Annotated in this window: 106 protein-coding genes and 1 riboswitch (2 of these 107 only partly in view); of the genes, 21 read left to right on the forward strand and 85 right to left on the reverse strand. The window is 49.5% G+C overall.

Features of this window, described 5'->3' with window-relative positions:
- From HPY31_RS14565 to HPY31_RS14575, 3 genes are all read right to left on the reverse strand, one after another.
- Positions 1-264, reverse strand: the 5' end (the start) of a protein-coding gene (locus tag HPY31_RS14565) for a delta-aminolevulinic acid dehydratase (protein ID WP_172141295.1). 291 nt of this gene lie to the left of the window's left edge; the window shows 264 of its 555 coding nt (coding positions 1-264); it begins with the start codon at positions 262-264; the stop codon falls past the left edge of the window.
- A 213-nt stretch (positions 265-477) separates the two neighbouring features.
- Positions 478-1,023, reverse strand: a complete 546-nt coding sequence (locus HPY31_RS14570; protein ID WP_137032719.1) for a hypothetical protein — start codon at positions 1,021-1,023, stop codon at positions 478-480.
- A gap of 29 nt (positions 1,024-1,052) precedes the next feature.
- Positions 1,053-1,547 (reverse strand): hypothetical protein, encoded by a 495-nt coding sequence (locus HPY31_RS14575; protein ID WP_087343585.1) that lies wholly within the window; start codon positions 1,545-1,547, stop codon positions 1,053-1,055.
- Positions 1,548-1,745: 198 nt separating this feature from the next.
- Here HPY31_RS14575 and HPY31_RS14580 point away from each other — a divergent pair, with 198 nt between their 5' ends.
- Positions 1,746-2,207, forward strand: coding sequence for a DIP1984 family protein (locus HPY31_RS14580; RefSeq protein WP_172141296.1), 462 nt, complete (start codon positions 1,746-1,748; stop codon positions 2,205-2,207).
- Positions 2,208-2,491: 284 nt separating this feature from the next.
- On the opposite strand, the gene HPY31_RS14585 is transcribed toward HPY31_RS14580, so the two are convergent.
- The 6 genes from HPY31_RS14585 to HPY31_RS14610 all read right to left on the reverse strand — a co-directional run bounded on the left by HPY31_RS14585 (position 2,492) and on the right by HPY31_RS14610 (position 6,958).
- Entirely contained in the window at positions 2,492-2,656 is a 165-nt protein-coding gene (locus tag HPY31_RS14585; protein ID WP_172141297.1) for a hypothetical protein, read from the reverse strand.
- A 55-nt stretch (positions 2,657-2,711) separates the two neighbouring features.
- Complete coding sequence (locus HPY31_RS14590; RefSeq protein ID WP_172141298.1) at positions 2,712-3,560, reverse strand: energy-coupling factor ABC transporter ATP-binding protein; 849 nt, start codon at positions 3,558-3,560, stop codon at positions 2,712-2,714.
- A complete protein-coding gene (gene cbiQ / locus HPY31_RS14595; RefSeq protein ID WP_172141299.1) occupies positions 3,557-4,354 on the reverse strand; it encodes a cobalt ECF transporter T component CbiQ in 798 nt (265 codons plus the stop codon). The genes HPY31_RS14590 and cbiQ overlap by 4 nt, the downstream gene beginning before the upstream one ends.
- Positions 4,351-4,635, reverse strand: a complete 285-nt coding sequence (locus HPY31_RS14600) for an energy-coupling factor ABC transporter substrate-binding protein (RefSeq protein ID WP_016742903.1) — start codon at positions 4,633-4,635, stop codon at positions 4,351-4,353. Before HPY31_RS14600 ends, cbiQ begins: the two co-directional genes overlap by 4 nt.
- On the reverse strand, positions 4,632-5,396 hold the full coding sequence (locus HPY31_RS14605; protein ID WP_016742902.1) for an energy-coupling factor ABC transporter permease: 765 nt from the start codon (positions 5,394-5,396) through the stop codon (positions 4,632-4,634). The genes HPY31_RS14600 and HPY31_RS14605 overlap by 4 nt, the downstream gene beginning before the upstream one ends.
- A 142-nt stretch (positions 5,397-5,538) precedes the next feature.
- A riboswitch (cobalamin riboswitch) is annotated at positions 5,539-5,732 on the reverse strand.
- 134 nt (positions 5,733-5,866) lie between these two features.
- On the reverse strand, positions 5,867-6,958 hold the full coding sequence (locus tag HPY31_RS14610; protein WP_015893166.1) for a quinone-dependent dihydroorotate dehydrogenase: 1,092 nt from the start codon (positions 6,956-6,958) through the stop codon (positions 5,867-5,869).
- Positions 6,959-7,109: 151 nt separating this feature from the next.
- Between HPY31_RS14610 and HPY31_RS14615 the strand changes: the two genes are divergently transcribed.
- The 3 genes from HPY31_RS14615 to HPY31_RS14625 are packed head-to-tail and all read left to right on the forward strand — an operon-like array spanning position 7,110 to position 10,757.
- Entirely contained in the window at positions 7,110-8,210 is a 1,101-nt protein-coding gene (locus tag HPY31_RS14615) for a GerAB/ArcD/ProY family transporter (RefSeq protein ID WP_172141300.1), read from the forward strand.
- A complete protein-coding gene (locus tag HPY31_RS14620; protein ID WP_172141301.1) occupies positions 8,200-9,582 on the forward strand; it encodes a spore germination protein in 1,383 nt (460 codons plus the stop codon). Before HPY31_RS14615 ends, HPY31_RS14620 begins: the two co-directional genes overlap by 11 nt.
- A complete protein-coding gene (locus HPY31_RS14625; RefSeq protein ID WP_172141302.1) occupies positions 9,579-10,757 on the forward strand; it encodes a Ger(x)C family spore germination protein in 1,179 nt (392 codons plus the stop codon). The genes HPY31_RS14620 and HPY31_RS14625 overlap by 4 nt, the downstream gene beginning before the upstream one ends.
- 63 nt (positions 10,758-10,820) lie before the next feature.
- Here the strand turns inward: HPY31_RS14625 and ald are convergent, their stop codons facing one another.
- The 3 genes from ald to HPY31_RS14640 all read right to left on the reverse strand — a co-directional run bounded on the left by ald (position 10,821) and on the right by HPY31_RS14640 (position 13,978).
- On the reverse strand, positions 10,821-11,945 hold the full coding sequence (gene ald, locus HPY31_RS14630) for an alanine dehydrogenase (RefSeq protein ID WP_015893170.1): 1,125 nt from the start codon (positions 11,943-11,945) through the stop codon (positions 10,821-10,823).
- A 131-nt stretch (positions 11,946-12,076) separates the two neighbouring features.
- On the reverse strand, positions 12,077-13,315 hold the full coding sequence (locus HPY31_RS14635) for a PucR family transcriptional regulator (RefSeq protein ID WP_064201559.1): 1,239 nt from the start codon (positions 13,313-13,315) through the stop codon (positions 12,077-12,079).
- Positions 13,316-13,396: 81 nt separating this feature from the next.
- The gene (locus HPY31_RS14640) at positions 13,397-13,978 is read right to left on the reverse strand and encodes a helix-turn-helix domain-containing protein (RefSeq protein WP_172141403.1); all 582 of its coding nucleotides are present in this window, start codon (positions 13,976-13,978) and stop codon (positions 13,397-13,399) included.
- 214 nt (positions 13,979-14,192) lie between these two features.
- Here HPY31_RS14640 and HPY31_RS14645 point away from each other — a divergent pair, with 214 nt between their 5' ends.
- The gene (locus HPY31_RS14645; RefSeq protein WP_172141303.1) at positions 14,193-15,179 is read left to right on the forward strand and encodes an ornithine cyclodeaminase family protein; all 987 of its coding nucleotides are present in this window, start codon (positions 14,193-14,195) and stop codon (positions 15,177-15,179) included.
- Between the two features lie 66 nt (positions 15,180-15,245).
- On the opposite strand, the gene HPY31_RS14650 is transcribed toward HPY31_RS14645, so the two are convergent.
- Positions 15,246-15,599: a response regulator gene (locus HPY31_RS14650; RefSeq protein ID WP_015893174.1), complete on the reverse strand. Its 354-nt coding sequence runs from the start codon at positions 15,597-15,599 to the stop codon at positions 15,246-15,248.
- Between the two features lie 119 nt (positions 15,600-15,718).
- Entirely contained in the window at positions 15,719-15,910 is a 192-nt protein-coding gene (locus tag HPY31_RS14655) for a hypothetical protein (protein ID WP_172141304.1), read from the reverse strand.
- A gap of 173 nt (positions 15,911-16,083) precedes the next feature.
- On the opposite strand from HPY31_RS14655, the gene HPY31_RS14660 reads away from it, so the two are divergent.
- Both HPY31_RS14660 and HPY31_RS14665 read left to right on the forward strand, forming a co-directional pair.
- Positions 16,084-17,094 (forward strand): BMP family ABC transporter substrate-binding protein, encoded by a 1,011-nt coding sequence (locus tag HPY31_RS14660; RefSeq protein ID WP_172141305.1) that lies wholly within the window; start codon positions 16,084-16,086, stop codon positions 17,092-17,094.
- Positions 17,095-17,099: 5 nt separating this feature from the next.
- Complete coding sequence (locus tag HPY31_RS14665; RefSeq protein ID WP_172141306.1) at positions 17,100-18,920, forward strand: ATP-binding protein; 1,821 nt, start codon at positions 17,100-17,102, stop codon at positions 18,918-18,920.
- Here HPY31_RS14665 and HPY31_RS14670 read toward each other — a convergent pair.
- Positions 18,917-19,717, reverse strand: coding sequence for an alpha/beta hydrolase family protein (locus HPY31_RS14670; RefSeq protein WP_172141404.1), 801 nt, complete (start codon positions 19,715-19,717; stop codon positions 18,917-18,919). The genes HPY31_RS14665 and HPY31_RS14670 overlap by 4 nt on opposite strands.
- A 5-nt stretch (positions 19,718-19,722) precedes the next feature.
- Positions 19,723-20,610, reverse strand: coding sequence for a LysR family transcriptional regulator (locus HPY31_RS14675; protein WP_172141307.1), 888 nt, complete (start codon positions 20,608-20,610; stop codon positions 19,723-19,725).
- 119 nt (positions 20,611-20,729) lie between these two features.
- Between HPY31_RS14675 and HPY31_RS14680 the strand changes: the two genes are divergently transcribed.
- Entirely contained in the window at positions 20,730-21,122 is a 393-nt protein-coding gene (locus HPY31_RS14680) for a rhodanese-like domain-containing protein (protein WP_172141308.1), read from the forward strand.
- 284 nt (positions 21,123-21,406) lie between these two features.
- Here the strand turns inward: HPY31_RS14680 and HPY31_RS14685 are convergent, their stop codons facing one another.
- From HPY31_RS14685 to HPY31_RS14705, 5 genes are all read right to left on the reverse strand, one after another.
- Positions 21,407-21,820, reverse strand: coding sequence for a S1 RNA-binding domain-containing protein (locus HPY31_RS14685; protein WP_016742888.1), 414 nt, complete (start codon positions 21,818-21,820; stop codon positions 21,407-21,409).
- A gap of 127 nt (positions 21,821-21,947) precedes the next feature.
- Complete coding sequence (locus HPY31_RS14690) at positions 21,948-23,066, reverse strand: acetate/propionate family kinase (protein ID WP_016742887.1); 1,119 nt, start codon at positions 23,064-23,066, stop codon at positions 21,948-21,950.
- A 61-nt stretch (positions 23,067-23,127) separates the two neighbouring features.
- Positions 23,128-23,631 (reverse strand): VanZ family protein, encoded by a 504-nt coding sequence (locus tag HPY31_RS14695; RefSeq protein ID WP_172141309.1) that lies wholly within the window; start codon positions 23,629-23,631, stop codon positions 23,128-23,130.
- Positions 23,632-23,738: 107 nt separating this feature from the next.
- Entirely contained in the window at positions 23,739-26,987 is a 3,249-nt protein-coding gene (locus HPY31_RS14700) for an efflux RND transporter permease subunit (protein ID WP_172141310.1), read from the reverse strand.
- Entirely contained in the window at positions 26,980-28,227 is a 1,248-nt protein-coding gene (locus HPY31_RS14705) for an efflux RND transporter periplasmic adaptor subunit (protein ID WP_172141311.1), read from the reverse strand. The genes HPY31_RS14700 and HPY31_RS14705 overlap by 8 nt, the downstream gene beginning before the upstream one ends.
- A gap of 268 nt (positions 28,228-28,495) precedes the next feature.
- Between HPY31_RS14705 and HPY31_RS14710 the strand changes: the two genes are divergently transcribed.
- The 3 genes from HPY31_RS14710 to HPY31_RS14720 all read left to right on the forward strand — a co-directional run bounded on the left by HPY31_RS14710 (position 28,496) and on the right by HPY31_RS14720 (position 30,755).
- Entirely contained in the window at positions 28,496-29,188 is a 693-nt protein-coding gene (locus HPY31_RS14710; RefSeq protein WP_015893185.1) for a CoA transferase subunit A, read from the forward strand.
- A gap of 46 nt (positions 29,189-29,234) precedes the next feature.
- Positions 29,235-29,891 carry a CoA transferase subunit B gene (locus HPY31_RS14715; protein ID WP_015893186.1) on the forward strand — a complete coding sequence of 219 codons (657 nt, stop codon included), beginning with the start codon at positions 29,235-29,237 and terminating at the stop codon, positions 29,889-29,891.
- A 99-nt stretch (positions 29,892-29,990) separates the two neighbouring features.
- A complete protein-coding gene (locus HPY31_RS14720; protein WP_172141312.1) occupies positions 29,991-30,755 on the forward strand; it encodes an alpha/beta hydrolase in 765 nt (254 codons plus the stop codon).
- On the opposite strand, the gene HPY31_RS14725 is transcribed toward HPY31_RS14720, so the two are convergent.
- A complete protein-coding gene (locus HPY31_RS14725) occupies positions 30,733-31,947 on the reverse strand; it encodes an MFS transporter (RefSeq protein WP_172141313.1) in 1,215 nt (404 codons plus the stop codon). The two genes, HPY31_RS14720 and HPY31_RS14725, sit on opposite strands and share 23 nt — an antisense overlap.
- Before the next feature lie 125 nt (positions 31,948-32,072).
- Between HPY31_RS14725 and HPY31_RS14730 the strand changes: the two genes are divergently transcribed.
- Positions 32,073-32,966, forward strand: coding sequence for a LysR family transcriptional regulator (locus HPY31_RS14730; protein ID WP_172141314.1), 894 nt, complete (start codon positions 32,073-32,075; stop codon positions 32,964-32,966).
- A gap of 68 nt (positions 32,967-33,034) precedes the next feature.
- Here the strand turns inward: HPY31_RS14730 and purU are convergent, their stop codons facing one another.
- The 5 genes from purU to HPY31_RS14755 all read right to left on the reverse strand — a co-directional run bounded on the left by purU (position 33,035) and on the right by HPY31_RS14755 (position 37,822).
- Positions 33,035-33,931 carry a formyltetrahydrofolate deformylase gene (gene purU, locus HPY31_RS14735; RefSeq protein ID WP_015893190.1) on the reverse strand — a complete coding sequence of 299 codons (897 nt, stop codon included), beginning with the start codon at positions 33,929-33,931 and terminating at the stop codon, positions 33,035-33,037.
- A 111-nt stretch (positions 33,932-34,042) separates the two neighbouring features.
- On the reverse strand, positions 34,043-34,723 hold the full coding sequence (locus HPY31_RS14740; RefSeq protein WP_172141315.1) for a TetR/AcrR family transcriptional regulator: 681 nt from the start codon (positions 34,721-34,723) through the stop codon (positions 34,043-34,045).
- A 17-nt stretch (positions 34,724-34,740) separates the two neighbouring features.
- On the reverse strand, positions 34,741-35,880 hold the full coding sequence (locus HPY31_RS14745; protein ID WP_172141316.1) for an ABC transporter permease: 1,140 nt from the start codon (positions 35,878-35,880) through the stop codon (positions 34,741-34,743).
- Entirely contained in the window at positions 35,877-36,635 is a 759-nt protein-coding gene (locus HPY31_RS14750) for an ABC transporter ATP-binding protein (protein ID WP_172141317.1), read from the reverse strand. Before HPY31_RS14750 ends, HPY31_RS14745 begins: the two co-directional genes overlap by 4 nt.
- Positions 36,632-37,822 (reverse strand): HlyD family secretion protein, encoded by a 1,191-nt coding sequence (locus tag HPY31_RS14755; RefSeq protein ID WP_172141318.1) that lies wholly within the window; start codon positions 37,820-37,822, stop codon positions 36,632-36,634. Before HPY31_RS14755 ends, HPY31_RS14750 begins: the two co-directional genes overlap by 4 nt.
- A 328-nt stretch (positions 37,823-38,150) precedes the next feature.
- Between HPY31_RS14755 and HPY31_RS14760 the strand changes: the two genes are divergently transcribed.
- Positions 38,151-38,528: a VOC family protein gene (locus HPY31_RS14760; protein ID WP_064201642.1), complete on the forward strand. Its 378-nt coding sequence runs from the start codon at positions 38,151-38,153 to the stop codon at positions 38,526-38,528.
- Between the two features lie 65 nt (positions 38,529-38,593).
- On the opposite strand, the gene HPY31_RS14765 is transcribed toward HPY31_RS14760, so the two are convergent.
- On the reverse strand, positions 38,594-40,792 hold the full coding sequence (locus HPY31_RS14765; RefSeq protein WP_172141319.1) for a DNA topoisomerase III: 2,199 nt from the start codon (positions 40,790-40,792) through the stop codon (positions 38,594-38,596).
- Between the two features lie 189 nt (positions 40,793-40,981).
- Between HPY31_RS14765 and HPY31_RS14770 the strand changes: the two genes are divergently transcribed.
- The 3 genes from HPY31_RS14770 to HPY31_RS14780 are packed head-to-tail and all read left to right on the forward strand — an operon-like array spanning position 40,982 to position 43,468.
- Positions 40,982-41,470 carry a MerR family transcriptional regulator gene (locus HPY31_RS14770; protein ID WP_172141320.1) on the forward strand — a complete coding sequence of 163 codons (489 nt, stop codon included), beginning with the start codon at positions 40,982-40,984 and terminating at the stop codon, positions 41,468-41,470.
- Positions 41,471-41,483: 13 nt separating this feature from the next.
- The gene (locus HPY31_RS14775) at positions 41,484-41,924 is read left to right on the forward strand and encodes an SRPBCC family protein (protein ID WP_172141321.1); all 441 of its coding nucleotides are present in this window, start codon (positions 41,484-41,486) and stop codon (positions 41,922-41,924) included.
- The gene (locus HPY31_RS14780; RefSeq protein ID WP_172141322.1) at positions 41,921-43,468 is read left to right on the forward strand and encodes an MFS transporter; all 1,548 of its coding nucleotides are present in this window, start codon (positions 41,921-41,923) and stop codon (positions 43,466-43,468) included. Before HPY31_RS14775 ends, HPY31_RS14780 begins: the two co-directional genes overlap by 4 nt.
- A gap of 339 nt (positions 43,469-43,807) precedes the next feature.
- On the opposite strand, the gene HPY31_RS14785 is transcribed toward HPY31_RS14780, so the two are convergent.
- The 9 genes from HPY31_RS14785 to HPY31_RS14825 all read right to left on the reverse strand — a co-directional run bounded on the left by HPY31_RS14785 (position 43,808) and on the right by HPY31_RS14825 (position 60,443).
- Positions 43,808-44,734 (reverse strand): Ig-like domain-containing domain, encoded by a 927-nt coding sequence (locus tag HPY31_RS14785; RefSeq protein WP_172141323.1) that lies wholly within the window; start codon positions 44,732-44,734, stop codon positions 43,808-43,810.
- Between the two features lie 198 nt (positions 44,735-44,932).
- Positions 44,933-45,451: a ribonuclease FAU-1 family protein gene (locus HPY31_RS14790; protein ID WP_172141324.1), complete on the reverse strand. Its 519-nt coding sequence runs from the start codon at positions 45,449-45,451 to the stop codon at positions 44,933-44,935.
- A 118-nt stretch (positions 45,452-45,569) separates the two neighbouring features.
- A complete protein-coding gene (gene bcaP / locus HPY31_RS14795; protein ID WP_305793569.1) occupies positions 45,570-46,988 on the reverse strand; it encodes a branched-chain amino acid transporter BcaP in 1,419 nt (472 codons plus the stop codon).
- A 117-nt stretch (positions 46,989-47,105) separates the two neighbouring features.
- The gene (locus tag HPY31_RS14800) at positions 47,106-47,573 is read right to left on the reverse strand and encodes a DinB family protein (RefSeq protein ID WP_172141325.1); all 468 of its coding nucleotides are present in this window, start codon (positions 47,571-47,573) and stop codon (positions 47,106-47,108) included.
- A gap of 551 nt (positions 47,574-48,124) precedes the next feature.
- Positions 48,125-51,952, reverse strand: a complete 3,828-nt coding sequence (gene addA / locus HPY31_RS14805; protein ID WP_172141326.1) for a helicase-exonuclease AddAB subunit AddA — start codon at positions 51,950-51,952, stop codon at positions 48,125-48,127.
- Entirely contained in the window at positions 51,921-55,418 is a 3,498-nt protein-coding gene (gene addB / locus HPY31_RS14810) for a helicase-exonuclease AddAB subunit AddB (RefSeq protein ID WP_172141327.1), read from the reverse strand. The genes addA and addB overlap by 32 nt, the downstream gene beginning before the upstream one ends.
- A gap of 15 nt (positions 55,419-55,433) precedes the next feature.
- A complete protein-coding gene (locus HPY31_RS14815; RefSeq protein ID WP_172141328.1) occupies positions 55,434-59,084 on the reverse strand; it encodes an AAA family ATPase in 3,651 nt (1,216 codons plus the stop codon).
- On the reverse strand, positions 59,084-60,322 hold the full coding sequence (locus HPY31_RS14820) for an exonuclease SbcCD subunit D (RefSeq protein ID WP_172141329.1): 1,239 nt from the start codon (positions 60,320-60,322) through the stop codon (positions 59,084-59,086). The genes HPY31_RS14815 and HPY31_RS14820 overlap by 1 nt, the downstream gene beginning before the upstream one ends.
- The gene (locus HPY31_RS14825; protein WP_172141330.1) at positions 60,255-60,443 is read right to left on the reverse strand and encodes a hypothetical protein; all 189 of its coding nucleotides are present in this window, start codon (positions 60,441-60,443) and stop codon (positions 60,255-60,257) included. The genes HPY31_RS14820 and HPY31_RS14825 overlap by 68 nt, the downstream gene beginning before the upstream one ends.
- Positions 60,444-60,494: 51 nt before the next feature.
- On the opposite strand from HPY31_RS14825, the gene HPY31_RS14830 reads away from it, so the two are divergent.
- Positions 60,495-61,244, forward strand: a complete 750-nt coding sequence (locus tag HPY31_RS14830) for a hypothetical protein (RefSeq protein WP_172141331.1) — start codon at positions 60,495-60,497, stop codon at positions 61,242-61,244.
- A 500-nt stretch (positions 61,245-61,744) separates the two neighbouring features.
- Here HPY31_RS14830 and HPY31_RS14835 read toward each other — a convergent pair whose 3' ends face one another.
- From HPY31_RS14835 to coxB, 32 genes are all read right to left on the reverse strand, one after another.
- Positions 61,745-62,659 (reverse strand): COX15/CtaA family protein, encoded by a 915-nt coding sequence (locus HPY31_RS14835; RefSeq protein ID WP_015893211.1) that lies wholly within the window; start codon positions 62,657-62,659, stop codon positions 61,745-61,747.
- 122 nt (positions 62,660-62,781) lie between these two features.
- Positions 62,782-63,717 carry a heme o synthase gene (cyoE, locus tag HPY31_RS14840; protein ID WP_172141332.1) on the reverse strand — a complete coding sequence of 312 codons (936 nt, stop codon included), beginning with the start codon at positions 63,715-63,717 and terminating at the stop codon, positions 62,782-62,784.
- A 38-nt stretch (positions 63,718-63,755) separates the two neighbouring features.
- Positions 63,756-64,214: a DUF420 domain-containing protein gene (locus HPY31_RS14845; protein WP_172141333.1), complete on the reverse strand. Its 459-nt coding sequence runs from the start codon at positions 64,212-64,214 to the stop codon at positions 63,756-63,758.
- 43 nt (positions 64,215-64,257) lie between these two features.
- On the reverse strand, positions 64,258-65,130 hold the full coding sequence (locus HPY31_RS14850) for a cytochrome c oxidase assembly protein (protein ID WP_172141334.1): 873 nt from the start codon (positions 65,128-65,130) through the stop codon (positions 64,258-64,260).
- A gap of 551 nt (positions 65,131-65,681) precedes the next feature.
- Positions 65,682-67,124, reverse strand: coding sequence for an NAD-dependent succinate-semialdehyde dehydrogenase (locus HPY31_RS14855; RefSeq protein WP_172141335.1), 1,443 nt, complete (start codon positions 67,122-67,124; stop codon positions 65,682-65,684).
- A gap of 24 nt (positions 67,125-67,148) precedes the next feature.
- On the reverse strand, positions 67,149-67,652 hold the full coding sequence (gene paaD, locus HPY31_RS14860; RefSeq protein ID WP_172141336.1) for a 1,2-phenylacetyl-CoA epoxidase subunit PaaD: 504 nt from the start codon (positions 67,650-67,652) through the stop codon (positions 67,149-67,151).
- Positions 67,653-67,669: 17 nt separating this feature from the next.
- Positions 67,670-68,503: a 1,2-phenylacetyl-CoA epoxidase subunit PaaC gene (gene paaC, locus HPY31_RS14865; protein ID WP_172141337.1), complete on the reverse strand. Its 834-nt coding sequence runs from the start codon at positions 68,501-68,503 to the stop codon at positions 67,670-67,672.
- Between the two features lie 17 nt (positions 68,504-68,520).
- Entirely contained in the window at positions 68,521-68,853 is a 333-nt protein-coding gene (gene paaB / locus HPY31_RS14870; RefSeq protein ID WP_015893218.1) for a 1,2-phenylacetyl-CoA epoxidase subunit PaaB, read from the reverse strand.
- A 10-nt stretch (positions 68,854-68,863) separates the two neighbouring features.
- Positions 68,864-69,832: a 1,2-phenylacetyl-CoA epoxidase subunit PaaA gene (gene paaA, locus HPY31_RS14875; RefSeq protein ID WP_172141338.1), complete on the reverse strand. Its 969-nt coding sequence runs from the start codon at positions 69,830-69,832 to the stop codon at positions 68,864-68,866.
- A gap of 115 nt (positions 69,833-69,947) precedes the next feature.
- Positions 69,948-70,775, reverse strand: a complete 828-nt coding sequence (locus HPY31_RS14880) for a methyl-accepting chemotaxis protein (protein ID WP_172141339.1) — start codon at positions 70,773-70,775, stop codon at positions 69,948-69,950.
- 84 nt (positions 70,776-70,859) lie between these two features.
- The gene (locus HPY31_RS14885; protein WP_172141340.1) at positions 70,860-72,047 is read right to left on the reverse strand and encodes an ABC transporter substrate-binding protein; all 1,188 of its coding nucleotides are present in this window, start codon (positions 72,045-72,047) and stop codon (positions 70,860-70,862) included.
- Between the two features lie 33 nt (positions 72,048-72,080).
- Positions 72,081-72,824 (reverse strand): ABC transporter ATP-binding protein, encoded by a 744-nt coding sequence (locus HPY31_RS14890; RefSeq protein WP_016741472.1) that lies wholly within the window; start codon positions 72,822-72,824, stop codon positions 72,081-72,083.
- Between the two features lie 22 nt (positions 72,825-72,846).
- Positions 72,847-73,608, reverse strand: a complete 762-nt coding sequence (locus HPY31_RS14895; RefSeq protein WP_015893223.1) for an ABC transporter ATP-binding protein — start codon at positions 73,606-73,608, stop codon at positions 72,847-72,849.
- A complete protein-coding gene (locus tag HPY31_RS14900) occupies positions 73,605-74,636 on the reverse strand; it encodes a branched-chain amino acid ABC transporter permease (protein ID WP_238351804.1) in 1,032 nt (343 codons plus the stop codon). The genes HPY31_RS14895 and HPY31_RS14900 overlap by 4 nt, the downstream gene beginning before the upstream one ends.
- Positions 74,633-75,511 (reverse strand): branched-chain amino acid ABC transporter permease, encoded by an 879-nt coding sequence (locus HPY31_RS14905; RefSeq protein WP_172141341.1) that lies wholly within the window; start codon positions 75,509-75,511, stop codon positions 74,633-74,635. Before HPY31_RS14905 ends, HPY31_RS14900 begins: the two co-directional genes overlap by 4 nt.
- Before the next feature lie 134 nt (positions 75,512-75,645).
- A complete protein-coding gene (gene paaX / locus HPY31_RS14910; protein ID WP_016741468.1) occupies positions 75,646-76,473 on the reverse strand; it encodes a phenylacetic acid degradation operon negative regulatory protein PaaX in 828 nt (275 codons plus the stop codon).
- 169 nt (positions 76,474-76,642) lie between these two features.
- Positions 76,643-77,068 (reverse strand): thioesterase family protein, encoded by a 426-nt coding sequence (locus HPY31_RS14915; protein ID WP_172141342.1) that lies wholly within the window; start codon positions 77,066-77,068, stop codon positions 76,643-76,645.
- A 27-nt stretch (positions 77,069-77,095) separates the two neighbouring features.
- Positions 77,096-78,295, reverse strand: a complete 1,200-nt coding sequence (locus tag HPY31_RS14920; protein WP_172141343.1) for a thiolase family protein — start codon at positions 78,293-78,295, stop codon at positions 77,096-77,098.
- A 33-nt stretch (positions 78,296-78,328) separates the two neighbouring features.
- A complete protein-coding gene (locus HPY31_RS14925) occupies positions 78,329-79,528 on the reverse strand; it encodes a thiolase family protein (RefSeq protein WP_172141344.1) in 1,200 nt (399 codons plus the stop codon).
- Positions 79,525-80,280, reverse strand: coding sequence for a 3-hydroxyacyl-CoA dehydrogenase family protein (locus tag HPY31_RS14930; RefSeq protein WP_172141345.1), 756 nt, complete (start codon positions 80,278-80,280; stop codon positions 79,525-79,527). Before HPY31_RS14930 ends, HPY31_RS14925 begins: the two co-directional genes overlap by 4 nt.
- Positions 80,264-81,121 carry a 3-hydroxyacyl-CoA dehydrogenase family protein gene (locus HPY31_RS14935; protein ID WP_172141346.1) on the reverse strand — a complete coding sequence of 286 codons (858 nt, stop codon included), beginning with the start codon at positions 81,119-81,121 and terminating at the stop codon, positions 80,264-80,266. The genes HPY31_RS14930 and HPY31_RS14935 overlap by 17 nt, the downstream gene beginning before the upstream one ends.
- 22 nt (positions 81,122-81,143) lie before the next feature.
- A complete protein-coding gene (locus HPY31_RS14940) occupies positions 81,144-81,923 on the reverse strand; it encodes an enoyl-CoA hydratase-related protein (RefSeq protein ID WP_172141347.1) in 780 nt (259 codons plus the stop codon).
- Between the two features lie 9 nt (positions 81,924-81,932).
- Positions 81,933-82,706, reverse strand: a complete 774-nt coding sequence (locus HPY31_RS14945) for an enoyl-CoA hydratase-related protein (RefSeq protein WP_172141348.1) — start codon at positions 82,704-82,706, stop codon at positions 81,933-81,935.
- A gap of 33 nt (positions 82,707-82,739) precedes the next feature.
- Positions 82,740-84,068, reverse strand: a complete 1,329-nt coding sequence (gene paaK, locus HPY31_RS14950; protein WP_015893234.1) for a phenylacetate--CoA ligase PaaK — start codon at positions 84,066-84,068, stop codon at positions 82,740-82,742.
- 56 nt (positions 84,069-84,124) lie between these two features.
- The gene (locus HPY31_RS14955) at positions 84,125-84,910 is read right to left on the reverse strand and encodes an enoyl-CoA hydratase-related protein (protein WP_172141349.1); all 786 of its coding nucleotides are present in this window, start codon (positions 84,908-84,910) and stop codon (positions 84,125-84,127) included.
- Positions 84,910-85,311 carry a PaaI family thioesterase gene (locus tag HPY31_RS14960; protein ID WP_007723391.1) on the reverse strand — a complete coding sequence of 134 codons (402 nt, stop codon included), beginning with the start codon at positions 85,309-85,311 and terminating at the stop codon, positions 84,910-84,912. Before HPY31_RS14960 ends, HPY31_RS14955 begins: the two co-directional genes overlap by 1 nt.
- 93 nt (positions 85,312-85,404) lie before the next feature.
- On the reverse strand, positions 85,405-85,866 hold the full coding sequence (locus tag HPY31_RS14965) for a PaaI family thioesterase (RefSeq protein ID WP_172141350.1): 462 nt from the start codon (positions 85,864-85,866) through the stop codon (positions 85,405-85,407).
- 2 nt (positions 85,867-85,868) lie between these two features.
- Positions 85,869-86,168 carry an EthD family reductase gene (locus HPY31_RS14970; RefSeq protein ID WP_041749930.1) on the reverse strand — a complete coding sequence of 100 codons (300 nt, stop codon included), beginning with the start codon at positions 86,166-86,168 and terminating at the stop codon, positions 85,869-85,871.
- 698 nt (positions 86,169-86,866) lie between these two features.
- Positions 86,867-87,184, reverse strand: coding sequence for a cytochrome C oxidase subunit IV family protein (locus HPY31_RS14975; RefSeq protein WP_015893238.1), 318 nt, complete (start codon positions 87,182-87,184; stop codon positions 86,867-86,869).
- A 3-nt stretch (positions 87,185-87,187) separates the two neighbouring features.
- Positions 87,188-87,814 carry a cytochrome c oxidase subunit 3 gene (locus HPY31_RS14980; RefSeq protein WP_172141351.1) on the reverse strand — a complete coding sequence of 209 codons (627 nt, stop codon included), beginning with the start codon at positions 87,812-87,814 and terminating at the stop codon, positions 87,188-87,190.
- Entirely contained in the window at positions 87,814-89,658 is a 1,845-nt protein-coding gene (ctaD, locus tag HPY31_RS14985; RefSeq protein WP_172141352.1) for a cytochrome c oxidase subunit I, read from the reverse strand. Before ctaD ends, HPY31_RS14980 begins: the two co-directional genes overlap by 1 nt.
- A 71-nt stretch (positions 89,659-89,729) precedes the next feature.
- The gene (gene coxB, locus HPY31_RS14990) at positions 89,730-90,758 is read right to left on the reverse strand and encodes a cytochrome c oxidase subunit II (protein ID WP_172141353.1); all 1,029 of its coding nucleotides are present in this window, start codon (positions 90,756-90,758) and stop codon (positions 89,730-89,732) included.
- Positions 90,759-91,094: 336 nt separating this feature from the next.
- On the opposite strand from coxB, the gene HPY31_RS14995 reads away from it, so the two are divergent.
- Positions 91,095-91,931 (forward strand): oxidoreductase, encoded by an 837-nt coding sequence (locus HPY31_RS14995; RefSeq protein ID WP_172141354.1) that lies wholly within the window; start codon positions 91,095-91,097, stop codon positions 91,929-91,931.
- A gap of 55 nt (positions 91,932-91,986) precedes the next feature.
- Here the strand turns inward: HPY31_RS14995 and HPY31_RS15000 are convergent, their stop codons facing one another.
- The 6 genes from HPY31_RS15000 to HPY31_RS15025 form a co-directional block, all read right to left on the reverse strand.
- Complete coding sequence (locus HPY31_RS15000) at positions 91,987-92,337, reverse strand: DUF2512 family protein (RefSeq protein WP_064201612.1); 351 nt, start codon at positions 92,335-92,337, stop codon at positions 91,987-91,989.
- 47 nt (positions 92,338-92,384) lie between these two features.
- The gene (locus HPY31_RS15005; protein WP_041749643.1) at positions 92,385-92,612 is read right to left on the reverse strand and encodes a hypothetical protein; all 228 of its coding nucleotides are present in this window, start codon (positions 92,610-92,612) and stop codon (positions 92,385-92,387) included.
- 28 nt (positions 92,613-92,640) lie between these two features.
- Positions 92,641-93,822 carry a Ger(x)C family spore germination protein gene (locus HPY31_RS15010; protein WP_172141355.1) on the reverse strand — a complete coding sequence of 394 codons (1,182 nt, stop codon included), beginning with the start codon at positions 93,820-93,822 and terminating at the stop codon, positions 92,641-92,643.
- Between the two features lie 35 nt (positions 93,823-93,857).
- Entirely contained in the window at positions 93,858-95,366 is a 1,509-nt protein-coding gene (locus HPY31_RS15015) for a spore germination protein (protein ID WP_172141356.1), read from the reverse strand.
- 141 nt (positions 95,367-95,507) lie between these two features.
- Positions 95,508-96,152: a SurA N-terminal domain-containing protein gene (locus HPY31_RS15020; RefSeq protein WP_172141357.1), complete on the reverse strand. Its 645-nt coding sequence runs from the start codon at positions 96,150-96,152 to the stop codon at positions 95,508-95,510.
- 109 nt (positions 96,153-96,261) lie between these two features.
- The gene (locus tag HPY31_RS15025; RefSeq protein WP_172141358.1) at positions 96,262-96,681 is read right to left on the reverse strand and encodes a hypothetical protein; all 420 of its coding nucleotides are present in this window, start codon (positions 96,679-96,681) and stop codon (positions 96,262-96,264) included.
- 217 nt (positions 96,682-96,898) lie between these two features.
- Between HPY31_RS15025 and HPY31_RS15030 the strand changes: the two genes are divergently transcribed.
- Together HPY31_RS15030 and HPY31_RS15035 are read left to right on the forward strand one after the other, a co-directional pair.
- Positions 96,899-97,642 carry an ABC transporter ATP-binding protein gene (locus tag HPY31_RS15030; protein WP_172141359.1) on the forward strand — a complete coding sequence of 248 codons (744 nt, stop codon included), beginning with the start codon at positions 96,899-96,901 and terminating at the stop codon, positions 97,640-97,642.
- Positions 97,639-98,778, forward strand: a complete 1,140-nt coding sequence (locus tag HPY31_RS15035) for an ABC transporter permease (RefSeq protein ID WP_172141360.1) — start codon at positions 97,639-97,641, stop codon at positions 98,776-98,778. Before HPY31_RS15030 ends, HPY31_RS15035 begins: the two co-directional genes overlap by 4 nt.
- A gap of 309 nt (positions 98,779-99,087) precedes the next feature.
- Here HPY31_RS15035 and HPY31_RS15040 read toward each other — a convergent pair whose 3' ends face one another.
- Complete coding sequence (locus HPY31_RS15040; protein ID WP_172141361.1) at positions 99,088-100,812, reverse strand: methyl-accepting chemotaxis protein; 1,725 nt, start codon at positions 100,810-100,812, stop codon at positions 99,088-99,090.
- A gap of 210 nt (positions 100,813-101,022) precedes the next feature.
- The gene (locus HPY31_RS15045; RefSeq protein WP_172141362.1) at positions 101,023-101,787 is read right to left on the reverse strand and encodes a class I SAM-dependent methyltransferase; all 765 of its coding nucleotides are present in this window, start codon (positions 101,785-101,787) and stop codon (positions 101,023-101,025) included.
- Between the two features lie 231 nt (positions 101,788-102,018).
- Between HPY31_RS15045 and HPY31_RS15050 the strand changes: the two genes are divergently transcribed.
- A complete protein-coding gene (locus tag HPY31_RS15050; protein ID WP_172141363.1) occupies positions 102,019-104,169 on the forward strand; it encodes a multicopper oxidase family protein in 2,151 nt (716 codons plus the stop codon).
- 38 nt (positions 104,170-104,207) lie between these two features.
- On the opposite strand, the gene HPY31_RS15055 is transcribed toward HPY31_RS15050, so the two are convergent.
- The 8 genes in view from HPY31_RS15055 to HPY31_RS15090 are tightly spaced (at most 30 nt apart) and all read right to left on the reverse strand, a layout consistent with a single transcriptional unit that may run on beyond the window.
- Positions 104,208-107,051, reverse strand: a complete 2,844-nt coding sequence (locus tag HPY31_RS15055; RefSeq protein ID WP_172141364.1) for a VWA domain-containing protein — start codon at positions 107,049-107,051, stop codon at positions 104,208-104,210.
- Complete coding sequence (locus tag HPY31_RS15060; protein WP_172141365.1) at positions 107,041-108,915, reverse strand: vWA domain-containing protein; 1,875 nt, start codon at positions 108,913-108,915, stop codon at positions 107,041-107,043. The genes HPY31_RS15055 and HPY31_RS15060 overlap by 11 nt, the downstream gene beginning before the upstream one ends.
- Before the next feature lie 16 nt (positions 108,916-108,931).
- Positions 108,932-109,813 (reverse strand): DUF58 domain-containing protein, encoded by an 882-nt coding sequence (locus HPY31_RS15065; protein ID WP_172141366.1) that lies wholly within the window; start codon positions 109,811-109,813, stop codon positions 108,932-108,934.
- On the reverse strand, positions 109,810-110,793 hold the full coding sequence (locus HPY31_RS15070; protein WP_172141367.1) for an AAA family ATPase: 984 nt from the start codon (positions 110,791-110,793) through the stop codon (positions 109,810-109,812). The genes HPY31_RS15065 and HPY31_RS15070 overlap by 4 nt, the downstream gene beginning before the upstream one ends.
- Before the next feature lie 30 nt (positions 110,794-110,823).
- Positions 110,824-112,527, reverse strand: a complete 1,704-nt coding sequence (locus tag HPY31_RS15075) for a hypothetical protein (protein ID WP_172141368.1) — start codon at positions 112,525-112,527, stop codon at positions 110,824-110,826.
- A 3-nt stretch (positions 112,528-112,530) separates the two neighbouring features.
- Entirely contained in the window at positions 112,531-113,391 is an 861-nt protein-coding gene (locus HPY31_RS15080; protein WP_172141369.1) for an ABC transporter permease, read from the reverse strand.
- Positions 113,388-114,314 carry an ABC transporter ATP-binding protein gene (locus tag HPY31_RS15085; RefSeq protein ID WP_172141370.1) on the reverse strand — a complete coding sequence of 309 codons (927 nt, stop codon included), beginning with the start codon at positions 114,312-114,314 and terminating at the stop codon, positions 113,388-113,390. The genes HPY31_RS15080 and HPY31_RS15085 overlap by 4 nt, the downstream gene beginning before the upstream one ends.
- Positions 114,311-115,343: the final stretch of a DUF7408 domain-containing protein gene (locus tag HPY31_RS15090; protein ID WP_172141371.1), read on the reverse strand. It continues 1,343 nt past the right edge of the window; only the last 1,033 of its 2,376 coding nucleotides appear in the window; its start codon lies off the right edge, out of view; the stop codon is at positions 114,311-114,313. The genes HPY31_RS15085 and HPY31_RS15090 overlap by 4 nt, the downstream gene beginning before the upstream one ends.

Here is a 115,343-nt window from a genome sequence, read left to right on the forward strand (position 1 = left end):
CTTTGGTTCTCCTTCCTCGTAAACGTCCTCGCCCAGCTCTGGCATGATGAGGCTTCCCTCATCGCCATGAAAATTCAGAATAATCATGTCGGTATTTGGGTAGAGGTCGCTGCCATTCAATACATCGATCAAATCGCTTGGTCGACCAATCCAGTACGTAAAGACTCGAGCTCCAAAATACTCAAGTGTATTTCGGATTGCTTGGCTATCCTGGTCCGTATCCGGACCGACTACTAGGGCAACATTCATTTCAGGTTTACTCATTGTGATATTCCTCCATTTGGTTGTAAGTGGTTTTTATTTATGGGTAAACAAAACCATTTACGTGGAGGGGGTCGGGCCAACTGGTGAATGGCAAGACGTTACTTCTTGGTCATCATAATATAGGTAAACTCCTCTTCAATTGGAAAATTTTAAAATTTAAAGCAGTATATCACTCAGAACCTATAATGTAAAGGTTTTCCATCTACCAAAAACCTACTTCTTGATTGGCTCTTCCGGCCACCCTGGACCACCAAAATCATAGGACATCGGTCCATTGCTCTTCTCGGACTGGAACTTACCTGTTCTAACATCCAAAAAGTCTATTCTTACCCGATTGTGTGTGCTAATGACCGTGATGATCATCACATTGCGAATTCTGTTGTCTTTTTCCAAACGCTCTACTAGAATATGCTGATCGTATGAGATAATTTCGGGCTCTGGTGGCTTCAAGTTGTATTTCTTTTCAAGTCTCTCGATTGTTTCCTTATCTATGCCTTCGATTTTTCTCTCGGGATCCTGCAGTCCATACTGTGAAACTAATGCTGCGTCTGTCTGGCCATCCTTTTTCAAAACATGCTCGTACCCTTTTGCTACGATATACACTTGGACATCGGGATGCTTTTCGAGATCTTCCACCATGAATCGCTCCACGAATGTATGTGCCTCGCGCTCGATCAGCTCATTCTGAATGACCGCCAAAGGCTCTCCCCAAGTACCAGAAGAACTAGTCACAAGCAGCAAGCAAAGAAGCCATGTCAAAGTTTATTCCACCTCCTGTTTTGCAGCGATTACGCAAACCCTTTTTTGATTTTGGACTTGATGTCACGATACAGCTCTCCGTATGTAATTGCATGCTCGATATGCGAATAGGAAAGCACAGAATCGCCATCCTTGCTCTCGCAGCACGCAAAGAACAGGCTCTCCATCAGATTGTGATTTTCGATGGAATTGGTAATATGGACGCACTCCTCAATCGAATCATGAGCGTCATGCTTGTAAAAAAGAAACGTTCCTTCTTTGAACGCCCCTTTTTTGTTGGCGTCTTTCCAGATGAGCATGCCCAAGGTAATAAAGTACCCTTCCTGGAAGCGGATGACGCCTGTAATGACCGAATTAATCGTAGTCGGAATGATTGCAATCGAGTCATTGAGCTGATTGACGTATTCATATAACACTTTATTGGATTCTCGAAGATCAGCGATTGGTACATGAAGAAGCTGCTTGTCTCTTAATTTTTCTACGAGTTGCTGAACGCATAGCGTCTTATTCAAAGTTGAAATCACAACCTCATCACTTCTCCCATTGTAAGTAAGTGCCTTCTTTACGTTATTCGTGATGAATGGACATATCCCTACAAGATTCGTACAAATCTTCTTACCTTTCCAGCGAAAATCATTTTTTACCATATTTTATTTTTTTCACCACAACTAACCAAACAAACAAGCGTATAAACTATCAGATTGGTTTAGGGGGTTACGGTTGTGAAACTCGCGGAAGCGTTAATCATTCGTGCCGATTGTCAAAAGCGAATCGAACAGTTGGGGGACCGCTTGCACCGCAGCGCAAAGGTCCAGGAAGGTGAACAGCCTCCAGAAAATCCTGACGATCTCTTATCTGAGCTGTATCAGTTGTTTGACCAGCTCGAGCGTATTGTTCAGCAAATCAATCGAACCAATGCGTCTTGCCGCTTTAACGAAACAATGACGCTCTCCGATGCGTTAACCAAACGTGATGTTCTCGGTTCAAAACGCAATGAGCTAGCCGACCTAATCCAGGCAGCTACAGTCAAGCATGATCGCTACAGCCGTTCGGAGGTCAAGATTTGCTCGACTGTTAATATTGCCCAGTTGCAAAAGCAAGTCGACGAGCTGTCCAAGCAGTACCGGGAACTGGATGCAAGCATTCAACAATTCAACTGGTTAACGGAGCTGCAAGAAACCTGACGCAAGAGACATGGAAGTCGGTAGTCTGTCGGCAAAAGGCGAACACGTCCCCATTCAACAGGGTTAATGTTGAAAACTCATTGGTCGGGTCGAGGGGCAACCTTGAGGGTTCAAATCCCTCTCTCACATAAAACGCCCAGTAATGTGACATGAGTAATGCGTACTTGGTATTGTAACTACCGTGTGTTGATTTTGTCTGACAGACGAGGGTGGGTACGGGGATCATTCCATGTAAAAAAGCCCTCCGCGCCTCTATGTGGCGAGAAGGGCTTCTTGGCGCAAATTTACGCCTTTCCTTTTAGGTAATCATCCTTTATTCTCTTTTCCTGTTCAGCGGTGGTCATGTCTTTCTCCAACACTTGATACATCAGTTCATCCTTCACTTGGCGAGGGATTCCTTTTTCCTGATGATTCGGGACAGATGAACTTGAGACAGAGTCATGTTCCATACTGCGTACCTCCATGGCTTTTTGGGGTTAGCTTACCCGAAAGCGCCCACTCCATTCACCACACCCGCTGAACACTGAGCATTTTTCTCAGCTCGTCGACCGAACGTGGAATATTTCCGCCCAACTCTCGCTTCCACTGCTCAGGCAGTGCCTCCCACACATCAACGAGCAACGGCATACCCAGATGAAGGCTTTCCAGCATGTCTCTGTTTTCCAATGCCTCCTGCGGATCTCCTGCGAACACAAGCCTGCCTTCATCCATGATGCAAATCCACTCGGCCCATTCAAACGCAATATCCATATCGTGAGTTGCCATCAAAACAGTCGTTCCTTGCCGGTGAATGGCATCGAGCTCCCTCAGCAAATTTTTGGTCTGATAGCGATCCAGATACGCAGTAGGCTCGTCCAATAGCAAAAGCTCTGGCTCCATGACCATGACCCCTGCGAGTGCCAGTCGTCGTTTTTGTCCCAGGCTCAAATGATGAATCGGAACTTCTGCCAGCTCTTTTAACCCGAATGCATCCAGCACCTTTTCTACTTTGGCCCGGATTACGTCCACAGGCAGCTTCTGATTGCATAAACCGTAAGATATATCTTCCGCGACTGTGCTTGCGATCAACTGATGCTCGGGATCTTGAAAGACCAAGCCAACCTTTTGCGTCATCTCTTGCAATGCGGCCCGTTTGTAGACAAGCGGTTTCCCCTTCCACAGCACCTGTCCCTGCTGTGGCTCGATGATCCCGTTTCCATGCAAGAACAGGGTCGACTTCCCACAGCCATTCCGCCCCAAAAGAACACATTTTTTCCCCTCTGGAATCCATAAGGACAGCCCTGACAGGACTGGTTCCCGCCCTCCCGGATACGTGTACTGCAAATCGATGAACTCCAACAATCGTGATGTCATAACCGCCAACCTCCTGTCCACCACTCAAGCAGCACCAGCAGTATACAGCCTGCGATTGCTTCCCACTCATAGCGGCGCGAGCGGGCATGGGTATGAAACGAAAGCACCTGCATGCTCTCCCCGAAGCCTCTTGCCGCCATTCCTTTGTGCAGCGCTTCGTATTTACGCATCGCTCTGACAAACAATTGCGCAACGAGAACCCCTGCATCCCGAAGTGTCGCCCGGAAGCCGCGATGACCTCCGCGCGAACGTTGGGCAATCCAGAGCTGGTGAGAAATCGTTACCAACACAAAAATAAACCGATACATGATCATTAATAAGTCAGTCACAAGAACAGGCATATGAAGCCGGCGAAGCACCTGCAAGATTTCGGCAAACGGCACGGTAAACAAAAGGAAAGCAAAGCAAGATAAGCTCGCCATGGTCCGCCAAAATAAGATCCAAACTTTACTGAAAGAGGACATCGGCACATAGAGCACATACGAACCGAATTCCCATGCTGCCGCAACCTGGACCTGAACTCCTCCTGCTCTCGCCCCTTCAATTAATAGAGCAGGGAGCCCCGCCGCGAAAAACGAGAGTGACACGATCATAAAGGCACAGTAGATACGGACAGGAATACGAGCATACACCACTACCCATACCGTCATCCAAACCACGACCGCCATCTGCATCCATACATGTCCCACCAGGACGAGCAGTAGCATTGCACTCGCCAGCAATAGCTTATGAGCTGGCGGCAGATGTTTTAGCCTGTTTTGATAAGAGAGAGAATCAAGCTGCAACCCGTTCATTTTTTCCGTTTATCCAACCGACCTTTGTACAAGCCCACGGCGTAGCCAACCACTCCCGCTCCCAACGCCGCCTGCACCGCAAACAATAGACTCTCCGTCTCTCCCCCTGGCGGTTCTATCAGCGGTTGAAACCAAGGTTCGTAGTTCGGAGCGATTTCCTTGATCGCTTCCTCTGCCACGCCGTCTGCGCCGCCAAATTCCGAGTCTTGCACCAGCAATAGCGGGACAGTAGCCAGTACGATTACCCCCAAGAGTAAAAGCCAGTTCCATCCTTTTTTCACAGCGATTCCTCCCGTTTGAGCAAACGAAGCTGTGTAAGCTCTTTTGCGTTATAAGATAACAACCAGTTCCAAACAAGAACGGTCAACAGACCTTCACTAATAGCGAGCGGTACTTGCGTGAACGCAAAAATTCCTGCGAATTTGGCAAATGAGGCCAACACTCCGCCAGATTCAGCTGGAAATGCGAGTGCCAGTTGAAGCGAAGTCACCACATAGGTAGCGAGATCAGCCAAAGCCGCCGCCGCAAAAACCGCCAGACGCTGACTTCCGGCCACTTTCATAATCAACCGATAGATTCCGTATGCCACCATGGGTCCTACCACTGCCATGGATACAGCATTTGCCCCTAGTGTAGTCAAACCTCCATGCGCCAAAAGCAAGGCTTGAAACAAGAGCACCATACTCCCTAACACAGACATCGCAAAAGGCCCAAACATAATCGCGCCAAGGCCCGTTCCAGTCGGGTGAGAGCTGCTGCCTGTAACCGAAGGGATTTTCAGTGCAGATAAAACAAATGCAAATGCTCCTGCAACGCCAATAAGGAGCTTCATCTCGGGATGTTCTTTTACAATCTTGTTAATCGAGCGAATCCCAAGAATAAAGAATGGCAAGAACACAGCCCACCAAAATAAGGCCCAGGATAATGGCAAATACCCTTCCATGATGTGCATCGCATGTCCTGTCTCAGGTTCATTGAGCAAAAAATACAAGACAAAGCCCGCGATCATCAAACAAGTAGATACGAGACGAGATCGATTCATGTTTATCCTCCTTCACTGACTTTCATTCTTTCCTCCAAACAAAAAAATCCCATCCATCAGTGGACGAGATGTGCACACAAAACAACAGACTGATTAGACAGCCTCATTGCCTCGTATTCACCGCTCCTTTCCGCGAAGGTTCTGTGGGTGTGGCTACTAGGTAGGTCTCCTGGCTTCCAGATCTATGCGCTCCTTGTCCTTCCCCATACGAAGATGAGTGGTTTCCTTCTCAAAGAGAGCTCCCTGGTTACAGTGGCGGGACCGCTCGGGACTTTCACCCGATTCCCTGTTACCCTTTATGTGTCACATAAAGGCACCTAACGCCGACTATATACAATTGACTGACAATTCATGTTTGTCCCACATCATTATACCGGATCACTACATAAATCGGAAGAATATAAGCGAAAACGCATAAGTAGATGACCCACTACAAACGGAACCATCTACCTATGCGTACTTTGTTCTATCTATTCTTTTGCGTCTACGCCAATTACTTCACTAATATGTTTAAAACCATCTCGTTGCATGAGCTTGAGCAGTTTTTTGTTGATTTGCTTGGCAATACCTGGGCCCTGATAAATCATCCCCGTGTACACCTGAACAAGACTGGCTCCTGCCCGGATTTTCGCGTAGGCGTCTTCCCCATTATAAATACCGCCGACACCGATGATTGGTACCTTGTCTCCTACTTCTTGATAAATCTCCTTCACCCAAGCTGTGGAACGCTCTGTAAGAGGTCTTCCGCTCAGTCCGCCCGCTTCCTCAGCAAATCGATGTCCGGAAACGGCCTCGCGTGACAGTGTCGTATTGGTAGCAATAATTCCGGAAATGCCTTCTTCTACAGCAGCATGAACAACATCGCGCATGTGCTCATCCGACATGTCTGGCGCTACTTTTAGCAAAATCGGCTTTTTCTTGATGGAACGCCCTTCCATTTCAGTTGCCTTTTCTTTTACTGCACGCACTAAATGACGCAAGCTCTCCGTTTCCTGCAAGTCACGAAGATTCGGGGTATTCGGAGAGCTGATGTTAATCACGAAATAGTGACCGTATGCATAGAGCATGTCCATACATTTGCTATAATCGACGGCCGCTTCTTCATTCGGCGTTACTTTGTTTTTCCCAATGTTAATCCCAATCGGAACATCTGAGTATGCGTAATCGACCAAATGCTGGGAAGCCAGATACGCACCGTGATTGTTGAAGCCCATCCGGTTAATGACAGCTTGATGTTCCGGCAATCGGAACAATCGGGGCTTTGGATTGCCTGGCTGCCCCTGCGGCGTCAATGTCCCGATTTCCACAAACCCAAAACCAAGAGCACCCAACGCATGATAGACTTCTGCATTTTTATCAAAACCCGCTGCAAGTCCGACTGGATTCGGAAACGTCATTCCCCACAGCTTGTTCTCCAACCGCTGGTCTTTTACCTGATAGATCATCTTCAGGATGCTTTTGCCTGGAGCAGAATCCTCCACCAGCCTTAAGGCACCAATTGTCTTTTCATGAATCTCTTCCGCATCTTGCTGGAACAGATATTTTCTTATGAGCTGATACATCGGCTGCACTCCTTACTCCGTTTCTACCTTTTTACCTCATAGTAGAATACCATACTTTTTCGGGAGGATGTAACCTTTATACGTGATACATATTTCCAAGTAAGCAGGCAAATCCTAACAGCACCACCACGCACAGGGGGATTAGTCTTTCATGAAAGTGGACGGAAAAATCGGGATTGGTCAAGCCATTATGGTGATGATGCTGACGATCGGCATTACGAACCACGTAACCGTCATTCCCCTCTTATTGAGTAAAGCCGGAAGAGATGCTTGGTTGAGCGTGTTGGTTGCTGGTATTCCTTTTTCCTTGTGGGTGTATTTATTGTTTGTGATCAATCGAACAATAAAACAACAAGCCTTGTATGAATGGCTTCAGCAGCGAACAGGAAATATTGTCAGCCACCTTTTGCTCACTCCGATCATGATCTGCCTGTATTTGATGGCGTTAACCAATCTGATCGATACCCAGACATGGACTACCGTCAATTATCTGCCTCGAACACCCGAATGGGTGACTGCATTCGCCTTGATGGGCTTATGTGTGCTCGCAGCTATCGGGGGAATAACCTCTGTTGGAATTACAGCAGTAATACTTCTGCCTATCGTCGTGTTGCTTGGATTTTTTGTCGCTTTTGGCAATATTCCCAAAAAGGATTATAGTCTTTTACTACCGCTTTTCCAGAACGGTTATCGTCCTCTGATAATGGGGATGCTCTACTTTGGCGGTGGTATAACCGAGCTGTTTCTGTTGCTATTGCTTCAGCATCACATCCGCAAGCCACTCCGCCTCGTACACTATTTCGTTATGCTCGGCATTACGGTTCTGTTGACACTCAGTCCGTTGACAGGGGCGATTGCAGAATTCGGACCTGTCGAATCTGCCCGTCAACGTTTTCCGGCATTTGAACAATGGCGGCTCCTCACCATTGGAAAAGACATCGAAAATATGGAGTTCTTCTCGATTTTCCAGTGGCTCTCTGGCGCTTTTATTCGAATCACTATCTGCTTGCTGCTTCTGGGGGAGTTACTCACGATCCATACCAGAAAACAGCGCAAATACACGATCCTGTTTCTCGGGGGGAGCATGATCGCCTTTACCAGCCTCCCGTATAGCGACATGCAGTTCGTTTCCTTCCTCACGCACGTATACTATCCGCTTTACTTCGTCCTTATGATCATTGTCACACTCGCACTCATCCTGATTTCCCTGCGCAAACCATCCAGACAGGAGGAGACCCCTTATGACCCTTGAAGAGGAACTGCGGGAAAAATTCGCGCATTGTGCGGACATTATTTTTATGAGCATGGTCACAACCGAGGATCAGCCTGTGTTGATGCTTTATTGTGAAGGGCTTTCAGACATTCGTCAATTACAGGATACAGCATTGCCACAGCTTGAGCGCTTCCTGACTGAGGGGGATTTGCGCTCTCTGCCCCTCATCCCCCTTTTCACGGATTCAGAGCTGTGGATTGAGCGACTTTTTGCTGGAGATTTGCTGATTTTTATTGGTGATACTCCTCCCTTCGCCTGGGATATTTCTAAGCGGCCAGAGCGCGGCACTGAGGAAGCCAATACGGAGATTTCGATCAAAGGTCCCCGGGACGGTTTCGTTGAGGATATTTCCACGAACGTTGCTCTCATTCGCAAGCGTATGCGAACCATTACCCTGGCTTATGAGCCTTTTATTCTCGGAACGCGTTCACGCACAAGAGTCGGCATAATGTATATCACAGACGGGGTATCTGAAGATCTGGTAGAGATGATGCGCGAAAGACTACGCAAATGTACGTCAAAAAAAATTGTGAACAGCGCCATTCTGGAAAAAATGCTGAGCGACAACACTCGTTCGGTGTTTCCCTTGGTTAATTATACGGGACGTCCTGATTTTGCGATCTACATGCTGCTGCAAGGCAAGGTCATCGTGTTGGTAGACGGTTCGCCCTTGTGCATCGTGGCACCTGTAACCTTGCTGGAACTGATCAAAACTCCTGAAGACGATCAATATCCTGTTACCTATGTATGGCTGGAACGCATGCTGCGACTGGGGGGATTTTGGATCGCAATCTTTCTGCCTGGCTTCTGGATTGCACTGTGTGCCTATAATGTAGAGCAATATCCTTTTCAATTGCTCGCTACCGTTACACAGGGCCGAAAAGGGTTACCGTTTTCCGCGCCGATGGAGCTATTTATCATTTTATTTATTTTTGAGTTTCTGCGCGAGGCAGGTGCCCGTCTGCCCAAAAACGTCGGGCAAACACTGGCACTTGTCGGTGCACTGATTATCGGCGATGCCTCCATTCGTGCAGGACTGACATCGCCGTCGATGCTGTTCATCGGCTCCCTTACCGTCGTCGCCTCCTTCACACTGGTCAATCAGGCATTAAGCGGCGCGGTAACAGTTGTGCGTTTTACCGTTTTCTTCCTTGCTGCAACCATCGGCATGTACGGCTTTGTCCTCGGGATGATTGCCATTGTGTACTACTTGTCCACCTTGACCTCGTTTGGCAGATCGTATATTTTGATGGGTTCTTCCAACTCTGTGTCCACGCTGATCAATGTCATGTTTAAGTCCTTGACCAGCTTTTTTCGGACGAGATTTGCGAAAGGTGGCGATAACAAATGAAGGGCATGCGCAACGCTTTTACTGTGCTGCTGTTGGCATCCATTCTTCTTGGGGGTTGCTGGGACCAGAAGTCGATTCAGGACCTTCGCTACTTATCTGCCATGGGCATTGATTTCGTCAACAATGAGTATGTTTTATACGCCCAATCTACCGATCTGTCTACGGTCGCCAAGCAGGAATCATCAACCACCCTGCAAGCACCTCCTGCCACCATTTCGATCGGAAAAGGAAAAACACTTCAATCTGCCTTTGATAACCTGCAAAAAAACGCACAGGTGCCCGTATTTCTAGGTTTTGTATCCTCCCTCGTATTTCATGAGCGTCTCTTGCAAAAGGGCGTTATTACCTCCCATGATATTATGAATCGATACGGTCTGATTCGTTACACCAAATGGGTATTCGGAACACGGGAGCCGATTGACAAAGTATTAAGCTCTCATTCTTTGGTCGGATTTTCTCCATTGGACTCTCTTTTGCATCAGCCAAAGGATGTTTACGAGCAGCGTTCGTTTATCGAGCCGATCCAATTTTTTCGGTTTATCTCGGACTTTTGGGAGCCGTCAAGCACCGTGCTATTGCCAAACATCACGCTGTACAAGCGTTCCTGGAAAGAAAATAACCGTTTTATTTCTCGTCTCTCCATCGATGGCATCCACGCCATTCATCGTGGAAATTGGCAGGGTTACTTTCCCAATCGTGATTTAATGGGGATTCGATGGATGAATCATGATACGAAATTTGCTGGCCTCGTTGTGAGACAAAACAACATTCCCAAAGCAACTATGCGCATCGAGCACGTTCAATTGGACATCATTCCGATTACCACCGGAGAGCATCCTCGTTATCAGGTCAATGTTCGTCTAAAGGGGTTCGTTCGTGAAATGTTGAGTACGGTTACGCCTGCTTTCGTACAAAAAAGCTCCGAAGAACAGGTAGCCGAGCAAATTCGCGGGACATTTCTAAAAGGAGTCAAGGCAGGGGTTGATCTATATAGCTTGGAGGAGAGTTTGTTTAAAAAGGACTACCAGGCTTGGCGAAAATACGAAATACGCAAGCGCAATAAGCTCACACCTGATTCCCTGACCGAAATCCAGGTGAATATGTACTTAAGTGATTCTGGAAAAATGAAGATGGATTCGGTCAAATACCCTGACCCGCTTCGGCCGACTGAATAAATAAAAAAACTGCTTGCCGTAAGCTCGGACAAGCAGTTTCTTCTTTTCTATTTACCGTTGAAGCTAGTTTTTCACCAGCAAAACTTCTTCGATAGAAGCATACGGCAGGTTATGCGCATCAGCGACAGCCTTGTAAGCTACTTTTCCGTCGATGACGTTTACGCCTTTTGCCAATGCTTTGTTGTCGCGAATCGCTTGTGCGTAGCCTTTGTTCGCCAATTGTACCGCGTAAGGAACGGTTACGTTGGTCAGGGCCAATGTAGATGTACGAGCGACTGCACCAGGCATGTTCGCTACCGCGTAGTGAATCACACCATGCTTCTCATAGGTTGGCTTGTCATGAGTCGTGATGCGGTCAACGGTTTCGATCGATCCGCCTTGGTCAATCGCAACGTCTACGATCACTGAACCAGGTGACATCTCTTTTACCATGTCTTCTGTTACCAGACGTGGAGCACGAGCACCTGGAATGAGTACAGCGCCTACCAGCAAATCTGCTTTTTTCACAGCGTTTGCGATGTTGAAGGAATTGGACATCAGCGTCTGAACGCGGCCTTGGAACAGGTCATCCAGTTGGCGCAGACGGTCTGCGTTTACATCGATAATGGTTACATTTGCACCCAGTCCAAGCGCCATTTTCGCTGCGTTTGTTCCTACGATCCCGCCGCCGATTACGACTACCTCGCCTTTTGGTACGCCTGGTACGCCACCGAGCAGAACGCCTTTTCCACCGTATTGCTTTTCCAAGAATTGCGCGCCGATTTGAACGGACATGCGACCTGCTACTTCAGACATCGGCATCAACAGAGGCAGAGCGCCATTGTCGAGCTGGATGGTTTCGTAAGCGATTGCAATCACTTTTTTATCAAGCAATTCACGCGTCAATTCAGGCTCTGGTGCGAGATGCAAATACGTGAACAGAATCAGACCCTCGCGGAAATATCCGTATTCAGCAGGGAGTGGTTCTTTTACTTTCATTACCATGTCAGACGCCCATGCCTCTGCTGCTGTTTCTACGATCTCAGCGCCTACTGCCTTGTAATCTTCATTCGTAAAACCACTGCCTTGCCCTGCGCTTGTTTCTACACGAACGGAATGTCCGTTTTGCACCAGAGCAGCTACACCTGCTGGAGTAATGGCTACGCGGTTCTCATTATTTTTAATTTCTTTTGGAATTCCAACGATCATGATAAGTATGTCCTCCTTGGAAACGCCAATTTCTTTGCGGTTACTATTATTGTACAGCGTATCTTCGGGCATACTCCTTGGAGATTCCTTTAATTTTAGCATCTTTTCATTTGTGAAAATTCACAAACAAACTACTGTTCCCCATCTAATTTGGCTATTTTCAGCTCTAAATATAAGGCAGCGCGCTGGTTCATATTATCGAGATCGACACGCATGATCTCCTCAATTCGTCTCAGTCGGTAGCTCAACGTATTGATGTGGATATGCAGGCGCTCTGCTGTCTTGTTGACCTTGCCAGCCGCATCCAAAAAAGTCTCCAATGTCGTCAAGAGTGTCGTCTGGTTGTCGCGATCGTACTGTCTGAGCTTTTCCAGCCGTTCATTCTGATAGCCCTGCTCCTCTTCCCACTGCTTCAGTTGAAGTAAATATCGATAAATCCCCAGCTCGTGATACCCGTGAATCCCTTCATTTTCTTGAGGAAACAGCTTTTTGATCTTGAGCGCATGCAGCGCTTCCCTGTAGCTTTTCACAATATCCGTATAAGACTTGTAATCTCTCCCGTACCCGGCAATCACCTGGCGTCCTTCTGTGACATGTGCTTCGAGCTTGCCGAGCGAGTCTGCGAGGAACTGTTCCACCTTGCGAATGAGCACATCACTCTTCTCTTTTTTCGCATCGGACAGACCGATCAATAAGATGATTTGCGATCCGTCGACAACCCAGAGCAGCTTGTCACGCATTAACAACGGATATAAGTACTGGTCCAGACGGGCTCCTGCCGCTTCAATAATACAAATTAAATAAGAGGTCGGAAGCTGCATCTGCAAGGTGTCCGCTTTTTGGCGAATGCCAGCCTCACTGCTGTGATTCCCCAACAACAGCTCCCACAGAAATTCCTTGCGTCGCTGTTCTTCCGCCTTGCGTTTTCCCTGCCGTTGGATGAGACGCGAGACAGCTACGCGTGCTGCCTGACGAAGAATTTCATCATCTTCCTGGGTAATTGGTCGATTCACCTCTTGTGCCCAAATGTAACCGAGCACGTCGCTCCCTCTGCGAATGGCAATCGCCACACGCTTCCCCAAGCCGATTTCGTCCTTGGCCGGGATGTGTACGGGGTTGTCGTGCGTTAACAGCTCCTGGAATACGCCGTCCTTCCAGAGGCGCGTCAGCACTTTTTCCGGTACCCGTCGTCCCATGATGGTAGACCAGCGCGCTTCATCTGTGCTTTCTCCGTGTGAGCTGTAAGCAATCAGTTTATGATCGGCATCTTCAACCGTAATCGGATTTTGCAAAAGTTCTCCAATGACATCAGCTAATTCGTCGATATCAGCATGCTGATACTGTTGAAAATAGTTAGGCTCTACGGGCACGCTTTCACCTCTTTACCGCTCTTTTCTACGTGTTCCTCTATTATAGTAAAAAACATGACTTCGCTAAACGCTCTCGCTCCATTAATGAGGAGCGGAATGAGGAGCGATCGGAATCCTGTCGCTATCATGGGAATTGACACAAAGGAATCTGGTGACCTCGCCTGTACGGTTCACCCAGTTGTGCGGTACGGATGAATCCATGTGAATGCTGTCACCAGGGAACAAATCATGCTCCTCTTCCCCCAGTAAAAGTGTCAGCACACCCTCCAGGACATAAATAAACTCTTGCCCCTGATGAACAAAAGGCGTGCCTTTCTCTCCATGCGGGGATAGCGTGACGAGAATCGGTACCAACGTCGGATTCGCCAAATCACTGGACAGGTCCTCATACACAAAAGGCGCATGCAGAAGCCCAGATCGCTCCTTGCTCGCCCTGCGTACCTGCTCATTCCCTCCACTCGACTCGCCCGAAAAGAAATAGCCTGGGCTCACTCCCAAGGCTTCCGAAATTTTTTTCAATGACTCCAGCGTAATGGAAGACTTCCCACGCTCTACTTGGGACAAAAAGCTGATCGACAGCTGTGTTTTTTCCGCAATTTGCTTGAGTGTCTTCTTTTTGCCGACACGAAGCGATTTGATTAATACACCAATGGTGGGTTCCATTTGCATACCTCGCCGTAAAAAGGATAGGTCTATCATACTCTTTCCCGAAAAAAGTTGTAAAGTTAGCATAAGTATCAATTTTTACTATTGCTGGTAATTGTGTTGCATTTTATAATTTTTATTATTATCTGAATTTGCGATTGTTTTATTTTTACAAATTGAAGTGACACTTCAATATCTACTGACAAAGTCTCCCGATGAAAGGATGAATGTCATGCTCGTATTAAGCCGTGATAACATTGAACAAATCTACACGATGAAAGATTGCTTGAAAGATGTGGAACACGTCTTCCGTGAGCATATGCTGGGAAATGTCACCACTCCTGTTCGTACTGCCATTGACCATCCGAAATATGGAGCAACCAGTCTATACATGCCGTCCTATTTGGAAACGGACGATTATGTAGCGGTAAAAATCATCAGCATTTTCCCGGAGAATCACCAGCACGAGATCAAAGCACTCCAAAGCGTCATCGTGTTGACAGAAGCAAAAACGGGACAGCATGTGGCGATGATGGACGCAAGCCTGTTAACGATTATGCGCACAGGTGCAAGCAGTGGCGTTGCCACCAAATACTTGGCAAAAGAAAATGCACAAAGCTGTGCTGTATTGGGATGCGGGGCACAATCCATCGGACAGATTCAAGCCGTCATGGAGGTCCGTCCGCTGACAAACATTTATCTCTATAACCGCACACGCCAAAAAGCGGACGAAATGAAACAAACACTACTCTCCCTCTATCCGGAGTGGCAAGGCGAAATCACGGTTATGGATGATGCCAATGAAGCGGTTGCGAATGCCGAAATCGTGATTTGCAGCACCAAGGCTACCAGCCCGTTGTTTGATGGAGCTCGCTTGCGTCCTGGTACGCATATCAATGCCATCGGTGCTTTTCTTCCTCATATGCAGGAGGTCGACTTGACTACCGTACAAAACAGCAAAGTCGTGGTCGATACGCTGGAGGGAGCCCGGCACGAAGCAGGCGATCTGCTCATTCCGATCGAACGCGGGGAATGGAGCTTTGAACAAATGCACGCTGAGCTGGGAGACATTCTGATTGGGGAAAAGTCGGGCCGCGAAAACGAAGAAGAAATCACGCTGTACAAATCAGTGGGTGTTGCCTACTTGGACACAGCAGTAGCCAAGACGGTCTATGAACGGGCGAAATCAAGCGGCATGGGAACAGAAATCAGCTTGTAAATCTTCTCTGATAGAAAAACAGCCGCCTTCCCAACCGGGATTTGGCGGCTGTTTGCTTTTTCCTGTTTACAAAAGTCGTGCGATTGCATCGAGAATCTGCTCTTTTTGAAAAGGCTTTACGACGAAATCACTCGCTCCTGTCCTCATCGCTTCTAGCACCTTCTGCCGGTGCCCGACTGCCGAGCAGATCAAAATTTTGGCATCACGGTCAAAATCCAAGATGTGACGCGTGGCTTCAATCCCGTGCATGTGCGGCATAGTAATATCCATGGTGACAATATCTGGCCTGAGCTCCTTGTACTTTTCAATTGCCTCCAAACCATTGCTCGCTTCTCCACAAACTTCATGTTGCTCGCCTAACATATCCGTCAGCACCCTTCTGGTGAAGGCTGCGTCATCTACTATCAGCAATCGGGCCATGCAGTCTTATCCCCTCGCATCTCGCTTGCTATTCTACCTCCTACTTTTGCAGAAATCGCAAGCCTTGTCCACGAGAGAAATTGACTTCTTTTGTCGAATGGCGCCAAATCCGATCGGCTTTATGAAATAAAACCGATTCGTTCACTGCTCTCATTCGAATCGCTCTCACTGTCGAGTTCGGCTGTTCCGCTCGACGCCAGAGGGCTTTCTGGTTTCGGGTGTGGAGTAGTCTCTCCAATCTCCGGTCGATCGACCTGTGTAACCTCATCAGGAATATGAATCTGGGGGATTTCCACCATATCGTTTTCCATCGCGTGTACGCCTCCCTTCTGTTCCCTCTTGGCAGGGGGATATGTTCTCCATATGCTTAGGCTGTCCGTATCCCTTTTTTCCATGCACAACCCTCCGAGAACCGATATAATAGGCATGACGTGTATCTATATTTTCAGGTGGATTATGCTTTTTTTCTATGGAGGAATCCCGCATGCCAAAGCTGCTGCCATTTCCCGTCTTATTTACTGGTTTGGTAGTTGGGCTGCTTCTGCTCATTTCCAGTCAATTCGTTACAAGTATGAAGCATCTCGATAAAGTCATGAATAAAAGCAGCCATTCTTCTGACAAAGTGCGTGTCGCCCTATTGCTGGAGGGTCCCACATATGATCAGGGCTGGAACAGCAGTGCACTGGAGAGTATGACAGAACTGCAAAAAAGATTTAACTTTTCACTCGAAATCGCCAATAATATAAAACCGGAGCAGATCAGAAAGGTGGCTGAGAAATATGCAGCCAACGACTATGATCTCATACTCGGTCATGGCCTCATCTTCTCTGATCCTTTTACAGACGTAGCGCTTCGCTATCCGAAATCACACTTTGTTTCCTTCAACGGAGAGGCTCCGCATCCGAATCAGACGACGATTCGTTACGATATGAAGCCTGCCGGCAAGCTCGTCGGTATCCTTGCCGCCAAAATGACGAAATCGGATAAAGTCGGATACATCATGGTGGACAAGCCCACCGAGTTAACGCAAGTAGAAGGCTTTATCGAAGGAGTGAAAAAGGCATCGCCCAACACTACCATCGTTATTGGAAAGGTACCTGATTTCAATGATAGTACGGGGGCCATTCGCACGACTCGCAACATGATTTCACAAGGCGTGGATGTCATCTACACCACAGGCGACAGCTTCAATCTCGAAGTGATTACAGAAGCGCAGCGCGCAGGAGTATTTACCATCGGATACATTGCCGATCAACGCTACATCGCTCCAGAATACGTGCTGGCCTCCATGATGCAGGATGTTCGTCAGTGCTACCGCATCATCATGGAACAGTTTATTCAAGGGGATCTCCCCAATGGAAAAGTCATGTACGGACTTGCAGAAGGGGTCAACCATCTTAGTCAATTCGGACACATGGTGCCAGAAAATGTACGTAAAGATTTAGAACGGGAACTGCAAAATTTCATTCCTTCCCGTGGCTCGTATGGAGGTTAATCAGCATGCCCCTTTTCAGCAATCTCGGATTTCAGAAAAAAATCATGCTCAGCTATCTCGTAATGATGCTTCTCATCGGTTGCGTAACGACCCTTTTCAGTTATCAAATGACCAAAGTCACCTCTGATGAAGTGTATTTAACGCAAAACCTCTTACCGCAAACGAGTGCCTTATTGGAAGTCAAAAACCAGATATACACCAAGACATATGCCTTGAACATGTATACATTGACACGCGACGAGTCTTACCTGGATCAGTACTATACAAATCTAATCGATACGGCGCGCTTTTCCTCGCTTCCCAAAACCGAAGCCAACAGTGGCTTGTTTACCATTATTGAATCGATATCAAAACTGGACTTTATTTTTCTGAACAAAATCAATCCGTTGCTACAAGCAGGGAATGTACCTGCCGTCAGCTATGTCCTTACCAATGAAGTACAGCCATTGCTCGATCGGTTGGAACGGGACCTGTCTTTTTCACTCAATCAGCTGGAGTATCAGACGAATAAAGAGTTTCAGGATTCCAATGAGAGCATCAAAGTTTCGTTGATTCTGACCTATACGGTTTCCGTAGCCTCTATCTTGTTTGGGCTATTCTGTACGTTTTACTTCCGCAATGAGCTGTTGCGCCCGATTCAGTCTCTCATGCAACAAGCCCGTGAAGTATCGAAAGGAACATTCGGTCAGCAAATCGTCTATACCCATCAAGATGAATTCCTTGAGTTGGCGCAGGAGTTCAATAAAATGTCGAGTAGCATCGCCAATCTATTCGCGCAAGATGAACGGCAACGGCAAATTTTGACCGAAGAAAAAAACATCCGGGAGCAAATCTTAAACTCCCTGCCTGTTGGGATTATTACCCGCTCCCATGCGACAGTCGGTCTTCATGTAAATCAGTTGGCGCAGCATTTGGTCAAGTTCGACGATCACGGCTACCCGGTGTCCAAGGATTCCTTTGAAGCACCCACAAGCAATGAACCGGCCCCCTGGTTCGTCAATCGCAAAATGACCTTGTACAAAAAAGACGATACACCATTCATTGCCCTGGTCTCCTACATCCCTTTGCACAATCATCACCACGATCAGGAAACCGGGTGGATGGTTGCCTTCTTGGACATTACGGAGCAGGAGCAAATTCAAGAGTATTTGAATCAATCTGAGAAGCTGGCCATGGTCGGTCAGCTAGCAGCGGGAGCCGCTCATGAAATTCGCAATCCGCTAACGGTCATCTACGGCTTTATTCAGCTATTAGAACAGCGTTTATCGAATCAAGAGCGCGATTTGTACTATTTGCCCTTAATCTTGCAGGAAATTGAACGGGTTAACCGCATCGTGACGGAGTTGTTGATGCTCTCCAAACCATCCAAGCCCGATTATCGCGAGGTTGCGCTAACCGGTGTCATTCATTCGATTCTTCCCTTGATGAACGCCGAGGCTATGCTGCATGGGATTGAAATCGTAGACCGCTGTGATCCGAGCATTCGCATTCACGTCGATGTCGAGCAATTAAAGCAAATCCTGTTAAATTTAATGAAAAACAGCATTGAAGCCATGAAAGACGGCGGCGTTCTCTCCATTGAAAGCCGCCTGGATGATCAAGCTGTCCATATTCATGTCAGAGACACGGGAGAAGGCATTCCCCAAGAATATCTGGTGCGTATATTCGATCCGTTCTTCTCCTTAAAAGAGGATGGGACTGGACTGGGGCTGCCAATTTCGCGGCGAATGGTGGAAAACCACGGTGGGGAGCTGCACGTGAACAGCAAGCTGGGGAAAGGAACGGAAATCATCATTACGCTGCCGCTTACACCAAAAGAAGATTAGGCTTGCGCATCCAGCCAAGCGAACATCTTGCGCGTATACATCTCCATATCTTCCCCGACAAACAGATGGCTGGCCCCTTCCGCCAGCCATTTCTCATACGGTTTGCCTGCCAGCGCCAGCGCATCTGCCAATTTATGAGCATGCTCCACTCCCACATTCTCATCTTCCGTTCCATGTATGATTAGCACAGGACAAGAAATCTCGTCCATCCGATACAAAGGTGTCCGATCGCGGTAAGCATCCTCTTGCTTGCGTGGATGACCGATGATTCTGCGCAGCATCCTTCTCAGATCAACCCGCTCCTCATAGGTTAAAAACATGTCGCTGACACCACTCCATACGACGCAGGACAGCACGCCCTTGCACTCTATTGCTGCAAACAAAGCCATGATACCACCGCGTGAAAAACCGTAGACACTGATTCGCTCCTTGTCCACCTTCTCCAGTCTGCGGAGCAATTCAAATGCGGCAAACACATCATGCCTGTCTGCCCCACCGAATTCATCCCGGCCCTCTCCTCCTTCGTTGCCACGATAATGAGGAGCGAGGATCACGTAGCCAAAAGCAGCCATCTGACTAATTCTCTCGGGTCTGACGCGTCCCACTCCTTTTATCCCGCCTCGACAATACAGAAGAGCTGGCAGACATGCTCCCTCCTGAAAATACACCTCTGGCACAGCCAATGCAGCTTTTACCAGCAAGTCTTGACTGTAGTAGCTGACGGTGTAGAGCCGCACTCCCGGATAGACTGTCTCCTCAGGTGTACATGCGACAAATGGTGAAATATCTAGCTGCATCCTGCTCACGATTCCTCTCTCTGTGATCTCGTAATCGTATCCACAAGCGTCACCATCGAAGGTGATAGCCATTTCTTTTTATGATAAACAAGCTGAATGGAAAACGGCGGCTTATCCGACTGAAACGGGATGGCTGTGAGCACTCCTTCTGCGAGCTCTCTTTGGACCGCCATAACAGGCAACAATGCCACACCCAAGCCACAGCGTACACACTGCTTGATCGCTTCCGGATTGCTGAATTGGCAGGCGATTCGTTGGGTCATCCCAGCCTCACCAAAAGCCTCCAGCAGCATGCCCCGATACGTACAGCCTTCTTCGGTCAATACAAGCGGCTCCCCGCCCAAATCATGGACTGTGAGTACAGTTGCTGTTGTGAATCGATGGGCGGGTGGCATGACGACCACCAATTCTTCCTCGCGAATGACGTGGGTGACTAACTCAGGATCTGTACAAGGGCGATCGAAAATGATCCCGAAATCGAGATAACCATCCCTGATCTGTTGCACGATTTCTGCTTCTCCAGCCGTCCGCAATACTAAATCAACCTGAGGATATTGCTGACAAAAAGCCTGCAAATACGGCGGCAGAAAGAATGCCGCCAGTGTATCGATCGTTCCAATAGCAATGGGACCTGTCGCCTGTTGCTTGATCACTTCTTTAGATTCCCCATACAGACGAATCAATTCCCGTGCGTACGGCAGCAAGGCTTCTCCTGCTTGGGTCAGTCGTAGCTTGCGTCCATATCTGTCAAATAGCGGGGCTCCATACGACTGCTCCAGCTTTTGCATTTGTGCCGTTACCGTCGGTTGAGCATAGCCCAGTTCTTCTGCTGCCCGTGTAAAGCTCCCATACCGGGCTACTTCGCGAAAAGTATGTAAATAGACCAGCTCCATCCCGCTTCCTCCCATAGAAATCAGTAATGATCCTCATTAAATAGTATAGATAACTGTGATGATTGCTTCAATGCTATGCTGTGTGCATCACCATCACATGTAACGAGGAGGATTTTGATATGTCCCTTGTTTTGCAAACACCCGCTGCGTCACCTGAAGTAGCCCGCACTCATTTTCTCGACAAGCTTTCTCTTGAGACAGATGTCTCTGATGTATGGAGTGACATTCAGAAACGTGTGGAAAACTTCTACATCCTGGATGCCCGCAGCGAGAAAGCGTATCGGGATGGTCACGTTCCCGGTGCTCTGAATCTCCCCCATTCGCTTATTTCCACTGAAACGACGGCTGCTCTGGACCCGACCAAGCTCCTGGTCGTCTATTGCTGGGGTCCCAATTGCAACGGTGCTGCAAAGGCTTGCGCCAAACTGGCCGCTCTTGGCTTTCGGGTAAAAGAGATGCTCGGCGGGATGGAATACTGGGAAAAGGAGGGGAATCCTGTGGAAAAAGGGTAGGTAATGCTAGTACCAGCATACAGCAGATCAGATCCGATACGATCATAACTTTTGTCCGTTCGAATTGGTCTGCGAGCGTTCCTGTCATGAATGCTAGAAATTGTGGAAGTATGATGGCTAAATATTTGAGATATTTACCAATAACATCTTAAAGTAGTAAGTAATGTAAGAGCTTCAGTCAAGTATTCCTGAATGAAGAAAAGAGCTTTGAAATAGTTGTTTCAAAGTGCCCTACGCAAAGAAAAGGACGGGAATCATCCCGTCCTTTCACGTTATCGCAAGGCTTAGTAGCCGCGTTTTGCGTTCTTTTTGTTGATTGTCGCAAGGTTCTCTTCGCTGTGCTTCAACCATTTTTTCATCTTGTCTTCGAAAGAAGCTCCGCTATCTCGTTTTGCATTCCCTCCGCGGTCGCCTCCACGATATCCACCGCCACGGCGCTCTTCACGTTCCGGACGCTCAGGCGCTGGGAGTGCTGCGCGAACCGAAAGCGAGATTTTACCTGCATCATCAATGGAGAGTACTTTTACCTTTACTGGTGCCCCCACGGTAAAGTGATCATTGATATCCTTAACAAAACCGTTTGCTACTTGGGAAATGTGGACCAGCCCCTGCTCCGTTTCGCTGACTGCTACAAACATCCCAAACGGTTTAATCGCTGTCACTTTTCCTTCGATGATGCTTCCCACTTGTACTGCCATCCAGTTTGCACTCCTTTTATTTTTTCAGAAAAATGGTGAGAACCTCAAACCAGAAGCCTCATTCTCTTAGTATAGCAGAGAAATTCCAATACTGAAAAGCCTATTCTTTCTAGGTGCATATTCCAAGCTAGTTATGGCCCAGTTCAAATGCATCCATTGCCATGACAAGTTCTTCATTTGTCGGGATGACCATGACTTTTACCGGGGAGTATTTCGTGCTGATAAATGCCTCACCTTTGCTGCTGCGGTTTGCCTCACGATCCAGGTTTACCCCGGCAAATTCCAGACCAGAGCACACCAAATCACGCACGGCAGCACTATTTTCTCCAACCCCTGCTGTAAAGATAATGCCGTCGACTCCATTCAAGCGAGCAAGGTACAGTCCCACATGCTTATGTAGAATAGTAGTAAATAATTCCAAAGCGAGCTTACTGCGAAGATGTCCCTCTTCTGCTTTTTTCATAACGTCACGTAAATCATTGGATACACCCGATACGCCCATGAGACCGCTCTTGTTATTCAGAATCTTGATAGCGCCAGCCGTGTCGGTCCTTTCAATTTCCTCAATATACGGGATGATACCTGGGTCAATGTTTCCACTGCGGGTACCCATGGACAAACCTGCCAATGGTGTCATACCCATCGACGTATCATAAGATTCACCATTTCGGATCGCCGTGATACTTACCCCGCTTCCAATGTGGCAGCTGATCAGACGAAGCTGCTCCTTCTGGCGACCCATCATTTCTGCTGCACGGCCCATTACATAGCGGTGAGACGTTCCATGGAAACCGTATTTGCGAATGCCGTATTGTTCGTAGTATTCATATGGCAGTGCGTACAAATACGAGGATGGTGGCATGGTTTGGTGAAATGCTGTATCAAAAACAGCTACGTGAATCAAATCAGGAAACAGACCTTGAGCAACTTCAATCCCGGTTAGGTTAATGGGGTTATGAAGCGGGGCGAAACGGGACAAGTTACGAATTTCTTCTTTTACTTGGTCATTAATAATAACGGACTGCTTAAATGCTTCCCCACCGTGGACAACACGATGGGAAACGATATCTATCGAATATTGTTTGAGGGATTCAAACACTCCCCGAATCGTATTTTCATATTGGTCACGCTGGATTTGTTCCAAATAATCATGCGCAATCAATGTCTTGGAAGGCATTTCATAAAGCTTGTACTTCACCGAAGAACTTCCGCAGTTCAGTACAAGGACATTCTTTTTTTCTCCCACGATCTAATCCACTCTCCAATCGTTCATCACAGCCTTCTCTCCCATAGGATGGATAGGCTTCCTACATTTTATAACGATGTGCTCTTCGTGAATACAGGTAATTGAGAGCAATTATCAACAACATCGTGACAGATCCAGCTGCATCGAGCAAAACATCCTGCACCATTCCGGTTCGATCCGGTGTAAACGTCTGGTGCCATTCATCCAAAGCTGCCGTCATCACACTGCAAAAAGCGCTCCAGGGCAGTGCTTGCCCAAACGAGAGATGATGCGAAAATACGCGATACCAGCTAAACGCCAAGAGGGCAAAAACAGAAAAGTGTGTCCCTTTCCGTAAGAAGAACTCTATAAAACCAGCCGCTCCCTTTTCTTCCAGGCTCACATCCTTGCCTCCGTAAGGAATCGATATGTCGCCTATCCGGTTCTGTAAGCTCTGTTCGTCCACTAGCTTGTCTATCGTCCCTCGCATGTCTTGCTTGGCGTATGGCTGTGATGAAGAAATAAATAACCCGAGCAGAATCGCAATCAAAAGCAAGTAATCCCATACTTTTCGATATCGACGCACGTGTTGCTACCCCCTGCTTTCGATTCTCTTTCTATCTTACCATGACGCATACCTGGTACGTTGGTTACAGCTACGTGAACGATTGAAAAGAAAAACGCCAACCTATTTTAGCGGTTGGCGTCATGTGTAGAAGAAGAAAGAGGCAGGAAGTCCTCTTGTACAGGGACATAGTCCCGGGAATTGTGATTCGAGGCTTCGGCTTGCCCTGTTTTGGGTAAGCGGGCCTGTTCCCGTTTTCTTTCTTTGAAATCACGGCGACGTACTTGGTTGTTTTCCCACCATATCCGCAAATGACGAGCGAGGATCGGCAAGGACATTTCAGAATGGGCAGCCTGTCTTTGCACAGCTGCATACTGCATACCAGGAAGAAGTACCATGGTGGCAAAAGCCCCCATTAGAATGCCAAACAACAATACGCTGGCAAAAGACGCAAACGAATCATTTCCTTCACCCAAGCCCCCAGCAAGTGGAAGGCTGGCTAACGCGATCGCGAAATATATCCCCGCTTGATTGGCCATAGTGTTTTTGGCCCCTAGCTTGATACTGTCCCAAACTCGCTCCTGTTCGGCTTGGGCCTTGTACAGCTCATCCATCGTAAGAAGCGCCTGCAAAACGATGACGGCAATGGCAGCCACCATACCATAGAAGCTCATAATGTTCATCGGTCGATCCAACCACAGCAATCCCAGCGCAAAGCCTCCAGACAAGACTGGCAAGAGAACGAGGACAACTAATCCATCGCGTGTTCTTCGTTGCAAAAGCAAGCTCATGATAAGTACGAGGGCAACCAGACTGCCAATCGTCAAGACCCGACTGCTCCAATCAACCTTGTTGAGCTTTGTCTCCTCCAATTTCTTCAGCTCATCGTCGTTGTATACCGTGTAGCCTTCGGGTATCTCCACCTTTTCTTGCATGGAAGAAGGAATGATATAAGACCACAGCTCAATTCGACTTGGGTCTGAGACCGCACTGCTTACCTTGAAGACATACAGTCCATCTTCCCGTTGATAAACGGGCGGCTCGCTGCCGATCGACCAATCTACCAGCTCAGATAATCGCACATTACCTTGTGATGTTCGAATCAAAATATGTTTCACCTGATCCGGATAGTCCATCCACCCGTCAGGGAATCGGACGTGGATAGGTACCTGACGCTCGTTCCAATAGACACTGCCAGCTGTTTTTTCTCCCAAATAGCTCTCCAGCTGTCTCTTGATCTCCTCCTGCGTAATCCGGTAGCGTGCCAGCATCTCTTGTTTCGGACGAATGTCGATTAAGGTCCCCTCTGCACCTGGCCCGATTCTTTCATCGGTTACAAGTTCTCGCCCCTCTTTATCCTTTGCAGTCTGCTTTTCCATGAATGCCAATACTTCATTGGCAATGTTCTGCGTCGTTTGCAAGGATGGTCCCATGATCGTCAAAACGAGACGAGTTGCCTTATCTTTATTAATGACCAGCGCAAACGGATCTGTCTGAGGAATATCTCGCAGCTCCTTGTCCAGTACTTTTTCCAGCTCAGAGACTGATTGCGTCCAATCGTATTTATCCACGAGCTTTAGTTGAAAGCTCAATTTTTCTTCGGAGGCAATCGTGTAGACATCTCGGACTTCGTCAATGGCGAGTAAACGCTCCTCAGCTATTTGTGCTGCCCTCATAGCCTCATCGATGCTGCTTCCCTGCACCATTGGCAATGAAAGCGTCTTGTTGCCATAATCAAGCTTTACGTAGGGATCAACAAGAATAAACGACTTGAGCAAAAAGATAAAGACAAGTGAGGCAACCAGTGTGATTCCATAAGGCAAATACCCCTGTTCCACCAGTCGTTTCCAGCGATCTTGAAAATAACTTGTCACTTTATTGGAAGCCCGTGGCGTTTCCTCCTCTACTCGTACGGAAGCTTCTAGCCACGTTCCTGTCAGTACAGGCGTGATAAACCCATAGATAAGAATAAGAGCAAACGTCCCCAGCAAAAGTACGGGCCAGGCATCGTACAAGACAACCTTGTCCTCTGCCTTGAGGAAATCAGTGAAAACGATACTTGTCCAACAAGCTGCCACTACCACAACCGTGAGCAAAAACGGCTTCATCAACCCCCACGCCACTTGCAAACAACGAACAAACGAGTACGAGGGCAACCCTGAAAGCCGATGAAACAACGCAGAGCCTGCTCCTGTGAACAATAGCGAAAACAACACGAGTGGCCCGAGTGTAGAGAGCGTCAATGGGATTCCCCAAAGCCACATGCCCCCAAGAACACTGCCGACCGCTAGAACGTTTGCCAAAAGCGCGAGTACAGCCCCTGCCCATTGTTTTCGGGTCAGGTACAAAAAGAGTGAACAGATGACAGCGGTTAAAGCCGCCAGTGTTCCAAGCTGTCTCAATGCAGCGGTGATTGTCTGCGCATCGTCATGAAACAAATCGAGGCGGTATTTTCCGCCTGAAGCCTGATTCAACTCACCAATTGCATCCTTTACTTGCTTGCTGATAACAGGCAATTGCCCGACATCTGCTGCGTACACCGTGATTCCTAAGGTAGGCGAGCCTCGATACATCCCGATTTGTTCGCCTTTGCTCCCCCGTCGATCACGAATGTCAGCCAACGTATGTAACGGGACGTATCCTTTATCGGTGGAGATCAAGTGCTTACCCAGATCTTGCAGCCCTTCCGATTTACTCGTCCATTGAATCCTGGTTCGATCCTTATCTGCTCCAACAGAGCCTACCTCTTCTCCAACCACATCTGTCGGCAGCTGCGACAGCACATCAGCAGGTGTGAGCCCGTAGGCGAGTAGCATGGACGGTCGGAAAATGATATCTACCTGCTCCTTCAAGGCTTGCTTGTCCATTTCGATGCGAGCGATTCCTGGCAGATTGATTAGTTTGTCGTAGACCGTATTTTGGGCAACGTCAGACAAGGTCTGCAAGTCCGTGCCGTACAGGACATAAAAGCCAATTTTGTTATCTGCTAGATTGCTTTGACTGACGCTCCACTCCTGCACGGGTAGCTGCTTCGTGATCTCTTCCAGCTTCTTATTCAACCGTTCCTTGTAATCCGAACCGATTTGTTCCGATGTTTTTACAGTGATAACCGCCGATCCCATCCGAGATTCCGTAGCAATCGTAAGCACACTGCCTAATGAACGTACTGATTCCTCTACTTTTCTCGCGACCGATTCATCTACTTCCGCAGAAGAGAGCTTGGGTGCCGAGAGACTGATTGTATATTCAGGCACAGACCGATCCGGAAAAGTCTTGATATCCAGCCCGAACCAAGCTCCTACCGCAAGTAGACAGCAAATGACCGCCAGAATGCGGGCAAAGGAGGGGACCGTCGCTAAAAATGTCTTGTTATTCATCCGCCACCTTCACCGCCTCACCATCCACTACATACGACAAGCCTGCAGCGACAATCTGGTCACCAGGCTCAAGACCTTCCACTACCTCATAGAAGGTTCCCTGCAATGCCCCCACTTTGACAAACGTCTTTTCCACGGAATGTTCATTGATTTTCATGACGTAATATTCTTCATCAGAGACACCGATGCTGCTAACAGGAACGAGCGCAACGTTTGACGCTGGCAGCGGATACTGACAAGTAACAGTCATGCCACCCTTCCACGCTACATTCTTGCCGTCTACGGTCACCTCGACGGGATAAGATCCCAAGCTGGTATCCATAACAGGTGAGACAAACGTCACTTTTCCTTCTACTTCACTGCCGTCCGGAGCCTTCACCTTTACGACTTTCCCTGCCTGCCAATGGGAGATTTGCTCCCTATCTATATGTAGCTTGACTAGCCATGAGCTCGTATCGACCATTCGAATGACCTCTGTTCCAGGTCCAGCTTGCTCCGACGCTGTCTTGGAGATCGCTGCAACCACACCTGTAAACGGAGCTTTGATCACCGCATCAGCCGCTTCCTGCTTCGCGCGGCTCAATTGAACATTGGCCTGCTGGACGCTTGCATTCGCTTCTTCGATGTCCAGTGGATCGGCGCCCTTCAGCAGGTTGTTGTACGCCACTTGTTCTTCTTCCAGACTTAGCTCGGCCTGTCGCAGTGCAGAGGCCAGCTTGTCTTTTTCATCCTTCGAGATGGCTCCATTTGCATACAGAACCTCCGCTTTGGAGAGCTCGTCGCGAGCTTTTTGCATCTGTTCCCGCGCTTTTTCCACCTGTAGCTTCTTGGTCTGCAACTCATGACTCTCCGGTCCCTTGGCGGCCTTTTCCCGCTTGATTGCAGCACTTGCTACCTGTCCCTGGGCTGCGTGAATACCTTGCTGCAAGGCGGTTCCATCTAATGTCGCCAACGTCTGCCCTGCCTTGACAGTGGCTCCTTTTTCAACGAGAATGCCTGAAATTTTCCCTGAGGCGCCAAACGATAAAGCCAGCTCCTGACGCGGTGCCACTACACCTGCTACTTCCATCAGTCGCTCATCCTTGCCACTCTCCACCGTATACGCACTTACCGTTTTCAGCTTGATGACCGTTTCTTCTTTCATTCGTTTCAGACTTGAGACATCCTCATTTAGCTTTTCGCACCCTACGAGCAGCAGGACTACAACCGTGAGACTTATCCATTTATTCGTATTTTTCATTCCTGCAACCCCACATTTCCCCTCGAGTCTTCCTAAATACTGACCAAAAAAAACGACGAATATTGACAAAATATATTTTACAGAAAAAAATGGTATAGTTGTACTACTTTTCTGTCATTTTACATTATTTTTTATAATCCAAATGTCTCGTCACTTGTTTGTAACTCGTATCTAGTATGATAGAAGGGCAGGAAAACAGGGCACTGCATCGCCCTTGTTGTTAGCGCTTACAAAAATCCTTTATTTTTTCATGGTGGGAGTGATCGTCATGGCCAAAATTTACACTTCTTACACGGACATCGTGGCTGATATTCACGATGGTGCCACTTTATTAGTGGGCGGCTTCGGTCTGGTAGGAATTCCGGAAAATCTGATTATTGCCCTGCGAGACAAAGCAGTGAAAAACTTGACAGTTGTCTCAAATAACTGTGGGGTAGATGATTGGGGACTCGGTCTCCTTTTACGTGAAAAGCAAATCAAAAAAATGGTCTCCTCTTATGTGGGTGAAAATAAGGAATTCGAGCGTCAATTTTTGTCCGGTGAGCTCGAAGTCGAGTTGACGCCACAAGGGACGCTGGCGGAGAGAATTCGTGCAGGTGGAGCTGGCATTCCGGCATTCTATACCCCTGCCGGAGTCGGCACACCTATCGCTGAAGGCCGGGAAACGCGCGATTTCGCAGGGAAAGAGTACCTGCTTGAGTATGGCATCACGGGGGATTTCGCACTGATCAAGGCGTGGAAGGCTGACAAGATGGGCAATCTCGTCTTCCGCAAAACAGCCCAAAACTTCAATCCGATGATGGCAGCAGCCGGAAAAATCACCATCGTCGAGGTGGAAGAAATCGTAGAGACAGGTGAACTAGACCCTGAGCATATTCACACACCAAGTGTTTATGTGCAACGTGTGATACAGGCACCTTCATTCGAGAAACGCATCGAACGACGCACAGTCCGCTCATAGAGAGCAACAGAGAGAATCGGATTACATTCAAGGGAGGAAAACACAGATGTCACTTACACGTGAGCAAATCGCCACTCGTGCCGCCGGGGAAATAGAAGATGGCTTTTACGTAAACTTGGGGATCGGAATGCCCACGCTCGTCGCTAACTACATCCCGGAAGGAAAAACGGTCGTTCTGCAATCGGAAAACGGCTTGCTCGGAATTGGCCCTTACCCGACGGAGGAAAACCTCGATCCTGATCTCATCAACGCCGGAAAAGAAACCGTTACCGCTATTCCAGGTGCGGCCTACTTCTCCAGTGCTGAATCGTTTGCGATGATTCGCGGCGGCCATATCGACCTCGCTATTTTGGGGGCGATGGAGGTTTCTGCTGCGGGTGATCTCGCAAACTGGATGATTCCTGGAAAAATGGTCAAGGGCATGGGCGGTGCCATGGATCTCGTCCACGGCGCAAAAAAAATCGTCGTCATCATGGATCATGTCAACAAGCATGGTGAGACAAAAATCTTGAATGAATGTGCTCTGCCACTTACCGGCAAGAAGGTTGTCAACCGTATCATTACGGACAGAGCTGTCATGGACGTGACACCAGACGGGCTCGTCCTCGTCGAAGTAGCAGAAGGCTATACAGTGGAAGATATCCAAGCCTGCACGCAGCCTACGCTACTTATCTCTCCAGAACTGAAAACGATTGGGCTGTAACCTTTTTTTCAGGGACAGAACCCCGTTAGTGAATAGCCGACTTCATCGCAGCTGCGTGAAGTCGCTTTTTCTTTCTTTTTTTGCTTGGTGTGGGCACACTTGAGCGGTCGCCTCCTTCTCACCTTTTCGTATATAATATGGATGATCCATCAAATTTCCCAGTATCTGAGAGGAAGAGATTCCATGTCAGGAACAGTCGGTTGCTTACTCATCCATGGATTTGCCGGAGACATCAACGACATACTCCCACTCGCCAAAAAGCTCCGCGAGGCTGGCTATCAGGTGGAATGCCCTACCTTGGAGGGACATGGGACTACTCGTCGTCACATGGCAAAAAGCACCCGCCACGACTGGCTTCGCTCGGCAGAAGAAGGCTACAAGCGACTGGCCATGCGCGCTGACACCATCGTGGTCATCGGATTTTCCATGGGGGGGCTTCTCGCTTTTCACTTGACGACGAAATACCATGTCGCCCTGCTAATTACCATCAACACTCCTTATAAATATTGGGATGTCAAAGAAGCGATGCACTATTTGCGCGAGGATTTCTCTACCCACTCCAAACGCTACATACATGGCATCAGCAGAATCCCTATTAGCAGCATGCTGCAATTTCGCAGGCTGCTGGCAGAAACGAAGCCGCTTCTGCCTCAAATTACGACCCCTTACGTCCTGCTGCAAGCAAGGCGAGACGATACTGTACACGCCGTAAGCGCCCAAATACTCGCAACCAGTGTAGACGAATCTGCCTCCCCGCAAATCACCTGGTACGAGCATTCGAACCATATGCTGCTGCATGGTCCGGATAAGGAGGCAGCCATTGCTCACGTCATGACAACCATCAAGAAGCGCTTTCCATCTTGACCAACTTTAGTTGCCACAGCCATACAAGACCAACCAGAAGCAAGATCATCGCTATTCCGATGTACACCAGACCAAGACCTACGTGTTCATCCAGCCAGAAAGCAAGGAGCGGCCCCAGCGCCGCCCCCAGATCGCTTACAACTGAATACTGTGTCATTACCCCTTGGCTGTTGGCCTGCCTCGCAGCTTCATCTGCCGCAAGAGTATCCATCACAGTTGTGATAATCGTCGCAGTTAACTGGATGCCGAATAAAATCGCAAACCATAGCACAAGCGAAGATGTTGCTTGCAACGTAGCAAACAAAACGGCAGCAACTAGCAACGTCCAGATGAATAGATTCGTCCGACCATGCCTGTCCGACAATTTGCCTACCAATGGGGCAGCCCACGGCTCCCACCCCCAGCGAATGCCTTGGATCACGCTCGCAATCACTGCTGCCCCCAGCACGACTCCGCCAATCATGATGAGCGGTTCACGTACTTCGATCACTCTGCTTAGTGTGGAGGTAAACACCCCCTGGTACACCATCGTGACGAGCAATCCCGTCATCAGCGTCAACAGCACCTGCGCCTGACTCCACAAGCGTTTTCCTGTATCCATCTGCTTCACGTCTTTCGGATGCTGACTGGTAAAGGAAGGACGTATATAGCGAAAAATAAGAATGAATGCTAACAAGGAAGGCACCGCAAGTGCGATGGAGGCAACAGAAAGCCCGTACCAAGAGGCCAGCAGCGCTCCGACCAGCATGCCGCCAAGACTGCCCAATCGATACAGTCCGTTGTACAAGCCCATGAGCTGCCCGCGATTATGCCTTTCGGAAACACCCACGATCAGGGAAAACGCACCTAATCTTAAAAATGTCCAAGCTACTCCCCACAAGCATCGCATCACAAGCCACAGCCAAAAGCCTTCCAAGCTGTACGAAAGTGTCGTTAGAAAAGCCAGCACCACTGCCACAATCAAACCCGTGCGTCCGCCCGAGCGCTCATACCATTTTCCAACAAGAGGGCCGAGTGGTACACGGATGAATCGGTTCACCGCAAGCAATACCCCTACTTCCCACAGCGATGTTAATCCTGCCTCCTTCCAAAAAAGAGGAAGCACCACATACAGCATCGAATCCCCTATCATGCATAATGCTGTCACCAGTGCGACTGCCACGACTTGTGTCTTTCCACTGACTTCTCTCATCTCCTGATCCTTCTCTCTACCCGTTTTTACGTCTTTCTGAGCTATACCTTACGCGTAATCACTCATCATTTCTAATACATCTTTCTCTATCACTCATAAACAAAAGTTATGAATTGAGGTACAGGATGAACTTACATGCTCTCCGCATTTTCGTAGAAGTAGCGTCACGAGGCAGTGTCACCGAAGCAGCAATCGCACTCTCAATCAGCCAGCCTGCCGTAAGTGCCCAAATCCGCAAGCTTGAAAAGGAATTGGACATGACCTTGCTCATCCCGGATGGTCGCGGCATTTCTCTCACCTATGAGGGGCGCTTTCTTTTTGAAAAAGCACGCCGCATTTACGACTGGGAACGCGAAATCGAATCACATCTGACAGAAATCAAACAAGGGAAAAAAGGACGACTAAGGATTGCCTCTACCTATCTCCCCTCCCATTATCTCGTGCCACAGTGGCTGGCTCAGTACAAGCGCGAATATGAAGGAGTCGATGTGGAAATTCGCACGCGTAATTCCATGCAATCGATTGAACTGCTTCTTAGCTGTGAGGTCGATGTGGCTGTTGTTATCAAGGAATCGTGGGATGAGCTGCCTATCAATCGGCATCATCTGATGGATGTATCCTATTGGTTTATTTTGCCCGCCCATCATCCGCTTGCAGGAAAAGAGATCCGTATGGAGCAGCTCGTGGAGGAACCCTTTTTGTTGCGGGAGCAAGGCAGCTCTACCCGCGATTGGCTTTTTACCCTTTGTCGCGAGCATGGTGTGAAACGTCCGCAGATCGGTATGCAGTATCACGGACTGGTCGAATCTATCCAATCCGTTCGTGCGGGATATGGGACGATGTTGGCTCCTGCTCTGGCCGTTCGGGATATAGTAGAGCGTGGGGAGGTCGGGCGTGTAACTGTGCCCGGGGTAGAGATCAAGCGTCCCTTGTATGTCTGTACGCGTGACGATGAGACAGAGCAGCGGCCTGTTGTCGCTCAGTTTCTGGAGATGGTGAAGCGTGAGAAACTGACTTGAAACTATGGCGAATCAAAACAAAGAAGAGGCTTTTCCTCAAAAGGAAGGCCTCTTTTTTTGCGCAATGCTTATGGGAATACAATCGTCTTGTTACCGTACACCAGCACCCGATCCTCCAGATGCCAACGAACTGCACGTGCCAGCACCGTACGCTCTACCTGACGTCCCAGCTGCTTCAGTGTCTCGACGTCTTCCTGATGCGATACACGTTGAACGTCTTGCTCGATAATCGGTCCTGCGTCCAGCTCTTCCGTGACGTAATGCGCAGTCGCTCCGATCAGCTTCACGCCGCGACGATACGCCTGCTCGTAAGGCTTCGCTCCGACAAAGGCTGGGAGGAAGGAATGGTGGATATTGATAATCCGCATCGCGTAGTCCTCCAAAAAGCGCGGGGACAAAATCTGCATGTAGCGAGCCAGAACGATCAGATCGACGCCCTCTGCTGCCGCAATCTGCTCTTCTTCTGCCTGCGGCTTGTTATCCTTCGTGACTGGAATACAACGATACGGAATACCGAAGGACTCGACAGTCTCCTGCATGTCAGGATGGTTGCTGACGACAACCGCGATATCCGCGAACAGCTCACCGGACTTCCAGCGCCACAAGAGCTCCAAAAGACAGTGATCCTCTTTGGAAACAAACAACGCAACCTTTTTGCGCTTGTTCGCTTCGACCAGCGACCATTCCATGCCAAAGCTCTCGGCTACTGGGCTGAATGCTTGCTTGATCTCTTCACAGCGCTCGTCCAGATTGATGAGATCGAATTCAATGCGCATAAAGAACCGGCCTGTTTCCGGATCGGTCGTGTACTGGTCAGATTGAACGATGTTGGCCCCTTGTTGGAACAAGAAGTTCGACACCGCCGCGACGATACCCGCGCGATCCGGGCAAGAAATCAGCATGCGCGCACGATCTTTGTTTTTCTCTCGATACGCGAGCCATTCTCTCTCTGATAACAATTGCATGGTTTACTCTCCTCCAAAAAACAGCAAAAAGTTGTTTGCAATTATACCATTCCCAGAAGGGATTTCTATACCCAAATAGAGAGAAAAATGTTCACTTATCGATAAAAATTTTTAGATAGAGTGATTTCCTATCCCGTTAAGCAAAATATCTACGGTCAGGGCGATTTGCTCATCGTCGCTGAACTGCGTAAATTCATCGTTATCCAAAACTTGCCGGAACAAAACAAGCCCGATCATCGAGGACAGGATCGCCCGAAAGACGGCCTGTGTCGGGAGCGGACGCAATTCGCCGACCTCTACCTTTGCCTCGATCAGCTTATTTGCCATCTCCTTCACACCCGTGAAAACGGTAGCGATCAGTGCTTCCCTGATTTCGTCATGGAAAAAAGCTTCTTGCAGCAAAATCCGAATATGCTTTTCATTTGCCAGCACCAGATCGATCCGGTTTCGGTACAGCTCTGTCACGATTTGGGAAAATGTTTTATGATTCTGCTCTTTGAAGATCTCACGAACATCTTTCAAGATAAACGGCGCCGCGAATTTGACCAATACAGGTGCAACGACGGCGAGTAAAATATCCTTTTTCGATTTATAGTGGCGAAAAATCGTTCCTTCGGCCACTCCTGCTTCTTTGGCAATTTCAGAGGTGGAGCTGGCATGGAAGCCTTTTTCAGCGAACAGCTTCACTGATGCACGCAAAATATTGCGCTGCTTCTCCGTCATCTCACTCTCATCTTTCAACTCTTCTACATATTGCAACAGGCCTTCTACAAATGTTGGCGGCTTGTTCATCACCCATTACGCTCCTCTTATTCGATCTTCTTGCGGAATCGCAGGATAGCGACGGTCAGGATCAAGAGACAAAAGCTGCTCATTCCGACGACATCCTTCCAGAGCGCATCGATGCCCACGCCCTTTAAGAAAATTCCCCGCAGGATTTCCAGAAAATAGGTCAACGGGACGAGCCCGCCTAACCATTGTATCACGAGCGGCATCGAATCGCGCGGGAACATAAAGCCGGAGAGAAGCACGCTAGGCAGGATAAAGGCGAATGCCATTTGCATCGCTTGAAGCTGGGTCTTTGCCACCGTAGAAATGAAAATGCCCAAGAGAAGCGTCGTCACCAAAAACAAAACAGACAAAGTCACCAAAAGCGAAATGCTGCCTTTGACGGGGACTCCGAACCAATACGTTCCAACCAATAGCACCAGACAAAACGAGAAGAGACCTACACCTACATAGGGGGTAATTTTGCCAAGCATCAGCTCCAATGGGCGTATCGGCGTCACGATTAACTGTTCCATCGTTCCCCGCTCCTTCTCTCGTACGAGGGAAAACGCCGTCAAAATCATCGTGACGTTTTGCATAATCAAGCCGATCAAGCCGGGAATATTGAAGACAATACTCTCCATATTGGGGTTAAACAGTACACGTGTATCCAAGCCGAGTGGCTGTTCCAGCTCCCCCAAGCCTTGTTTTTGCAGCTTCATTTCCTGCAACGTGATCGCTTGATGCTGGACGATCAACTGGGCTTGAGAGGTCGCAGTCCGGGCGATATTCGGATCGGAACCATTAATGAGCATCTGCACGTCTATCGGCTCATTTCGATCACGCTTGCGGGTGTAGTCTGGCCCGATAATGAGCGCTACATTTACGGAGCCATCGTCTAGCATGGCTTCGATCTCCTTGTAGCTACTTACATGGGCTGCCACTTCGAATACATGCGTATGGACGAACTGATCTACCAGCTCTCTACTGGCAGCAGAAGGGCTTTGATTCCAGACAGCCATCTGGATGTCATTCACGTCTGTATTGACAGCATATCCGAACAAAAACAACAGCATCAGCGGCATGACCAGTGCAATCGCTAAACTGGGACGATCCCGTTTGATTTGGATGACTTCCTTTTTCACGACAGACCAGTAACGCTCCCAGACAAAATGCCTCATCGGACTCCCTCCTCCGCCGCCTGTCTGGCTTCCTCCTGCCTAACCAGATCGATGAAGACATCCTCCAGATTGCTTACTCCCATACGATCAATCAACGCTTGTGGAGTGCCTTCCGCCAGCAGATTACCGAAAAAGATAAAGCCGATCCAATCGCAAGTCTGCGCCTCATCCATGTAATGTGTGGTCACCAGCACGGTGATCCCCTGTCTCGCCAGCTCATGAATCACGTCCCAAAAAATCCGGCGGGAAACAGGATCGACTCCTGCTGTCGGTTCGTCCAAAATCAACAGCTCCGGCTTGTGCAAAAGAGCGCAGGAGAGCGCGAGGCGTTGCTTCCATCCCCCTGACAGCGATCCCGCAAGCTGCTTTTCCCTGCCTGTCAGGCCTGCCATCTCAATCAACTCCGCTTTCCGCTCCTTGCGTTCTGCTGCACCTAATCGATAAACCCCGGCATAAAAATCGAGATTCTCTTCCACTGTCAAATCTTCATACAGGCTGAACTTTTGTGACATATACCCGATCCTCTGCTTAATTTCCTCGCTCTGTGTCATGACATCGAAGCCAAGAACCGTCCCCTTTCCCGTCGTCGGGGTTAGCAAACCACAAAGCATCCGGATTGTGGTCGATTTCCCTGAGCCATTCGGACCCAAAAAACCGTAAATCGAACCTCGCGGAACTGTCAGCGTCAAGCTGTTCACGGCTACTCGATCTCCAAAACGCTTCGTCAACTGCTCGCATTGGATAGCGGCGTTCATTGCCCTCCCTCCTCGTCTGCCAGCAGCACATCGGCAGGCATACCTGGTTTGATTTTGTCGAGTCCCTCTGTGATGTGTATCGTAACAGCGAACACAAGCTTGGTGCGTTCATCAGGTGTTTGTACATTCTTCGGCGTGAATTCTGCTTTTTCCGAGATGCGACTGATCGTTCCTGTAAACGTCTCTTCCGGATAGGCATCTACCTTGATGCCAACCTCCTGCCCTTTTTTCACCCGATTCAATTGTGCTTCCGGGATGTACACGACGAGCTCAAGCTGATCTAGCTTCATCATCGTAAACAAGGTGGCACCTGTTTTTGCTACTTCCCCCTGTTCGATAGAAGAGCGCAAGAGAGTACCGTCGTCGGTTGCCGTAATCTTGGACTTTTCCAACTGCAATAAGGCTTGATCCAGTTTCGCTTTCGCCTGCTGCTGGGCGGCGAGCAGTGCCCGAATCGCGTAATCAGTACTTCCTTCCTTCACCTGGTCGAGATCTGCCTGCGCTGCGGCTTGCGCGGCTTGTGCTGTACCGATTTGGGCCACAGCAGCGGCGATGTCTTCTTGTGCAGAACGGTACTGTGCCTGTGTCTGCGCTACTTGTGCGGCCCATTGATCTGCCTGCGTTTTTGCCTGATTCACTGCTTCTTTTTGCGTGTCGAGGTCTTTGGCAGAGATCGCTCCTTTTTCGAAGAGCGCTGTTGCTTCCTCGAGTCGTTTTTGTTGATACAACAAGGTCTGCTGCGCCCCCTGCCATTGCGATTCTGCCTGCGTCATCTGCTCAGCAGCACGTGCTTTTCCTGCTTCTGCCTGATTTTTTCTCGCTTGGGCCAGTTGGACATTCGCATTTGCTTGCTGGACGTTGGCCATGCTTCTTTGGATTGTCGTGTCACGTGAACCCGCTCTCGCCTCTTCTAGTTTGGCTGTCGCCTGGTCCAATGCTGCCTGTGCTTCTGCCACAGTCATTTGGTAGCTTCGTTTATCGATTTGGGCCAGCACTTGTCCTTTTTTTACTGTACTTCCCTCTTCTGCCGTAACGTTTGTCACCAATCCGCCTACTTCAGCTACGATCGGCAGCTCGATGGCCTCGATTGTGCCAGACAGAGACGAATGATTTTCCGCTGTCCAATTGCAGCCCGACAAAACCAATAAGAGTCCACCGATACAAATGGAGCGAACAACTGGTTTCATAAACGCTTCCCCCTACCTACGTAATGGAGTGAGTAATCACTTTCTTTTTATGAGTAAAAAAACAAGCCATAGAAATAGGCTCGAGATGAGCTTTCTAGTTTAGCGAGTGATTACTCACTTTTAATTGTGAGTATATGCTCCTCTTTTACGAAATGCAATTCCTTTTTCTACAATGCGCAATTGAAAAGAAATCCTGTCTGATTATTCATGCTATGATGAAGACAAGCTAGACTAGTCCGTTGGCATCGGGTATCAGATACCGTCGGGATGGAAATGATTAGGAGCATCAGGTTATAAACTACCATGTAGGGAGTGGAACATGTCTATGATGATTAGCAAAGTCGGTCAAATCATGTTGTATGTCAATAACCAGGATCAAGCAGTGAACTTTTGGACCGAAAAACTAGGGTTTCGTGTGGTTTCAGAAGAGAAGAACGGTGAAATGAGATGGATTGAAATTGCTCCCGCACAAGGTGCTGAAACAAGCATCGTTCTGCACAATAAGGAATTCGTAGCGAAAATGTCGCCCGGAATGAATCTTGGCACTCCTTCGCTCCTGTTCTTTTCGGAAAATATCGAGGAATTGCGTAACGACCTTATGAATAAAAATGTAAAGGTTGGAGACATCGTCACGATGCCTTCGGGCCGTGTCTTTAACTTCGCAGACGATGAAGAAAATTACTTCGCTATTCTGGAGAAAAAGTAAACAGAAGAAGGCGGCTGACTTGAATGGTCGGCCGCCTTTTGTTTCATGCTTTTGTTTCATGCCCTTTAGTCGAACTTTAATTTGGACAGTGCGTCTTTCAACGCTGAGTTGATTCCTTCGTCCGGCTCCTTGTCTTGCCCCTTCAAATACTTGGCTACTTCTTTCTTCGAAACCTTGCTGCCCTTTTCCTTGTCGCGACGTTCCTGGAAGGTCTTCAGTTTTTCCTTGTGCCCACAACCGCAGACAAAGGTTTGTCCTTCCCCTTCTCCGCGCAGCTCCAATCTTTTGTGGCATTTTGGACATCTGGCATTGGTTTGCTTGGCAATGCTTTTGCGATAGCCGCATTCCCGGTCCTGGCATACCTGCATTTTGCCGCGCTTTCCGTTTACCTCCAGCAAAAACTTGTTACACTCCGGGCATCTGCTTCTGGTCACGTTGTCGTGCCGGAAAGTCTGATCGCTGTTCTTGATCTGTTGGACGACTTCTTTGGCGTACGTCTTCATCTCTTCGATAAACGCTCGCTTGTTCAAGCTTCCTTTGGCGATGGCACCAAGCTTTTGCTCCCATTGGGCGGTCAAGGTCGGCGATTGCATTTCATCCGGGACTAGCTCTAGCAATTGCTTGGCTTTTGCGGTGACAAAAATATGCTTGCCGCGCTTCTCTAGCAAAAAGCTGTTGAACAGCTTCTCAATCACATCTGCGCGGGTTGCTACCGTACCAAGTCCGCCCGTTTCCCCAATCGTTTTGATCAAATCCTTGCTCTCGTTTGCCATGTATTTCGCCGGGTTTTCCATCGCAGACAGCAGGCTCGCTTCTGTGAAAGGCTCTGGCGGCTTCGTCTCGCCCTTGGTTTGGGAAATCGACTGGATTTGCAAGCGATCTCCTTTGGCAAGAGAAGGCAGGATTTGTTCCTTTACGCCGTCCTTCGCATCGTCTTCTTCTACATCGTGGTCATACGCCTCTCTCCAGCCTTGGGAGAGCACGGTTTTTCCTTTTGCCAGGAATGTTTCATTCCCGATTTTCGCCTGGATGGTCGTTTGCTCGTATTCGAACGCAGGTAACAAAACGGCCAGGAAACGCTTCACGATGAGGTCGAAAATCTTGCGTTCCTTATCGCTCAAATCACCGAGAAAAACAGCCTGCTCCGTCGGGATAATCGCATGGTGGTCAGATACTTTGCTGTCATCCACGAACGATTTGTTCGCTTTGATCGGCGCACGCAGGATTCTGGCGGCGAGGGGCGCATATGGCTTCATTTGGACAGCCTTGATTCGATCCGGCAGCGTCTCGACGATATCAGCAGAGAGATAGCGAGAGTCTGTTCGTGGGTATGTCACTGCCTTGTGATGTTCATATAGCCCTTGCATGATGGACAGTGTCTGTTTTGGCGAATAGCCAAACATCCGGTTGGCATCCCGTTGCAGCTCCGTCAAATCGTACAGCTGTGGTGCATACGTCTTTTTGTTCGCACGGGTAATCTCGATAACCTCTGCATTTTTCTCCTGTTTAAGAGCGGCTATTAGCTGATCAGCCTTTTCCTTGGAAAAGGTTTTGAAATCCTTCGTTTGCTGATCCTGCCATTGGAGCTGAATCGGACCTTGGGCCACCGCAGACAGTCCGTAAAACGGCTTGGGCGTAAAGCGACGAATCTCCTCTTCTCGCGTTGCCACAATGGCAAGTGTTGGCGTCTGGACACGACCACATGAAAGCTGGGCGTTATGCTTGCACGTCAAGGCGCGGGTGGCATTGATTCCAACGAGCCAGTCGGCTTCTGCACGAGCAGCAGCGGAGGCAAACAAGTTTTCATAGTTTTTGCCGTCCTTTAGATTGCGGAAGCCCTCACGGATTGCCTTATCTGTCACTGAGGAAATCCACAGACGCTTGATCGGTTTATTCACGTGAACCAGCTCGAGAATCCACCGGGCTACGAGCTCTCCTTCACGTCCTGCATCCGTCGCAATGACGATCTGCCCAACATCGTTGCGTCTCAATTGTTGTTTGACGACTTGGAATTGCCTGTTGCTTTCCTTGATCACGACCAAGCGCAATGGGGACGGCATAATCGGCAAATCCTCGATTCGCCAGGAGCTGAATTGCTGCCCGTACGCTTCAGGATCAGCGAGAGTGACCAAATGCCCGAGCGCCCACGTTACAATGTATTTATCTCCCTCAAAAAAGCCGTTTCCTTTTTTGTGACACTGCAATACTTTGGCAATGTCTCGTCCAACCGAAGGCTTTTCTGCCAGTACAACTGTTTTACTCATGTACGACATCCTTTCAAACCAATTCAACACTCTGATATCCATTGTAAACAAAAAGCAGGAAGAAGGGGCTAGAAATGTGCAAGCTCACAAATTGGAAAAAACTTCATACGGGTTCTTGACCATTACGTAACGTAACGGTTTATAGTGAAGTTACCGGTGAAACGCTAGCGATCAAGAAAGGGGCTGATCATGAAAAGTCATTGGAAAGTCGGAGAACTTGCGAAAATCGCGGGAATTACGATACGGACTTTACGTTTTTACGATCAGATAGGCTTGTTTTCACCATCCGGCTATTCGCCATCCGGATACAGACTCTACACCGAAAAGGACATTTCACGCCTACAGCAAATTTTGTCCTTAAAGGAGTTGGGGCTATCGCTGGAGCAGATTAAAGCCGTTATGGCCGGAGACCAGCTCAGCCTGTCAGACATTGTTTCCATTCAAATAGACAGCCTGAAAGAAAGTATCCGCATGCAGCAGAAACTCTTGCATGAGCTTGAGAATGTGTCGAGTCGGATGCAAAGAAACGAACCGTTTACCGTTGAGCATTTCATGAACATCATACGAACGATGAGAATGAAGCATGAGAAATTTTTCGCCGAGAGAAAATCGAGTATGGATCGCCACCTCGACCGACTTGGTGAATATTTAGATGAGCATCCGGATGAGCCCGGATAAGGAGGTTTCGACTGTGAGTGAAAGATCAGCCAAACATTCCACATTTGTCATTGAAAGGAACTATAAGCATTCCCCTGCTCGTGTATTCGCTGCATGGGCGGGTCAAGCAGCGAAAGCCAGTTGGTTTCCTAAAGCCGAAGAGTTCGACTTCCGCGTCGGCGGACGCGAATTCAATCGTGGTGGTCCGCCTGGGGGACCCGTTTACACATTCGATGCCTGCTATCAGGAAATCGTTCAGAATAGGCGAATTGTATACTCTTACACGCTGGACATAGAAGACAAGCGGATGTCTGTCTCCGTGACGACGGTAGAATTCGATTCCGTAGACGGCGGCACGCGCTTGATCTATACCGAGCAGGGCGTTTTTCTGGATGGTCTCGATACGCCTGAACAGCGTGAGCACGGAACAAAGGTAATGTTGGATCGGCTCGGAGAGGTTCTCGACGCCCAATGAAAGCTGCTGCGCTTGAATCGAGTCACCGGGCCGGTTTGAACGAATGGATTGGACTTGCCGTGCTTTCATTGCCTGCACTGCTCGTTTCAATAGACTTGTCGGTCATGATTCTCGCACTTCCTCACATAAGTATCTCTATCGGCGCTGCCAGTACAGAACAGCTCTGGATCATGGACATATACGGCTTCATGCTCTCGGGGTTTCTGATCACGATGGGCTCGCTCGGAGATCGGCTCGGACACCGTAAGCTGCTGATGTTCGGAGCAGGGGCATTCGGTTTGGCTTCGGTGTTGGCCGCTTACTCCAGCACCTCTGGGATGCTGATTGCAGCACGGGCGCTGCTTGGCATAGCCGGAGCAACGGTATCGCCTTCGTCCCTGGCCTTGATTAGCAATATGTTCCGCGATCATAAGCAGCGTTCCCTCGCCATAGGCATATGGTTCATGTGCTCCATGGGAGGCATGGCGCTTGGCCCAGTAGTTGGCGGGATGATGCTGGAGCATTTTTCATGGGGTTCGATTTTTCTACTCGGCGTTCCAGTCATGGCGCTGCTGTTGTTGACTGCAACCCATCTTCTGCCCGAATATCGGGATCCTGCACCTGGTCATTTGGATATGACTAGCGTCATGCTGTCGATGTGCACCATTCTGCCGACAATATACGGCCTAAAGGAAATCGCTAAGCAAGGTCTACATTTCCTGCCGCTCATTGCTATCGTGGCTGGCGTTGTTTTCGGAACGTTATTCGTAAGACGGCAGCAACGGTTGGACAGTCCGCTAATAGATATGCGCCTATTCGCAAACCCAGCCTTCAGCTCAGCACTGGGCGGCTTGTTCGGCATCACTTTGACAGGTGCTTCCATGTTCTTCATTGCACAGCAGCTTCAATTCGTGGAAGGACTATCGCCGCTTGCAGCAGCGATGTGCATGCTTCCGGGAGTGATTGCATCGATGGCAGGCATGTTGCTGTCGCCGATCATCGCTCGGCGGGTCCGACCGTCGCTTCTTATCGGGGCAGGCCTTGTCGTCTCGGCGACTGGTTGTATTCTGCTGTCCCAAGTAGAGGTGGGATCCGGGCTCTCAACCCTGATCGTCGGTTATATCTTTTTTAATATAGGAGCCGCCCCGTTTGCGAGCTTGTCCAGCGATATCATTATCGGCTCAGCCCCGCCTGCAAAAGCAGGTTCGGCGGCGTCCTTGCTGCAAACGAGCGGTGAATTCGCATTCGCACTGGGTATTGCTGTATTAGGCAGCATCGGAACATACGTGTACCGCACTCAAATTGCCGGCTTCATACCGGGAGATGTTACGATGTTAACATCCGCAGCCTCCCGCGAAAGTCTCGCTGGAGCAGTCACGACAGCTAAAGCTTTACCCGAACCTATTGGTTCAACACTTCTTCATGGCGCCCAGATAGCATTTACCGACAGCATGCATGCTGTTGTGAGCATTAGTGGCGTGCTCATGATCGCTATCGCCATACTCACTGTGATCAAGCTTCGGCATATCCCCCCCATCGGGCAGAGAACACCAGGTGAGATGTAATGATCCGTGGCAGTCTAGGACTTTATTTTCCCGTCCCAGACTGCCGCTGTCTCTCAAACAAACCGCACCAACCTTCTTACTACTTATACAGTGCCGCAAGCTCCGTGCTAATGTACGTACCGACCTGCTCCCCACGACAAATCTACGCCGTGCTTCGCGACCAAAAGGGCGTCCGCCCCTACCTCGAGCGCTCGCTGAACAGCGGGATAGTCACAAAAAAGGAAAAAAGGGCCCTCTCTGGGAGAGAGACACCCCTTCTATCTTTACATTTCACCCTATACACTTGTCGCCCTTTAATATAGCAGTCGCAAGTTTCAATCCAATCTTCACTGATTTTTTCTACTCAAACTCTATTGAAATGTCACCTAATTCAAGATCAATTGGTTCTGGATCCTCAGGAATGGCCCCTGAATCAGATGGGGTGCCTGTTGAAAACACGGAAAAATATTTATAGCTTTCATTCCCTAATGTATCCTTTACTGCTCCTTGGGCTACATCTAAGTAGTACTCTACATTATTTTTTAAAGGCTCTTTCGGTTGGATCGTTACAGTGTCATTACTGACAGTAAAAGTTGCAGGAACCTTCGCACCATTGTCATTCATTAATAGGAATTTCTTTGTTCCACTTATCACTTTGCGATCATACTTAATTGTAATAACCGCATCTACATCCACTTTTGTTTCCTCTCCATACGGCTTTACATCGATTACTATAGGCGCTTCGTTGTTGCTGGTCACAAACTGTAATAAATACTTATCGATTGATTTAGTAGAATCAATGGTGCTTACAATTGCTCCTTTGTCAATCTCGATCGCATATTTCGTATTGGATTCCAAAGTCTTGTCAGGACGAATATAGAGTGTGTTATTTCTAATCTCCAATTTTCCGCTGACTGGTGATTTTCCTTCAACCTTATAGAGAGATACTACTGTTGACGGATCATTGTCAAAAGTAATTGGCACCAGGAATGTTAGCGCAGGTCGAATGTTTGTAGGAACATCTGTCTGCGCAATAATAGGATTAGAAACTGATACGAACACATCCCCACGTTTTGGAAAACTGATTAGGTTGTCGGAAATATACGTGCTATCGAGTTGGTATTCACTTTTGAATTTCGCGTCATTTTCCTCTAGCTGCTCATCATCAAGGAACTGATTCGGTACACCAAGCTCTTCTTTCTCCGATTTTGCTGATACGCTGTTGCTGTTTAGCGTTAAACTGAACATGAGTGTTACTGCGAGTAAGGATTGAACTAATCTCTTCATACTTCTCCTCCTACATGGTTTGTTTGTTCATAAAAATCGTATTTCATTTTTTAGGCGTAACATACAGTTTTTTACACGAAATAAAAATATGGTTATTTTGGACTAGGACAAGCTCCGAGCCTCCGACTCCACTCCAAAAAGCGGTACGTCGACCAAAAAAAGAACGAAAGCCACAACCGCCTTCGTTCTTCCATACGTTTATGCAAAAAAATTCGGAAAGTCAAAGTCATCCCGTTTGCCCGACAAAATATTTCGTAATAAAAGATCAGCGGTCTCAGAAGCAAACTGATGATACTCGCTCGTGATAACGCCTTTTTTCAATGCCTCATCGAGTTCATCCTGATCAAGCAGATATACTTCTCCTGTCGGCAGTACCACGATGTCGAGGTACAAATCGTCATACCAGATATGCCCGTTCTCATCCTTGCCATGTCCCCGGCAAATATCGATATACCACTGCACGGTATTCCCTAACTCATCCATCATTTTCGTAACGGCATAGGCTTGTCCATGGGGAAAATACTGCAAGTACACATATCCTCTATCGCCCACACACAGTAGTTGATCCCCGACAGGCATGTAGGCAGGCTCACTTACTTCGTCCAGAGTCAGGCGGACAGTGTACCCTGAGAAAGATAAAGATTCTACCCATTTTTGCTGGTAGCCCAATCGCTTCACGCGTCTCCAACCAGGTCGATCTGCTCGTTTTCGTTTCATAGCCTGCCCTCCCTCGTCGTTTTGGTTGTTTTTACTCTACCATGAATAGGATCGTTTTGTCAGATAGCAAACAAAGACATGCTCACGTAGAACATGCCTAAACGGATGAACCTGCCATTTATGTTTGGGAGTCGTCTTTTGTTGCCAATCGACTGTGTTTGCGCCCATAAAGAAAATAGACGATCGCTCCTACCGACAGCCAACCGAGAAAACCGAACTTGGTCAGTGTAGGCAGGTTGAAAACGAGATATCCGCAAAAGAGAACCGAGAGCAAGGGAAAAAGCGGAACAAACGGGACGCGAAAAGCCCTCGGTAATTGCGGATGTGTACGACGCAGTACAACCACTCCAACCGAGACCAAAATAAAAGCAAACAGCGTTCCGATGTTGGTGAGCTGGGCCAAGCTGGAGAGGGGCAATAATCCACTGAAGGTTGCTACTAATACAGCTACGACAAGCGTGCTCTTTTGTGGTACCTGTGTTCGGGGATGTACGTGCGAGAATAGCTCAGGGAGCAAGCCATCTCGGCTCATTGCAAAAAACATCCGGGCTTGTCCGTACATCATGACTAACAAAACGGTCGTGATTCCGACGATGGCTCCCAACGAAATGAAGCCTGCTACCCAGTCCTGATTGACATAGCTGAGCGCAAACGCGACCGGATTTTTGACATTTAACAAATAGTACGGAACAATCCCTGTCAATGTCAGTGAAACAGCAATGTACAAAATTGTGCATACGAGTAAGGACGAGATGATCCCGATTGGCATGTCGCGCTGGGGATTGCGCACTTCTTCGGCCGCAGAAGACACCGCATCAAATCCGATAAAAGCAAAAAACACTGTTGCGGCTCCAGTCGCTACTCCCGCAAAACCAAACGGCATGAATGGACTCCAGTTTTCCGGTTTGACATACTTGACCCCAATGACGAGGAACAGGACCACTACCGCTACTTTTATTAACACCATGATGGTATTCAAGCTCGCTGACTCTTTCGTCCCTTTCATCAATAAAGCTGAGATGATGACAATGATGAGGACCGCAGGTAAATCAATGATTGTTCCTTTCGATGCATCAAACGCACTCGTGAGCGCATGTGGCAGATGGATGTTAAACCCGGCTAGCAATCCCTGGGCATATCCCGACCATCCGCTTGCCACTGCCGCACAAGCCACTCCGTATTCGAGAATCAAGTCCCACCCGATCATCCATGCGACAAACTCACCAAATGCGGCATAGCTGTATGTATAAGCACTTCCTGACACCGGAACAGTCGATGCAAATTCTGCATAGCAGAGTGCGGCAAACACACAGGCAAGTGCCGCAATAACAAAAGACAAAACGAGTGCCGGTCCAGCGTGCAAGGCTGCGGCAACCCCCGTTAGCACAAAAATCCCTGTTCCCATGATCGCACCAATGCCCAGCATTGTCAGGTCAAAAGCACCTAATGACTTTTTAAGAGAGCTTTCTTTTTTATCCACCTGCTCCAGCATTTGCACGACCGACTTTTTTCTCAGCAATTGATTTTTCCATGACATCATGTGCGACCTCCCAAGCGGGTCATTCACTTCCAACCGAGATTGAAAACAGTTGGAGTATGATCCGTTAAGGGAAAAATTATGCACAGGCGCAGCTTGGATCGAGGTTTGTTAGAGCTACCTGTGCGTTAATCCGCGCCTAATGACATTGGCGGAAACAGGGGTAATCCCGAGCTCTCTTGCCCAAACAGACAACTGCCCCATGTGATGAATCTCGTGGGCGATGACATGCCGAAGCAGCTCCCCCTTCGTGTACACTTCATCATCCCAGGCGACCTTTACCGATTCGCTTCCCCTCTCGTCTGACCAATTTTCGATGAAATCACGCAATTCTTGGCGCCAGGCATCTGATAGCTCTTTTACTTTTTCTAGCGTCTTGTACGCTTCGTATGCCACCTGAACATCCGACTTTCCTTGTACACCCCGAAGCCAGCTATACTCGACGTCAGCAATGTGAAACAAGGTGTACAAAATCGTGCCAGCCCCACCTGTACGCTCGCGTAGCAATTCTTCTGGTGGAAGCTGCTTGCACCATTCCATCCATTCGTCCCGTACCTGCCAGTTATACTGGAAAAGCATCTTCATTGAGTTCACTCCTTATCTATTTGAGTAGATGAGTAGGAAAATTCTAACTAATGATAGCACGTACGTTCTTATTGTGTGAGATTTTTAGTGGTGGGCTTCTGACAGTAGTGGTCGGGAGAAGCCCTGCCACATGTTTTCCAGTCGCCTGTATCCTCTCTTCGTTCGGGCGGTCTCCTTCCAAACATGTGACAGTGCTTTCGTATGGTTTTGATCTCTTCCGGCTTTTAAAACATTAATGAGGGATACTTCCTTGAATCTATCTTCAAGCAGTTAGCCAAAGCCGCGTAGGAAGAAGCGCATTTCCAGTCCAAGCGCCACTGGAGCCCATCCTAGCTTCGAAATGAATGGCGGGGAATTTCAGCTTCACCTATGAAATTCTTCATCGAAACTTCTACGTTTGAAGCGCTCCTGCCATTCATTTCGAAGCGGACAGTCATTCCCCCCTTGCGGGGCGTAGGTCGAAGCGTAGACTGGAAATGCGCTTCTTCCCCTACCTCAGCAGCTCTAATAAGCAAAAAGACCGCCAGAACAGCCCCTGACGGTCCAATATACTAATCTATGCTTTCATCCGAAAACGAAAGAGAGAAACCACCTGAAAGTAAATAAAGATAACTAGACACGTTCCCTTTTGGCTTGATGATCTGCTTGATCGCTCGGACGTATAGCCTGATCTGGCCTTCGTATCTTCGCTTCATCTCTTCGATGGCTTCGGCAGTCGCCTCTTTTGCCATCCAATCTGTCTTGAAATCGATCAGGACGAAGCTTCCATCCTGCTCCTCCAACAGGCAATCAATGACCCCTTGGACGACAACCTTCTCGTCGCTCTCTTCACCCAACTCCGCTTCTACTTCATAAGCAGGTAGCACGAGGGTAAATGGCAACTCACGATGCACGACCGCCGCCGACTTCATTCGCTGCCCCAAAGGATCAGCGAAAAATCGGGCGATCTGAGGAACGTCTACAGCTTGTACCTGCTCGTCAGTCAAAAAGCGGTGCGCCGCGAGTGCCGTCACCTGCTCCCGAATATCCGCTTCATCCAGCGGGCGCTTCAAATCGAGATGCTGGAACACTAAGTGCGTGATTGTTCCTTTTTCTGCTGCTGTCAGTCGGTTGGATTTTTGCTCAGACAAAAACTTTGGTTTTTCCGTAATGGACGGCAGTGTAAGTGACTGTCCGCCTTTGCTGACTTTGGCATGTCGCTTGAGTTCGCTGACACTCCATTTCGCAGCTACGCGAGGCGCAATTGGATGCGGGTCCTGCCATCCTAATCTCTTGTCGACAATCTCTCGCAAAGTATCATCAGACGGTCGTTCCGCAATCGCCTCTCGCCTGGTAATGCGCTCCCACAGAGACGCCTCGTCGTTGACTGACTCTCCTTGGGCACGAAGCTCATCTGCCTGATAGAAGTGAAACGACCAAACCGAATCATCCGGCACACTTCTGACTCTCACGACGTCTCCTGAGCCTTGTTGCTCTGGATATGCCCGCAGCAATCCTGCCCCAGGATGTCGCAGCATCGCACGCCCTACCCAGTCCAGGTATCCCTTTGCCTGAATCAGGTCTTCGTCACTGAGCCGCTCGCTGTCATCCTGTCTTCCCCAGTCCGTCACACTTTTTGCGAGATCCTTGGATGAACCGACAAGAATGAGCTTCTCGCGTGCACGCGTCAAAGCCACGTAAAGCACACGCATTTCCTCTGCCAGCATATCCCGACGCAGCTTTTGCCGGATGCCCAACGCAGCCAGACTCGGATAGCGCAGCTGCATGGAGGGCTCAACAGCCATCGGGCCAAAGCCCAGATCTTTATGCAACAAAAACTGGCTTTTCAAATCCATCGTATTAAACTGCTTGCCCATGCCCGCCACAAATACAACAGGGAACTCCAGCCCCTTACTTTTGTGGATCGTCATGATACGTACGACATCCTCGTTTTCCCCGATGGTTCTTGCTTCGCCCATATCATTGCCCGCTTCTTGCAGGCGGTCGACAAAGCGCAAAAAGCGGAACAAGCCACGATAGGAGCCAGCTTCGTATTGTCTCGCCCGATCATAGAGCGCACGCAAGTTGGCCTGTCGCTGCTGACCGTTTTCCAGAGCCGCTACATAATCGAGATAACCTGTCTCCCGGTACAGCGTCGTCAGCAGTTCCGATAAAGCACCTCTGCGAGCCTCTGTCCGCCATAGATCCAATCGGCCAAAGAACTGTCGCAGCCTTTTCTCCCACGACTCTTGGGGTGGGCGTTCTTCTGCATAGCGGAGAACAGCTTGGTGAAACGGCCCTGTCGCGTAGTGAATGCGGATTTGAGCAAGTTGCTCCTCCCGCAAACCGACGATAGGAGATCGCAAAACAGCTGCCAATGGAATGTCTTGGAGCGGGTTGTCAATGACACGCAGTAAGGAGAGCATCGTTTCTACCTCAGTCGCCGCAAAGTAGCCCGCAGTCTGCTCTGCATACACAGCAATTCCTGCTGCGTGCAGCTCCTCTTGCATCGTCTGCCCCCAGCCTGAGGTCGCACGAAGCAAAATAACGATATCGCGATAGGCCAGCGGGCGCATTCCCCCAGCCTTTTTATCGAAAACGAGTAGCGGCTCTTCTCCCTCGCCCGGCTCCATCCAGCGACGAATACGGCTTGCAATCAGGCGTGCTTCCAGCTGTGCCACACTCGCTTCCTCTGCGGACTCCCCATCGGGAATACTTGCTTCGCCCTCATCTGTCGCCTCTGCAACTACTGCCTGACCTTCTTCTGCTATCACTGTATTCCGGTCAATCAGATGCATCTCTGCCTGCAAACGGTTCGGTTGTGCTTCAGGATAAGACGCGCGGTTGATAAGCTCCGCCGAAGGATCATAACCGATCTCACCTACCCCGTGAGACATGATCTGACGAAACAAAAAGTTAACGGCATCTACGACTTCCCTTCTACTGCGGAAGTTCGCCGCCAGATCGATACGCCGTCCGATGCACACTTCGTCGGCATCACCATCTTTTTGATAGGTTACATATTTTTCGAGAAACAGCTTCGGCTCTGCCAAACGGAACCGATAAATACTCTGCTTCACGTCACCCACCATGAATCGATTCGCTGGCTGACCATTCGCTCCGTCTCGGGAAACCATTTGCAAGATTGTCTCCTGCACGAGGTTGATATCCTGATATTCGTCTACCAGTACTTCAGCGAACTGTTCGCGCAATTGAGTGGAGATAGACGAAGGAACAGTCTCCCCAGACTCATTCGTTTCAGTCAGAACACGCAGAGCCAGATGCTCCAAGTCTCCAAAGTCGACCAAGCCACGTGAGCGCTTTTCTAATTGAAAAGCATCCGAAAATGCTGTAACCAGCCTGGCCAATGTCTGCATGTGAGGAGCAATCCGCTGCAAGTCCGCGACGTACTGCTCGGCTGTCGTAGAAAAGTACTGCTCGATTTGCTCTGCCAGTTCCTTTTTCACACTGTTTCGTAGGTCCTGCACCTGTTCCTTCACGAACGGATCTGTGCCTTTCACCGGAGGCAGTTTGGCAAAAACAACTCCTCGAATCGCTTCGGCGGTCGCTTCCCAGCCATCTTTGCAAGCCGCTCCTGCACGGTGCAGGGCAGCGGCTTCCGCCTCAAGCAAAGGCAAATAGCCAGCAGGCCCTTCCGGTGAGCCAGCCAAAAGAACTGCCCTACGCATCTTGGCGGTCATTCCACCGAGTGCCAGCTCCACAGAACGAAGCACGCTTCTACTCCACTCCAGCCCGTCCAGACCGTTTTTATCGTGAATCGCAAACATTCCTGCCGCTTCCCCGAGCCATTGTTCTGGTGCCGGATGACTGCGCGAAAACTCATACAGCCTGAGTAGCAACAGGGTGAGGGCATGGTCATCCTGACCGTCCAGCATCACATCAGCTAATGCATGAAAGTCCGCGTCATTCTCATACCAGCTCTCCAGCTGTTCCTCCAAGACATCCTGACGCAAAAGCTCCCCTTCCATCTGATCGGCAATGCGAAAATCAGGATCGAGTTCAATCAGATAGTAATACTGACGCAAAATCCCCAAGCAGAACGAGTGAAGTGTCGTAATCGTCGCCCGCTGGAGCAGTGCCAGTTGTCGACGGAGATGAGAAGAGTGTGGGTCATCTTTCAATGCTTTTCGCAAGGCATCGCCAATCCGGTGACGCATCTCTGCCGCTGCCGCATTGGTAAAGGTCACCACCAACAGTCGATCGACTCCAACCGGGTCCTTCTCGTCCATGATGCGTCGGATAATCCGCTCAACCAAGACTGAGGTTTTCCCAGAGCCTGCCGCAGCAGCCACCAGGAGATTATTCCCGCGCTGGATAATCGCTTGCCATTGCTCGTTTGTCCATTGCTCAGGCTTGGCCTGCAATTGTTGATCCGCCATCGGTCATACCTCCTTCTCCTGCCATCTGCTGCTCTGCCAGCATGCTCCAAATTTGCTTGTTGTTCCATTTGGCAAGCTGTCGATGCTCATTCCCGCCCGCATCTCCATCAAACTTGCATACCGGCTTGTACGAACAGTAATCACAAGCCGTCATCGTCCCGTTTGTGTACGGTTCGATCTGGATTTCCCCGTTGGTCATGCGCGTACTGATTTGCTTCACAGTATCGCGAACATAGGAGGTCAAAGCTTGGAATTGCTCGGCTGTTGCCACGGAGGATCGCGACGAAAGCGTTCCGTCCTTTTTGATTTCAAATGGCACCAGCTCTGACGCCCCTTGCTCTACATAGCCATCCATCATTCGTGCCAGCTCTGGATCTGCGAGCATCAAGCCTTTCATGCGCAAGCGCTTTGCCCGCTCCTTTGCCGCCTCGTCTGCTGTTAGCAAGCGTTTTGCCGTCACAAAAGGATCCGCTACCTGATAGTAGAAAACGCCTCCCATTTCAGCTTTTTTCCCCAGCCATTCCTCGGCATTTGCCACGACGACATCCAAATAGACGAGTAGTTGCAAATTCAGACCGTTCCACACATCCGAGAGAGACAACTGCTTGGGACTGGATTTGTAGTCAATCACGCGCAAGTACGGGACCTCACTATCCAGTGATTGGTCAACGCGGTCAATTCGTCCGATTAACTGAAGCTCCACGCCATTTTCAAGCGTTAAAGCCAATCCCGGCAAATCTGAATTCGGCCCAAACGAAACCTCTAGTCCTACTGGGGCAAAACGGCTGCGCTTCGCATGCTCCCCAAGTACGTAAATCGCGCGTCCAACGGCTCGCTTCAGCTTGCCGGACAAATAACGATACCGGGCTGTCCGCGTCAAAATGCTGCTGCGAGTGGCAGGAACCAGTTCTTCTACAACTACGTTTGCAAGCTGCATGCTATTGTCTTCCGTCAGCTTGCTCCACTCCAGATTGTCTTCGTTCATTTTTTCAACGGCCCGCTTGAGTGATGCGTGGAACAGCTCTCCCACATCGAAACGCTCCAGCTTGTACATCGTTCTCTCCGCCAATCTGAGACCATGGGAAGAAAAATGCGAGAACGGACATGACTGGAACCGCTCCAGACGAGATACGCTCATTTTTAGTTGTTTGCCGTACAAGGTCGTGCTTGTTTCCAAATCCAGCTCCTGCGGTCGGTTGAAATAGCGCAAGCCGGATAGCAGCCACTGCTCCCGTTTGACATCGGGAGAAGCGCGAATATACCAGTCGTACACCTCCCACCAGAAGTCTGGCAGCTCTCCTGTTTTCTTCATCGATCTCAATAGCGTCAAAAGATGACGGAACACACGTCTCGGATGTCCGAGCAGGAATGCATCTGTCTCATGCTGTCCCGTCGGTTCGTTATAAAACACCTGATGCGGAATATCCGGTAGCACTTCCCGGATGCGGGTGAACACAGAAGACGGCAGCAGTGCCTTTCCCTCTTCATCCGCCAACGCACAGCTCAGGATCAGCCTCTCCGACGGTCTCGTCATCGCCTGGTACAGCAGGTAAGGCTCAGCCATCAGCTTTTGTTTTGCACTCGGCGCCAGAGACATGCCCATTTCAGCCAGTCGCTCACGTTCCGCCTCATCCAAAATTCCTTCTTCTTTTGGCCGCAACGGAATAATGCCCTCGTTTACGCCAAGCAAAAACAGAGCTTTGACATCCGGTTGACGGGAGCGCTCCATCGCCCCGATCAGCACCTGATCCAGTGCCGGGGGAACGAGTCCCAATTCAATCGTCTCCAGACCGCTGTCGAGCACACGGGCAAATGTCGCTAAGTCCATGCTCTCGTCACCCATGACCTCCACGACCTGATCCATCAGCTCGATCAATCCTGTCCATACTTGTCCGTGCACCTGTGCTGCATCGAGATCGCCGTCATTTTCTGCCTTTCGCTGCCAATGCTCCAGCTTGTTAGGCACATCCAGCGCGATCAGAAGGTTGTACAGGGCTAGGGTCATTTCCTGTACGTTTTGGCCCTTTGCTTGCTTCATCTCTTTTTCAAAGGACAGGAGCGGCGCTGCGTATTTGCGTCTCAACTCATCGATTTGCGCGTCTTCCTCAGCGCCTGCTTGCCCGCGGAAATGCCAAGGAGATTCTTCTGCCCATTGATAGCCAAAGACACCATGAGCCAGCACGTAGTTTTCCAGCCGATCGATTTCCTTCCGGGCTGTATGCTCATCGGTGATATCCAAAAGGAGCAGGTCCGTTTTCAAGCAACGGAAAACAGCGTCGTACCGCCACCTCGTAACAATGACCTCCAATGCCGATCGCACCAGCTCTACCAAGGGATGGTGCATGACGGAACGCTTCTGGTCCAGGAAGTGCGGGATGCCGTATTCGGTAAACACAGCCGAAATCTCATCAGCGTACGTCCCTATTTCCCGAAGCAATATCGCCATGTCCTTCCAGCGATATCCCTCTTCTCTCGACAGAGTCAGGAGCTTCAAGGCCACAGCCTCAACCTCTGCCCGCCTGTTCACTGCTGAGAGCATCGTCACTTCGTCAGCACGTCCAGGCTGATCCGGGATCGGCGGGTCTCCCCATTGGAAATACACTTGCTCGACCTGACGCAGCCAAGGACTGCTCTTGAATCGCTGTGCCTCGGTCAATAAAAGCGGCTTGGCGATGGATACACCCGATTCACGCGCCATCAGAGTCAAGGCTTGATACGTTCGTAACGTAGGGTGAAACAGCCCCAGTTCATCCACAGAGGCGTCACGTTCATTCGGGTCAAGCGTCAGCGCAATCGTCACCTGCTTGGCGTGCTGCATCAGCTGATCGATCAAGCGCAGCTCTTGATTCGTAAACCCGGTAAAGCCATCGATAAATATTTCAGCCTGCTTGATGTACATGGAATCACGCACCATCGTGGCCACTCGGTTCAGGATGTCGTCTGCATCACAATATCCCTCTGACAAGTAAGCCTCGTACGCATTCATAATCAAGCGAAGGTCATGTATTTTTTGATTGAGATTGGCTCCTCCCCATTCCACATTCTCGGAATGGGTGAAGGATACGCCATACGATTTGCACTCACTAATCAAGCGACCGAGCTGAGCAGCAAACCCAGGCTGCGTCGCCGAGCGCCCAAATATGTTCAGCTCTTCTTTGTGTCGCTCCAAAAGCATGCGTAAAACCATATGCTTACCCAGATCGTCGACAGGCACGGTAGTCAGATCGCCCAGCTCCTGCATGAGCCTGTGAGCCAATCGACCGAAGCTGAGCACTTGCGTCCCCATCACACCGCCCAGCTCTGGCAGTGTAGCGAGCGCATACTCTTCCTGAAAGCTTGCCTGTTCCGGCACGAGCAGAATCATAGGCGAACCCAACGGCTTTTCCCGCAGCCGGGCTTGCATCTGCCGATGAATCGATTCTGTCTTCCCCGTCCCTGCCCGTCCCAGTATAAATTGGACTGCCATGATTTTTCCCCTTCCCTACTCCATTTCCAGATGCAGCATGCTTCCTTTTCCCATCGGTTCTGCTGGTGTCACGACCAGACGACGCGGCATGCGCACACGTATTTCCGGGACGTGGCTAATGACTCCGATGGTGAAATCGTCCATGCGCAGTCGCTCGAGCGCATCCATAACGACTTCCAAAAGCTCCGGATCGAGTGTTCCAAAGCCTTCGTCCAGGAAGAAAAACTCCAGGCGTCCGCCACGCATTTGAATCTCCATCGACAGGGCAAGAGCCAGCGACAAGGAGGTTAGGAATGTTTCCCCGCCAGACAATGTGCTTACTGGACGGCGCATTCCACCAGCTCCCTCATCTCGCAAAACAAATTCGCCCTCGTCGCCGATTTCCAGTCCGTAACGATTGGCGGTCATCCGCTTCAGGTGATAGGAAGCGTCTCTTGCGATTGATACCAGTTTTTCCTCCGCAATGAACTGGACAAACGCCTTAGCTTCAAACAATTTTTTCAACTCTTCCAAGCGGCTCTGTTCATCCTGCTGCTGTATCATCTCTTTGTGAAGCTCTTGCCATTTGTCATGATTTTTTTCCATGCGATCCACATGCTCTTTGGCGACAGCGACTTGCTTTTGCGCCTCCTGGAAGGCTTGCTCCCATTGATCCCACGCCTCTTTTGCGGTGGTGAGCTCTTCCTGCGTAAACGAACGGCCTGCTATAGCTTGTTGCAGCCTTTCTTCCTCATAACGAAGCTGCCCTGCGATTCTCGTGTAAGCCTCGACTTGCTCCTGTGCCTGTGGCAATTGCTCGCGCTCAGCGTACCGTTCCCGTACATAATCAACAGTACCGAGACCTGTTTCCTGCAAGCCCTGGTACAAGGTCTCGTGAGCTTCTGTGCGTTGCCGTGTCAGGATCGCCAGCGTCTCCGAATACTTGACCAAATTGTTTTGCACCGTTTCCCGCGCTTCGGAGGTCTCTTTGCGCTTTGTCTCTGCCAGCGTGACTGCCTGACGTAAGCTGAGCAGAGAATCCTCTACCCGCATCAAACATTCCTGCGCAGTAAGTCCTCCCGTTCGCTCCAGCCATTGAGCATGCTTTTGTTCCCACATGCGCTTTCTATCTTCCAGCTTTTCCTTCAGCGCCGCTTCCCGTGATTTTCCCTCTACCTTGCGCGACTTGGCGGCTTCTACCTGCATCATCAGCTTTCCGCGCAACGCTTCTTTCTCTGATCGCACCTGCTGCAATTCTGCCAAACGGCGATCTGATTTTCCGATTTCCTCGTACCGCTTTTCGATTTCCTCAATGGGAAGCTCATTGCGCTTCGCATCCAGCTCTTCTCTGGATTGCTTTTCTTGCATGGATGCAGCGTCCAGACGCGCTTTATTGTCATGGATCGCCTTCTGTGCCTGTTCGAGCAATAGCGAACTCCGCTCCATCAAGCGTTTCTTTTCCGCTTCTTCCTCACGCAAGGCCTCTAGCTGCTGCTGCAATTGCTCACGCTCTGCTTTTAGCCGCTCTCTTTCCGCTTGCTTGGCAATCAGTTCTTTTTCCTCGCGCTGATAGACGGCGATCAGCTCTTCGAAAGAATCCACGATCCAAGGCTGTCCGTACCCGCTGCACTCTGCCTTGATCGCTTCCAAGCGCGCTTCCAGCTGCTCCTGTTCAGCCTTTACGCTTGCAAGGCGCTCATCAAAAGCAGCAAGCGCTCCCTTTGCTGCCAACCAAGCTTCCTTGGTCTTGCCTGCTTCTTGTTCAGCCGCACGCAATGCCTCTTCTGACGCTTTGATTCGAGCACGCAGGGCATCACCCTCCGTTCCCGCTTCAGATGCTTTTGTATGGTTCTGGTGGCCGTGTGGGTGGTGTTCGGAACCACATACCGGGCACTCCTTGCCTTCCTCTAAACGTTCGCGCAAAAATCGCGCCATGTTTTCCTGCTGCCAGCGTTCCCATTCCTGGCGCAGCTCATCTCGTTGGTCCAGTTGACTCTTCACAAGTGCTTCGCTCGCCTCTACTGCCCGAGTCAGCTCTTGATTGCGCTCCTCCAATTGCTTACGCTCCTGGACGATATGTTGCGACTTCTCCTGCCAGACTGAGAAAGCCTGCAATACTTCCCGCCACTGGCGACCTACCTGCTTCATATCTGCCAGGACATTTCTTGCTTTCTCCCATTCTGCTTCGCTCATTAAAGCCGAGTTGGTTGGTGTTGCCAGCTCTTCTCTTTTTTGTGCCAAGCGATTCGCACACGCTTCCCAACTGCGTTTGTGCTCATCGGCAGTATGGGTTGCCGCCTGAATTTGCTGCTGTGCTGTGAGTTGTTCTTTTTCCAGCTCACGTACCTTGGCATGGTCCCGCTCCCACTGCTGCTTCGCTTCTCTGGCCGCTCCTATTTGCGCTCGCCATTCTGGAGAGATCGTGACCTGCTTCATCTGTTCTTGCAGATCCGCCCACGCAAGCTCCCAGTTTTTTAAGTCGGCCTCATCCATTTCCAGCTGTTGTTCTATGTTGGTCAAGGCAACCGACACTTCGTTCCATTCACGTTCCAGACCTGTCCACTCTTCCCGGATCGCCGTTAGCTCCTCTTCCCACTCCTGTGCCTGTACCAGCCTGCCCTTTTGCTGAATCAGTAACGGCTCTTGTACAGCCAACTCGGCTTGAACCTTCTGATACGCTTGCTCTGCCTCCTCTACGGCCAAACGTGCGCTCTCCTGTTGCTCGCGGCTGCGTTCCAATCCCGCGCCGGTCGCATGCCATTCCTGATCCAAGCGCTCATATTGCTGGAGTAATGGCCACAGTCGAATACTCGACTCCCACTCGCGAATCTTCGCAGTGAGAGCTGCCATTTCCGTTTCATTTGCTCCCTGCTGCTGTCGTTGCGCCTGGACGTGCACTAGCTCCTGATGCCATTGGTTAAGCTGCTCCAGCTCCTTGAGCTTCCCTGCCAGCTCCTGTTTTTGCTGGGTGAATTCCTGCTCTTTTTGCGCAGCTTCCTCCCACGTTTGTCTCGCCAGCTCCAAGGCTTCCGGACCTGCGTCACCCAGTGCTGCACTCGCCAGCTGCAAGCGATGCATCTGTTCCTTGACCTGCTCCAACGCGTGCCGTACGCGTTCACTCAGCTTTTCCCCATATATATGTAGGCGGAACATTCGTTGCAGCATTTCATTGCGTTCACTGCCTTTCAGCGTCAAGAAGCGAGAAAATTGACCTTGTGGCAAAACGACCGCCCGGGTAAAGTCCTGCAAAGTGAGACCAATCAGTGACTCAATCGCAGCTGTTGCGGAAGTGGCTTTGGACTCCAATACGACATCCGGCTCTCCGGTCAAGGCTCCCGACTGAATCAGCCTCACTTCCGGTTGTCGCTTGTTCCCCTTTTTATCCAAGCCAAATTCCCTTTCCACCGTATATTGCTTGCGCTCATCGCCAGTACCCAGCTCAAAGGTAAAGGAAACGAAAACACGCTGCTCCAGTTGGTTCAGCACTTCTTTTGGGTGATTACCCCCGCCCAGCCGGACGACCTGCCCGTACAACGCAAGCGTGATAGCGTCCAGGATCGTCGATTTCCCGCTTCCAGTCGGGCCAAAAATTCCAAACAGTCCCGCCTGACATAGCACTTCGAAATCGACCTCTTGCATTTCTCGGTAGCTGTGCATCCCTGCCAGCTTCAATCGTATCGGTCTCACTATTCTTCCCCCTCTCCTCCGGTTTCTGCCAATAGACGCTGGAACAAGGCCACGAGCTGCTCATCCGGCTCTGCTCCCCGTCTTCGTTCATAGAAGCGCTTGAACAATTGATCGGACGAAAGCTCTGTCAGCTCGACCCGCTGTTCCTCTTCCTCTTCACGCTCTTCCCTCACGACAACACGCTGTATTTTCAAGAAATCATCTGATAGCTTGCGGACACGCTGAAATTCTGCCGGGTCGATCACGCCAGACACATGCAGCTCCAAGTCAATCCACGCCCCTGCATCGCGTCCCTCTTCCAACCAGCGCTCTACTTGCTCGATTCCCTCTGTCGCCCTCCAACGTGCCAATGGCCGCGCGCTCGTCAAATAAATGATCTCCTCATGTACTTCTTGCCCTGGCTCCACCTCGACCAGTACAACTGCCTTGCTCTGACCTGCTTCAGAAAAGCTGTATGAAATCGGTGAGCCGCTGTAACGCACCAACGGCTTGTCACTGAGCTTTTGCAGTCGATGGAGATGGCCGAGCGCGACATAATCAGCGTTCTTCGGAAAAGCCTGCGGCGATACAGTCAACGCTCCCCCAATTTGAATCGGTCGTTCGGAATCCGTTTCTTTACCGCCCATGACAAACAAGTGACTCGTGACCAGATTGACCGTATCCTCGCGAAAATGAACAGACAGATCAGCAAGTAATTGTGCAATGCGCTCGGAAAAAGCAAGCTGCATCTGCTCCTGGGTAAAGCTTTCGCTCAACAGCTCCTTTAATCGCGATTCAGAAGGATATGGCAATGCCAAAATGACCGCATTCGCAGCGCAGCCAGGAATCTTCATTTCCAGCCAGGAAGGGCCTCCCTGCACAATTTGCACGCGATCAGCCGATGCTTCCTGTGTCAGCAATGGCGCTTCCTTCGGCAACCCCAACAAAACGATCCCGTGCTTTGTCGCAAGCGGCGCTGCTGCCCGCACCCGCTCAGGCTGGTCATGGTTCCCGGCGATCACGACAACACCTCGCCTGCCTTCCGAAGACAAGCGCTCCAATGCATCATAAAAAAGCTCTTCCGCCCAAGCAGGCGGATTGACCGAGTCGTACACATCCCCAGCGATCAGCACCAAGTCCACTTCCCGCTCATCCGCTATGTGACAAAGCTCGTCCACAAACGCCGCTTGCTCAATACGGCGATCCCGCCCTTCCAGTTGCCGCCCGAAATGCCAATCGGCTGTATGTAATATCCGCATAGCTACTATCACTCTCCACGATCATGTGTTTGCTTTTCATTGTAACAAAAGACAGCGCTGTTCGCGGTTGAAATTTACTCCACTTCTCCGTTACTTTTGCTCCTGACTGCTCGTCTTCCAACTGAAAGGGTCGTGATTGATCGATCTCATCCCGGAAAGGAGCTCGTTACCGTTGCGTAATTCCCGCCTGTTGCTCAACCTGACAGTAGGACTTGCCGCCTCCAGTCTCGTCCTCACTGCCCCCTCTTCCCTTGCCTCCAAGGCGCCTACCAAGACCCAAGTATTGGATTGGATTAACAAGCAAGCCAAAGCGCCAGTTGTTACCGACAACTTTGACTTTCAGCTCGTCAATCTGGATGATGACCCTGAACTAGAAATTGTCGCCAAACATAACGGCAGCGTACATATCGGGAATTTTTACGTTTTGGATCAAAAGCCAGATCGTTCGTATGCCCTCATTGCGGAAGAGAAATGGAATCCACCGCGCTTGCAATTGGATCATTGGGACTATACGCGTGAAGTGAATTCCCCTGAGATCGACAAGAACTCGGAAGATGAGCCACGTCTGCTCGCAGGAAACCGGGTTTTTGAAACAGTCCAGCACACTGGCGGATCAGGCGTATCGGTCTACGAGGCAAATCTGTGGTATTTGGACAAAGGTCGTCTGGTCAAAGCATGGGAAGGGTTGCTACGGAAAACGGTTTCAGTGCCAGGTGGTCAACTTTTCCGGACTGTCGGCAGTTATCAAATCGTACATGATGACGAAGCAAAACCATTGCTCTACCACTGGCAAACGAAGCAGGAGCTAAACCCGGATACAGGTGAACTACTGCCGGGCAAGCCTGAGACTACATTGCAAATTTATCGTTGGGAAAATGGTGTTTTTGTTCCGATGAATGTTGAAAAACCGTCTGTGCAATAGCCTGACGGTTCGGTATGTAAATGCGTTGTCTTCTATCCGTTGTAGTGGGGAGAAGTCCTGCCACATGTTCTCCAGTCGCCTTTTTCCTCTCTGCGTTCGGGCGGTCTCCTTCCGAACATGTGACAGGGCTTCTAACAGCTGTGTATCTGAGCCGATGCTTTTACATCATTGTGAAAGTATGACAAGAAGCTTCTTGAATTTACTCACAAGATGTTTAATTAAAAGTCGCGTAGGAAGAAGTGCATTTCCAGTCCAAGCGCCTCTGGAGCCCTACCCAGCTACGAAATAAATGGCGGGGAATTTCAGCTTCACTTATGAGATCCTTCCTCGAAACTTCAACGTTTGAAGCGCTCCCACCATTTATTTCGTAGCGAACAGTGAATCCCCCCTTGCGGGGCGTAGTCCGAAGCGCAGACTGGAAATGCACTTCTTCCCCCCACCACAGCCACATCAAATAAAACAAAGCTGCTCTCCCTGAATCAGGAGCGCAGCTTTTCCTCTTATCTTCTCAGCTTTTCATTTGTCGGTGACTTCAACGTCTGCAAACACATGTAGCAGATGATCCCGAACAAAATCGTGATGATCATCGAGTGCGTCAGAGTAGCGTACAGGTGAAGCTTGTAGATAATTACGAAGCCGCCGCTGAACACCTGCGCGATGCAAAGAATAAAGCTCAGGATACTTGCACCGTACAAGTCACGCCGTTTTTCCTTGAAATGACGAATGCAGTAAATCATTGTCCCCAACAACAAGAATCCCAACACCAACGCAGCGATTCTGTGTGCAAAATGAATACCAGTCTGTCCGTATAACTCTGGGATGACCTGTCCTTGGCACAGTGGCCAGTCACTGCATGCCATACTTGAACCCGTATGTCTGACATACGCTCCGAGATAAACGACCGCGTATGTATAAATAGCGACGAACCACATCCAGTTGCGGAAGCCTTTTGAGACGGTCGTTTTCACCAGGCTTTGCGTTTTTTCCCGCTGATAAACGAACACACTCAACAAGAACACGCCTGTATAAGCAAGCAAGGAGAATCCAAAGTGCAGAGCCAAAACAGATGAGGACTGTGGCCAAATAACGGCAGAAGCGCCGAGAATGGACTCCACTACGATGAAAAACAAACCAAAAATAGCGAGATTGCGAACTTCTTGGTTGTTTTTGTAATAGCGCCAGCAAAGTACAGAGAAAATCGCGACAACAATACCGGCAACACCTGTAATCAGGCGATGAGAATATTCAATAATGGATGCCAACGTGTATTCCGGAACCCATTTACCGTTGCACAGCGGCCAGTCATTTCCACAGCCGAGTGCTGATTCTGTCTTTGTAACAAGCGAACCGGCTACCATCACGATAAACATGATCAAGGTAGCAAGAAAAGCTAATGGCTTCAGCCATTTTCCCATAGTAAGTCACCCTGTTTCTTGTGAGGATCAAACAACACCTCGTTCTATGTCCTCTTTTACGATAATGAAACATCCCCTGCTAAGCAAGGGATGTTCCGTGAACATTTAGTGAGTGTTTCGTGTCAATAATAGTTGACCATGGTACTAATGACGATCGCTGCACAAAACACTGTCAAATAAAGGATGGAGTAGCCGAACAGTTTGCGTGCCCAAGCAAGATCATCCTTGGTTTTGAACCCTTGGAAAAGCAGAACCATGTACACAATTCCCATCACACCCATGACGAGCAAATACACAAAGCCTAAGCTACCGTGGATGAAAAGCAGCAAAGAAGCCGGGAACAACACCGAACCCCACAGCACCATTTGTCGCTTCGTCTCGGCAAAGCCTTTTACTACAGGTAGCATCGGCAGATTACCTGCACGGTATTCTTCTGTTTTTAACATGGCCAACGCCAAAAAATGGGGAGGCTGCCACAAGAACAAAACAAGGAACAACAGCCAAGCAGTCATGTCCATGGTCTCTGTTACTGCTACCCACCCAATCACGGGAGGAGCTGCACCTGAGATACCGCCAATCACCGTATTGAGAGTTGTCACTCGTTTCAACGGCGTGTAAATCAGCACGTAAAAAATGTGTCCGATCAATCCCCACACCGCCGCCAAGGGATTCGCATATACAGCCAACACAGTAACCCCTGCCAGAAGCAGGCCAATCCCTAAGAGGATTGCGTTACGTGCAGATATTCTTCCGGTCGCTACCCCCCGATGTTGCGTCCGCTTCATTTTTTTGTCCAGATCACGGTCATAGAAATTGTTTAAAGCCGCACCCGACATAATGACCAAAGCGGTTCCCAGCATGGTGAAAAAGGCCAGTTTCCAGTTCGGATAACCGTAAGACGCTAACCATAAAGCAGCAAAAGTGGTCATCAAGTTTGACAGAGTAATACCTGGCTTCGTCAGTTGTATGTAATCCCGAAAGGTAGCTGGCCCTACCGGCTGTGTCTGCAAAGAAGCATCGGCATCAAGCGATTCCTGCACGGTCATTTGCTGGTCCACGTTTTGTACCTCCTGTTTCCTTCTATCTGAATACCCGATTACTTACCAAAAATGACATCCAGCACGCCAGACGTCTCGCCACCTGGATAAATCCAGTACAGCAGCAGATAAACCGCAGCTCCTGTAATCGAGGTTACAAACCAAACAATGGACGTCCAAGGACCGATCTTCCGATGTGAAGCATAGTTTTTCGTGTAAGCGTACCTGAGTGTAATCAGACCCATCACACCACCGACTGTTGCCAGGAAGATGTGGAAGAATAAGAACGTCTGATAGATTGGCTTGATGCTGTCAGGTCCGCCAAAATGAGTGTTTCCGATAAACGCCGTTCTGGAAACATAAGTGATAAAGAAGATCGTGGCACAGATCGCAGCCCATTTCATAATCTTCATATGTTTATCTACTTGCTTTTTCGCAATGGCGTACCAGCCAATCGCAACAAGAATTCCGCTAATGACAATAAAAGCCGTACTTACCGTAGGCAATATAAGCCCCATTTTTCCACCTCATTCAACAAACGTTTCTGCTGTTCGCGCATATTTAAAAAGTCGGCTTTTCAGCACCGAAAGATTGATCCATCGGCAAGTCGTCCTGCTTCTCTGCCTTGTACCAATGGTAGAAAACATAGGCCAGCACACAGCCATAAACAAGCTCCTGTACCAGCTTCATAATGATTCCGCCAAGGCGCTGATCGTTAAACGCGTCGAGGCTCTGGAATAGCTGTGGAGCAGCTATATACGTAGCGTACAGCGGTTCCGAGGCAAAAATAATCAGCGCACAGGCTGGCGTAATCAAGACACCGTTTGCAAAAACGTACGACAGTTTTTTCAATCCGGCCAGTTGTCGCTTGTTATCAGACAACGGGCTCACAATGGGCCACCACATTGCAAATGCGGCAATCACGAGAATGATATGATAAAACGTCATCCACTCATGGTTGATCGCAACGGCATCAAATATAAACGGAACATGGTAAAACGAAAACAGGGAGTTGAACAACAGCGCTGCCACTAACGGATGTGTCAAGGAGTTTAGGATGAGCTTCAGCGCTTTCGGACGGAAAATCTTGGCCAAAAGCCATTCAGGCATGGCCAGAAGCATGAGCGGTGGCAGAGCAAAATACAAGATCGATTGTTGAAGCATGTGTAAACTAAACATGTAATGATGGCCGTAATAACTGATAGGGCTTCCTTGTGCAACGTAAAACAATACGATTGCCAACACAAAAAGCAATCTTTGCTTGCTAGTCGCCGGTGTAGCGTTTTCAAAACGTTTATGCATCGGACCTGTTAGAAGAAAGTAGACAGTAGTCACGAGCAACGACAAAAGCATCACATCCGGACTCCATAAATCCGAAAAGGTTGCTGATCCGGTAGCTGGTGACATCTCGTGCATTTGATGTGCATTTCCCAAGTTTATATCCTCCCTTCCGAATGTGAAATCTTGGACGTTGCCGCACTCGCTGGGCGTCGTCATATGTACATTTTTTGTCAATATGAAATACCAATTTTTATCTATTAAATGTTGCCCTTGATCCAATCTCCATTATACCGTTTATTCCCTTTTTCTTTGAAGACAAAAATGAACAAAGTGTTGAACAATACAATTCGCAAAATTCACATAAAACCTATTGTGAATTGAGTCATCATGGTGGAGGAGAAGAAAAAGCACAGTTCTCTCCGACTCTGACACGCCCACAAGGGGGAGTTTACTGTCCGTCTCCACTTCCAAAAGGGGACCGTCGAGCCAAAGCCACCCTACGGGCGGAAGTTTCTCAGGGAAGAAGTGTTCGACAAGCGTGGTCCTCTTTTGGAAGTTCCGACTGGGTAGGCGTTGTCAAGGTCTACGAGACCTGTGCTTTTTCTTCTCACCAGCTTTATTGGGATATCGTACCTTTTAAAACACTTCCTATAAAAAATAAAGAAGAGTCCAGATCTTGTCTGAACTCTTCTTCTCTTCTTATCTTACAAACCAAAGGAAACGAACTTGGTCTCCAAATACTCATCCATTCCATAGCGGCCACCCTCACGGCCGATTCCGCTTTCCTTGAAACCACCAAATGGCGCTTGTGTCTGGGTTGGCGATCCGTCATTGATCCCGACGATTCCGTATTCGAGGAGCTCAGCCATGCGGAAGCAGCGTTGATTATCGCGGGTGTACACATAAGCAGCCAAACCGTAACGTGTGTCGTTTGCCATCTGTACGACATCTGCTTCCTCTGTAAAACGCACGAGTGGAACGACAGGGCCGAACGTTTCTTCATAGGAGATTTTCATATCCGTTGTAACGCCAGCAAGCAAGGTTGGTTCGCAATAGAAGCCCTTCGCATAATCACCTTCAACCAAACGATTTCCGCCGTATACCACTTGCCCGCCTTTGTCCTTGGCGTCCTCGATATGCTCGAGCACTTTGTTCAGGGCGCGTTCGTTCACCAGTGGGCCGATCTCCGTCTCTTTCTGGCGACCATCCCCTACCTTCGCACGCTTCAGACGCTCTACCAGCTTTTCTGTAAACGCATCTGCGACATCCTCGTGGACATATAGACGGTTCGTGCAAATGCACATTTGACCGGAGTTGCGGAACTTGCTCTCAAACAGACCTTTTACGGCTGCATCCAGATCGGCATCCGGGAATACGATAAACGGTGCGTGACCACCAAGCTCCATGCTGACGCGCTTCACTTGCTTCGCCGCGCCTTCCATTAGCAGCTTGCCGACACGGGTGGAGCCTGTAAATCCGATTTTGGAGAGCTTCGGATTGTCGATAAACTCCTTCCCAATCGATTCCGGATTTCCAATGACGAGGTTTACGACGCCTTTTGGAAAACCAGCCTGCTCAATCAGCTCAAACATGCGAATCGCAGACAACGGCGTGCTTTCTGCTGGCTTTAAAACCACCGTGCAGCCCGCAGCCAAAGCCGGAGCGATCTTACGTGCAACCATGTTCACCGGGAAATTCCATGGGGTAATCGCCCCTACCACCCCTACAGGCTGACGCAGCACCATGATGCGCTTATTCGCAACCGAGGATGGGATAGTCTCTCCGTTGACACGCTTGGCCTCTTCTGCGTACCAAACAAAGTTATCAGCAGCACCCAGCACTTCGCCTTTTGCCTCGCCCAAAGGCTTGCCCATTTCAGCAGAAATGATGCCCGCCAGTTCATCCCGATTGTTTTTCACCAGCTCAGACAAGTTGTACAAATATTTGGCGCGCTCACGAGCAGTTAGTCGAGACCAGCTGGCAAATGCCTGATGAGCAGCGTCGATGGCTTTGTTGGCATCTCGACCATCACCGAAGGTTACTGTGCCAACTGTTTCACCTGTAGCCGGATTCGTAATTTGAATGGACTCGCCACTCTCGGCATTCACCCATTCTCCATTAATAAACATTTGCTTGTACTCTCCCATGACATTCGCTCCTCTCAATCTCTCTCAATAGATTGGTTTTAGGGCCTCAAATGGATTTTTGCAGTGCCGGCAATACAAAATACTTCGACAAGCAGCAGGGCCAAACAAATTTTCCATTTGTGTATACGGAGAATCACAGTAGGGACAGGCTACTTCCCATGTGTCTCCCGGTTTGAAGTCAAGCGGTGGAGGCGCGATGCCAAAGCTTTTCAGCTTATCGCGAGCATCCAAAGCGATACGATCAGATGTCCAGGCTGGATCATAGACGAACGCTACCTGAACCTGATTGATTCCTTCTGCCTCCACCAGCTTTACTGTGATGTTTCTCTTCATGATCTCGAGTGCCGGACAGCCGACAAAGGTAGGGAGCACCTCGACGTGTACGACGTCTGCTTCGACGCGCACTTTGTGGACCATCCCCATCTCTACCATGCTAATCACCGGAATTTCGGGATCGGTTACTTGCTGCAGCAGTTCCCAGCATGTCGCTTCAAGCCCTTCATGCAGTTGCAGTTCTTCTTGCGCCATGAGAGAATCACCCCTTTTTACCAGCCCGCAGCCGGATCAATGCGATACACTTCAGACAAGGTTGCCAAAGCTTGCACCAGATCAGCAGTATGTTCACCATGACGACCGCGTTCCTGTGGCACTCCTGGCTCACCTGGCCAGTCAAGTCCTGCATTTTCAAAAATGTCTTTGGTCAGTGTCAGCCATTTTTGTTTCAGTTGCCCTTCTTCTGCAATCAGGCCAAATTGAACGATATCGACTTGGTTTGGTCCAAGCTGAGGCAACTCCCCGGCATCCTTCCAAACTTTTGCAATGGCTGCCTCCAGCCTCTGACGGGCATCAGCCGTACTGTTTGCCAATTGCTTCAACCAAACTTGCCAGTGCATCAGATGGTAGCGATGCTCTGTCATCATTTTGCGACTGACCAGCGCGAGTGGTGCGTATGACGACTGCGTAAGAGCCTCCAAGCGAACCTGCTTGTATAAGCCGTACACATAGCTGCGAACAATCGCATAAGCCCAATCGTAATGGGGATGATCATTGTATTCGCCGTCGCCGTTTTTACGCTCTACCAAGATCGCATTGGAAAACGCCTTCGCCTCGCGCAGCTGTGCGAGATCGTCTGCTTTGCCCACTCCTAGTTGCTCAAGCATGTCATAAAACATTACGGCATGGCCCATCATGTCCTGAGACATCGATGAAAAAGCCACATCTTCTTCAATATGCGGAGCCAGCCCAAGCCATTCCGATCCGCGATAAGCCAATATAAAATCGTCATCAGCAAGCTGGAACAACAGGTCGGTCAAGGCTTTTGCAAATGACGGATTTTGTTTTGCTGCTTCCACTGTTTCTACATGTAAACGGTCGCCCATGATTGTATCCCTCCTGCTTAACTGCCGTTGCCTGCATGCTTCTGTTTTTCTTCGTACTGCTCACGATGGTGGCGCCATCTCGACTGCAAATCGCCGTATCCTTTGGTCTCCCGGTAGCTCTTGTTGTCGAGTCTTTCCAAGAAAGGACGCTCCTCTGGCGGGAGTCCAAAAATGTCGTCGCGCTTGACTACCCACAAATTAAAACAAGGCTCACGGCGCAGGAAATTCTCCCTCGCCATACTCAAAGCAACTTCTTTATTGGGTGCCAACAAACTGAACTGTTGGACGAACGGAGCATTTACGCTTTTTTGGCTGAATACTTCGTATATGAAAAAGTTTTCGTTGCTCATCCACATTCACCTACCCTACTTGTCGGCCGTACGACATAATCGCATCGCGCACCCATTTGGTTTCCTCATAAGACATTACCCGAAGATTCAGACGATGAGCGGAGCGTGGTCCGTTCCCCTTGACGATTTGCTTGAACTCCTCCCAGTCAGGCTGTTGGTAGACCCATTTGCCTTCTGCCTCGTCGAAGTAAATCGTATCGTCTGGCACTGTGAAGCCAAGATGGAAAATACGCGGCACATACTTTTCCAGGAATACTTGGCGCAATTCTTCATTCGTCTGTGTACGAATCTTGTAGCGCATGTTGGCTTCCTGATTGCTCGTAATGTTGCCATTTTCCGGTGGTCCGAAAAACATCAAGAGGGAAGGCCACCAACGATGGATAGCATCTTGTAGCATTTGACGCTGTTCATCAGTGCCTTCTGCCAACTCCAAGACGATGCTCTCCCCGTGCTGGGCGTGGAACTTTTCTTCCGCACAGATCCGATGCAGAGCGCGGGCGTAAGGTGCATAAGATGTATCGAGGGACATCGATTGTGTAATGATAGCCGCTCCGTCAACCAGCCAGCCAATCACACCAGCATCAGCCCAGGTAGGTGCTTCCATGTGGAATACATTGTGAAATTTCAGTCTCTTTGAAAACAAATCATTCATGATATCCTCGCGCGTCTTGCCCAATGGCTCAAGCAAGTCTTCTGCGACGCGAAGGAGCAATTGACCATGCCCCATCTCGTCCTGGACCTTCGCCATAATCGCCAGCTTTCTGCGCAATGTCGGCGCCTTTGGTACCCATTCTTTTTCCGGCAAGGCACCCATGATCTCACTGATGCCATGCATCGAAATCAGCTTGATCAACTGGTTGCGATAGTCGTCTGGCATCCAATCGTCTGCCTCTATTTTTTCCCCGCGATCGATTCTCGCTAAAAACGCTTCCAACTTTTCGTTTTCAGTCAGATCGGCATGTTCGAGCCTCATTTGCATGGAGAACGCCCTCCTTTTATCAGATATGCATTATGATAAAATTATAATACGTTTTTATAACGCAATAATAACATATCGTCATACGTTTTTGCAATACGCTTACATGGAGACTCTCCTATTCTCCGCGCCCAGTTATATCTGCTGCCTTTTTCAACTGCTCGGCCATATGCCGCAGCTCTTGCATGACTGCATCCAGCTCCTGTATTCGGGTCGACTGCTGTACACTGTGATTCATCGTCTTCTCCATTTCGCCGGTTACCGTCCCGACGAGTGCATTCATTTCATCTAATAGACTGAAAATGCCTTTCGCTGAAGTAGCAGTCGTCTGGGAAAGCTGACGGATTTCCTCTGCAACGACGGAAAAACCGCGTCCAGCAGCCCCTGCACGAGCCGCTTCGAGGACGGCATTCAAGCCGAGTACATTGGAGCGCGTTGAGATATTGCGGATCAATTCGTTGATCTGGGTCGTTTCTGCAATTTTCAGCCCTAATTGACCGGCTGCATCACTCAGCGTGTGACTCGCTTGTGCCAAATGGTCTGCGTCCTTTGCCAGATTTTCTGTGTGCTGCGCGATATTTTCCAGCGCGTCCGTCAAGTTTTGAGCCAAGCCGTGCAAACGATCCTCTTGATCGGTCGTCACGCCTGTCGCCAAGCATCCGACTACCTGCCCGTTTTCTACAAGCGGATAACCGACTGCGATATACGGGATGCCGTATAGCTCTTTGGAAATCTTCTTCACGACCCGCTTGCCCTCTTTTACCGCCGTCGCATTGATACTCCCCGGGCGCAATTCATCTCCTACTCGAATCCTCAGGTTCAAGCCCTGTGCCGGATAATAGGCGAGAAACTTCTCTTTGTCAGTGACTCCTACCATACATTCGGACAAAAATGCCTTTTGTAAAATCGGTGCAACCATTAAGACGCTATTCAGCAATTGAGACATGCATGCTCCTCCTACCCTTGTAATGAAAACAACGATTCCCCCCGCATTCTTTTTCACAACGCGGAGGGAACGAACTTCTTTCACTTATTTAACGAGCTGGAATTTTCCATCCTTCACTTCAACCATGATCATGCTGTCTTCTGTCAGACCGTTATGATCATCAGCGGTGAACTTGAATTCTCCGGTTACCCCTACGTATTTCACCTTTTCCAATACTTCGCCTAGTTTGGATGTGTCGCTGCCTGCTTGCTTCAAGCCTTCCACGAGCAAATTCAAGCCGTCGTATCCGTATCCTGCGAAGCCGTCAGGATGTGTATTGTAGGCAGCTTGATAGCCATCCACGAATTTTTTGATGATCGCAGATTGCGGATCGTCCGCCGCTACTTGTTCAGGAATGAGCAGTTTTCCAGCTACCATCAGGACACCCTCGCCGGCGTCTCCAATCAGTTCGAGGAATTTGCTGTTCGCAGAGCCATGGCTGCTAATAATCGGAATAGTGAGGTTCAGTTGCTTCGCTTCCTTCACAATCGTAGCGGGTCCTGGGTTCGTCCCTGCCACAATTAGCGCTTGTGCGTCCGTCCCTTTGATCTTGGTCAATTGAGAGCTCATGGACGGGTCTTTTGTGCCGTATTTTTCTTCCGCTACAATCGTGATGCCGTACTCAGGCGCATATTTTTGCAGCTGTGTCGTCCAGCCACTTCCATATGGATTGCTGTCATTGAGCGTAGCTATTTTGGTAATGCCTTTTTCCTTCAAATACTTGAAGATGCGCTTCGTTCCGTGTACGTCTGTGTGCGGTGTTTTGTAGATGTTGGCACGAACTGGATTGGTGATTTGGTCTGCTGCTGCCATCGAGATCAGCGGGAGCTTTTCTGCTGCGGCATACTCAGCCATCCCGAGAGACGGGCCACTGCCTGAGGAGCCGAGTACAGCTACGACCTTTTCTTTCGATGCGAGTTTTTTGATCGCTTTTACCGCTTCCGTATTGTCAGACTTGTCGTCTTCAAAAATGACTTCTACCTGTCGGCCATCTACACCGCCCGCGCCGTTGATTTCTTTTACCAACAGCTCTACCGCTTGCTTCTCCGGTACACCGAGCGGACTGTTCGGACCCGTTAGCGAAAAAATAGCGCCGACCTTGATCGGGTCCTTGCTAGCGCCACCAGTGCCTGATTCTGCCGCTGGCGTAGCGCCGCCTCCACAGGCGCTCAAGAATACGAGCGAAGCAACTGCTGCTGGAAATAGCCATTTTTTGAATGTTCTTTTTTTCATGGGTGTACCCCCTCATGTATGTGGTTATATTTGTTAAACAGCTTCATGTGAGCTTCCCAAATAAGCAGATTGTACACGCGGGTCATTGCTTATCTCGTCTGCCTTCCCTTCCAGCATGACGGTTCCCGTACTGAGTACGTAAGCTCGGTCGGAAATAGCGAGCGCTGCGCGAGCATTTTGCTCGACCAACAGCACCGTGGTGCCCCATTCCGAGCGAATCTCCTGCACAATCGTCAGGATTTCTTTGGCAATGAGCGGAGCCAGTCCTAGTGAAGGCTCGTCCAACAAGAGGAGCTGCGGTCGAGACAAAAGCGCCCTGCCGATGGCGAGCATCTGCTGTTGCCCCCCGGAAAGCGTTCCTCCGAGCTGCCATTTTCGCTCTGCCAAAATGGGAAAACGTTCATACACCGTCTCCATTTCTTTGGCAATTTCCTTTTTGCTCGTCTTGGGCATCCGATGCGAAGCACCCAGCCATAAATTGTCCTCAACTGTCAGCGTGGAAAAAATTTGTCTGCGCTCCGGTACATGCGCCATGCCCCGAGGTACCACCAGCTCCGCAGGAACGCGCGTAATGTCCGCGTCACGAAACCAAATCTTCCCCTCCTTGTCGCCGTGCAGACCGCAGATACAGTTCAAAAGTGTCGTTTTACCTGCCCCATTTGCACCCAACAGGGAGACGATTTCGCCCTCGTTCACTTGTAGAGTAATGCCGTGTAGCACTTCCACCGGGCCGTAGCGAGCCGTGATGTTGTCTACTGTAAGGACTGTCTTCCCCATCATGTTCCACCTCTTTCGCGCTTCATTCTGCACCCAGATACGCCGCAATCACTCGTGGGTTCTCCTGAATCTCACGCGGGGTTCCTTCTGCGATTTTTGATCCTTGATCCAATACAACGATGCGGTCCGCAATCGTCATGATCATGTCCATGTCATGCTCCACTAGCAAAATAGCCGTTCCGTTGTCTCGAATCTCGCAAAACATGCGGCTCATCTCCGCCGTCTCTGTATGATTCAGACCCGCAGCAGGCTCGTCCAACAAGAGCAACCGCGGCTTGGCTACCATCGCGCGGGCAATTTCCATCAGCCGCAGCTTCCCGTACGGTAAACTCCCAGCTAGCGAGGCCGCCACCTCTGCTAGTCCTACATTCTCGATCCACGTTCGTGCCTGCTCCTGCATCAGCTTTTCTTCCTTGCGGGACTTTGCCAGATTCATGCCGCAGGAAAAGAGACTCGCACTTGTCTTGGTATGCATGCCGACCATCACGTTTTCCAAGACGGTCATATCGTCAAATGTCTGGAGGTTTTGAAAGGTTCGCGTGATGCCTAATCCGGCATATTCATAGCCTGGCACGCGTGACAACGGCTGGCCGCTGAAGCGAATCTCACCTTCCGAAGGCGGGATCACACCCGACACCATGTTGAGCACCGTGCTTTTTCCAGCGCCATTCGGACCGATCAGCGCAAGGATTTCTCCTTCCCGCACTTGAAAATCTACTTGATTCACTGCCCGTACGCCGCCAAAATCACGAGAGAGCTTTTGCACATCCAAAAGTGTCGTCATGTTGCAGCCTTCCTTTCCACCTGCTGCTTTCGCTGTGCTTCTTCAGCCATGCCCTTCGCCTTTTTCGCCTGCCCTTTTTCGAAAGCAGTCCGGATGCGCGGAACCAATCCTTCAGGCATGAACATGATGAACAGCACGAGAATCGCACCGAATACAATCGTGTCCACATCCCCTTGCAAGCCCGGTACCACTTCACTCAAAAGGACCAGTCCCTCGCTGATAAAACCAATCAGGATCGTCCCGACCAAAGCGCCCCAGATGCTTGTCATCCCGCCGATGACGACCATCGTGAGAAACTTGATCGACTCATGCAGTCCAAACGGCTGCGGATCGAGAATTCCCATGTAATGGGCGTACAAGCCGCCGGAAATACCAGCGAACATGCCGCTTACCACAAAGGCATTCAGCTTGAACTTACGGACATCAATTCCCATCGAGGTCGCAGCAATCTCACTTTTGTGAATAGCCCGAAACGCTCTGCCGACGCGCGAATTCAAGAGATTGAGTGAGAAGAGCAGCACACAGGTGACGACTCCCCAAATCAGAAAGTACATGGACAGCTCGCTTCCACCGAAGAAAGTCATTTGTGGAATGCTGATCATCCCGTTTGCTCCCCCGGTGACCGGCTCCCATTCCGTAATCCCGATCTGGACGATGTAGCCAAATGCGAGTGTTGCCATCGCGAGGTAGTAGCCTTGCAGCCCCGCTATCGCCCGCCCGAGGATAAAGGCGAATAAACCTGGAACAATCGCAGCAGCAATGAGACCGATAAATGGCGGCAGACCGTACTTTGTCGTCAATACTGCCGAGGTATAGGCACCAATCCCCCAAAACGCTGCTTGTCCCAGCGAAATTTGTCCAGCCAGCCCCATCACGAGGCATAGCCCGATGGTTACAATTGCTTGAAGACCGATAATAATTCCGACAGAACGATAGTATTCATCTGGCATCACGAATGGAAAAAGAATCATCAAGAACAGATAGATTCCTATACTTTTGCCCCACTTATCGATGATCTGCTTCATCATAGCCCTCCTTTTCCAACGCTGCGTTCTCCAAAGATGCCGGATGGCTTAATCAACAGCATGCCGATCAACACCAGAAAAGCGATCGCGTCCTTCATACCGGAACTGATGTAACCAGCCCCCAATGACTCGACGATCCCGAGTAAAAAGGCGGCTACAGCTGCACCCAATGGATTTCCCAGTCCGCCAAGAATGGCTGCGGAAAAGCCTTTGATTCCGAGCAGCACGCCGACATCGTAGGACGTTACGGAAAGCGGCGCGATCACAATTCCTGCAATCGCTCCGGTCGCTCCACTGATGGCGAAGGCCAGCATACTCATCTTTGTCGGGCTAATCCCCATCAGGCGAGCTGCCATCGGGTTGACCGAACAGGCATTAATTTTTTTGCCGAGAATCGTCTTGTCCATCAAGTACCAAAGTAGAAAAAGAATGATAAGAACAGCAGCCAAAATCCAGATACTTTGTTGTGCGATCATCACGCCACCGAACGAGATCGGCTCATTGCTCGTAATCGGTTCGAGGGCAAACGCATCCTTTCCCCAAATAAAGCTGGCAATGCCGCGAATCAGTGTGGAAATACCTATCGTCAAAATAATCAAACTAATCGGATTAGCCTTTTTGACGTAAGCGATTACATATTTCTGCATCAAAACACCGATCAAGGTGACCAGGAGGATCGCGAGCAATGCCGCCAACCCATATGGAAGATTCATGCCAATCAAGGCTACTGTAACCATTCCGCCCAGCATCAAAAATTCACCCTGCGCCAGATTAATCACCTTGCTTACGCTATAAATCGTGATGAAACCTACCGCTACGATCGCGTAAATCCCGCCACTGACGAGTCCGTTTGCAATGTACTGCAGCAATTCCGTCATATTCGTGCTGTACCCCCTTTGTTTCTCGCCCACTAAACGACACCCAAGTAAAACGCTTACATTTTAAATAATGGAAAACATATTGATGAATAAAGACCCTAGACGTGCTAGGGCCTTTCCTTCGCAGCTTTCGCCTATGCGGATGGCGCAGCTTCATACACGGTCTCGAAGAATCGTACTGCCCCTGGATTCAATAACTGGTAGTAATTTTGGAACAACTGATCCGCCTCTTTGCCCAACCACAGCTCTGGCAACAATTCCTGCGGCAAATCAGGATCGATGAACAAGAACTTGCGGTATTGGTGGACGAGCTTTGTCTTTTCCACGAAGCAATGGCTGTCTGGAACCTCTTCTCCATTGCTGAGTTTTGCTGAAAGCTGCTCATATTCTTCTCGGTAGGCATCGATGAAGGCTTTGTACTTTTCATTGATTTCATCGATATCCCAGCATTTCTGCACGAGCTGCTTCGGATTGCTCCAGCCCATATGCTCGGATGTAAAAATCTCCACATACTCTGTAATCTCGTGGGCTTCCGTCAGGTCCTTCACGCGATCACTGAGGTTATTCGGGCTGATCCATGTGCTGGTCGTCAGCATCCCGAAGCCCATCCAGCCCAGCTCCTTGCGCAGTTGATCACGCAGCGCTCGACGCTCCTCGGGGATGTTGTAGCTAGCAATGCACCACTTGCCGTCCCACACATCTGTCTCGACCTTATAAATACGTGCCGCTGCCTCTTCCAGCCGCTTTTTGCCGCGCTCGGATACCGAGTAGAAGCTGCGGTTCCCTACTTTTCGCGATTCCAGCCAGCCTTGGCGAAGCATCCGGGAGATCGCTGCACGAACAGCCGGCTCCGACAGTCCAAATTCCCCCATCAGCTTGGTCAGACTACCAATCCAGATTTCGCTTCCATAATGGCGGACGTATTCACCGTAAATTGTAAAAAGCATGGATTGTGGCTTCACGTTTCTTCTACCCCCAAATCGATTCATACCTATTAGCTGTGTGAAATTGTACCATATTCTGTAGGAAGTGCGTGAATCGATCGAGAGTATATGACGTTAAAATCGTATAACGTAATTTTAACGTAATTATAATAAAACATTTCAAATGAGTCAATTTATTCTGTCAAATTTATGATTTCCTACTTACTTCCTGATTGATCTCTGCTTGCAAGGCTTCAAAGCGCTGCTTAATCTCGTCCTTTTTGAAAATGGCCTGGACGAACGTCCCGAGTCCTACACGATTACGCGTAGTGTCCGCCGTAACCTCGCACACTACGCGTTTTTCGGTAACCTGCACACAGGTAGCTCGGAACGTGACCTCCTGACCAATCACAGCTGGTCCGACATGCTTGATGTCTACAGCAAACCCCGAGCCCTCTTCATCGGCTTCCAGGTACGGTAAAATGACGCGCCTTCCCGCCCATTCCATGTAATAAATCATGCTGACTGTCGACATTACAGGATGCACGACTTGACCCTCAAAAACAGGAAGCATGTCCTTTGTCACTGTCACAGTAAATTCTTCCGTCGTACCCGGCTGCAGTCTATCTATCAAGAGTACCTGCCTCCCTATCTGTCCAAGCTACACACGCTCGATAATCGTCGCGATCCCCTGTCCAACTCCAATGCACATCGCGGCCAACCCGTAACGGGCATCACGTCGCTCCATTTCATACAAAAGAGTAGTAAGGATGCGCGCTCCGCTACACCCGAGCGGATGCCCCAAAGCAATCGCTCCGCCATTTACGTTGACCAGATCAGGGTTGACCCCCAGCTCGCGTACGCTTGCCACTGCCTGCGCCGCAAAAGCCTCGTTGAATTCGAACAGATCAATCTGCGAAAGGGTCAAGCCTGCCTGCTTCAGTACTTTACGCGTTGCAGGTACAGGTCCAATTCCCATCACGGATGGATCAACGCCTGCGACTGCGGATGCGACGATCCTTGCACGAGGCTTCAAGCCGGCTGCAAGAGCCGCTTCCTGTTCCATGATGAGCAGAGCGCAGGCTCCATCATTTAGACCGCTGGAGTTGCCCGCTGTGACGCTGCCATCTGCTTGGAATGCTGGTTTCAGCTTTTGCAGCTGTTCGATCGTCGTCTCCGGGCGTGCATGCTCATCGTGTGCAAACAATGTGACCTCACCTTTGCGCCCTTTTAGCTCTACCGGAACGATCTCTGCCTCCCACTTTCCTTTTGCCAAGGCATGTGCGTAATTTTGCTGACTGCGCAATGCAAACTCATCTTGCACTTCGCGGCTAATGCCGTATTGCTCCGCTACCTTCTCCGCAGTTTCCCCCAAGCTGATCGGCGGATACATCTCTTTCATTTTTTCGTTGACCAATCGCCAGCCCAGCGTCGTATCGACTAACTGCTGATTGCCACGCTGAAAAGCCGTGCCAGGCTTCATCATCACCAGCGGAGAGCGTGTCATGCTCTCTGTCCCGCCCGTGATATAGACGTGACCTGCTCCGGCTTTGATTGCATTCGCGCTTTGGTTCACAGCCTCCAGACCTGATCCGCACAGGCGGTTCACAGTCACTCCCGGCACCTCGACAGGCAATCCCGCCAACAGAAGTGACATACGCGCGACATTGCGGTTGTCTTCCCCAGCCTGATTGGCACAGCCCATGATGACATCATCAATCGTCTTCGGATCGATGGAATTGCGTTCCAGCAGCTTTTGAATCACCAATGCGCCCAGGTCATCCGGGCGCACATCCTTCAACGCACCACCAATGCGGCCGATTGGCGTGCGCACAGCATCTATGATGACAGGTGTACCCATTCTTCCACTCCTCCCATGCACAAGGGCTTTTTTCTATAGCGCTTCTACTAACGTGGCCAATCCTTGACCGCCGCCTATGCACAATGAAACGATTCCGTATTTCTTATTGCGACGTCTCAGCTCGAAAAGAATCGTACCTGCCAGGCGGGCACCGCTCATTCCGAGTGGATGACCCAATGCGATTGCTCCACCGTTTACATTAGTTTTCAGCGGGTCCAGTCCCAGTTCTCTCATGCAGGCGAGTGATTGGGAAGCAAACGCTTCATTTAACTCAAAGAGGTCGATTTGCTCTACGGTCATGTTCGTTTCTGCGAGCAGCTTGCGGATCGCAGCGACCGGACCAATGCCCATAATGCGCGGATCTACACCAGCACTGACGAAATGAACAATACGCCCCAAAGGAGCGACGCCTGTCTTTTGCAGCATTTCTTCACTCATCAAGAGCAAGGCCGCTGCACCATCGTTGATACCGGAGGAGTTGCCTGCTGTGACACTACCATCTTTTCGGAAAGCAGGTCGTAACTTGGACAACGACTCCACACTGGAATCTCTTCTTGGGAATTCATCCGTATCAAACAGCGTCTCTTCCCCTTTTTTCCCTTTTAACGTGATGGGAATGATCTCATCACGGAACAGACCTGTATCTATCGCGTTGATAGCCCGAGACTGGCTCTCTGCTGCAAAACGATCCTGATCCTCGCGACTGATGCCGAATTGCTCTGCCACGTTTTCCGCGGTATCTCCCATGGTCAGATCGCCATAGAGCGAGACAGGAGCAGAACGAGGTCCGCCAAAAGACTCGATCAGTGTCTGTCCGCCGCGTTGATACGGCTGATCGAATTTTTCCATGATGTACGGTGAACGAGTCAAATTCTCTACACCGCCAGCCAGCATGACCTGACTATGTCCTGTCTGGATGGACTGCGCAGCCAAATTGACTGCCTCTAGTCCGGATGCACACACCCGATTCACAGTCAGTCCAGGTATGGTGTCAGGAAGCCCTGCTTTCAACAAACCAACACGGGCAATGTTAATAAACGGTCCGGCCGATATGACGTTACCCATGATGACCCCATCAACAATCTCACCGGATTGTCCTGCCTTCGCAAGCGCTCCATTCAAGACAATGGCTGTCAGGTCGTCGATGGGGGTGTTCTTCAGACTTCCGCCCAGCTTGCCGATTGGTGTACGTACGGCTGCTGTTACGTACACCTCCTTGTTAATCAAGCTCATGCCTCTACACCCACTTTTTCTTCGTACGTGTAAAAGCCTTGCCCACTGCGCACACCGACACGACCTGCCAGCACCAGCTTTCGTAATAGCGGCGCAGTGCGATAACGCTCCTCGGCCAGATCCCGTTGCAAGCCTCTCGATATCGCAAAAATCTCGTCCAAGCCAACGCGATCTGCCCATTCGAGAGGACCGTATGGGTAGTTGGTGCCTTTTTTCATCGCGATATCAATATCAGTAGCCGTTGCTGTTTTTTCCATCAAGGTAAAGGCTGCCTCGTTGATAATGAGTGTTAAAATGCGCGGGAATACGAGACCGACCTCGTCGTTTACGGTTTCCGTCTCTTTCCCGAGCGATTGAAAGAAGCCTTCTGTTGCTTGAATCGTATCCAGCTCCGTTTGCAGTGCAGGGGCAATCTCGATCAGCTCCCGTTCGACCAAGGGCACGAGCGTTCCAAATCCGCAAACGCGTTCAGGATGCTGTGTCCAGGACGCTACTTCTGTCGCTGTAATCGCGAGCGAAGTCGTGATGATTGGTACGTTTGGTGGCAATAGGTCATCCAGCTCGCGTACCTGCCTCTTTTTCGCCTGCATATCCACGCTATTTACTTCCACAGCCAATTCAACCAGCTCAGGTTCCGCCATTGCTTCTGCAAGCGTAAGCACCTGGTAGCCTCTTTCCACCATCAATTGATTCAGCTCTGCGTACAGCGGGCTTGTGCCCACGAGCAATACAGCCTTATTTGTTGTAGTCATAGAAGCCTTCCCCCGTCTTTCTGCCCAAGCTACCGGATTGAACCATTTGTTGCTGAATCCGGCTAGGCTTAAATCGTCCTTCATGGAAGAAGTCGGTATAGACCGATTTGGTCGTGGCAAAATTGATGTCGATGCCAATCATGTCTTGCAGCTCAAACGGTCCCATTTTGAATCCGCCAGCCAGCTTCATGATGCGGTCAATCTGCTCCACACCTGCCACATGATCGCCCAGAATGCGCAATGCTTCATTATAATAAGGACGCGCGATGCGATTGACGATAAAGCCAGGGGTGTCCGTCACCAGAACAGGCACCTTGCCCAACTCTTGCGCAAATCGATACGCCATCTCCACATTTTCCTCGCTCGATTTTTTCCCGCGAATAACCTCAACCAAAGGCATGACGGGTGCCGGATTGAAAAAATGAAATCCGAGAATGCGCTCGGGATGCGAAAGGCCTCCTGCAATCTCCGTAATCGAGATGGAGGAAGTATTCGTTAGTAAAAGGGCATCCTCTCTGCAAATCTCAGAAAGCTGGCTGAAAATGCTTTTTTTCAAATCAAGACGCTCTGGCACCGCTTCGATGACGATATCGCAGTCTGCCAACTGCTCCATTTCCGAAACGAGATGGACCAGCTCTAGCGTCTCTGTCATTTCTTGCTCGCTGATTTTGTTTTTCTCCACGTCTTTTGTCAGGATCGATTCCAAATAGACAAGCGCTTTGTCCAGCACCGCCTGATTTGCATCCAGCAGCATGACCTGATGTCCTTTGCGAGCGCAGACGAGAGCGATCCCCGCTCCCATCGTTCCCGCCCCAATGACGCCTACTGTTTTTATACTCACTTGGGCTTGCCTCCCTTCGCCTCTAACGGCCTGTAAAACGAGGCGCACGTTTTTCCATGAAAGCGGTGACCCCTTCTTTGTGATCCGCTGTGCTGCCAGCCGCTTCTTGTGCAAAAGCTTCATATTCCAAGGTCTCTTCCAACCCCATTTCAAGCCCTTTGTACATCGTGCGCTTGATCAAACCAATGCCCTTCGTCGGTAATGACGCCAGCTTGCGCGCATACGCCAACGCATCCTCCATGAAGCTCTCGGCAGGGTACACCTGATTGACCAATCCAATTCGCCGTGCTTCCTCAGCGGAAACCTTTTCCCCCGTCATCGCCAGCTCCAGCGCCTTGCCGATCCCGACGATGCGCGGCAAGAAGTAGCAGCCTCCTGAATCAGGAACAAGCCCGATGTTGACAAAAGCATTGACGAAGGATGCCTTTTCCGATGCCAGACGAATATCACACGCCAGCGCAACACTCATGCCCGCACCTGCTGCTACACCATTAACCGCTGCGATGATTGGCTTCTCTGTTTTTTGAAACTGGAGGATCATTGGATTATAGCGATCCCGCAAGAAAGCACCGTAATCCACATCCCCTCCTCCAGCAACGTCACTGAGATCCTGACCCGCATTGAACGCCTTCCCTGCTCCGGTAAGAACGATGCAACGCACGTCCGCATCCTTCTGTGCTTGCTTCAACGCATCAGTGATTTCCTTGTTCATGACGGCTGTAAACGCATTGAATTTGTCCGGACGGTTCAAGGTCACTACTGCTACGCCTTCTGACACTTCATAAAGAATCGTTTCGTACATGGCCGCCTCCTAATGTCCCGTAAAACGGGGTTTGCGCTTCTCCAGAAATGCTTGCATGCCTTCTTTTCGATCTTCGCTTGCCAAAAGAAGATAAAAGCTGTTTCGCTCGTAATCCATTCCCTCTTGAAGAGCGAGATCACCAGCTTTGTACACGGCTTTTTTGATGACCTGTACCGCGAGCGGCGGCTGCTGAGCGATTTGCTTCGCCAACTTGAGCGCTTCCTGATAGTACGCTTCTACTGGCACTACCCGATTGACCAATCCGTATTTCAACGCTTCTTTGGCCGAAATCGGTTCACCCGTGAGCAGCATCTCCAGTGCTTTTCGTTCACCTACCACACGCGTCAGACGCTGTGTACCACCAGCTCCAGGCATGACTCCCAGCTTGATTTCCGGTTGGCCAATGACGGCTGTCTCCGAAGCGATTACAATGTCGCAGTTCATCATTAATTCACAGCCACCACCGAGCACAAAGCCGCTGACAGCACCAATAATCGGCTTGGAGATGAGTGAGATGCGATCCCAAACCGCAAACTGATTGCGCTTCATGATGTCGATGGCTGATGCTTCCGCCATTTCATTAATGTCGGCACCCGCTGCGAACGCCCTCGCGTTGCCAGTCAGGATGATCACCCGTATATCAGGGTCGCGGTCCATTTGCTCCAGCTGGTCAACCAATTCGTCGATGAGCTGCAAATTCAGCGCGTTTAGAATCTTCGGTCGATTCAACGTAATAATACCGACACCATCTTCACTGGCTACGCTAATATATTCATAGGCCATGAACTGTCACACCCTTTTTTTACAGGAGTTGGTTTAGATCGCTGCCTGTGATTTGTTTCGGTTATCTACGACTCGTATCGCTTTGCCTTCGCTTCGCGTCAAGGAACTTGGTGGTTGCACCCGCAGCACCACGGACACACCCAACGTATTTTTGATGTGATGGCAAATTTCTTTCACCAATGACGAGAGAGCAGAGCTGTCATTTTCACTGAGCTCTTTTGCATATGCTGGTGTCAGCTCGCAGTGCACCTCAAAACGGTCGAGGGCACCGTCGCGCTCAATGACGACCTGGTAGTGTGGAGCCAATTGGTTGAACGTAAGCAGGACGGACTCGATCTCTGTCGGGAACACGTTGACCCCGCGAATAATGAGCATGTCATCTACACGCCCTTTGATGCGCGACATCCGCATGGTTGTCCGTCCGCACTTACAGGGCTCAGGATTGAGGGACGCGATATCCCCCGTACGATAGCGGACAACCGGGAATGCTTCTTTCGTCAGCGACGTAAATACGAGCTCGCCCTCTTGTCCGTATGGAAGCACTTCTCCGGTATTCGGATCGATAATTTCTGCGTAGAAATGGTCTTCTGCAATATGTAGGCCATCCTGCGCCTCCTGACATTCAATGGAAACGCCTGGCCCCATCACTTCGCTCAGCCCGTAAATGTCCACGGCTTTTATATCGAGCTCTTGCTCCAGCTGCACGCGCATTTCTTCCGACCACGGCTCCGCACCAAAAATCCCGTATTTGACACTTGTCTCACGTGGATCGATTCCTTGCTTTTTCATCTCCTCCACGATGTTGAGGACATAGGATGGCGTTGCTGCAATGCCACGTGGCTTGAAGTCCTCGATCAACGTAATTTGACGGGAGGTATTCCCGCCAGATACTGGCACTGCGACTGCGCCCATGTGCTCGATGCCATTGTGCAGACCCAAACCGCCTGTAAAAAGGCCGTAGCCATACGCGTTATGGAAAATGTCCCCTGGCTCTCCACCCGCACAGCAAATGGCGCGGGCCACGATCTCCGCCCAATTTTCCAAGTCTTTTTTGGTGTAGCCGACAACAGTCGGTTTTCCCTTTGTTCCGGAAGAACCATGAATGCGTGCTACTTCCTTCATTTCAACCGCAAACAGATTGAACGGATAGTTTTCTCGCAAATCAGTCTTTTTCATAAAGGGAAGCTTCTGTATGTCTTCGATCGATTGGATGTTTTCTGGTTTCACACCAGCCTCATTGAATGCTTTTGTGTGGAAAGGGACGCGCTCGTATACGCGTTTAACCGTTTCTTTCAATCGTGCCAGTTGCAGTTCCGTCATTTTCTCTCTTGGTAGCGTTTCCATTTCTGTATTAAAGATCATGTCGCTTCCCTCATTCCCTTGCGTTATGACTCGGTAGGAGTGCTTATTTGAAAATGTTACTCGCCTTTAAAAACTGGTTTTCGCTTTTCGCGAAAGGCTTCCAATGCTTCCAGACGATCTGTCGTGGGAATAATCACTTCATAGCACATGGTTTCGATATCTAGACCTGTCTGTAAATCAACACTGCTTCCGCGATCAATAGCTGATTTTGCCTGATAAACCGCCAACGGAGCATTTGCCAAAATCTCGTTTGCCAGCCCTATTGCCAGCTCACGCAGCTCCTCTGTATCTTTTGCAACAGCATTTACAAAACCGATTTGATATGCTTCCTGTGCTTGGATGCGCCTGGCAGTCAGGATCAGCTCCTTTGCCTTGGAAGGTCCGATCAAGCGAGACAACCGCTGCGTACCACCCGCACCAGGAATGATGCCCAAGCTCACCTCTGTCAGTCCCATTTTGGCATCTGCGACGGCATAGCGGAAATCACAGGCCAGCGCAAGCTCAAATCCCCCGCCAAAAGCAAATCCGTTGATCATGGCAATCGTCGGCTGCGGAAGCCTCTCCAACGCAGTAAATACATCGCGGATTTTGCGGACATTGCGGCGCACCTGCTGTTCCGTCAGTGTACGGCGCTCCTTCAAATCTGCCCCCGCGCTAAACGCTCGCCCTTCTGCCTTCACGATGACCACTCGAATCTCTTTTGCATCCAAGCGCACCTGCTCAATCAAGCTTCCCAGGCGCTCCAATGTATCGTAGTTCAGCGCATTCAGCTCATCTGGACGATTTAGCGTAATCAGTCCTATATGTCCTTCACGTTCAAAGCGAACGCTCTCTTCCATCATCAACGTCCTCCTTGTGTAGGCGGGTTCACCCGTGCATACGTGCCGGTAGCAAAAGCCACAAGCTTGCCATCACAAGTCACGCGTGCTTCCATCACGATCAAGCTTTTTCCTTGTTTCAATACATGAGATTGTGCCTCGAGTACCTCACCGCGTGCAGGGTGGAGGTATTGAATCTTGCTCTCCACCGTGACACATTGCTGTACACCATCCACATGAGGTGCTGCCCCATGCCCCATCGCCACATCGGCTAATGTCGCCGTAACGCCTCCGTGTACGACACCTTCGATGCTATTGAACAGCTCGGGGCGAATTTTCAGTGCTACCTTACAGCCCTGTTCATCTCGGTGAACAACTTCTATGCCCAGGTAGTGGTTGAATCGATTACGGATCTCCACTGACATCTTTGCCCCCTTTCTCGTATCGTCTTGAAACAGTGAAAGGAGCCTAAGCACGTGGCTTTTGGCATCCTTTCTCCGTTTTATTTTCGCTGTCAGTTATTCGCTTTCGTCGATTTCGACGAAGTAATCACTTTTCCGGTACGCCAGTGCATCCAAGGTCGCTACCAAACCATGCTCCGTTTCTACACGGATGCGATACCAGGCTGTGCGATTGTTTTTCTTCTCTTCGGTCGCAGTTGCCACCAAGCGATTTCCTTTCATGGCAGCAGCCAAAAATCCAATATTCATCGACAATGCTACTGATGTTTTGCCATAGGAATTACAAGCCGCTGCAAAAACAAAGTCTGCCAGAGAGAAGATGATTGCGCCATGTGCGGTGCCATGCGCATTCAGCATATGCTCGGCAACTGTGACTTCCGCAGTCGCCGTTCCTTCTCCCAGCTCAATCAGCTTGATGCCCAAAAATTGGGCAAATGGATCTTGCTTTAGCTTCTCACAAATCTCTGCGTAATGCTTCTGATGGAGCGCTTGTTCGTCTATCAATCTTTTCGTGGTCATGATTAAACTACTTCTGCAAAATGCATGGACACTATGGGTCCAGCGAAGCCACGGAGGTCTTTTCCTGCTGCGCGACCTTCAGAAGATGACAACGCTTCCGTCAAAGCTTCTTTTGATTCAAAGTACATTTCTGCCATCAGATGCAGGTCAGATTCTCCCATTGGTGTTCCGTAGATTTTGCTTACTTCCATTTTGATTAAGCCAGGCATTTTCTCTGCCAATGGGCCATGTACCTCGAAATAATGCTTGTCAAAAGCATCGATATCTTCGGGCTTGCGATAAATTGCTACCAATTTCACCATCATGATCCCTGCTTTCCTCAGATTATAGTTGTAATGTGTGACGACTAATTCATATAACGTTATTTTAACGCATGTTAATATTTTTATTATATAAAGCCTTTGTGACAGGTGCAAGTATTTTTCAAAAAGCGTGAAAACTCCATCTGCTCTTAATCCCTCCTTCTCTTCATGTTTATGACTGGGAAAAGGCTGACAGAATATGCTTTGATGGGGTGATTTCCAACTTTTGTGGTCGAGGGAAGCCCTGCCACATGTTTTCCAGTCGCCTGTATCCTCACTTCGTTCCGGCGGTCTCCTTCCAAACATGTGACAGGACTTTCGTAAAGCTGTGGTTGCCTGTGATTTTTCAAAACATTTGTTGGGGAATTTCGTGGGGGACTTCCTTGGATCAACTTACTTGATAATTAATAAAAGCCGCGTGGGAAGAAGCGAATTTCCAGTCCAAGCGCCTCTGGAGCCCGACCTAGCGGAGGGATGAATGGCGGGAATGGTTTTAGCTTCAACCTTTGCCACTCTTCTTCGAGACTGCTACTTTTGAAGCGTTCCCGACATTCATTCCGGTGCGAACAGTGAATCCCCCTTGCGGGGCGTAGGCCGAAGCGTAGACTGGAAATTCGCTTCTTCCCTCCCACCACAGCTCCTTTAAACACAAAAAAGAGGACAGACCCAATGTCTGTCCTCTCGCATCGCTCCATTTCCTAGACCCAGACCCAGAAAATAAAGACGATGATCGCCATCATAATTACAAACAATCCTGCGAAAATACTAATCCGTGCAAACTCATGACCTTTTTGATCCATGTGCATCCAGACATACAGTTGGAAGAACGCTTGAACAAAGGCCAGTGCTACGATGAATGGTACGGTAAAACCTGATGGAATTGCTTCATACGCCACTGCAATGAATGCCAGTGCGGTCAATACGAGAGATCCGATGAAAGCAACAAGGTGTCTTTTCGGACCTTCGTGCTTCACTTTCGGTTTGCGTACCTCTTCATTATGAGCTTGTGCTCCCATAGATTATCCCACCTTTCCACCGATCATACCCATGAGATATACCACGGTAAAGATGAATACCCATACAACGTCGATAAAGTGCCAGTACAGACTTGCCAGGTAGAACTTCGGTGCAGTTACTACCGTCAGGCCCTTTTTCGTCGCAGAGAGTTGCAAAAGGATGATCCAGCAAATCCCGAACGCTACGTGAGCTCCGTGGAATCCAACCAATGTATAGAAGGCAGATGAAAATGCACTCGTTGACAATTTCAGTCCTTCATTTACATAGTGTACAAACTCGTAGATCTCCAAAGCAAGGAAGCCGAGACCGAGTATTACCGTGATAGTCAGCCATAGCTGAATCTTCTTGAGGTCTTTCCTGTGCAGAGCCAGTGTAGCCATAACACTTGTCATCGAGCTGGTAAGCAAGAGAAGCGTGGCCACTGCTACGAGATTCATGTCAAACAACGCTTGGGACGTTGGTCCACCATTTGCTTGATCACGAAGAGCGATAAATGTTGCAAACAAGGAACCGAAGAGAACTGTCTCCCCACCGAGGAAGAGCCAGAAGCCAAGAACCTTATTCTTACCTTCAAGGGTGGCTTTTTCCGGTTCGTCAGGCAATACTGCATGTGCGTGATGGTTAGCCATTAAGCCTTTACCCCTTTCTCTTCGAGTTCATCTTCATGAATGTGATAGCCTGGATCGTCTTTCACTGAACGGGTAAACATGCAGGACAGTGTAGCGAGTATTCCAATGACTACAACCACATAGTTGTGGTAGATAAAGCCATAGCCTGCTACGAACAATCCGAGAGACATCAGGAATGGCAAGAACGATGGCGATGGCATGTGAATGTCGCCAATAGGCTCCGCAGGCGTCATGCCTTTGTTACCAGCCATTTTCTCAATCCACAACGCATCCAAACCGCGAACGAGAGGGGTTTGAACGAAGTTGTACTCCGGCGGCGGCGAAGGAATCGCCCATTCGAGTGAACGTCCATCCCACGGATCTGCAGGAGCGCGTTTGGAGCTCTTCGCTGCAACGACTACGTTGATCACGAATAGGATGGTACCGATCGTCATACCAAATGCACCAATCGTACTGATAAAGTTCCCCATATCCAGGTTCTGATCTTTGAGGTATGTAAAGACGCGGCGCGGCATCCCCATCAGACCCAGGAAGTGTTGCGGGAAGAAGGTAAGATGGAAACCAATGAAGAACGTCCAGAAGTTCCATTTACCAATTGTTTCGTTCAGCATTTTACCGAACATTTTCGGCCACCAGTAGTAAAGACCGGAGAAGAGACCGAATACGAGTCCCCCTACGATTACGTAGTGGAAGTGAGCAACTACGAAATAACTGTCATGGTATTGATAGTCAGCCGGCGGAACCGCAAGCATAACCCCTGTCATACCACCGATTGTAAACGTTGGGATAAATCCTACTGCAAACAGGTTTGCGGTAGGGAAGCGAATTTGACCGCCCCACATGGTCAACAGCCAGTTAAAGATTTTGATACCTGTAGGAACAGCGATCAACATGGTTGCAAGTCCAAACAGTGTATTGGCAATTGCGCCCAAACCTGTTGTGAACATGTGGTGAGCCCACACCATGAAGCCCAAGAAACCGATCAGCGCTGTTGCAAATACCATGGAGCTGTAACCAAACAAACGCTTTCTTGAGAATGTAGAAACTACTTCAGAAATGATACCGAATGCCGGGAGAATCAAAATGTATACTTCGGGGTGACCGAAGATCCAGAACAAGTGCTCCCAGATTACAACGTTACCACCTGCATCAGGGTTGAAAAAGTTTCCGCCGAACAAACGGTCAAACATCAACAGAACCAAACCAACCGTAATCGCAGGGAATGCGAAGAGAATCAAACCGGATGTAATAAAGGACGCCCAGGTGAACATTGGCATACGCATGAATGTCATACCTGGAGCACGCATGTTGATGATCGTAACCAGGAAGTTAATACCACCAATCAGCGTTCCGAGACCGGCAATTTGCAAACCGAGTACGTAGAAGTCTACGCCTCTGCCACTGTATTGATTCAAAGCCAAAGTTGTATACGATGTCCAACCAGCATCAGGTGCGCCACCCAAGAACCAGCTTGTGTTCAGTAGCACTCCCCCGAAGAAAAATAGCCAGAATCCGAGAGCGTTAACAAACGGGAATGCTACGTCGCGTGCACCGATTTGAAGAGGGACAATCGCGTTCATCAAAGCAAAAATGATCGGCATAACCGCCAAGAAAATCATCGTAGTGCCGTGCATCGTAATTAATTCATTAAAAGTCTTGGCACCAACGAATTCAATCTCCGGGTACATCAACTGCAAACGAATCAGCAGGGCTTCCAAACCACCGGCCAAGAAGAATATTCCACCAGCAATCAGATACAGGATCGCAATCTTCTTATGGTCCACTGTCGTAAGATAATCCCACAGCCCCGAGCGATTTGGTGCATGAGAAGCATGTGCAGACACGGGTTTACCTCCTTTTTAAGCGTCACTGCCTATGACGATTGTCAATGCAATAAGTTTTATGAGGTTTTACTTTACTTTTTCTCGCTTACACTCAATGTCTCCATGTACTCTACAAGTGCTTTCACTTGGTTGTCATCGAGGTTGAGGTTAGGCATTTTGTTGCCTGGCTTGATTTTTTGCGGATCTTTCAGCCACTCTGCAATGTTTTCAGGCGTATGTGCTTTGATACCTGCTATACGTTCGCGATCTGCAAAGTTAGTCAGGTTTGGCCCCATCTTACCGCCTTTACCTGCCACAGCGTGACATCCCAAACAGCTCTTATCAAAGATTTGTTGACCTTCTGCAGCCAGTGGAGAGGTTGCCGTTACAGGTTCTTTTGCCTGAACGCCCTTCATGTTTGCTACCCAAGTGTCAAAATCTGCTTGTTCCTTTACTTCTACCTTGAAGTCCATCAAGGCATGGGAGGCTCCACAGAGCTCCGCACATTTACCGTAGTAAATGCCTGCTTTGTCTGCTTGCAGCCACATTTTGTTTTCTTGCCCTGGGTTCGTATCGATTTTACCGCCCAATGCAGGAATCCAGAATGCGTGCTTAACATCAGATGCGGATAATACGAATTGAACCTTTTTACCAACCGGCAATACCAAGTCTTGTGCAGTCGCTACTCCAAGATCAGGATACTCGAATTCCCACCAGAATTGGTGAGCGGTAACCTTCACTTGAACTGCTTCCTCTTTCGGGTACTCCTTGTGCAGTGCGAAACCAGTAGTAACGGTCGGAATCGCCATGATGATTAGGAGCAAGAAAGGAATTACCGTCCAAAGAATTTCAAGTGCATGATTTCCTTCGACCTGCTTAGGAATGCCTTGCTGTCCGGGACGCTTACGATAGCGGATAAGGACGTACGTAAAGATCGCCATAACGACAATGAAGACGCCGATCATGATAGCGGAGGACAGCTTCATCAGGTCAAACTGCATCGCAGCTACCGGACCAGAGGGCTTGAGCGCTGAGAGCTCATCTTTGCCACACCCGGTTAACACTAGCGCCAGCAGAGCAAACAGGGAAAACTGACGCCAATACTGTTGCCAACCCTTCATACCAATGAACCCCTCTTTCTTCGTGTTGGTAACGTTCTAGCCACGCCTACAACTAGAAGTTTTCGTACTTTTCTATCTGCTTAAAGAAATCGCATACAATACCATTCACAACTATAATACCCAAACGTGAAAAGTATTAGCAGCCATTCCAAAAACAAACAGCAAAGTAAGGGGCAGTATTGCACACTTCTACCCAAGCGTGGTAACCATTTAAGTATACATAAATTTTCCTTAATACAAAGGCTATTTGTTATGATTTTGTTAACAAATTTATGAACAATTTTGTGAACATTTCAGTTAAATACTACCATACTATACATTTATAAGGAGAATTCCATGCAAAAAAGACCAATTGCACTAGTCACTGGTACCTCAAGTGGCTTTGGTAAGCATGCATCAGTCGCTTTAGTCAAGACTGGTTTTCAGGTAATTGCTGCTATGCGTGATCCAGCAAAAAGAGACCCTCTTGACAAATTGGCAAGCTTACATATAGATCCTGAGCATCTGGAAGTCATTTCCCTTGATGTTACGAATTCGGAACAAATTCAGGAGGCGATCACCTCCATTATTGCAAAACATGGGCGCATTGATTTATTGGTAAATAATGCAGGCTACGCGTTGGGTGGCTTTGCTGAGGAGGTCTCTTCTGAAGAATGGCGCAAGCAGTTTGATGTAAATGTGTTCGGGCTGATCGACGTCACTCGGGCAGTCTTGCCTTATATGCGGCAGCAACAAGCTGGACGAATTATAAACGTAAGCAGCATCAGTGGGCGATTTGGTTTTCCCGGTCTCTCACCGTATGCCGCATCCAAGCATGCAGTCGAAGGCTTCAGTGAATCGCTTCGCCTTGAAATGCTACCTTTTCAGGTTCAAGTCGTCCTTGTTGAGCCCGGCTCCTTTCGTACAGCAATCTGGGAGAAAGGAATGCAAGACCAACAGCTTGATGAAGACTCTCCGTACGCCTTCCAAATGAAGCAACTGATGCGTCACGTAGAAGCAATCATAGAAAAGGCACCTGCCCCCGACGCAGTCATCTCGACGATTGTCCATGCGGCCACCACTCCCAAGCCGCGATTCCGCTACCCAGTTGGCCGAGGCGTGGCACTTACGATCGCCGCAAAAAATTGGCTTCCGTGGTCATGGATTGAGCGAATCGTGACAAAGCGATCGTAATGGTTTTTCCATAAACAAAACACACCCCCAAGGAGTGTGTTTGCACGTTACACAACTATACACTTTCCGTTCGTCCTGTGCGTATCAGCCAAACATGCTGGATATATTCTGCTACGCCAAAAAATATCGCAACAAAACCGGCCCCGATTGCAGCGATTTGAGCCGTCGGCAAAAACACAATGCTCCCATAAACGATCAAAAAGCCGATAATCAAGTCAAACATGGTCGTAAGCCAAAGACTCCCTGCTGTAAGGATCGCCCTATCCAAAAAATATCCGGCGATTGCCAAGACAAATCCGACTCCGACAGACTGATATAGATTAGCGAAATTCACTTCTGGAAAGAGAGCATCTGCCAAAACGACCAACAACGGACTAACGAGCAGCTTCATCAAAAGACCGTCCACGTCTATTTACTCTCCTTTACTGGGGGTGTACTCAGTATGCCCCTCGTTTACTTCAGCCATGTCATAAGGCCGTCGTATACGGGCTTGTAAACCATTTCCACCCAATAAACAGGATTGGGGACAACCCCTTTTTCAGCGCCTGCGTACAAGCCAACACTGATGACTAGCAACCCGAGAAAGACAGCGATCTCTTTACGCTGCCGCTTCCGAATCAATCGGGGCAGCTCGTATGCACAAACGATTATGGATATAACGATGACAGCAAATGTCGACATACAAACTCCCCCTGCCCCTGTTACACAATCACCTTTCTTCAAAGGCATTATTGATGGTTCCTAAACGTCTGATTTTTACATCGGCAACCACATGTACTGGCAGCTTGGTAAATTCCTTTTCCCAATGGCTCCCTATCTTCTTCCATACTTTCGGGTATTGCCGATGAATCGCTTCTCCGAATCCATATATGTCTACTCCATGTTTCTTGGCATTGGCAATGGCTTTTGTCGCCAATGCTTCCAGTGATTTTTCTGCCTCTTTTTCCAGCTCCTTGATCGTTCCCTTCTCTGTCAGATCGAGCTTGCATTGCACTTCGCCAATATCATTTTCCAAAGCGATGTGCACGATGACTTCAGGCGTACCATTTTTCATGGTAGCCTCGATTTTCGCGTCGGCGTGCATGACTTCCAGCGTCAAGAGTCCTCCCCCCTTGCAAGGCATACTTCCGACCGTGCTTTTTACTTTGCCTGTAATGTAACTATAGGCTTTGCTGTCCGCTTCACTCAGCCAGTTAATCATCTTGTCTCCCCGGAAAGTAGCCAATGTCGTGTATTGAAGAAGCACGGGGGTATCTATTTGCTCGACGTTATTTCGTTGGTCCCCCTCCCTTGCAGGTCCGGTTAGTCGCACGCCTGTCAAAACCGCTTCTTTCCCTTTGCTGGTAAAGTCAGTAATCAATTGATCCATTGTAACTGCTGCGGTAGGCGCCCATACTTTGGAGGATGTCTCTAAAGAAGCAAACATTTCTGTGGAAGGGATTTGTTCAAGCGGTGTGATCACTCTCAGGATGTTGCGTGCCGTCGTTCCTCTAGCGATGGCAATATAAAAGTCAGTCCGAAACTCATGGTCACGCGAGACAAAATCGATGACAGGAGCGATCCCTTCCCTTGCGACCTCCTCGCCAAATATGAGCATCCGCGTGTGGGCCATATAAATTTTCCGAGGAGAGATCGTGGTCATTTTCCGCACAGCCTCAAAAATCGTCGGAGCGTTCATCGTAAAGAGAGTAACAGGAGCACGTCCAGGCTTCCCCTTGTTGGCCGCGACCTCTGCAGGGTCGACTACTTGAACCGAAACCTGATAGCCTGTCTGCACTTTATCAATACCAATCCCGACCCCAATCGCCAAATCGTTCAGTTCTTTTCGATCCCAACAACCAGCTAGGATAATAACGAGCACGATGCAGAGAAGAACTTTTATCCCTTTCACTGGTGCTCACTCCTTTACATGCTGTGGAAAGCTTCTTACTTTTGCGGTGGTAATGGCTTTATCCCTTTTGATTGGCGTCGCAAATTGTTTTTGGTAATCGATTCAGGCCGTTTATCCAAGGCCCAGCGTGGCAAGCGAAAAATCGTGTCTCTTTGCTCTTTCAAGGAAAAAGGAGCAAATGATTCCATATACGGTACGCCAAACGAGCGCAGACTGCATAAATGCAGCACCAAGGCTAGCATCCCTACAATAATTCCGTATATACCAAAAGAAGCAGCCAGCACCATCAGGGGAAAACGAAGAATCCTCACAGTAATCGACATGTTGCTCGCTGGGAAAATGAAGCTGGAGATCGCGGTAATCGAAACCACAATGACCATCGCTGCCGAAACAATCCCGGCTTCCACCGCTGCTTGTCCGATGACCAGTGTTCCCACGATGGAAATGGCTTGACCTACTGCACGTGGCATGCGGATTCCAGCCTCTCGCAATATCTCAAAAGCCACTTCCATCATGATCGCCTCAATAAAGGCTGGAAAGGGCACTCCTTCTCGCTGTGCCGCCAAGCTGATCAGAAGCTGTGTCGGGAGCATCTCTTGGTGGAACGTCGTAATGGCGATGTAGAGAGAGGGGGCCAGCAGCGCTATAAAAAAACAGGCGAAGCGCAGCATGCGAATCAACGTACTAAAATCAAAGCGCTGATAGTAGTCTTCCGCAGAATGGAAAAACTCAACAAAAAGAGAAGGCACGGTCAAAACAAAAGGAGTCCCATCTACAAGAATCGCTACGCGTCCCTCTAATAGATTTGCGGCCACTACATCTGGGCGCTCTGAGTTAGAGATGGTGGGGAAAGGTGTGTAGGCTTCGTCCTGGATCAGCTCCTCAATCATTCCGCTTTCCATGATGCCATCAATGCTGATTCGATCCAGTCTATTACGTACTTCTTCTACCACACCTTCTTCTACAATCCCTTTCATATACACAACCGCGACTTCTGTCTTGGTTTCCTCGCCGATTCTGTTGATCTCAATCCATAGCTTTTCACTGGAAATCCGTCTCCGCAGTAGCGTAATATTCGTGCGAAGTGTCTCCGTAAAGCTCTCCCGTGGACCACGAATGACTGTTTGTGATGACGGCTCGGTGACTCCTCTATCCTTCCATTCCTGCAAACCAATATGAATTCCTTGCGAGCAGCCATCCACGAGAATGATGACACAGCCAGACAGCAATGCTGTAAACAAGGTGGGGAAATCGTATAAATCCCCGATATCCCCTACGGTCAAGATGGATTCTTTTAAAAAGGGAACAAACTCATCCTTGCGTATCCCTTCGCATTCCTTCAAGCGCATCTTGTATAAGAGACTGTCGATTAAGACGGCTTGTACCAGATACGAATCAACCATGCCATCCGCATACATGACAGCTGCCCGAACAGATTCTAGGTTATGTAGGACTACCTCTCGAATCACTATGTCATTACTGTATCCGAGCGATTCTTTTATATAGTGAACGTTGTCGTCCAGGCTGCAACCAATCTGAGCCATTCGGATTGCTCCTCACATCGGCAATTATGAACACAGTTTCTCCGATTGCCCCCATTACTAAACAAAACGTCCATGACCGTTTTCACAGAAAAAGACCTCGCACTCATGGAAGAGGACAAGGTCTTTGGTATAAGTTCTACACTATGGAGCAGGTATTTGTTCTTCACCTGGCGCTGATGGATCGTCAAAGGAAGGGTCGTTCCATTCTACTTTGTGTTTATCCTGAAGCGTATTTAACCAGGTACCGTAGTTCTGACTGCGATTTTGGTCAGTCAGCATCATCTTGATCTGATCTTTGACTTTATCAAACTCAGGTGCTGGTGAACCCAGCTGTGCTTTATTTGTATCATAGTAGGTTTTGATTTGCTCCTCGGTAACCGGGAATGCTTTATCCAACAACTTATCCCGTGTCATGAGCACGTTCAACTTATCCCGCAGTTGGGCCTCAGTCATTCCCATACTCTTCAAGTAGTTTTGGAATGCCTCAGGTGAGCCTACCTGTTTTTTCATCGAATCAATCTCTTTATTCATATCTTCTTGCGTCGCCGCGACGTTTTGCGCCTTGGCTTCCTGCTTGATTAACGCTTCCGCAACAAGTTCATGTATCGTTGATTTTCCGTACGTCTTCTTCATTTCACCGTAAAGCTGATTTTGTGTAATCGAGGTATCGCCAGCTGTTACCAATACAGGGTCATTGCCTTTTGCCCATGATTGATAAAAACCTAAAACAGCTAACCCCGTTACTAATATGGCAACCGTAAGCATGGAAATATCAAACTTCTTCACTTGGATATCCTCTCTTTCTATAATCTGCCCTCCAAGTATAGAAAGAAGTTATGGTAGAAAAATGGAAAGCGTATTACACAACTTTTCCACATTTTAAACATATTATGCGCTACATAAAAAATCGGGTAAAAAAAGAGGAGAGAACGGAGGCGATGACAGGACCTAAAACTGCCCAAACCTGTAGAAAGCGTTCTTGTTTCCTGTCTTTTTCTACTTCCATAAACTGAGCAAGTGCTTCCTTGTCCCGATTTTCATTAGACAGTAATTGCAGGATAATATCCTTGTCTTTTTCCGTCTTCTCTGCTTTCGTTTCTAATTCAGTCTGTAGCTTGTTCAAAACTTGCAGTACATCGTAACGCACATCCTCCATGCGCCCCAATCGATGTTCAATTCGTTCCAACCACTTCGTGACGACTAACATTTGTCCCTCAAGCTGATCGATTCGTTCTTCGAATTTGTCTAATTTCAAATAGATACGTTGGATATGCTGATCTATATCTTTCTGATTATCATACGGTCCTGCTGTCATAGATTCCACCTCCCCCGTCCGTCCTTTATACTACTTGTTTATGTAGCAAAGAGGAGCATTGCCTGTACGGTTATCCCTCTTTGTTCAGTCTCGTGTAAAAAAGGCGGCAAACAAATGTATTTCCAAATCCTGAATTCAGCTAAAATAGAAGGAAGACTATCTAGCATTTCTCTCAAATAAACGGGGACATAACCGTTTATTCATAAAGGAGGATACCATGACAACCTTGTTGGAGGTAAAAGGGGTAACGGGTGGGTACTCTTACAACCACGCTGTAATTAAAGATGTCTCCTTTCACATACGCGAAAAAGAAATTGTGGCCCTAATCGGGCTGAATGGCGCAGGCAAAAGCACGACAATCAAGCATATTCTAGGACTCTTGGAACCCATCGCAGGTGAAATCAGCATTGCGGGGAAGACTTTTCAATCTGATCCGGAAAACTATCGCTTGTCTTACGGGTATATTCCCGAGTCCCCCATTTATTACGAAGAGCTTACGCTGTGGGAGCATATCGAGTTAATGGCCATGAGCCACGGGCTGGACCGGGAAGTTTTTTATGAACGAGCACGTCCTCTCTTAAAAGAATTCCGCATGGAGGAAATGAAAGACCGATTTCCTCAGCAGTTTTCCAAAGGGATGCGACAAAAGCTCATGATCATGATGGCGTTGCTCGTACAACCGCCTCTGTATATCGTAGATGAACCGATCCTGGGTCTGGACCCGCTAGGGATTCGTTCTCTTCTCACGTGGTTGAACCGTTGCAAGGAGCAAGGGGCTGGCATTTTGATGTCCACACATATTTTGGCGACCGCCGAAAAGCATTGTGACCGATTCATCATTTTGCACAAAGGCGAGATCAGAGCCCAAGGAACGCTTGAGGAGCTTCGGCTTATGACAGGGCTTCCAGATAGCTCTTTGGACGACATATACTTACATATCGTAGAGGATGACGGCCAGTGAAAATAGACGTTGATCAATTATTTCGCAAACGGTTCCATGCCTTTTCCGTAGAATTCATTCGGTATGCCCAGTACATGGCAAATGGCGGTTTAGCGTTTGTTGGGATCTTTTTGATGGGGTTGCTTGCCTTCTACTACCGCAGCATCATCGCGATGATTCCAGACTGGTTCCCTTTGCCGTATGCGATGGCGCTCGTGATTGCAATCGTCGTGGTGAGAAGCCCCATGCGCACGTTTTTGCTGGAAGCGGATTTGCTTTTTTTGACTCCGCATGAAGTAAGACTGGATCGCTATTTCCGAAAGGCGCTCATTTACAATTTTGCCATTCAGGGCATGGTGGTGTTTATCGTCCTGCTCCTGCTCATGCCTATGTATACAGGGGTCGTAGGCGCACAAGGCGTACAACTGTGGGTTTACTGGTGCATTCCCCTGCTCTTGAAGGGCTGGAATATTTACAGCAATTGGACGTTCTTACGTTTGCCAGATCAGCAGAAGATCGGATTCTATACACTCGCTCGATTTGTCTTTTCGTACATCCTCCTCGCCTGGGTATTGAGTGAAGGACAATTCTTGCGCGTAGGTCCTATCCCACTTGGCGTTCTGATCTGCGCTGCGCTCTTAATCTGGCTCCATTTGCGATTGTTGACTTATAAGAAAAAACATTTTCTACAATGGTATCGCCTACTGGCCATCGAAAGCGGCTTGCGTCACCGCTTTTATCAGTTCGTGAACAACTTCCGGGATGTACCTGCCATGCAGCACCAAGTGAAATCACGCTCGTGGCTCATTACCCTGACGAAGCTGCTGCCTTACCGTCAATCAACAGCAGGACGTCATTTGTTTACCAAAAAATTTATTCGCTCTGGTGACTTTGCGGGCACTTATTTCAGACTGCTCCTGCTGTCAGCCTTCGTCGTTCTCATATTGCCCAGCCCATATGCGAAAATCATTGCCGGTCTGCTCTTTCTCTTCATGACTGCCAGCCAGATCAACAGCCTCTGGCGACATCAGCAAAAGTGCAATGGGTATTCGATCTTTCCGATTCGGGATGGTCATATGAGACAGGCTTTTAACTGGCTGCGTATGGTTCTGTTGGGTTTGCACGGTGTAGTGCTTATGCTCATTGGGTTATTGTAGTTAATATCAAAAGCCGCGTGGAAGAAGCGCATTTCCAGTCCAAGCGCCTCTGGAGCCCGACAAAGCGGAGTGCTGAATGGAGGGAGTGCTTTTAGCTTCAACTCTGCAAACTCCTCATCGAAACCACTACTTTTGAAGCGACTCCCGCCATTCAGCCCGGAGCGGCCAGTCCATCCCTCAGCGGGGCGGAGGCCGAAGCGTAGACTGGAAATGCGCTTCTTCCCCCACTACAGCCACAAAAAACAGCTCTTCCCGGCATCATCCTGCCAGTAGAAGAGCTGTTTTTCATTTATAGCTAAAGTAATTTGTCTACAGTCGGAACGTATCCACCTTGCTGCGCAGCTCTTGAATGCTGTCTGTCACCTGCTCCGTTTCAGACACGAACTGATCAACGTTTCCACTGACCTCATGCATCGTAGCAGATACCTCTTCGGTGGCTGCTGCTGTTTGTTCCGAGATGGCAGTAACCGTCAATACGGATTCATTCACCTTGTTCTGACCTTGCTTCATCGTCTCTACACTTGCCATAACATTCGCAAGCGACGTCTTCAAGGTATGTGTCATATCAGACAGCGCAGTAATGCCTTGTGTAACGGAATCCAAACGCTCTGTACCCGCATTGTAGCGATCCAGCGTCGCATTTGTCTTTTCCGTAGCCTGTCTTACCTGATCTTGAATATCTTTGATGCTCTCCTGAATAACATGAGTTGCCGCACCTGTCTGTTCAGCCAGCTTGCGAACTTCCCCCGCTACCACTGCGAAGCCTCTGCCCGCCTCGCCAGCACGCGCACTCTCGATGGCTGCATTCAACGCCAACAGATTGGTTTGTCCGGCGATTTGCTGAATCGTTTCAATCACGTCGTTAATTCGGCTCGATTTTTCTTCGAGAATTGCCATTGTATTTTGCACTTCATGAAATTGTTTGTTCGTCTCTGTTCCATCTGCCAAAAACTCTTGCAATACTTTATAGCTGCTCTCTCCGATATCAGACACGCGATTGGATACTGCATCCATCTCGTCAATCGCCGTATTCAATTCAGACAGCTCGCTCAAGAATTCTTGAACCGTTTGCACCGTCATCTCCATCGCAGTTGCTGTCTGCTCATTCCCTTGGGCAATCTCTTGGCTGGTGACCACGATATTTTTGTTTTGCTCGCGGACAGAGTTGGCACCTTCCCGAATGGAATTCGCCATGGTGTCGATATGCTCCGTGGTCTCTTTTACTCCGCCGATGATTTGACGCAGCTGTGCCGTCATCTCACCAAAAGCAACGACAATTCGGCCAATCTCGTCTTTTTTGTTGGAAACGGAAATCTCGGTAGACGTGAGGTCACCAGAAGCAATACGCATAGACGCCTCTTGTACAACCTGCAGTGGACGAAGCAGCTTTTTGATCAAAAAGAATACAGTACCCAAAGCAATAATCGTTACGACGATCATAGCGATGATGATGCGCGGCATGGTTTCATCCAAAACCTGATCATTAATCAGCTCCACCTTGTCTGCCGCAGTATCTACACCTAACACAGCAATTACTTGACCAGATGGATCTTCAATCGGTGCGAATGCACTTAGGTAGTCTCCGTACACAGGGTCTTTGACAATTGGCGTACTGTTCGATCCCCCTGCGAGAACAGGAGCAATATCAGCCATGCCTGTAGAGGTCGTCTCTTGACCAATTGCAGATGCTCCCTCTGCTCCTTTCGCCGTTCCATCCACCATAATCTTTACCTTTTCACCATCTGCATGAAGAATATAAATATAAAGGGCACCGGTTTTTTGGGTGTACTCAAGCAACGTATTTCGGATCGACCAGTAGTCGTCAGATTCTTTTGGCTGAGATATAAATGTCGCTATCTTCTCTGAGTCAAGCCCTTGGGAGATATGTAATGCTGTGTTGATGCTTGAGCGCGAGAGTGTTTTTTCAACAGTAGCTACGCTGTTTTCGTAAATCATGATAATATTGATTGCCATCATGACGGCAATGATCACCGCTACAAGAGCAACGACCCGTGTTGCCAAGCTCTTACTCATCCTGTTTCACTTCTCCTTCGCCGGTTACGATATGTGTAATGCGGACCACCCACTCAGGAGCGGGCGCTTTGTTGCGGGAGGGTTTGCCTTTTCATAAAAGGATCAGCGTTGCTGTTCTCACACGGTGCTACTCGATAAAAAAAGCACCCAAAAAGGGCGCTTTTCCTAAACACTCCCTACCAGTCTTATCGACAATCGGTAGTGATTTAATTAGGACTTTTGTTGGGCAATCACGAGAAAACGATGGGTAGGAATATCGATATAACCAGCCGCTTCGATTTTCTGGTGCAGACCGAGCAAGGCTTGAGCGTACTTTTCTACAGTAAAGTCGCGAATCTGCCATTCGATAGCCTTCAGATAGTAAACAATGGCACCTATGTCGTAAAAACGCGAAAAACCCATTTCCTCTCTTTGCTCCACAATCGTAAGACCAGCTTCCTCCAGTTCGTTCACTGCATAGGCTAGATTCCAGTGCAAGTAATCTTGCGGAATGGGAGCGTCCAGCAATCGATTCAGCTCGAGATTGTCTTGACCTCCTACTTGCTGGGTAACAAATATGCCCCCTGGCTTCAACAGACGCTTTATTTCAGAAGGCAAATAAGCTTCATGTCGATTGATAATCAAGTCAAGTGACTGATCCTCAAATGGCAATATTTCTTCCCCGTCTACCGGAAACACACGAACACCCAGGGGCTCCAGATTGGCTTTTGCCACCACTACATTCGGCTCATAGCCTTCTGTCGCGTACGTTTCTAAAGGGAACGGAGCAAGCTTAGAAAACAGTTCTCCACCACCCGTTCCCATTTCCAGCATAGAGCTGATCCCATGCATGTTCTTTTTCACGAGGTTTACATAGTTCCAGCCAAGTGGTGCATCCTGCATCCTGCCTGTCGCAGTCAATCTGGCAAAATCCCACCCAGCGAATGGTGCCTCTACTTCCTCTTGAAAGCTTTTGATCCAATCCTTCTTTTCCATGTTTGCTTCTCCTCTCGTTTATATCAGTCTGTTCGCGTTCAAACCAGACGAGGCAGGAGGAGCTCGGGAGCGTTGTTACGTTTGTACAAAGTCAAAGGACATGAGTGAAAATCCCCTCTCTAATATACTTCTCCGACTTAAGGCGGAGTGAAAATACTGCCCCAGTACGTTTGGTCCTCAGCCGTTTCTCTATATCATTAGTATCGAACTAGTAAACAGGAGGAACTGATCATGGCTGATTTTGAAGTGCTTGCCGGGATTCATCAAGGATTGTTTCTGGTCCTTCTCATCGTCATGCTGGTCCCTACAATCATGGCAAACCAGCTCGTTTTCCGTCCGACGAAACGGGCTTTCATAAGCAGTGCTCGCATCACTTTATGTTTTTCATGGTCGGCCCTTTTTGTCTTTGCGGGGCATTTGGTGATGACGTGGGTTTTGTTTGAATCCTTTGGCTGGCTTTACATAAAGGATAAGCTGCTTGGCTTTTTACCTTTTATTTTTGTTCCATTGCTTTTCTGCCTGCTCTCTACTTTTCCACGACTGTGGGAGTTGGCCGGAAAAGGAGGCAGAGATTCGAGACATTCACAAGTAGATACGGATTATACCCGAATTTTGTTACAAGAGAAAAATGTTCGGCCTGTAAAAGCAAACTCCCCTGACCTAGACGACACGTTAGATGCAGAGTGGCGAGGAGACGCATCTTGCCCAGAATTGCTCGTTCCGTTGCAAGCTACCGTCTTGGGCTGTCTAATTGCACTTTTCCTTCAAGTCTTTTTTCCTGCTGTTACGTTGGAGCCGTCCATTTTATTTCTTGCTTGGGGTGTATTATTAGCTGGGGTCTCCCTGCTTTGGATTCAGCAATCGTGGCAGCATCAATACCACTCCACTGCGGAAAACTGGGTAAAACCGCGCCGTCTGCTCCGCTTCATCCGTTTTGCCGTGTTGTTCCTGATGACTGCTTTACTTGCGACGATCTGGGGAAATCAAGCGATGATAGCGAGCCGCCTTCCCGATCATCCATCCTTGGGAGCTCAGAATCAGGACGATCACGCTCTCCCCGATTTCGTTTTCCCTGTAAAGGCAAGTGCCTATTCGATGCCTTCCACAGGGAAACCTAGAAATGTCGATGCATCAACAAAACCAAAACAAGGAAACCCTGATCGAACGTTTTCGCTGAGCGCACAGAAAACAACCATCCGTCAAGCATCAGGCAAAACCGTAGAAGCATGGACCCTGAACGGACAATATCCCGGACCTGAGATGCGTATGAAGCAAGGTGAGCTCGTGGAAATCACCCTGCTGAACCAGGATATATCCGAAGGGATAGACATCCACTGGCATGGCATGCAGGCTCCCGCGAGTAATGATCGCCTTGCAAAAGGAGAAAAATCTGTGTTGCGTTTTCGTGCAGAACAAACAGGAACGTACTGGTACCATTCTCATCAGCAAATTCCTGGGCAAGTAGTGAACGGGTTATTCGGTGCCCTTGTGATCGAGGCAGCCGATGCTACGACTACAGGCAAACCCATCCGCGACATCGCCATGATTCATCACAAGGACGAAAAGGCAGGCGCGACGTTAAACGGCTCAGATACGCAAAAAATTGAAACAGTTCCTCCTGGCACAACGGTTCGCCTTCGCTTTATAAACGCCGAAAATGCTCCTGCCACCTATTTGCTGCAAGGAACTCCTTTTCAGGTGGTAGCGATAGACGGAACCGAGGTAAACGAACCGAATTTGATTGCCAATCAAGCCTTGCAACCGGGGGCTGGCGGACGATACGACATTCAGTTTACGATGCCGAATCGTCCCGTGCTATTTGCTCCAGCTGCCAACCAGCATGACAAGGGGCTGCTCTTACGTCCAGACGGGTCCAAAGACGCTGTACCCTTCTTAAACGCAGAGCTTTCTGTCTTTGACCCTGCACGTTACGGTAGTCCGACTGCCCTGCCTTTTGATCTCTCTTCCCATTTTGATCGGGAATATCAACTGCTCATTGATAGTCAGTATGGTTTTTATGACGGTAAATTCGAGCGATTGTCGACTGTAAATGGCGACTTGCTTCCTGATACCCGGATGATGCTTGAAGAGGGCGATCTCATAAAGCTGACCTTCGTCAATCGCAGCTTTCAGGATCAATCGCTGTATCTGCACGGCCATCACATGCTCATCTTGAGCCGAGACGGCAAAAAGGTTACAGGAAGTCCATGGTGGACGGACACTCTCCAGATAGCGCCGGGTGAAACCTATGAAGTTGCTTTCCGCGCGAATAATCCTGATGTATCGTTAAAAGAGGGCCCTCGTAAAGATGAAACTGCTCTTGGTATCGCAATCCCGCTCGTGTATGAAGAACATCTCCAAAAAGAAAACAGCAGTCCGTAGCGATTCTTTCGCTAGGCTGCTGTTTTCTTTTTTATCCATTACTGAGACTTTTTCCGGTTCTTGGCCGCCAATAGTCTGTTTAGCGCTTCGGCAGGCTGTGTTTGCTTCTCCTGTTTCTCTTTTGCCTGCTCGGTCTGGACTGCCGCTGGCTTCACCCGATTTCCAGACGTTCCTACCGGATGAATAAGGGGAGCAGATACGATTTTCGGGTCATCTGTCCGCTCTTCGCGTGTCCGTCTTGTTGCAGAGCGCTTCTCGCCGAGGCGAGACAATACTGCCTGTTGTTCAGAATCGGCAGACGTGGACTTGCGCAATCTCCATAGACTGGAAAGCCTTACCCACCATTGATCCGGCAACTGCAGACGACGAACGGCGATATCGATCGGCAACAGCAACGCCGCCAACATCAGTAACCACTCACTGATTGACTGTGTGTCCCATTTATCGGGAAGCGTGCCACCAAAAGCTTCTTCCGGCTTGATGATCTGATTCCCTCCACCAGCACTTAGCCACTCTTGAAGTCGCTTCTCACCATCGGCATGGATTCCGTATTCGGGTGAATAGGAAACGGTCAAGCCTGTCGTTTGGCTCGCCTTGACTTGGCCTCGATTTTTTTGTGAGATCTGAATCATGTACGTGCCCGGATCAGCTGTCTCGAATTCACCCTCCATGACACCTGGAGCAACCGGCTTAAGCTTGATGACCTCTCGCTTCATCTCTTGATTGAGAACGACTGCCTCCATCTCTTGAGGCATGCTTTTACCAGCTGGCATCGTAACCTTCACATTGCCTTTTGCGCCGTTCACGCTCGTGGTCGTCTTCCAAGCGCCTTCTGTAATTTGTGGGAAAGTCCATGCCACGATTTCGTTCCACAGACGGCTGTTTCCTCCCCAAGCCACCCAGTCCGGTGACCACTTCCCTTCCAGATCACTCGTCCAGGCGACAGAACGCCCCAGACCGTACTGCCAGCGGGAGAGAATCGGATCATCGTCAGCACTCATCAAGGATGATTCGGCTGTTTGCTTCGGTGTTGTCGCGATATACGCACGCACCGGAGGCAACGCTTGCTTCAGCGTCGGCCAAGCTCCCAAGCCTGTATAGCCTGGTACTTGAGGCTTCTCCACAATAAACGTGCGGCTGGCTAAGGCTGTTTCTTTACTGAAGATTTTCGGGATGGATTCGGCATCATTTGCAAAATAGTATCTGCCTTTTCCTAACTCGGCAATCATCTCCAGCAGCCTCCTATCTGAATCATCCCCCAGCGCCACTGTTGAAACAGTAATATTTTCAGCTGTCATTTGTTGTAGCAGACCCTCGTAATCGTCGTCGAGTGCAGACTGCCCATCTGTGAGCAAGATCACGTGCTTGCGCTGTGTGTTCATCGCCTTTACACGTTCGTAGCCCAGCTGTAAGGCAGGGAAAATATCGGTCCCGCCATCCGCTTGAATTCTGCTGATCTGCTGTTGGATTTCATCCAGCTTCGTGACAGATTGTGGAGCTACGACATCCCATGGTGTATCGTCAAATGCGATCACCCCGATGTAGTCCTGTGCATTCATCATGGTTGTCGCTCGTATCGCGGCTTCCCTAGCCAGTGCCATCTTATCCGCACCTCTGGCATCAGAGCTCATACTGCCCGACTTGTCGATGACCAGCTGAAGTCCGAGCGAAGGGAGCTGTTCCTTCCCTTTTAAATCCATGTGAACAGGCAATGCTTCTTCGACTGGTGTCTGGAACCAGCCACCCATACCGAAGCTATCTTTACCACCTGTCATGATCAAACCAATGCCTAAATCACGTACAGCAGTCCGGATGCGTTCCATATCCGCATCAGTCATGCTAGTTGCGGGCACATCTGCCAGTACAATGGAGGCAAATTGCTTGTAGCCCTCAAGCTCCTTTGGCAGAAGGGCGAGATCGCGTAGCTCTACCTTGATATTGCCTGCTTCCAGCGCTTGAATGAGGTTGCTGGCGGCACCTGGATGCCCTTCGGCTACGAGTACAACTGGTGCCCCGGCTACCTGCGTATAGGCTGTTGCCTGATTGTTCGCGGCTACGGTATCTTGTCGTGGCTCGATTTCCACACGATAGCGATGGAAACCCTGCTGCATCGCTTTTTGCGAAAAAACGAAGCGATTGTTGCCTTTGCCAATCTGTACCGTTTGCTGACCAGCCTCGCGATTGCCTTCATACAGGCGAAGGATAGCCTCGGTCGCTATCGTACTCTCCACATCAACGGTGATGCCGTATTCCTCTCCCGCATACAGTCTTTGCGGCACCTGTACAGATGTAAGGACGACCTCATCCCCGCTTGGTTGCTGCAAGGATACAGCCTCTACAGCGATTCCTCGCTCCCTCGCCAGTCTTGTCTGCCGTGCTGCATCTCCGCTTGTTTCCAGACCATCTGTTAGCAAAACGACTTTTCCTCTGGCATTAGTAGGGATCATGGCAGACGCCAATCGGATTCCTTCTGCCAAATTGGTTGCATTTCGGTTGACATCCACGCCCAAGGGCTGTACCTCTTCGCGTATCGTCATCGGTTGATCGACCGCCGCTTCTGCACCTATTGCAATGACAGCATACTTATCCGCTGCCTGCTTTTGACCGACCGCCTCCCGCAAAAAGGAAAGAACTCGCGGATCGTCCTTCATGGAAGCCGATCGATCTACAACAAACACAATCGTTTTCGCCTGAACAGGTGTCAGCAGCTGTGTCCCTGCCAACGCCAAAACCAGAAGGAGGAACAAAAGCGAACGAATAGTAACAATTGTTGCCTTTCTGCCGATTGGCATTTGCTTTTGATGTCGCCACCAGCTGATGATGACGTACGCAACAGGAAGCAATAGCAACAGGAATAGCGGCTGTATAAAGTTAATACCCACGCTGATACACCCTCCATTCCACCAATAGCACCAAGAGAACAAACGCTGCCAACCAATAGGTCAACTCCTTCGTTCCCAGTGCTCCTGTTGTGTCAGTCGCTGTTGCTTCCTCACTCTCCTTTTGCTCTTCGGTATTCTTCCGAGCAACGCTCAAAGACTTTGGTGTAATGTTCGATTCTGCCTCATTCATTTGGACAGGAAAATACGTACTTTTGGTGCCTGTATCTATCTCTTCGTCAAGGCGATACAATCCGGTCAACTCCGGTAGCTGCATCGTTTTGGACGTGGCGTCCTCCGTAAGAGACTGCTGATGTCCATTCGGATACGTCAAGGTACGTGCTGTCGCTCCCGGTGAGAGTGGGAGGCTCAAGACCTCTCCCGGATGTGCCATAGGGATTGGGGCTGTTTGACCAGGTGACAGCCAGTTGACGACATTTTGCATGAAAATCGGAAAAGCAGGACGCAGTGGGAAGTCCGATGCATGCAAATCAAATCCGATGATGACTACTCGTCGACCGTCTATGATCCCGGCTCTGACCAGATCGACATCGCCTGCGCGTACCAATGGCTTCATACCAGGCATCTCGTCCAATGCGTATCCTTTGGCGATGTGCACATCTCGCCAATCTACGTGCTTGAGCAGCGGGTCATCCGGGGAAACTGGCCTTGGCTGTTGATCCAGTTCTTTTTCTCCGGCAAGCGGCAACCATTCTGTTTTCTTGTTCGGAGCAATCAACAAAAGATTTCCTTTTGGTAGCTGGTCTGGCACGACTCCGTCAAAAACCCACAGGTCACGCGCATCAGCCGCAGCATCCGGGGCCTGCTGAATCGTTTCCACCTCAAGACTTCCGACTGTCTGCAATACTTGATGGAGGAAGCGATTCCCCTCTGGCGAATAGAACGCTGCTTTTCCCCTCCCGGCAGCGAATGGAACACTCCACATGACATTATCCTGGGAAAGTCCATCCTGCTCCGGTTCGATGACTGCACGATAGACGCTAGACACCGCCAGCTTCTGAAACGAAAATGTCTGGGAGCTGCCTGCCCCAATCGCAAAAGAATCGGTATCCAGCAACTTGTCTTGCTCATCAAAAACCGTGACTTTTCCTTTCGCAGGCATACTGCCGTGATTGTCCACCCGCAGCAGTCCCTCTACCCCTTTTTCCGTTGGTTGGGTCACAAAAACACCGATTGACGTATTCTCACGGGTGCTTCCCATCTGCATGAACTGAAAGCTCCCGGAAAAAGCAGGGACTGAGCCTCCATCCAGCTTGCGTTCCCCGCTTCCGTCCCCCATCCAAACCACTCCACTGCCTGGTTCATTCTCTGCAATGGCTCCTGCCAAAGACAAGGCTGCGATTTGATCGGATGTCCCGGAAAAAGGAGCAAGCTTTTCGATGGCTTGCAAGAGCGGCTCTTTATCTGCACTGTTGGAAACTAAAACATTTGGCTCACGTCCTGCCTCAATGAGGGTCATCGTCTGTCCGCTTCCCAGCTTCTCTACGAGAGCTTTTGCTTGTGAAACGGCTCGTTCCAGCCGCGTCTCGTTTCCTTCCTTTGCCATCATGCTCCCTGATGTATCCACTACCAAAATCGTATGGTCCGATGTGATTCCCTCAGTGGGCACGGCCGGTCGGATCAAAGCCAGCACGAGCAAGCAGGCAGCGAGCAGTTGCAGCAGCAGCAACAGGTTGCGCCGCAGCCTTTCCCATGGTTTCACCGCTTCCCAGTTTTGCAACGTGCGCTGCCACAGGAGTGTACTAGGTATGACACGATCCTCTACTTTTCGCTTGAGCAGGTAAAGGACGATGATGGCCGGGATTATCAGCGCAAACCACAAGTTGCCCAAACCCATCCACTGCATGTTGTCTCTCTCCTCTCTAGCGAATCAAGCCGGCCTGACGAAAGACATGGAAGACAATCGATTCTAGAGATTGTTCCGCCTCTACAGACACGAAGGCGATTCCTCTTCCATAAGCAAACGCGGACAGTTCTTGTTGATAATCTTGCAAGCTCTTGTGATACTCTTCCATCAAAAGGCTGGTCAAGGATGCTTCTTTTGCCTGCCCGGTCTCTGAATCGATCAACCGCAGCTCTCCCGCATACTCGGGCGCAAGCTCTTCTTTGGAAAGCACCTGAACCAGCGTAACCTCTTGTTTGGCCGCCTGCAAATAGGCGATGCCTTCCGTATAGCCTGACTCAAACAAAAAGTCCGACAGCACGATGGATGTGCCAGCTTTGCCCCTCACAGCCCCGGGCTGGCGCATTGCGGTTTGTATATCACCTGCTCCCCCTTCTTGCAGGGAAGATAGGAAGCTGAGTAAGCGATGCGCCTGGCTCTTTCCTTGCAGCCCGGTAAGTGCTGCCGTAATGCGGCTGTCAAATGCATAGACTGACACATGATCGAGGTGACACAGGGACAAATAGCCAAGAGCCGCGGCAATCTCGACAGCACGGGTCAGTTTGTTCGGTTGCCCGTAGCTCATCGAACGACTGCAATCGATATACAAGTTCACATGAAGCTCGGTCTCATCCAAGTACTTTTTCAAAAACAGCTTGCCTGAACGGGCATACGCATTCCAATCGAGCTGCCGCAAGTCATCGCCGGGAACATACGCCCGAAAGTCTGCGAACTCCATGGAACTGCCCAATTGTCTCGCCCTTCGCTTTCCTGCCTGGCTGCCGCTGACCGCTTTGCGACTAGCCATCTGCATTCGCTCCAGTCTGGCGAGCCATGACGGATCAAGCAGGTGTTGATTCATACCTTCTGTGTCCCCAGTTCGTCCAAAATATCCATAATGACGCGGTCTGGTCGGATTCCGTTTGCCTCTCCTTCAAAATTGAGGAAAATTCGGTGGCGCAACGCTGGCAAAGCAACTGCTGTCACGTCCTCGTACGCCAGATTGTATCGCCCAGCCAGTAATGCACGTACCTTTGCCAAGGAGACAATCGCCTGCACGCCACGCGGACCAGCACCGTTACGCACATATTTGTTCACCGAAGCAATGGCCAACTCCCCCGGATGCGTCGCTAAAAGCAGCTTCACGGCGTAATCCAGCACCGCATCGGCAACCAGCACTTCACGCGCTGCCTGCTGAATCTCAGCAATTTGCTCGGCTGAGGCCACTTTTTCCACGGTGATCACCTGACTCGTGGTCGTTTGCCGCACGATCATTTTCAGTTCTTCTTCCGTCGGATACGGCACGTCGATCTTCAATAAAAAGCGATCCATTTGCGCTTCTGGCAACGGGTATGTCCCTTCCTGCTCCAGTGGGTTCTGGGTCGCGAGAACGAAGAACGGCTCCGGCAGCGAACGAGTCACTCCTCCAGCTGAAACGGTTCGCTCCTGCATGGCCTCCAATAGGGCGCTTTGCGTCTTTGGCGTCGCCCGGTTGATTTCGTCAGCCAGCACGACGTGAGCGAAGATCGGCCCATGTTGGAATTGGAAGGACTGCTGTCCCTTCTCGTCGACCAACAGGATGTTCGTTCCCGTAATGTCTGTCGGCATCAGGTCCGGAGTGAACTGGATCCGCTGAAACGACAGCTCGAAGGCTTGGGACAGCGTCCGAACAAGCAGCGTTTTGCCCAATCCGGGTACGCCTTCCAAAAGCGCATGTCCTCCTGCAAACACGGCCCACAGAAGTTGCTCGACCACATCTTTTTGTCCTACCAATACCTTTCCAATTTCCTGCCTGACAAGCTCTACTCGCTGCAAGCAATCCTCAAGCGTTTGCTGCGCCATCGCTGTGTCTCCTTCCTGTTGTTGAATGATCTAAGGCTCTATTTTGCTGAAGTAATCCTTCACGATCTGTTGATAATCGCCGGGAATACTGCCTTTTTCCATACTCTCACGGGCAAATTGCTCATACTGACCGTAAACCTCCTCGTACGGCAACGTTCCACCGGAGGTAACTTGTGTGTTTCCGCTTTGCTGTGACTGGGAAGGTCCTGACCCGAGTGAGCCTCCGACCGTATCAACGGGTCCTTTGTCTCCACCTATGCGATCTGCCGGGATGGTAACGAGCTCGTGTTTGCCTTTTCCTAACCCGGAGCCACCGCCTTGACCGCTTCCATTTCCGCTTCCATTTCCGTTCCCATTGCCGTTCCCGTTGCCATTTCCGTTGCCATTGCCATTGCCGTTTCCATTCCCAGGCTGGTTTGCCGCGCTCGCCCCTTGATTCGGATTGGTACCTGCTCCCGGTGTCGCCGCTGATGGCTGATTGCCAGGTGACCCAGATGCTGGAGTCGCCTGTCCTTTTGCTGCCGTTCCTGCCGCAGATCCACTCGCCCCAGCATTTCCTGCTTGTGTGCCTGCACTGGCAAGCGTCATTTGCGACTGATTGAGCGAGGCCGCGGCATGTATAGCTGCGAGCATGGCTTGCTGAGATTGCTGGATGTCCGTCATGGCTTGCATCAAGCTGTTCTCGAGTGCCGTCATCGCTTGAGGCGCTTGCCCTTGGGCTGTTTGCTGGGCTGCCTCTGCCAGTTGTTTGGCGATATCCTCCAGCTCCTTCGAGTCGACAGACTCTGCCTCTTTTTTCAATTGCTCTGCTGCACTTGCGAGTTCACGGGCGATCTCTTCCCGCTCTTTTTGCGGCATGCTTTCCATGGCCTTTGCCATTTGTGCCAGAGCCTCGGTCATCGCTTGTCGATCTTTCGCTTCCATCGCACCAGCCAAGGCTTTTGTCCCTTCTTGATTACCCAAGCTGCGCTGGAGTGCCTGCAGCGCTTTTTCTTTGCGCTGCTCTGCATCTCTGACCTTCTCCAATTGTTTTTCCGCAGCGCGCAAGGCATTTTGACGTTCTGCCGGGTCGTCTGCTTTCGCCAAAGCCTTTTTTGCCTGCTCCAGCATTTCCTCCAGCTGCTTTTTCTGCGCGTCCGTTAAGTCTGTATTCTTTTTCACGTCCTGTTTGATTGCCTCTACTTCTTTCTCTACCTGCGCGATGGCTTTCTTCTCCTCTGCCATCTGGGCCAGTCGCAAGTCTTGAGGATTGGGCCAAAGAAACAGCACCAAGCACATCAATAGCAAGCTGCTTGTGACATACACCTTTCTTTGGATCTGCGACCAGATGCGGACACTCTCCACGATTTGCGGCAAATTTTTACGCAGATGCTGCAAGGCGTCTTCCCTCTGCATACCTGCTACCATCGACTGATTCTCTTGATTCTCCCATGCTGTGACGACTCGCTGGGCCAAACCATTACCGTCTGCCACTTGTGCACATTGGAGCCAGGTAGGGCGCATCCAAAGCGCGCGTGCCAGACCTGTGATGACAACAAGCACTGGCAGCACAACCGCGATCCAATGGTAAAACGGAATTGGCCAGATACGGGCAAGAAGGAGGAGGACCAGACTCGCCCCTATTCCCCACAAACCATAAACTGTTAGCTGCTGTATCCATACACGCAAGCCCAATTGCTTTCGAATGGGTGCAAGCAGTGACTTCAGCTCGTCGTTCGCTCTAGAGGTAAACATGGCTTATTGCTCCTCTTTTACTTTGCGAAATCTCGGTTTCACTGGCTGAATGAGATAAATGGAAAGTAACAGGCAGAACAGTGTAATGGACCCGAAAAACAGGCAGTAAACCGCGTACGGGTCCACATTCCCAATCCTGATCTGCGGCCCTTCTTCAAAAATGTTCAACATTGCAAACAATGGGTTAAAATTATGCATGAGATTGGGCCAGTCTGGCATAGTCGCGGATGGCATGTTACCGGACCGACGCTGGTACCGAATGAACTCTTTGATAATTTCCGCCAGTATGCTCGACCCGATCGCAGATCCGAACACCACGGCATAAGTGACAACCGTAGAGATACCAGTCCGTTTGATCAGCGTGGACATGAGCACACCAATGCTGCCGATACCGAACATCGTAATGATGTAAAAGCCAAACACCTTGATGACTTGTGCAGGTGAAATTCCCCCATACAAAAAGACGATGGCATAGAGCGGGATGGTCGCAATGACCAGAAAGGTCATGAAGCTGAGCGATGCCAGCCATTTGCCTAAAATCAATCGTGTGGCGCTGACATTCGTGGTCAACAGCACACTCAACGTCTGGCGTTCGCGTTCACCGGAAATCACACCTGCCGTCAGTCCCGGCACGACGAAGCCGATCATCCCGAGCTGAAACACAGACAGCATCATGAACAGCTCCCGTGTATCGTTCGGGTTGTAATAGCTGCCACCGTTTGTCATAAAGAAAATGATCGTGAGCGTCATTGCGCCCAAAACGAGCAAATATAACAGGATGATCCACGGTGACCGATTGGTTCGCATCCGCATTTTCCATTCATTGAACAAGACAGGGTTGTGAAATCGTCTCAAGTTGCTCATGAGCCCACCCCTTTCGTAATTTCCAGGAAGATTTCTTCCAAATCACCTACTGCCTCATTAAACGCGGCAACAGGATAGCCTGACACCGCAAGCTCCCGCAGCAGCTCAACCTGTTCTTCGTCATTGCCTGAAAAGCCTGCAACGACCCAGTTCCCTTCACGTGTCACCCTGGTAATGACGGGCATTTCACGCAGGCGCGTCATTGCTTCCTCAACCCGATCTAACAGGCGAATGCGCAATACCCGCTGTTCTTGCATTTTCGAGTAAATCTCATCGACTCGTCCAAAGGCAACCAGATTGCCTTCCTCCACAATCCCGATGACGTCGCACATCTCCGCCAGCTCAGGCAATATGTGCGAGCTAATGATAATCGTCTTGCCCATATCCCGCAGTTCCTTCAGAATCTCCCGCAGCTCGATGCGTGCACGCGGGTCCAAACCAGAAGCCGGTTCATCCAAAATGAGTACCTCCGGATTGTGAACCAGCGAGCGGGCCAGTCCGAGGCGCTGCTTCATTCCCCGCGACAATGAGTCAACGTAGGCATCCCGCTTGTGCGTGAGATTCACCAGCTCCAATAACTGCGGAATGATTTGTTTTCGTTCAGCTGCCGGAATATCGTAGTTCGCAGCGTAAAAATCAAGGTACTCTTCTGCTGTCAAATTGTCGTAGACACCAAAAAAGTCTGGCATGTAGCCGATCAGCTTGCGCACTTCCTTTGGATGCCTGGTCACTTCGTAGCCGCCTACGTATGCTTTCCCACTGGTCGGCTCCAATAAAGTCGCCAGAATGGACATTGTCGTCGATTTTCCTGCCCCGTTCGGACCGACGAAACCAAAAACGGTACCCTTTTCAATTTCGAGCGAAAGTCCTTTTAACGCTTCCATTTTGCCGTAGCGCTTGCGCAAATTTTGGATCTGGATCACTTCTTGCTCACCTTCCCTTCCACACTGACACTTGGAACCCCAATGTGGCGTTCGTCCTCAAACTGGTGGGCAAATTTGATGCGGACAATGCCGTCGCCCGAAACATAAGTAGTGGTCTTGTCTCTTGACATGACGTTGTTCATGAATGCTTTTTCAAATGGTTCGAAAGCTTTTGTCTTCCAGTTGTACACCTCTTTTTCAAAGGTCGTATTGTCCTCTGACCAGGTGTACAGATACAAATTGCTGATAGTAAGCTCCTGTCCTTCCTGATTCAGATTGATATCAAACGTAATATCCCCGGCAGGGAGTCGAAAACCATCGCCGTAATCATCTACCGGAACAGAGCTGCCCGACATCGTCACATCAAATGATCCCGTCGGATAATAAATGTGTCCGTCCTTGGATGGATTTACTTGCAGCGTCGAAGTGACCATCGCAATGCTGCTGTTCTCCGTATTTTCGTTTGGTACGACAGCCTCAACAACTTGCTCATCAGTCCAGCCCACGAGTTTTACCACTTCAGACGGACCGCTACGTCTGTCCAGCATGTCCAGCATTTCCACGATGAGTTGTTCACGCGTTTCTGTTTCATAGCCATTCGATTGCAGGTGCTGCGGCAGCGCATTCCCCATATTCATCCGATGTTTGTTCCGCCTTGCTTGATGTTGAGAGGCAAACGGCAAGTTCACTTCGATACTGCTGCCAGCCGCCAGCTGCGGAAACTCTTGTACCGTTATACCTGTCGAGATCGTCACATCTCGCAGCGAGTACTTCGTATGGTTCGTCACAGTTCCTTTTAGTGCGCCGTTCTCATACGACAGATTCGATTCTATTTTCCCTACGTCTGATAAGGTTTGCTCTGTCGCAACCTTGCGCATCGACCAGAATTCTACATCTCGGAAATCAATATGAGTCTGATCTGGCTGTATGGAAATCCACGTTTTCGGAACTTGATCGGTATAATTTCTTTCAATGACAGGCTGGGTCATGCCCTCTCCCTTTAAAGTCAAACGATAGTCGTCATTACTC

Origin of the sequence: Brevibacillus sp. HB1.3 (assembly GCF_013186635.1) — a bacterium.
In the GTDB taxonomy this organism is placed as follows: domain Bacteria; phylum Bacillota; class Bacilli; order Brevibacillales; family Brevibacillaceae; genus Brevibacillus; species Brevibacillus brevis_D.

Coding starts and splice junctions, on each gene's coding strand:
- HPY31_RS14800 (WP_172141325.1), bottom strand. CDS start 47,573: ATGAAGATGCTTTTCCAGTATAACTGGCAGGTACGGGACGAATGGATG.
- HPY31_RS14980 (WP_172141351.1), bottom strand. CDS start 87,814: ATGGCTAACCATCACGCACATGCAGTATTGCCTGACGAACCGGAAAAA.
- HPY31_RS14890 (WP_016741472.1), bottom strand. CDS start 72,824: ATGGGGAAGACAGTCCTTACAGTAGACAACATCACGGCTCGCTACGGC.
- HPY31_RS15070 (WP_172141367.1), bottom strand. CDS start 110,793: ATGGCGCAGCAAACGCTTGAGGATTGCTTGCAGCGAGTAGAGCTTGTC.
- HPY31_RS14790 (WP_172141324.1), bottom strand. CDS start 45,451: ATGAAACGAAAACGAGCAGATCGACCTGGTTGGAGACGCGTGAAGCGA.
- HPY31_RS14670 (WP_172141404.1), bottom strand. CDS start 19,717: ATGCAGCTAGATATTTCACCATTTGTCGCATGTACACCTGAGGAGACA.
- HPY31_RS14975 (WP_015893238.1), bottom strand. CDS start 87,184: ATGGGAGCACAAGCTCATAATGAAGAGGTACGCAAACCGAAAGTGAAG.
- HPY31_RS14820 (WP_172141329.1), bottom strand. CDS start 60,322: ATGCGGATATTACATACAGCCGATTGGCATTTCGGGCGGCAACTGGAA.
- HPY31_RS14725 (WP_172141313.1), bottom strand. CDS start 31,947: ATGAGAGAAGTCAGTGGAAAGACACAAGTCGTGGCAGTCGCACTGGTG.
- HPY31_RS14760 (WP_064201642.1), top strand. CDS start 38,151: ATGATTAGCAAAGTCGGTCAAATCATGTTGTATGTCAATAACCAGGAT.
- HPY31_RS14965 (WP_172141350.1), bottom strand. CDS start 85,866: ATGACCACGAAAAGATTGATAGACGAACAAGCGCTCCATCAGAAGCAT.
- HPY31_RS14645 (WP_172141303.1), top strand. CDS start 14,193: ATGCTCGTATTAAGCCGTGATAACATTGAACAAATCTACACGATGAAA.
- HPY31_RS14960 (WP_007723391.1), bottom strand. CDS start 85,311: ATGTCAGTGGAGATCCGTAATCGATTCAACCACTACCTGGGCATAGAA.
- HPY31_RS14955 (WP_172141349.1), bottom strand. CDS start 84,910: ATGATGGAAGAGAGCGTTCGCTTTGAACGTGAAGGACATATAGGACTG.
- HPY31_RS14785 (WP_172141323.1), bottom strand. CDS start 44,734: ATGAAGAGATTAGTTCAATCCTTACTCGCAGTAACACTCATGTTCAGT.
- HPY31_RS15050 (WP_172141363.1), top strand. CDS start 102,019: ATGGCTGATTTTGAAGTGCTTGCCGGGATTCATCAAGGATTGTTTCTG.
- HPY31_RS14970 (WP_041749930.1), bottom strand. CDS start 86,168: ATGGTGAAATTGGTAGCAATTTATCGCAAGCCCGAAGATATCGATGCT.
- HPY31_RS14930 (WP_172141345.1), bottom strand. CDS start 80,280: ATGACTACAACAAATAAGGCTGTATTGCTCGTGGGCACAAGCCCGCTG.
- addB (WP_172141327.1), bottom strand. CDS start 55,418: ATGGCAGTCCAATTTATACTGGGACGGGCAGGGACGGGGAAGACAGAA.
- addA (WP_172141326.1), bottom strand. CDS start 51,952: ATGGCGGATCAACAATTGCAGGCCAAGCCTGAGCAATGGACAAACGAG.
- HPY31_RS14730 (WP_172141314.1), top strand. CDS start 32,073: ATGAACTTACATGCTCTCCGCATTTTCGTAGAAGTAGCGTCACGAGGC.
- HPY31_RS15045 (WP_172141362.1), bottom strand. CDS start 101,787: ATGGAAAAGAAGGATTGGATCAAAAGCTTTCAAGAGGAAGTAGAGGCA.
- HPY31_RS14685 (WP_016742888.1), bottom strand. CDS start 21,820: ATGGCAGTACAAGTGGGAAGCATCATCGAAGGAAAAGTGACAGCGATT.
- HPY31_RS15065 (WP_172141366.1), bottom strand. CDS start 109,813: ATGAATCAACACCTGCTTGATCCGTCATGGCTCGCCAGACTGGAGCGA.
- HPY31_RS14585 (WP_172141297.1), bottom strand. CDS start 2,656: ATGGAACATGACTCTGTCTCAAGTTCATCTGTCCCGAATCATCAGGAA.
- paaK (WP_015893234.1), bottom strand. CDS start 84,068: ATGATCTTTAATACAGAAATGGAAACGCTACCAAGAGAGAAAATGACG.
- paaD (WP_172141336.1), bottom strand. CDS start 67,652: ATGGCGCAAGAAGAACTGCAACTGCATGAAGGGCTTGAAGCGACATGC.
- HPY31_RS14715 (WP_015893186.1), top strand. CDS start 29,235: ATGTCACTTACACGTGAGCAAATCGCCACTCGTGCCGCCGGGGAAATA.
- HPY31_RS14845 (WP_172141333.1), bottom strand. CDS start 64,214: ATGGGGCTTATATTGCCTACGGTAAGTACGGCTTTTATTGTCATTAGC.
- HPY31_RS14740 (WP_172141315.1), bottom strand. CDS start 34,723: ATGAACAAGCCGCCAACATTTGTAGAAGGCCTGTTGCAATATGTAGAA.
- HPY31_RS14680 (WP_172141308.1), top strand. CDS start 20,730: ATGTCCCTTGTTTTGCAAACACCCGCTGCGTCACCTGAAGTAGCCCGC.
- HPY31_RS14605 (WP_016742902.1), bottom strand. CDS start 5,396: ATGAATCGATCTCGTCTCGTATCTACTTGTTTGATGATCGCGGGCTTT.
- HPY31_RS14710 (WP_015893185.1), top strand. CDS start 28,496: ATGGCCAAAATTTACACTTCTTACACGGACATCGTGGCTGATATTCAC.
- HPY31_RS14885 (WP_172141340.1), bottom strand. CDS start 72,047: ATGAAAAAAAGAACATTCAAAAAATGGCTATTTCCAGCAGCAGTTGCT.
- HPY31_RS15025 (WP_172141358.1), bottom strand. CDS start 96,681: ATGACAGCAGGACCGTATGATAATCAGAAAGATATAGATCAGCATATC.
- HPY31_RS14660 (WP_172141305.1), top strand. CDS start 16,084: ATGCCAAAGCTGCTGCCATTTCCCGTCTTATTTACTGGTTTGGTAGTT.
- HPY31_RS14780 (WP_172141322.1), top strand. CDS start 41,921: ATGAAAGCTGCTGCGCTTGAATCGAGTCACCGGGCCGGTTTGAACGAA.
- HPY31_RS14705 (WP_172141311.1), bottom strand. CDS start 28,227: ATGAAAAATACGAATAAATGGATAAGTCTCACGGTTGTAGTCCTGCTG.
- HPY31_RS15080 (WP_172141369.1), bottom strand. CDS start 113,391: ATGAGCAACTTGAGACGATTTCACAACCCTGTCTTGTTCAATGAATGG.
- HPY31_RS14650 (WP_015893174.1), bottom strand. CDS start 15,599: ATGGCCCGATTGCTGATAGTAGATGACGCAGCCTTCACCAGAAGGGTG.
- coxB (WP_172141353.1), bottom strand. CDS start 90,758: ATGAAGGGTTGGCAACAGTATTGGCGTCAGTTTTCCCTGTTTGCTCTG.
- HPY31_RS14655 (WP_172141304.1), bottom strand. CDS start 15,910: ATGGAAAACGATATGGTGGAAATCCCCCAGATTCATATTCCTGATGAG.
- HPY31_RS14620 (WP_172141301.1), top strand. CDS start 8,200: ATGACCCTTGAAGAGGAACTGCGGGAAAAATTCGCGCATTGTGCGGAC.
- HPY31_RS14835 (WP_015893211.1), bottom strand. CDS start 62,659: ATGGGAAAATGGCTGAAGCCATTAGCTTTTCTTGCTACCTTGATCATG.
- paaB (WP_015893218.1), bottom strand. CDS start 68,853: ATGAGCAACGAAAACTTTTTCATATACGAAGTATTCAGCCAAAAAAGC.
- purU (WP_015893190.1), bottom strand. CDS start 33,931: ATGCAATTGTTATCAGAGAGAGAATGGCTCGCGTATCGAGAGAAAAAC.
- HPY31_RS14995 (WP_172141354.1), top strand. CDS start 91,095: ATGCAAAAAAGACCAATTGCACTAGTCACTGGTACCTCAAGTGGCTTT.
- HPY31_RS14905 (WP_172141341.1), bottom strand. CDS start 75,511: ATGACGGAATTGCTGCAGTACATTGCAAACGGACTCGTCAGTGGCGGG.
- HPY31_RS14665 (WP_172141306.1), top strand. CDS start 17,100: ATGCCCCTTTTCAGCAATCTCGGATTTCAGAAAAAAATCATGCTCAGC.
- HPY31_RS15015 (WP_172141356.1), bottom strand. CDS start 95,366: ATGGCTCAGATTGGTTGCAGCCTGGACGACAACGTTCACTATATAAAA.
- HPY31_RS14610 (WP_015893166.1), bottom strand. CDS start 6,958: ATGTATCAGCTCATAAGAAAATATCTGTTCCAGCAAGATGCGGAAGAG.
- HPY31_RS14625 (WP_172141302.1), top strand. CDS start 9,579: ATGAAGGGCATGCGCAACGCTTTTACTGTGCTGCTGTTGGCATCCATT.
- HPY31_RS14900 (WP_238351804.1), bottom strand. CDS start 74,636: ATGATGAAGCAGATCATCGATAAGTGGGGCAAAAGTATAGGAATCTAT.
- cbiQ (WP_172141299.1), bottom strand. CDS start 4,354: ATGAACGGGTTGCAGCTTGATTCTCTCTCTTATCAAAACAGGCTAAAA.
- HPY31_RS14925 (WP_172141344.1), bottom strand. CDS start 79,528: ATGAGCTTGATTAACAAGGAGGTGTACGTAACAGCAGCCGTACGTACA.
- HPY31_RS14940 (WP_172141347.1), bottom strand. CDS start 81,923: ATGTACGAAACGATTCTTTATGAAGTGTCAGAAGGCGTAGCAGTAGTG.
- ald (WP_015893170.1), bottom strand. CDS start 11,945: ATGATCGTTGGAATTCCAAAAGAAATTAAAAATAATGAGAACCGCGTA.
- paaA (WP_172141338.1), bottom strand. CDS start 69,832: ATGCAAATGAGGCTCGAACATGCCGATCTGACTGAAAACGAAAAGTTG.
- bcaP (WP_305793569.1), bottom strand. CDS start 46,988: ATGTCATGGAAAAATCAATTGCTGAGAAAAAAGTCGGTCGTGCAAATG.
- HPY31_RS14855 (WP_172141335.1), bottom strand. CDS start 67,124: ATGGGAGAGTACAAGCAAATGTTTATTAATGGAGAATGGGTGAATGCC.
- HPY31_RS14700 (WP_172141310.1), bottom strand. CDS start 26,987: ATGAATAACAAGACATTTTTAGCGACGGTCCCCTCCTTTGCCCGCATT.
- HPY31_RS14895 (WP_015893223.1), bottom strand. CDS start 73,608: ATGACGACACTTTTGGATGTGCAAAAGCTCTCTCGTGATTTTGGCGGC.
- paaC (WP_172141337.1), bottom strand. CDS start 68,503: ATGGGCGACCGTTTACATGTAGAAACAGTGGAAGCAGCAAAACAAAAT.
- HPY31_RS14640 (WP_172141403.1), bottom strand. CDS start 13,978: ATGGAACCCACCATTGGTGTATTAATCAAATCGCTTCGTGTCGGCAAA.
- HPY31_RS15040 (WP_172141361.1), bottom strand. CDS start 100,812: ATGAGTAAGAGCTTGGCAACACGGGTCGTTGCTCTTGTAGCGGTGATC.
- HPY31_RS14675 (WP_172141307.1), bottom strand. CDS start 20,610: ATGGAGCTGGTCTATTTACATACTTTTCGCGAAGTAGCCCGGTATGGG.
- HPY31_RS15005 (WP_041749643.1), bottom strand. CDS start 92,612: ATGTCGACATTTGCTGTCATCGTTATATCCATAATCGTTTGTGCATAC.
- HPY31_RS14920 (WP_172141343.1), bottom strand. CDS start 78,295: ATGGGTACACCTGTCATCATAGATGCTGTGCGCACGCCAATCGGCCGC.
- HPY31_RS14770 (WP_172141320.1), top strand. CDS start 40,982: ATGAAAAGTCATTGGAAAGTCGGAGAACTTGCGAAAATCGCGGGAATT.
- HPY31_RS14765 (WP_172141319.1), bottom strand. CDS start 40,792: ATGAGTAAAACAGTTGTACTGGCAGAAAAGCCTTCGGTTGGACGAGAC.
- HPY31_RS14880 (WP_172141339.1), bottom strand. CDS start 70,775: ATGTCTCAATTGCTGAATAGCGTCTTAATGGTTGCACCGATTTTACAA.
- HPY31_RS14615 (WP_172141300.1), top strand. CDS start 7,110: ATGAAAGTGGACGGAAAAATCGGGATTGGTCAAGCCATTATGGTGATG.
- HPY31_RS14945 (WP_172141348.1), bottom strand. CDS start 82,706: ATGGCCTATGAATATATTAGCGTAGCCAGTGAAGATGGTGTCGGTATT.
- HPY31_RS14750 (WP_172141317.1), bottom strand. CDS start 36,635: ATGAACGCCGCTATCCAATGCGAGCAGTTGACGAAGCGTTTTGGAGAT.
- HPY31_RS15075 (WP_172141368.1), bottom strand. CDS start 112,527: ATGTTTACCTCTAGAGCGAACGACGAGCTGAAGTCACTGCTTGCACCC.
- HPY31_RS15060 (WP_172141365.1), bottom strand. CDS start 108,915: ATGCAGTGGATGGGTTTGGGCAACTTGTGGTTTGCGCTGATAATCCCG.
- HPY31_RS14590 (WP_172141298.1), bottom strand. CDS start 3,560: ATGACATCACGATTGTTGGAGTTCATCGATTTGCAGTACACGTATCCG.
- HPY31_RS14755 (WP_172141318.1), bottom strand. CDS start 37,822: ATGAAACCAGTTGTTCGCTCCATTTGTATCGGTGGACTCTTATTGGTT.
- HPY31_RS15030 (WP_172141359.1), top strand. CDS start 96,899: ATGACAACCTTGTTGGAGGTAAAAGGGGTAACGGGTGGGTACTCTTAC.
- HPY31_RS14745 (WP_172141316.1), bottom strand. CDS start 35,880: ATGAGGCATTTTGTCTGGGAGCGTTACTGGTCTGTCGTGAAAAAGGAA.